At 36.4% G+C, this 107536-nt stretch carries 103 protein-coding genes, 3 tRNA genes and 2 pseudogenes; 40 read left to right on the top strand and 68 right to left on the bottom strand.

Annotated features, from left to right (window positions below; genetic code table 11):
• The 10 genes from AsFPU1_RS10420 to AsFPU1_RS22600 all read right to left on the bottom strand — a co-directional run.
• A partial coding sequence (locus AsFPU1_RS10420) for an FHA domain-containing protein (protein ID WP_125061097.1) occupies window positions 1–726 on the bottom strand: 726 nt, incomplete at its 3' end.
• Between the two features lie 42 nt (window positions 727–768).
• On the bottom strand, window positions 769–1077 hold the full coding sequence (locus AsFPU1_RS10415) for a type II toxin-antitoxin system Phd/YefM family antitoxin (RefSeq protein ID WP_124972304.1): 309 nt from the start codon (window positions 1075–1077) through the stop codon (window positions 769–771).
• Window positions 1078–1205: 128 nt separating this feature from the next.
• Window positions 1206–2039, bottom strand: a complete 834-nt coding sequence (locus AsFPU1_RS10410; RefSeq protein ID WP_124972306.1) for an amino acid kinase family protein — start codon at window positions 2037–2039, stop codon at window positions 1206–1208.
• 159 nt (window positions 2040–2198) lie between these two features.
• Window positions 2199–3035: an amino acid kinase family protein gene (locus tag AsFPU1_RS10405; RefSeq protein WP_124972308.1), complete on the bottom strand. Its 837-nt coding sequence runs from the start codon at window positions 3033–3035 to the stop codon at window positions 2199–2201.
• Between the two features lie 33 nt (window positions 3036–3068).
• On the bottom strand, window positions 3069–3881 hold the full coding sequence (locus AsFPU1_RS10400; protein ID WP_124972310.1) for a class I SAM-dependent methyltransferase: 813 nt from the start codon (window positions 3879–3881) through the stop codon (window positions 3069–3071).
• A 319-nt stretch (window positions 3882–4200) separates the two neighbouring features.
• Entirely contained in the window at window positions 4201–4914 is a 714-nt protein-coding gene (locus tag AsFPU1_RS10395; protein WP_124972312.1) for a DNRLRE domain-containing protein, read from the bottom strand.
• 14 nt (window positions 4915–4928) lie between these two features.
• Window positions 4929–6659 carry a hypothetical protein gene (locus AsFPU1_RS10390; RefSeq protein WP_124972314.1) on the bottom strand — a complete coding sequence of 577 codons (1731 nt, stop codon included), beginning with the start codon at window positions 6657–6659 and terminating at the stop codon, window positions 4929–4931.
• A 372-nt stretch (window positions 6660–7031) separates the two neighbouring features.
• Window positions 7032–7985: an ABC transporter ATP-binding protein gene (locus AsFPU1_RS10385; protein ID WP_227873391.1), complete on the bottom strand. Its 954-nt coding sequence runs from the start codon at window positions 7983–7985 to the stop codon at window positions 7032–7034.
• Between the two features lie 49 nt (window positions 7986–8034).
• On the bottom strand, window positions 8035–8514 hold the full coding sequence (locus AsFPU1_RS10380; RefSeq protein ID WP_227873392.1) for a GNAT family N-acetyltransferase: 480 nt from the start codon (window positions 8512–8514) through the stop codon (window positions 8035–8037).
• Window positions 8511–8681: a DUF8624 family small hydrophobic protein gene (locus AsFPU1_RS22600; protein WP_172957451.1), complete on the bottom strand. Its 171-nt coding sequence runs from the start codon at window positions 8679–8681 to the stop codon at window positions 8511–8513. The genes AsFPU1_RS10380 and AsFPU1_RS22600 overlap by 4 nt, the downstream gene beginning before the upstream one ends.
• Before the next feature lie 319 nt (window positions 8682–9000).
• Between AsFPU1_RS22600 and AsFPU1_RS10375 the strand changes: the two genes are divergently transcribed.
• The 4 genes from AsFPU1_RS10375 to AsFPU1_RS10360 all read left to right on the top strand — a co-directional run bounded on the left by AsFPU1_RS10375 (window position 9001) and on the right by AsFPU1_RS10360 (window position 12061).
• Window positions 9001–9381 (top strand): DUF7682 family zinc-binding protein, encoded by a 381-nt coding sequence (locus AsFPU1_RS10375; RefSeq protein WP_124972316.1) that lies wholly within the window; start codon window positions 9001–9003, stop codon window positions 9379–9381.
• A gap of 144 nt (window positions 9382–9525) precedes the next feature.
• Window positions 9526–10707 carry a cysteine desulfurase family protein gene (locus AsFPU1_RS10370; protein ID WP_124972319.1) on the top strand — a complete coding sequence of 394 codons (1182 nt, stop codon included), beginning with the start codon at window positions 9526–9528 and terminating at the stop codon, window positions 10705–10707.
• Window positions 10708–10755: 48 nt separating this feature from the next.
• Window positions 10756–11403 (top strand): cofactor assembly of complex C subunit B, encoded by a 648-nt coding sequence (locus AsFPU1_RS10365; protein WP_438357501.1) that lies wholly within the window; start codon window positions 10756–10758, stop codon window positions 11401–11403.
• 64 nt (window positions 11404–11467) lie between these two features.
• A complete protein-coding gene (locus AsFPU1_RS10360) occupies window positions 11468–12061 on the top strand; it encodes a gamma-glutamylcyclotransferase (protein ID WP_124972323.1) in 594 nt (197 codons plus the stop codon).
• A 50-nt stretch (window positions 12062–12111) separates the two neighbouring features.
• On the opposite strand, the gene AsFPU1_RS10355 is transcribed toward AsFPU1_RS10360, so the two are convergent.
• The 3 genes from AsFPU1_RS10355 to AsFPU1_RS10345 are packed head-to-tail and all read right to left on the bottom strand — an operon-like array spanning window position 12112 to window position 14645.
• Window positions 12112–12513 (bottom strand): type II toxin-antitoxin system VapC family toxin, encoded by a 402-nt coding sequence (locus tag AsFPU1_RS10355; RefSeq protein ID WP_124972325.1) that lies wholly within the window; start codon window positions 12511–12513, stop codon window positions 12112–12114.
• Window positions 12513–12752 (bottom strand): hypothetical protein, encoded by a 240-nt coding sequence (locus tag AsFPU1_RS10350; protein ID WP_124972327.1) that lies wholly within the window; start codon window positions 12750–12752, stop codon window positions 12513–12515. The genes AsFPU1_RS10355 and AsFPU1_RS10350 overlap by 1 nt, the downstream gene beginning before the upstream one ends.
• Window positions 12753–12809: 57 nt before the next feature.
• On the bottom strand, window positions 12810–14645 hold the full coding sequence (locus tag AsFPU1_RS10345; RefSeq protein WP_124972329.1) for a multicopper oxidase family protein: 1836 nt from the start codon (window positions 14643–14645) through the stop codon (window positions 12810–12812).
• Window positions 14646–15909: 1264 nt separating this feature from the next.
• Between AsFPU1_RS10345 and AsFPU1_RS10340 the strand changes: the two genes are divergently transcribed.
• Window positions 15910–18345, top strand: coding sequence for an EF-hand domain-containing protein (locus AsFPU1_RS10340; protein WP_124972331.1), 2436 nt, complete (start codon window positions 15910–15912; stop codon window positions 18343–18345).
• A gap of 402 nt (window positions 18346–18747) precedes the next feature.
• A complete protein-coding gene (locus AsFPU1_RS23085; RefSeq protein WP_227873393.1) occupies window positions 18748–19503 on the top strand; it encodes a PEP-CTERM sorting domain-containing protein in 756 nt (251 codons plus the stop codon).
• A gap of 258 nt (window positions 19504–19761) precedes the next feature.
• On the opposite strand, the gene AsFPU1_RS10330 is transcribed toward AsFPU1_RS23085, so the two are convergent.
• Both AsFPU1_RS10330 and AsFPU1_RS10325 read right to left on the bottom strand, forming a co-directional pair.
• Window positions 19762–20103, bottom strand: a complete 342-nt coding sequence (locus AsFPU1_RS10330) for a HepT-like ribonuclease domain-containing protein (RefSeq protein WP_124972333.1) — start codon at window positions 20101–20103, stop codon at window positions 19762–19764.
• Window positions 20100–20393 carry a nucleotidyltransferase family protein gene (locus tag AsFPU1_RS10325; protein ID WP_124972335.1) on the bottom strand — a complete coding sequence of 98 codons (294 nt, stop codon included), beginning with the start codon at window positions 20391–20393 and terminating at the stop codon, window positions 20100–20102. Before AsFPU1_RS10325 ends, AsFPU1_RS10330 begins: the two co-directional genes overlap by 4 nt.
• A 172-nt stretch (window positions 20394–20565) precedes the next feature.
• Between AsFPU1_RS10325 and AsFPU1_RS10320 the strand changes: the two genes are divergently transcribed.
• Entirely contained in the window at window positions 20566–21993 is a 1428-nt protein-coding gene (locus AsFPU1_RS10320) for an NADP-dependent isocitrate dehydrogenase (protein WP_124972338.1), read from the top strand.
• A 74-nt stretch (window positions 21994–22067) separates the two neighbouring features.
• Here AsFPU1_RS10320 and AsFPU1_RS10315 read toward each other — a convergent pair whose 3' ends face one another.
• The 5 genes from AsFPU1_RS10315 to AsFPU1_RS10295 all read right to left on the bottom strand — a co-directional run bounded on the left by AsFPU1_RS10315 (window position 22068) and on the right by AsFPU1_RS10295 (window position 24838).
• Complete coding sequence (locus AsFPU1_RS10315; protein WP_124972340.1) at window positions 22068–22730, bottom strand: hypothetical protein; 663 nt, start codon at window positions 22728–22730, stop codon at window positions 22068–22070.
• 54 nt (window positions 22731–22784) lie between these two features.
• Window positions 22785–23462, bottom strand: coding sequence for a hypothetical protein (locus tag AsFPU1_RS10310; protein ID WP_124972342.1), 678 nt, complete (start codon window positions 23460–23462; stop codon window positions 22785–22787).
• Between the two features lie 16 nt (window positions 23463–23478).
• Window positions 23479–24057 carry a Uma2 family endonuclease gene (locus tag AsFPU1_RS10305; protein WP_124972344.1) on the bottom strand — a complete coding sequence of 193 codons (579 nt, stop codon included), beginning with the start codon at window positions 24055–24057 and terminating at the stop codon, window positions 23479–23481.
• A gap of 126 nt (window positions 24058–24183) precedes the next feature.
• Entirely contained in the window at window positions 24184–24531 is a 348-nt protein-coding gene (locus AsFPU1_RS10300) for a HepT-like ribonuclease domain-containing protein (protein WP_124972346.1), read from the bottom strand.
• Complete coding sequence (locus AsFPU1_RS10295) at window positions 24518–24838, bottom strand: nucleotidyltransferase family protein (RefSeq protein WP_124972348.1); 321 nt, start codon at window positions 24836–24838, stop codon at window positions 24518–24520. Before AsFPU1_RS10295 ends, AsFPU1_RS10300 begins: the two co-directional genes overlap by 14 nt.
• Before the next feature lie 220 nt (window positions 24839–25058).
• On the opposite strand from AsFPU1_RS10295, the gene AsFPU1_RS10290 reads away from it, so the two are divergent.
• The 3 genes from AsFPU1_RS10290 to AsFPU1_RS10280 all read left to right on the top strand — a co-directional run bounded on the left by AsFPU1_RS10290 (window position 25059) and on the right by AsFPU1_RS10280 (window position 28976).
• Complete coding sequence (locus AsFPU1_RS10290) at window positions 25059–26120, top strand: Mrp/NBP35 family ATP-binding protein (RefSeq protein WP_124972350.1); 1062 nt, start codon at window positions 25059–25061, stop codon at window positions 26118–26120.
• Window positions 26121–26425: 305 nt separating this feature from the next.
• On the top strand, window positions 26426–27238 hold the full coding sequence (locus tag AsFPU1_RS10285) for a WecB/TagA/CpsF family glycosyltransferase (protein ID WP_124972352.1): 813 nt from the start codon (window positions 26426–26428) through the stop codon (window positions 27236–27238).
• 307 nt (window positions 27239–27545) lie between these two features.
• The gene (locus tag AsFPU1_RS10280) at window positions 27546–28976 is read left to right on the top strand and encodes an FAD-binding domain-containing protein (protein ID WP_124972354.1); all 1431 of its coding nucleotides are present in this window, start codon (window positions 27546–27548) and stop codon (window positions 28974–28976) included.
• Between the two features lie 26 nt (window positions 28977–29002).
• On the opposite strand, the gene AsFPU1_RS10275 is transcribed toward AsFPU1_RS10280, so the two are convergent.
• Together AsFPU1_RS10275 and AsFPU1_RS10270 are read right to left on the bottom strand one after the other, a co-directional pair.
• Window positions 29003–29338, bottom strand: a complete 336-nt coding sequence (locus AsFPU1_RS10275) for a XisI protein (protein WP_124972356.1) — start codon at window positions 29336–29338, stop codon at window positions 29003–29005.
• A gap of 303 nt (window positions 29339–29641) precedes the next feature.
• A complete protein-coding gene (locus tag AsFPU1_RS10270) occupies window positions 29642–30271 on the bottom strand; it encodes a PEP-CTERM sorting domain-containing protein (protein ID WP_124972358.1) in 630 nt (209 codons plus the stop codon).
• Between the two features lie 235 nt (window positions 30272–30506).
• Between AsFPU1_RS10270 and AsFPU1_RS10265 the strand changes: the two genes are divergently transcribed.
• A complete protein-coding gene (locus tag AsFPU1_RS10265) occupies window positions 30507–31841 on the top strand; it encodes a TIGR03279 family radical SAM protein (protein ID WP_124972360.1) in 1335 nt (444 codons plus the stop codon).
• A gap of 152 nt (window positions 31842–31993) precedes the next feature.
• On the opposite strand, the gene psb29 is transcribed toward AsFPU1_RS10265, so the two are convergent.
• From psb29 to AsFPU1_RS10215, 10 genes are all read right to left on the bottom strand, one after another.
• Window positions 31994–32710 carry a photosystem II biogenesis protein Psp29 gene (psb29, locus tag AsFPU1_RS10260; RefSeq protein ID WP_124972362.1) on the bottom strand — a complete coding sequence of 239 codons (717 nt, stop codon included), beginning with the start codon at window positions 32708–32710 and terminating at the stop codon, window positions 31994–31996.
• Between the two features lie 104 nt (window positions 32711–32814).
• Window positions 32815–33327 (bottom strand): isoprenylcysteine carboxyl methyltransferase family protein, encoded by a 513-nt coding sequence (locus AsFPU1_RS10255; RefSeq protein ID WP_124972364.1) that lies wholly within the window; start codon window positions 33325–33327, stop codon window positions 32815–32817.
• A 228-nt stretch (window positions 33328–33555) separates the two neighbouring features.
• Entirely contained in the window at window positions 33556–34677 is a 1122-nt protein-coding gene (locus tag AsFPU1_RS10250; RefSeq protein WP_124972366.1) for a type III polyketide synthase, read from the bottom strand.
• Window positions 34678–34774: 97 nt separating this feature from the next.
• Window positions 34775–38749: a type I polyketide synthase gene (locus AsFPU1_RS10245; RefSeq protein WP_124972368.1), complete on the bottom strand. Its 3975-nt coding sequence runs from the start codon at window positions 38747–38749 to the stop codon at window positions 34775–34777.
• A 198-nt stretch (window positions 38750–38947) separates the two neighbouring features.
• Window positions 38948–39397: a DUF29 domain-containing protein gene (locus tag AsFPU1_RS10240; RefSeq protein ID WP_124972370.1), complete on the bottom strand. Its 450-nt coding sequence runs from the start codon at window positions 39395–39397 to the stop codon at window positions 38948–38950.
• A gap of 82 nt (window positions 39398–39479) precedes the next feature.
• Complete coding sequence (locus AsFPU1_RS10235) at window positions 39480–39743, bottom strand: acyl carrier protein (protein ID WP_124972372.1); 264 nt, start codon at window positions 39741–39743, stop codon at window positions 39480–39482.
• Window positions 39744–40030: 287 nt separating this feature from the next.
• Complete coding sequence (locus AsFPU1_RS10230) at window positions 40031–41809, bottom strand: fatty acyl-AMP ligase (protein WP_124972374.1); 1779 nt, start codon at window positions 41807–41809, stop codon at window positions 40031–40033.
• 400 nt (window positions 41810–42209) lie between these two features.
• The gene (locus AsFPU1_RS10225) at window positions 42210–44102 is read right to left on the bottom strand and encodes a fatty acyl-AMP ligase (RefSeq protein WP_124972376.1); all 1893 of its coding nucleotides are present in this window, start codon (window positions 44100–44102) and stop codon (window positions 42210–42212) included.
• A 211-nt stretch (window positions 44103–44313) separates the two neighbouring features.
• On the bottom strand, window positions 44314–45297 hold the full coding sequence (gene msrP, locus AsFPU1_RS10220) for a protein-methionine-sulfoxide reductase catalytic subunit MsrP (protein ID WP_124972378.1): 984 nt from the start codon (window positions 45295–45297) through the stop codon (window positions 44314–44316).
• Window positions 45298–45543: 246 nt separating this feature from the next.
• Complete coding sequence (locus tag AsFPU1_RS10215) at window positions 45544–45783, bottom strand: hypothetical protein (RefSeq protein ID WP_124972380.1); 240 nt, start codon at window positions 45781–45783, stop codon at window positions 45544–45546.
• A 305-nt stretch (window positions 45784–46088) separates the two neighbouring features.
• Between AsFPU1_RS10215 and AsFPU1_RS10210 the strand changes: the two genes are divergently transcribed.
• Window positions 46089–48158 (top strand): DICT sensory domain-containing protein, encoded by a 2070-nt coding sequence (locus AsFPU1_RS10210; RefSeq protein WP_124972382.1) that lies wholly within the window; start codon window positions 46089–46091, stop codon window positions 48156–48158.
• Window positions 48159–48292: 134 nt separating this feature from the next.
• On the opposite strand, the gene AsFPU1_RS10205 is transcribed toward AsFPU1_RS10210, so the two are convergent.
• A complete protein-coding gene (locus AsFPU1_RS10205) occupies window positions 48293–48907 on the bottom strand; it encodes a class I SAM-dependent methyltransferase (RefSeq protein ID WP_124972384.1) in 615 nt (204 codons plus the stop codon).
• A 41-nt stretch (window positions 48908–48948) separates the two neighbouring features.
• Window positions 48949–49527: a glyoxalase-like domain protein gene (locus AsFPU1_RS10200; protein ID WP_124972386.1), complete on the bottom strand. Its 579-nt coding sequence runs from the start codon at window positions 49525–49527 to the stop codon at window positions 48949–48951.
• A gap of 357 nt (window positions 49528–49884) precedes the next feature.
• Here AsFPU1_RS10200 and AsFPU1_RS10195 point away from each other — a divergent pair, with 357 nt between their 5' ends.
• Complete coding sequence (locus tag AsFPU1_RS10195) at window positions 49885–50517, top strand: type I restriction endonuclease subunit R (protein ID WP_124972388.1); 633 nt, start codon at window positions 49885–49887, stop codon at window positions 50515–50517.
• A gap of 52 nt (window positions 50518–50569) precedes the next feature.
• On the opposite strand, the gene hemF is transcribed toward AsFPU1_RS10195, so the two are convergent.
• Window positions 50570–51598: an oxygen-dependent coproporphyrinogen oxidase gene (hemF, locus tag AsFPU1_RS10190; RefSeq protein ID WP_124972390.1), complete on the bottom strand. Its 1029-nt coding sequence runs from the start codon at window positions 51596–51598 to the stop codon at window positions 50570–50572.
• A gap of 167 nt (window positions 51599–51765) precedes the next feature.
• Between hemF and AsFPU1_RS10185 the strand changes: the two genes are divergently transcribed.
• Window positions 51766–52245: an SRPBCC family protein gene (locus tag AsFPU1_RS10185; protein WP_124972444.1), complete on the top strand. Its 480-nt coding sequence runs from the start codon at window positions 51766–51768 to the stop codon at window positions 52243–52245.
• Here the strand turns inward: AsFPU1_RS10185 and AsFPU1_RS10180 are convergent.
• The gene (locus tag AsFPU1_RS10180; RefSeq protein ID WP_124972392.1) at window positions 52242–52670 is read right to left on the bottom strand and encodes a hypothetical protein; all 429 of its coding nucleotides are present in this window, start codon (window positions 52668–52670) and stop codon (window positions 52242–52244) included. The two genes, AsFPU1_RS10185 and AsFPU1_RS10180, sit on opposite strands and share 4 nt — an antisense overlap.
• Before the next feature lie 263 nt (window positions 52671–52933).
• On the opposite strand from AsFPU1_RS10180, the gene AsFPU1_RS10175 reads away from it, so the two are divergent.
• Together AsFPU1_RS10175 and AsFPU1_RS22595 are read left to right on the top strand one after the other, a co-directional pair.
• A complete protein-coding gene (locus AsFPU1_RS10175) occupies window positions 52934–54151 on the top strand; it encodes a calcium-binding protein (RefSeq protein WP_124972394.1) in 1218 nt (405 codons plus the stop codon).
• Window positions 54152–54647: 496 nt separating this feature from the next.
• Window positions 54648–54797: a hypothetical protein gene (locus AsFPU1_RS22595; protein ID WP_172957448.1), complete on the top strand. Its 150-nt coding sequence runs from the start codon at window positions 54648–54650 to the stop codon at window positions 54795–54797.
• Between the two features lie 11 nt (window positions 54798–54808).
• Here AsFPU1_RS22595 and AsFPU1_RS10170 read toward each other — a convergent pair.
• The 3 genes from AsFPU1_RS10170 to AsFPU1_RS10160 all read right to left on the bottom strand — a co-directional run bounded on the left by AsFPU1_RS10170 (window position 54809) and on the right by AsFPU1_RS10160 (window position 57395).
• Window positions 54809–54882 (bottom strand) — tRNA-Asp (locus AsFPU1_RS10170).
• Between the two features lie 184 nt (window positions 54883–55066).
• On the bottom strand, window positions 55067–56800 hold the full coding sequence (locus AsFPU1_RS10165) for a DUF3685 domain-containing protein (RefSeq protein ID WP_227873394.1): 1734 nt from the start codon (window positions 56798–56800) through the stop codon (window positions 55067–55069).
• Window positions 56801–56957: 157 nt separating this feature from the next.
• Window positions 56958–57395, bottom strand: a complete 438-nt coding sequence (locus AsFPU1_RS10160) for a Fur family transcriptional regulator (RefSeq protein WP_124972398.1) — start codon at window positions 57393–57395, stop codon at window positions 56958–56960.
• A gap of 79 nt (window positions 57396–57474) precedes the next feature.
• Between AsFPU1_RS10160 and bioF the strand changes: the two genes are divergently transcribed.
• The 4 genes from bioF (at window position 57475) to AsFPU1_RS10140 (ending at window position 62815) form a co-directional block, all read left to right on the top strand.
• Window positions 57475–58632 (top strand): 8-amino-7-oxononanoate synthase, encoded by a 1158-nt coding sequence (gene bioF, locus AsFPU1_RS10155; RefSeq protein ID WP_124972400.1) that lies wholly within the window; start codon window positions 57475–57477, stop codon window positions 58630–58632.
• Between the two features lie 8 nt (window positions 58633–58640).
• Window positions 58641–61457: a protein kinase domain-containing protein gene (locus AsFPU1_RS10150; protein ID WP_124972402.1), complete on the top strand. Its 2817-nt coding sequence runs from the start codon at window positions 58641–58643 to the stop codon at window positions 61455–61457.
• A gap of 80 nt (window positions 61458–61537) precedes the next feature.
• Window positions 61538–61864, top strand: a complete 327-nt coding sequence (locus AsFPU1_RS10145; RefSeq protein ID WP_227873395.1) for a DUF4351 domain-containing protein — start codon at window positions 61538–61540, stop codon at window positions 61862–61864.
• A gap of 213 nt (window positions 61865–62077) precedes the next feature.
• Complete coding sequence (locus AsFPU1_RS10140) at window positions 62078–62815, top strand: HAD family hydrolase (protein ID WP_124972404.1); 738 nt, start codon at window positions 62078–62080, stop codon at window positions 62813–62815.
• Between the two features lie 287 nt (window positions 62816–63102).
• Here AsFPU1_RS10140 and AsFPU1_RS10135 read toward each other — a convergent pair whose 3' ends face one another.
• Together AsFPU1_RS10135 and AsFPU1_RS10130 are read right to left on the bottom strand one after the other, a co-directional pair.
• On the bottom strand, window positions 63103–64950 hold the full coding sequence (locus AsFPU1_RS10135; protein ID WP_124972406.1) for an ArnT family glycosyltransferase: 1848 nt from the start codon (window positions 64948–64950) through the stop codon (window positions 63103–63105).
• A 30-nt stretch (window positions 64951–64980) separates the two neighbouring features.
• Window positions 64981–65634, bottom strand: a complete 654-nt coding sequence (locus tag AsFPU1_RS10130; protein ID WP_124972408.1) for a phosphatase PAP2 family protein — start codon at window positions 65632–65634, stop codon at window positions 64981–64983.
• Between the two features lie 196 nt (window positions 65635–65830).
• On the opposite strand from AsFPU1_RS10130, the gene AsFPU1_RS10125 reads away from it, so the two are divergent.
• Entirely contained in the window at window positions 65831–65986 is a 156-nt protein-coding gene (locus tag AsFPU1_RS10125) for a hypothetical protein (RefSeq protein ID WP_227873396.1), read from the top strand.
• Between the two features lie 68 nt (window positions 65987–66054).
• Here AsFPU1_RS10125 and AsFPU1_RS10120 read toward each other — a convergent pair whose 3' ends face one another.
• The 7 genes from AsFPU1_RS10120 to AsFPU1_RS10090 all read right to left on the bottom strand — a co-directional run bounded on the left by AsFPU1_RS10120 (window position 66055) and on the right by AsFPU1_RS10090 (window position 71750).
• Complete coding sequence (locus AsFPU1_RS10120; RefSeq protein ID WP_124972410.1) at window positions 66055–66657, bottom strand: Uma2 family endonuclease; 603 nt, start codon at window positions 66655–66657, stop codon at window positions 66055–66057.
• A gap of 73 nt (window positions 66658–66730) precedes the next feature.
• On the bottom strand, window positions 66731–67435 hold the full coding sequence (gene purQ / locus AsFPU1_RS10115) for a phosphoribosylformylglycinamidine synthase subunit PurQ (RefSeq protein WP_124972412.1): 705 nt from the start codon (window positions 67433–67435) through the stop codon (window positions 66731–66733).
• Window positions 67436–67438: 3 nt separating this feature from the next.
• Window positions 67439–67720, bottom strand: a complete 282-nt coding sequence (gene purS / locus AsFPU1_RS10110; protein ID WP_124972414.1) for a phosphoribosylformylglycinamidine synthase subunit PurS — start codon at window positions 67718–67720, stop codon at window positions 67439–67441.
• A 124-nt stretch (window positions 67721–67844) separates the two neighbouring features.
• Entirely contained in the window at window positions 67845–69035 is a 1191-nt protein-coding gene (locus AsFPU1_RS10105; protein ID WP_124972416.1) for a GNAT family N-acetyltransferase, read from the bottom strand.
• A gap of 44 nt (window positions 69036–69079) precedes the next feature.
• Entirely contained in the window at window positions 69080–69775 is a 696-nt protein-coding gene (locus tag AsFPU1_RS10100) for a RibD family protein (protein ID WP_124972418.1), read from the bottom strand.
• Window positions 69776–69823: 48 nt separating this feature from the next.
• The gene (locus tag AsFPU1_RS10095) at window positions 69824–70672 is read right to left on the bottom strand and encodes a hypothetical protein (RefSeq protein WP_124972420.1); all 849 of its coding nucleotides are present in this window, start codon (window positions 70670–70672) and stop codon (window positions 69824–69826) included.
• Window positions 70673–70958: 286 nt separating this feature from the next.
• Window positions 70959–71750, bottom strand: a complete 792-nt coding sequence (locus AsFPU1_RS10090; RefSeq protein WP_124972422.1) for an HAD family hydrolase — start codon at window positions 71748–71750, stop codon at window positions 70959–70961.
• 278 nt (window positions 71751–72028) lie between these two features.
• Here AsFPU1_RS10090 and serS point away from each other — a divergent pair, with 278 nt between their 5' ends.
• Complete coding sequence (gene serS, locus AsFPU1_RS10085) at window positions 72029–73312, top strand: serine--tRNA ligase (RefSeq protein WP_124972424.1); 1284 nt, start codon at window positions 72029–72031, stop codon at window positions 73310–73312.
• A 38-nt stretch (window positions 73313–73350) separates the two neighbouring features.
• Here serS and AsFPU1_RS10080 read toward each other — a convergent pair whose 3' ends face one another.
• Genes AsFPU1_RS10080 through AsFPU1_RS10065 form a run of 4 tightly spaced genes read right to left on the bottom strand, consistent with a single transcriptional unit; the run spans window position 73351 to window position 78036 of the window.
• Window positions 73351–74439 carry a hypothetical protein gene (locus AsFPU1_RS10080; protein ID WP_124972426.1) on the bottom strand — a complete coding sequence of 363 codons (1089 nt, stop codon included), beginning with the start codon at window positions 74437–74439 and terminating at the stop codon, window positions 73351–73353.
• 54 nt (window positions 74440–74493) lie between these two features.
• Window positions 74494–75045 (bottom strand): RDD family protein, encoded by a 552-nt coding sequence (locus tag AsFPU1_RS10075; RefSeq protein WP_124972428.1) that lies wholly within the window; start codon window positions 75043–75045, stop codon window positions 74494–74496.
• Between the two features lie 9 nt (window positions 75046–75054).
• Window positions 75055–75726 (bottom strand): N-acetylmannosamine-6-phosphate 2-epimerase, encoded by a 672-nt coding sequence (locus AsFPU1_RS10070; RefSeq protein WP_124972430.1) that lies wholly within the window; start codon window positions 75724–75726, stop codon window positions 75055–75057.
• 45 nt (window positions 75727–75771) lie between these two features.
• Window positions 75772–78036: a hybrid sensor histidine kinase/response regulator gene (locus tag AsFPU1_RS10065; protein ID WP_124972432.1), complete on the bottom strand. Its 2265-nt coding sequence runs from the start codon at window positions 78034–78036 to the stop codon at window positions 75772–75774.
• A gap of 105 nt (window positions 78037–78141) precedes the next feature.
• Here AsFPU1_RS10065 and cobN point away from each other — a divergent pair, with 105 nt between their 5' ends.
• Window positions 78142–81984, top strand: coding sequence for a cobaltochelatase subunit CobN (gene cobN / locus AsFPU1_RS10060; protein ID WP_125061096.1), 3843 nt, complete (start codon window positions 78142–78144; stop codon window positions 81982–81984).
• 37 nt (window positions 81985–82021) lie between these two features.
• On the opposite strand, the gene AsFPU1_RS10055 is transcribed toward cobN, so the two are convergent.
• The 4 genes from AsFPU1_RS10055 to murA form a co-directional block, all read right to left on the bottom strand.
• Window positions 82022–82150, bottom strand: a complete 129-nt coding sequence (locus tag AsFPU1_RS10055) for a type II toxin-antitoxin system RelE family toxin (RefSeq protein ID WP_227873457.1) — start codon at window positions 82148–82150, stop codon at window positions 82022–82024.
• A 108-nt stretch (window positions 82151–82258) separates the two neighbouring features.
• A complete protein-coding gene (locus tag AsFPU1_RS10050; RefSeq protein ID WP_124973608.1) occupies window positions 82259–82510 on the bottom strand; it encodes a BrnA antitoxin family protein in 252 nt (83 codons plus the stop codon).
• A 116-nt stretch (window positions 82511–82626) separates the two neighbouring features.
• The gene (locus tag AsFPU1_RS10040; protein WP_124973606.1) at window positions 82627–83307 is read right to left on the bottom strand and encodes a pentapeptide repeat-containing protein; all 681 of its coding nucleotides are present in this window, start codon (window positions 83305–83307) and stop codon (window positions 82627–82629) included.
• 197 nt (window positions 83308–83504) lie between these two features.
• Window positions 83505–84833 carry a UDP-N-acetylglucosamine 1-carboxyvinyltransferase gene (murA, locus tag AsFPU1_RS10035; RefSeq protein WP_124973604.1) on the bottom strand — a complete coding sequence of 443 codons (1329 nt, stop codon included), beginning with the start codon at window positions 84831–84833 and terminating at the stop codon, window positions 83505–83507.
• A gap of 245 nt (window positions 84834–85078) precedes the next feature.
• Here murA and AsFPU1_RS10030 point away from each other — a divergent pair.
• From AsFPU1_RS10030 to AsFPU1_RS10005, 6 genes are all read left to right on the top strand, one after another.
• Window positions 85079–85162: transfer RNA gene (locus AsFPU1_RS10030), tRNA-Leu, on the top strand.
• A gap of 35 nt (window positions 85163–85197) precedes the next feature.
• Window positions 85198–85986, top strand: a complete 789-nt coding sequence (locus AsFPU1_RS10025) for a TrmH family RNA methyltransferase (RefSeq protein WP_124973602.1) — start codon at window positions 85198–85200, stop codon at window positions 85984–85986.
• 249 nt (window positions 85987–86235) lie between these two features.
• Window positions 86236–86592, top strand: coding sequence for an iron-sulfur cluster assembly accessory protein (locus AsFPU1_RS10020; protein WP_124973600.1), 357 nt, complete (start codon window positions 86236–86238; stop codon window positions 86590–86592).
• Between the two features lie 217 nt (window positions 86593–86809).
• Window positions 86810–87232, top strand: coding sequence for a tetratricopeptide repeat protein (locus AsFPU1_RS10015; RefSeq protein WP_124973598.1), 423 nt, complete (start codon window positions 86810–86812; stop codon window positions 87230–87232).
• A 5-nt stretch (window positions 87233–87237) separates the two neighbouring features.
• Complete coding sequence (locus tag AsFPU1_RS10010) at window positions 87238–88113, top strand: M48 family metallopeptidase (protein WP_124973596.1); 876 nt, start codon at window positions 87238–87240, stop codon at window positions 88111–88113.
• A tRNA-Leu gene (locus AsFPU1_RS10005) sits at window positions 88092–88173 on the top strand. The genes AsFPU1_RS10010 and AsFPU1_RS10005 overlap by 22 nt, the downstream gene beginning before the upstream one ends.
• 90 nt (window positions 88174–88263) lie before the next feature.
• Here the strand turns inward: AsFPU1_RS10005 and rpaB are convergent.
• Window positions 88264–88995: a response regulator transcription factor RpaB gene (gene rpaB, locus AsFPU1_RS10000; protein WP_124973594.1), complete on the bottom strand. Its 732-nt coding sequence runs from the start codon at window positions 88993–88995 to the stop codon at window positions 88264–88266.
• Between the two features lie 217 nt (window positions 88996–89212).
• Between rpaB and radA the strand changes: the two genes are divergently transcribed.
• Entirely contained in the window at window positions 89213–90769 is a 1557-nt protein-coding gene (radA, locus tag AsFPU1_RS09995) for a DNA repair protein RadA (protein ID WP_124973592.1), read from the top strand.
• A 38-nt stretch (window positions 90770–90807) separates the two neighbouring features.
• Here the strand turns inward: radA and AsFPU1_RS09990 are convergent, their stop codons facing one another.
• Complete coding sequence (locus AsFPU1_RS09990) at window positions 90808–91155, bottom strand: HepT-like ribonuclease domain-containing protein (protein WP_124973590.1); 348 nt, start codon at window positions 91153–91155, stop codon at window positions 90808–90810.
• Window positions 91152–91451, bottom strand: coding sequence for a nucleotidyltransferase family protein (locus tag AsFPU1_RS09985; RefSeq protein WP_124973588.1), 300 nt, complete (start codon window positions 91449–91451; stop codon window positions 91152–91154). The genes AsFPU1_RS09990 and AsFPU1_RS09985 overlap by 4 nt, the downstream gene beginning before the upstream one ends.
• A 217-nt stretch (window positions 91452–91668) precedes the next feature.
• Here AsFPU1_RS09985 and AsFPU1_RS09980 point away from each other — a divergent pair, with 217 nt between their 5' ends.
• The gene (locus tag AsFPU1_RS09980) at window positions 91669–91983 is read left to right on the top strand and encodes a helix-turn-helix domain-containing protein (protein WP_227873456.1); all 315 of its coding nucleotides are present in this window, start codon (window positions 91669–91671) and stop codon (window positions 91981–91983) included.
• Between the two features lie 167 nt (window positions 91984–92150).
• Here AsFPU1_RS09980 and AsFPU1_RS09975 read toward each other — a convergent pair whose 3' ends face one another.
• On the bottom strand, window positions 92151–93545 hold the full coding sequence (locus AsFPU1_RS09975; protein ID WP_124973586.1) for a phospholipid carrier-dependent glycosyltransferase: 1395 nt from the start codon (window positions 93543–93545) through the stop codon (window positions 92151–92153).
• Between the two features lie 112 nt (window positions 93546–93657).
• On the opposite strand from AsFPU1_RS09975, the gene AsFPU1_RS09970 reads away from it, so the two are divergent.
• Window positions 93658–96492, top strand: coding sequence for a cation-translocating P-type ATPase (locus AsFPU1_RS09970; RefSeq protein ID WP_124973584.1), 2835 nt, complete (start codon window positions 93658–93660; stop codon window positions 96490–96492).
• Between the two features lie 123 nt (window positions 96493–96615).
• On the opposite strand, the gene aspS is transcribed toward AsFPU1_RS09970, so the two are convergent.
• The 6 genes from aspS to AsFPU1_RS09940 all read right to left on the bottom strand — a co-directional run bounded on the left by aspS (window position 96616) and on the right by AsFPU1_RS09940 (window position 101389).
• The gene (gene aspS, locus AsFPU1_RS09965) at window positions 96616–98403 is read right to left on the bottom strand and encodes an aspartate--tRNA ligase (RefSeq protein ID WP_124973582.1); all 1788 of its coding nucleotides are present in this window, start codon (window positions 98401–98403) and stop codon (window positions 96616–96618) included.
• A 490-nt stretch (window positions 98404–98893) separates the two neighbouring features.
• On the bottom strand, window positions 98894–99352 hold the full coding sequence (locus tag AsFPU1_RS09960; RefSeq protein WP_124973580.1) for a DUF29 domain-containing protein: 459 nt from the start codon (window positions 99350–99352) through the stop codon (window positions 98894–98896).
• Window positions 99353–99384: 32 nt separating this feature from the next.
• Window positions 99385–99738 (bottom strand): type II toxin-antitoxin system RelE/ParE family toxin, encoded by a 354-nt coding sequence (locus tag AsFPU1_RS09955; protein WP_124973578.1) that lies wholly within the window; start codon window positions 99736–99738, stop codon window positions 99385–99387.
• Window positions 99731–100030 (bottom strand): type II toxin-antitoxin system RelN family antitoxin, encoded by a 300-nt coding sequence (locus tag AsFPU1_RS09950; protein WP_227873455.1) that lies wholly within the window; start codon window positions 100028–100030, stop codon window positions 99731–99733. The genes AsFPU1_RS09955 and AsFPU1_RS09950 overlap by 8 nt, the downstream gene beginning before the upstream one ends.
• 29 nt (window positions 100031–100059) lie before the next feature.
• A complete protein-coding gene (locus AsFPU1_RS09945) occupies window positions 100060–100803 on the bottom strand; it encodes a DsbA family protein (protein WP_124973628.1) in 744 nt (247 codons plus the stop codon).
• Between the two features lie 100 nt (window positions 100804–100903).
• Window positions 100904–101389, bottom strand: a complete 486-nt coding sequence (locus AsFPU1_RS09940; RefSeq protein WP_124973576.1) for a DUF4079 domain-containing protein — start codon at window positions 101387–101389, stop codon at window positions 100904–100906.
• 133 nt (window positions 101390–101522) lie between these two features.
• Here AsFPU1_RS09940 and AsFPU1_RS09935 point away from each other — a divergent pair, with 133 nt between their 5' ends.
• The 7 genes and pseudogenes from AsFPU1_RS09935 to AsFPU1_RS23425 all read left to right on the top strand — a co-directional run bounded on the left by AsFPU1_RS09935 (window position 101523) and on the right by AsFPU1_RS23425 (window position 106163).
• Window positions 101523–102965, top strand: coding sequence for a phosphoglucomutase/phosphomannomutase family protein (locus AsFPU1_RS09935; protein WP_124973574.1), 1443 nt, complete (start codon window positions 101523–101525; stop codon window positions 102963–102965).
• Window positions 102966–102989: 24 nt separating this feature from the next.
• Window positions 102990–103181, top strand: a pseudogene (locus AsFPU1_RS23535) (DUF6888 family protein).
• On the top strand, window positions 103178–103390 hold the full coding sequence (locus AsFPU1_RS09925) for a DUF6887 family protein (RefSeq protein WP_124973572.1): 213 nt from the start codon (window positions 103178–103180) through the stop codon (window positions 103388–103390). The pseudogene AsFPU1_RS23535 and the gene AsFPU1_RS09925 overlap by 4 nt, the downstream one beginning before the upstream one ends.
• Window positions 103391–103466: 76 nt before the next feature.
• Window positions 103467–103682, top strand: coding sequence for an RNA-binding S4 domain-containing protein (locus AsFPU1_RS09920; RefSeq protein ID WP_124973570.1), 216 nt, complete (start codon window positions 103467–103469; stop codon window positions 103680–103682).
• Window positions 103683–103693: 11 nt separating this feature from the next.
• Window positions 103694–104299, top strand: a complete 606-nt coding sequence (locus AsFPU1_RS09915; protein ID WP_124973568.1) for a hypothetical protein — start codon at window positions 103694–103696, stop codon at window positions 104297–104299.
• A 65-nt stretch (window positions 104300–104364) separates the two neighbouring features.
• The gene (locus AsFPU1_RS09910; RefSeq protein WP_124973566.1) at window positions 104365–105501 is read left to right on the top strand and encodes an AAA family ATPase; all 1137 of its coding nucleotides are present in this window, start codon (window positions 104365–104367) and stop codon (window positions 105499–105501) included.
• A 2-nt stretch (window positions 105502–105503) separates the two neighbouring features.
• A pseudogene (locus tag AsFPU1_RS23425) lies at window positions 105504–106163 on the top strand (DUF3226 domain-containing protein).
• Window positions 106164–106165: 2 nt separating this feature from the next.
• Here AsFPU1_RS23425 and AsFPU1_RS09900 read toward each other — a convergent pair.
• Together AsFPU1_RS09900 and AsFPU1_RS09895 are read right to left on the bottom strand one after the other, a co-directional pair.
• The gene (locus tag AsFPU1_RS09900) at window positions 106166–106426 is read right to left on the bottom strand and encodes a hypothetical protein (protein ID WP_124973564.1); all 261 of its coding nucleotides are present in this window, start codon (window positions 106424–106426) and stop codon (window positions 106166–106168) included.
• Between the two features lie 6 nt (window positions 106427–106432).
• The gene (locus AsFPU1_RS09895; protein ID WP_227873452.1) at window positions 106433–106579 is read right to left on the bottom strand and encodes a hypothetical protein; all 147 of its coding nucleotides are present in this window, start codon (window positions 106577–106579) and stop codon (window positions 106433–106435) included.
• Window positions 106580–106704: 125 nt separating this feature from the next.
• Between AsFPU1_RS09895 and AsFPU1_RS09890 the strand changes: the two genes are divergently transcribed.
• A partial coding sequence (locus AsFPU1_RS09890) for a ceramide glucosyltransferase (RefSeq protein ID WP_125061095.1) occupies window positions 106705–107536 on the top strand: 832 nt, incomplete at its 3' end.

Below are 107536 nucleotides of genomic sequence, written 5' to 3'. Positions count from 1 at the left end.
CCGGAGAACGCCATAGGGATCAACCCCAAAATGCCAATAAAAGCGGCTATCTTCAGAAGCGAGAAGTGCTTGAGGTAAATAAGGAGAAAAATCCTTTAAATTCTTTAATTCTTGATGAGTATCTTGGCTAATAGGGTTAAGCTGGGTTTGTCCATCCCTAGCATAAATCACTACTGGCCCACTGACTCCAGAAGGGAGGGGACGTACAGGAATGTTTCGTCCTTCCCATATAATTAAGAGGGTAAGCAGTCCTAAAAATGCCCCACTACCGCTTAAAATGTAGGGAATTAGGGTTTTCCATTGAGGGGGTGGGTCATGATAGATAAATTGGGCTGCATTGGCTAATTCTGGGGGCCCAAGGGTAATTACATCCCCATGACGAAGGGTTAGAGTATTTAAGCGTTGTCGTTTGAGATAAAGTCCATTTGTGGAATCTTCGTCTTTTAAAATGAAGCGATGGGGATTTTTTTTGTCCCGGTGTAAGGAACAGTGAATTTGACTAACTACCGCATTAGGAACCACGATATCACAGGATCTCGAACTCCGGCCGATGATATAGCGATCGCCGAGTAAAGCATGAGGTTCGGGACTTTTTCCTGGTTCACTGAGAACCCGTAACTCAGGCACTTTTGCCCCTTTTTTGAGTAAAGAGGGGGTAAGTTTGCCTTTCGCTATTTGTTGGACAGCTTGGGTTAACAGTTGACTTAGGGGTTGTTTTTGGGTCATAGTTGGTAGTTAGACGATGACTCATTCTAGCGCAACATTTCCCTAGACAGATTTTAAATTCTCTAATGTAAATTCTGTCCCGTGAATTTGATTATATTCAGCAATGACTTCTTCCACAGTGTAAAAACTTTCTTTGTCTTCATTCATGAGTTCCATTTCTAACTGTTTTAATCGTTTCCATTCTTCATAATTAATCAGGGTTGCTATAGCTTTTCCTTCCTTTTCAATCACAATTTGCTCTTGGTCAATGCAGTTTAGAAAATCATCAAAAGAGTCTTGAACTTGAGTAACATTAACTTTTTTCATAACAAAACCTTTATTTTTAACACCATTATACTGTAACGCAAACACGCACTCTACGAAAATACAGAATATTGTATCTTATTATACAGTATTAAGATGGTGGCGATTTAGACTTTTTGTACATAAATATTATAGAAAAACATGGGTAGGGATCAACGGCCGTTGACCCCTACAAGTTAGCGATCGCCATAAACAATAGTTCCGACTTTTTCCCCATTAACGGCGGCTCTAATCTTATCAGAATCAAGTCCGTTGACAATTTGAACTTGTTTCTGTAATCGAGAATTATCCAATAAATCGAGTAAAATTCGCTCAAAAGGTAGGGTTTCAAAATTGCCTTTTCTGATCTCAGTTGTAGAAATTTCTGAGATAAAACTTGCGTTAGAATTCGTTTTCGGATCTTCAGTATAAAGTCCGTCCACATCTTTAACTAAAGTAACATTTTGACACCCAAAACATTCCGCTAATAAGAATGATCCTGAGTCACTACCATGAGGAGGAATACGTCCGATAGCGGGGGGATGTTCCCATAAAGAATAGGGTGGAACTCCCGTAAAAATAACACCTGGGACACTACGAATAAATAGGGGTAACAGATGACCAAAAATTTCGGGAGGAATGGCCACAACCCCATAAGGGGCTAATAACGCACCCAAAATATGGGCATTCCCCAAAGCATCCGCTTGAGCGAGTTCTGCAAGTACCCCTGAGGGCATTCCTAAGTCAATACCAATAGAGAAGACATGACGACTTCTGGCCCCTCCTCCTGTACCAATAATCAGTTTTTTGCTGTCCAATAAATTCGCTAAAGCTTCAACAACCGGATAAGTAACCGCTTTTCCCGCATCTAAAATGGAACGGCCCCCGATTTTGACAACATAGGTATCCGGTAACATCCGAATAACTGGAGTTTCTGTGGATTTTTCTACCTCTTTATCTAGTAGACTTTCCCGCATGAGTATGGAGTTGAGATGATGACGGCGATCGCCATTGTCTAATATTGTAGTCATAATTTCCTCTGAAATAGTTAAGGGTTAAGGGTCAAAAAAACGGCTTTAAGGGCGGTTTTATCTGAATTTTGGTAAAAATAAGAGAATTTTTGTATAAAACGGCCCCTACGGTAACTTATGTCGGGGTTTAACATTGTTAAACCCGCCCCGACAAAAATATTAATCTGCATAAATTTCAGTACCTATGTCTTGTCCATTAAGGGCGCGGGTTAAATTTCCGGGTTGAAGTCCATTAATGACGCGGATAGAGCGTCGGTTGCTGGCATTTTCCATAAATGTCATCAGGGAACGTTCGACGATCACATCTTGAAGATCAAGTTCCCGTAACTCCCCAACCGAGATCCGTTTGATAAACTTAGCATTAGGCTCCTTTTTGGGGTCGGCAGTATAAAGACCTTCTTCGTCTTTAATAAAAATCATGGATTTTGTACCAAATACTTCACTAACTAAATAAGCTCCTGTATCGGTACGATGGGGAGGAATACGCCCAATACTGGGGTTTTCGTGCCAAAACGTATAAGGAGGCATTCCAAAAAAGATGACAGCCCCTCTTTCCGCCAAATAATGGGACATTTGCCCAAACTGTACAGGTTCAATGAAAGGAATGCCATGTTGTGCTAATAAATAATAGATCATGCGAGCATTTTGCATACTGACAAAGGTTCCCAAGACACTTAAAACCCCTGTAGGTAGTCCCAGATCAACGCCTACACTATAGGCATGACGAGCGCGAGTTCCCCCCCCTGTACCTATAATCATCTGATGACGGCCCAAATTTTCGACAATTTCCTCAATTAAGGGGAAAACCGCCCGACGACCGCGATCCATAAAACTTTGTCCACCAATTTTTAGTACATTGGCGTTAGGGAGAATTTTGATCGGGGGTTCATTGTTGGTCTGATTTAGCACCCGTTCATCACTCAAAGAACCTGTGACAAGAGATTTACCTAAGTCAGATAGTAACTGATTTTCGGCTAAAAAAACGGGATTTGTCATAATTATCCTGGTTAATATTCATTGAACTTATAGTTATTCTGTGGGAGGGAGCCAAAAGCCTTGTAATACATAGGTTTCTTGAGATTCTAAAGTCTGAGTAAGTCCCCCCAAAGAATCATCGGCCCAAGTTTGTAGCTTATATAAAATCTCTTGTTTTGTAGTAGGGGGAATGTCTATTCCCCCTAACCCTGGTTTGTCTTGCCAACTTTGCAGAGACTGTTCTGGGGTATTAGTAACTGTCCAACAATAAACCTCTATAGGTTCTATGGGTTTGGCCCCACGTTCCCTATATAGTTGCGTTAGTCGTTGCAGTTTCTTTTCTTTGGGATATTTTGCTAAACCCTGTAAAGCAAGTTCTTGGTGCATCTGTTGTTTCATTTTTGCTTTGATGCTGTCAGAGTCTCGTTTAATATTTCCAACTAAAAAAATACATCCTTGGGGATGAGCGATACGAAAAGTTTCATTAATGATGTGTTCTTCTGAGTCTAATAGGTGAATACTTCGAGAACTAAAAATGACTTTCGCACTGTGATCATCCACTGGCCAAATATCATTTCCATCTGATTTTAATAATGTCCAATGGCTGTTATTTTTTTCTAATCTTTCTCGGAAGATATTGAGCATTTCTTGAGACAAATCAAAGCCCAAATAGTTCACAAAAGACTTAACAAACCATTGACCAATCATTCCTGTTCCCGCACCAATTTCAACAAGAAGATCCGAGGGTTGTGCTTGAGAAAGGGTTAAGACGGTTTGCGCGATCGCCTGACAACAGTTTTCTGATAGACCTACCCGCAAATCATAGTTTTGCGCCTGAGTATCAAAGGAGGAATGGCTAGATTTCACTGCTTACTTTTGATTGATTTTGGCATCTTCTCACTTTATTATTTTTTGGGTTCATTCCGTTAAATCTTGGTCACTTATTTAATATTTTGTTATAAATCTTTTTTCCCATTTCTTAAGATCTTAACTGTGCAATTTTTGCCAAAATATGCTATGAACAGGTTAACTTACTCAAAACTAACTGTAGGGTCATTTCAGTTAAGTAGGTAGACAAAATTAATTACACAAAATTTGTAGGGGCGGGTTTTTTACATAAATCCATGATTCTCACCAAAAAACTAGATAAACCCGCCCTGTTTTTTTTTACATAAATCCATGATTCTCACAAAATTGATGATGGTTTAACATACATAACCATAAGTTTTGGTTGTGCTAAATGTTCTTTACTTTCTCGACTAGCAAACCCTTTTACTGTACCTGGTGTGATTTCATTTCCTAATAATAACCAGCCAAAATTACTTTGAGGAAAATCTAACCAGTCTTGCACATCAGCTACCATTTTAGGAGTAGATTTCCAAACATAAACACCAACATCATCTACCACCTGAATACCACTAACTATATCAGAAAAATATCCACCTTGATTAGACCAGGATTGAGTATCATAAAAAGTATAAATCCAAGTTACCTCACCTGATGTTGCTTTTCCTCCTTTCCCTCCTTGATGACTAGACTTACCTTCTCCCCAGTTTTGCAAAAGTCTATGTAATTTTATGGATTGTTTTCCTCCTGGAGTTCGTTCTAAGGTTAGGGTAAGATTCACTTCAGTTATTTTAGATCCTTTAGGAATACTTTTAGCAATATCAAAGGCAATAACCCCTCTTCTAATATTATCAGTTCCTTGATTAGTGCGTCCCACAAAAAACCGTTGTCCAGCACCATTACTCAGAGAACCCATTAAGTTTTCTACCAGAGTATTATCTTTACTCGGTGAAATCATTTGGGTGTCTTGTGCGGTTGCTGCTGTTAGCATTACAGTTAAATAAACTAACATAGCAACCACAATTAACAGAATTTGTTTGATGGTAGGTTGCATCACTTAGACAGTATTTATATTGAAGTTTCTTGTAGTTTTGTTTGTGACTCCCCTACTTTTTGTAATTGTTTTTTCATCTCAAATCCTCCTAATGTGATTAATAAACTTTGTCCCAAAATGGAGAACATAAACATGATAATTGAAGGACATTTAGCCATATTTTCTAACACAACTAAGGGTAAAAAGGTGAACAACCAGGGAGTCATTACTTTATCAGGGAATAATCCTAACATACCTAAGCCCATCGGCGGTAAGGTAATTAAACTTCCAATAGCTAAGGTTGCTATTAGGGTACTTTTGGGTGTTTTTAGCATTAATATTCTTTGACCGATAATGCTATAAATCAGAATCATATTCATCCCCAACAATAAGCCAAGCAATAAGAAAAATTTGTTCTCTACAGGAGCAAGCAAAATTCCTGGAACTAAGGCAACAAATATAATACCTAAATTGACAGCTATTGCAATTATAGAAGGACTTTTTTCTCCCAAGATTAAATCCTCCATAATAGAGCGATGATGCTGTTTATTATAATGACGATATCTGGCCCAATCTTGTAAAGTTTGACGATGGGGACTTAGAGCAACCATTAACAAACAAGAAAAGGCAACAATAAACGTTTGTAAAATCAAGAAATTTTCTCGAAGATGTTGTGATAAACTGCCATAACGACTAGGTTGGAAAACAAATCCCAATACCATAATGATAAAACTTGCTGATAGGTAATAGCTATGATATTTACTCAACCAAGTAGCAGTAGGATTATGAAAACGTCGTTTTAAAGCTTGACCTATCCAATAAGTCCATAAGCCATAATTAAACACAATAAATCCAATTCCTAACCATGTATTTTGCCAGATAGTTTGTCCATACCAACGTAAATTATTGAGATTTTCGTAATTAAAATCAAGCGTATTAGTAGGTAAAAAAGTTGACTTGGCGAGGTAAGATAGAATCGTTCCTGGATAAAAAAGCATGACCCAATCAAAGGGAGTCTGAGATACAGAATCTCCTGAAGCAAAAGAAATGCTCGTTAAGATAAATAGCCCAAATAAAACCCCTCCACTGCCTAAAAAAGCTTGAAATCCTCCTAAACTTGAACTGACTAACCCATACAATAAAGCCCCACTATAAAAGAAGGCACAACTACTAAGAATAACTCCATAAAATCCTAAAATTAAACTAATAGGAATATGAGCATTAAATGCGGCAATTAAATGTAAAGGAAAAGCTATTAATCCCATGAGATAAACTAAACAAGGAACCCCTAACATTTTACCTAATAAAAGATTTTTGGGAGTGCGGGGACTGAGACGAATAAAGTTAAGAGTTCCTCGATTTTCTTCCCGTGATAAATCAGCAATAAGTAAATAAATTCCAGCTACTAATAAGACAAAAATTCCCACAATACTCAAGGTACGAAATACATCAAACCACCATAATTGCCAATTAATCACCCAATTTCCTAGTAAATCTTGGATACAAAAAGGTACCCCATAATAAGAATTTTGATAAATTTCTGGGGGAGGTGTGGCAGTACAATAACGATTAAATTGTCCATGATACAGATCGTAATTTTGCACTTCTGACGGAAGATTGCTATTAAATATCAGCAATAAAAACAGTTGACCAATAACTGAAATTACCACGGCGATCGCTGTATTTCTTGGATTTAATCTTCCTTTAATTTCTCTTAATAATTGAGGATTCCCATCACCGATTTTATCCCAATAGTCAGCTATCATATAGCATATCCTCCTTCAAATATGTTGGTTTATTCGCAAAAATTTACATGGGACTCTGATTAAATATTAGCGTTTAATAGACGTTGCTCGGCCTGTTACGCTTTAATTATTTAGTGTAATTCAATTATAAAGTATTTGTTGAGAATTGCCCAAAATTTCCTTATAATTCAATGATGGATAATTGACTTTGTTTATCAGTTGATAGTTAATATAGCATTACTTTTACAGGTTAGGACATTCGTCATCCGGCAAAACCTTGCCCTGTAGGGGTCAACTTTGCCCTGTAGGGGTCAACGGCCGTTGACCCCTACTTATCTAACTAGGATGAGAATTACTATAATTATCAATTATCAATTGTCAATTGTCAATTGATTAAGATGCCTGCTTATGACCTAACTTCAAGAAAATAGTCTCTAAATCTTCTTGAATACAATGAAATTCACTAATAGGAATTCCTGCAGTTATTAAAGCTTTTAATAATTCTGCACTTTCTTGATCATTTCCTGAAAAATTGACTTTCAGACTGTTTTCTTCTGAAATAAATTGCCATTCCTCTACATAAGAATTATGTTTTAATTCTTGTTGTAATGTTTCTAAATCTCCCAAAGTTTTAATGATGATTTGCTGCTGAGATAGCCTTTGATAAAGGTCTTGTAGAGAGGTACTTTCGACTAAAAATCCTAATTCCATAATACCAACAGAGGTACATAATTGAGCCAAATCACTAAGCACATGGGAAGATATAAAAATAGTCATTCCCACTGTTTGTAAGACCTTTATAATTTCTCTAAACTGCATTCTAGCGATAGGATCTAAACCAGATACAGGTTCATCTAATAATAGTAAAATGGGATCATGGAGTATAGTTCTCGCTAGACTTAAACGCTGTTTCATCCCTCTAGAAAGAGTGTTAATTTTACTGGTTCGTTTACTGGTTAATTGGACTAATTCCAGCACTTCTTGAAGGCGACGACGACGATGAGGAGACTTGAGATAATAGAGTCGTGCAAAATAGTCTAAGTAGTCCCAAACATTCAAATCTTCATAGACAGGAAAATCATCAGGAAGATAGCCTATTCGCTGTTTAAGACGAGTATTACTATCATTTCTTAATAAGCGATCGCCGTAAATATAAATTTCGCCAATGGTGGGATCTTCTGCAGCCGCTAACATCCGAATTAAAGTAGTTTTTCCAGCCCCATTTGGCCCAATTAAGCCATAAACTTCCCCTTTTTCTATTTGTAATTCTACTTGATTTACCGCTAAATGACGATCAAATTGTTTGGTTAAATTAGAGGTAGAAATAGCTAATTCTTGTTCTATCATGATTCCGTAAGTCAAAAAAATTGAACTGTTTATAAAAAATCAATAACTATCAATTATCTAGGGGTTTAAGCATTAAGTAAGATTTGGTGACAAAGCCTAAATTATGATACAAATTAAGAGCAGGTTGATTAATATTAAATACCTGTAGTCCGAGTTGGCGATCGCCTCTAGATTTAGCCCAAATTTGAGCATGATGAATAAGGGCAGTAGCTAACCCAAGACGACGGTGTTCTGGGGTAACATAAATCAAGAAAATGTGACCATAATAATCTCCTGTCACCTGATCGACTGCATTGCCCATCCAGAGACAAGCGACAGAGGTAGATAGTTGCTTAGTTTTCCCTTGAAATTTGATCCACCAAATAGGAGTTTCTTGAGTAAAATATCGTTCAACCGTAATGTTTAAATGGCTAAAATCTAACTGATTGGGAAACAATTCCTGATAAGTTAATTTCATATATTTTATCAGTCGATATTTATCTTTAGATGATCCCATTTCGAGGGAATAACCTTCAGGTAAGTAAGTCAACTTATCCTCTCTAAGTTAATAATTATTGTTGATATTGCCCCATCTTCAATAGGTGCAGGTGCTGCTAAATCTGAGGGTAAAAAAGCCCGTATACTCACTGCCACTAAAGCGAATAAAAACATCAAAAGAATCAGGAAGGGAGCTATATATTGACGAAAAAATGCCATGAGTTTCAAACTGTTCTAGGTTAATTAATTTTATCATAGCATTATTAAGAATGATTTCAGAAACAAGAATCACAATTATCAATTATCAATTAAAAAAAGAGTGTCAAATACAAGATTGATCAATACTGCTGGTGACTATAGAACAAAGGTTTGTTAAAATTAGCTTTGCTGAGAAAGAATATAACCCTGTATCCTGGATATATATGGAATTGTATCGGGGGATAAATGGCTGGCCTTTTTTTGAGAATCTCAGGAGACAAGAGCAAGCTAATACGCCCCATTGTAAAGGCTGTAAGCATCTTATGAATCAACGGTTGTTATGTCGAGAAGAAAAAAAATGTTTTCCTGTGGTCATAAAGGTTACGGTCAAATTTGCCACCGATGCGCTCAAGAACAACTAGCCTGGCAAGAAAGAAAACAACAAAAAAACGATTGGGAAGCCACCTTTGCCGAAGATCTCGTCGATCTTAGAACATTACCCAAAAACGTTGTTCTCAAAGCCCGTCAAATTCTGCAAGCATTGGCCAACCAACAAGATTATAGACAATTTCATGGCAAACGACTGCGCCATGATCGCTTTGTCATCAGCATTCCCGTTACCCGACATTATCGCCTAATTTGCCGCGATCAAGGCAATTTATTAATCCCAGAGGCGGTAATCTCTCATGAAGACTATAATGTTTGTAAGCCTGGTCACTAATCTGGCTTTATTAATTAATGTGGTTTCAACTACGGACAATTACCACCAAAACACTTTAAGCGGAAATTTTCAATGATGATTTGTATTTAACCAAAAAAGCGGCAAATCGTAACCTATCCCCCCATTACGTCTAAGGATAACAGAATGCAAATTTATCTTGACTATAGTGCCACTACACCCCCTCGTCAGGAGGTGATCAACCAAGTACAGGAGATTTTGACCCAACAATGGGGCAACCCCTCTAGTTTGCATACCTGGGGACAACGGGCCGCTACCATTCTAGAAAACGCTAGGGGTCAAGTGGCTGAGTTAATTCATGCACCCCATCCTGACTCCATTATCTTCACTTCAGGGGGAACAGAAGCTGATAATTTGGCTATCTTAGGCATTACTAGACGTTACTGTACGCCCCAACATTTGATTATTTCTAGTGTGGAACACTCAGCTATTTCTGAAACCGCCTACATTTTACAAAAACAAGGATGGCAGATAACCACTTTACCTGTTAATCGTCACGGACGTATTAATCCCTTAGAATTAAAGGCAGCGATTCAAGACAATACTGTACTTATTTCTATTATTTATGGACAAAGTGAAGTCGGAACCCTACAACCCATTGAAAAATTAGCTAAAATTGCCCGTTGTCATGGAATTCTGTTTCATACGGATGCGGTACAAGTGGCTGGACGTTTGCCTATTGATGTTCAAGGTCTGGGGGTAGATTTATTATCCCTTTCTAGTCACAAAATTTATGGCATTCAAGGGGCCGGGGCTTTATATGTGCGTCCAGGGGTGGAAATTTTGCCTCTGGGAGGGGGCGGCGGACAAGAAAGACAATTACGTTCAGGAACCCAAGCATTACCCGCTATTGCTGCTTTTGGACTGGCTGCAGAATTAGCGGCCTCAGAAATGGCCTCAGAAAGCCCCAGATTAATGGCTTTACGCGATCGCTTTTTTGATTTGATGGCCGACTGTCCCTATTTGTTGCCAACGGGTGACAGATTGTATCGTCTGCCTCATCATATCAGTTTTATTATCTGTTACCCCGATAAAAATCCTCATCAAGACCTCATAACCGGAAAAACTTTAGTACGTCAATTGAATTTAGCCGGAATTGGCATTAGTGCAGGGGCCGCTTGTCATAGTGGCAAATTAAGTCCTAGTCCGATTTTATTGGCCATGGGATACACAGAAAAAGAGGCATTAAGAGGTATTCGTTTAACTTTGGGACGGGAAACCACTCTAGAAGATATTGATTGGACAGCAATGGTACTTAAACAGATTATCTATCGATTAATGCCTCAGTTAGCAATCGTTAACCGATAATATCTCACTTTAAATTAATATAGATAAAAGTCAATAATTCTTCATATAATGAAATCAGATCCTAATAAAATCTTAAGGTTACTTCCCTTTTTTGCAGGTGGATTAGGAGGAATTTTATTACTCATTAATCGTTTTAGTACCCTACAATTAACAGAATCTCAAGCCAGATCAGATGTTGTTGGGGTAATTTTGAGTGGGGTGTTAATTTTAGTCGGGTTAATTTGGCAACAAGTTCAACCGCGATCGCCTGATGCTGTCAAACTCATCGGAGAACAAGGCTTTTATTTTGACCCCGACTTATCTAATACAGTTAAAACTGAATTAGCTTGGGCTTCTCATCTGGTATTAACTAATACCGTTACTAAATCTTTAGTAGTGTATTATAAGGATAAAGTGTTACTAAGGAGAGGAATTTTAGGAGTTAATTCTCAAGTAAATCCAGGTAATATTATTAAACGGGTTTTAGATACCCAAAAGCCTGTTTACCTAGTTAATTTAGCTCTCTATCCTGCTAAAATAGAATTTGATTATTTACCCGAAAATACTCAAGGGGTGATCTGTCAACCCATGGGAAATCAAGGGGTATTGATCTTGGGGGCAAATGTTCCCCGCAGTTATACAAAACAAGATGAAAATTGGATTGAAGGGATTGCCGATAAGTTGGCTATTACCTTACAAAGTGAGTTAAATGCTTAGAAAATTGACTATTAAGGGAAAAATCAAATTACCACAACTTATCTCTATCCTTCTCTAAAACCTGATGAGTCTATCACCTAATTCTCAACCCCAAACCTCCTCTAATTTTCCTGCCAACGTTGTTTATTCTCATTATCAGGGAAGTCATTGGCAACGTCAAGAATTATCGGAATCTTATTTTTATTATTTCGCTTACGGATCTTGTATGTGTCCAGTGGATCTTCAGCGTACTTTTGAAGAAACGACTCATGAATATGTGGTAGGGGTGGGTATTGTTAAAGGGTATCGTTTGGGGTTTTATCGTCGTTCTTTGCGGCGTAATTGTGGGGCTTTAGATATAGTACCTGATGTTAATTCCCACGTGGAAGGGGTCTTATATCGTCTTCCTTTGCGGTTTAGCGATCGCCTTGATGAACGAGAAGAAATCCCCCATAATGGTTATCGTCATGAATATATTAAGGTTCATAGTGGGGGAAAAGTTTATCAAAATGTACGAACTTATGTAGTTGTGGAAAAACTGCCCCAAGAATTAGCCCCTAATGATTGGTATTTTAATGTAGTATTACGAGGGGCAATTACTTGTGGTTTATCGGAAGAATATTGTTGGAATTTATTTAACCATATGTATCAACTTCAGTTAAATAGTTTCAAGCATTAGCTTAGTATTATTACAGCAAAATATTAGAGTCAATTTTAAATTTACAATAATCATTGAAATAAAATTTTAAATCCTTCTTGAATAAAGTGGTGATCATGTGTGAGAATTTCAGTAATATTATTTTGTCTCATCACTACCATTGAGATACAATCAGTCATACTATAGCCTTTATCGAGTCGATTTTTATAAAGTTCTTTAGCTTCTGTACGAATTAAAGAGGTTGTTGAAATCACTACAATTTGGGGATCGATTTCAATACTTTCATAAAGAGAAATCGCTTTAAGCCGCATAAAGCTACCTTTTTCTGAGAAAAAGTTGAGAGTTTCATCTAATACCAAATCTGTTGTCACAAGATTAAGAGAAGGGCGATATTGATTAACTATTTTATACCAAGTATCTTGGGGATTAAGTAAAGCAATCCAATAGAATGTATCTGCAAAAATAGCATTCATTAATGTTTAGGTGTACCGTAAAGATAGTGATCATGTTGTTCTGCACCATCGGTGGGTAATGTTGCTAGAATTTCGGGGGGAATATCGCAAGTGAGTTCGGCGGCAATTTCCCAGATGGGTTTATGGTTTGTTGGAGTTTGACGACGCTGTTTAGTAAACAGAATAAAATCAAGAAATTCTTCTAGAAGAATAGGGGAAGAATCTTCGATTTCTTGGAGGATACGTTCTTTTATGTTCATGGTTTATCTCTGTTACCTTTTGCCTTTTGTTTATTTATTAACCACTCTACTTAGATATTAAGCAGCAGTTGAGCCGGGAGGAATACCATTACCTGTAACTTCTACCTCATACATCATACCTTGATCTTCATGGATCAGAATATGACAATGCAACACATAAGTTCCATTGTAATCATCAAAACGATGTTGAATTTTTAGGGGTATATTAGGATCAATGCCTACCGTATCTTGCCAAATTAGATCTGCTTCGGGAACCTTTTTCCAAGTAATTGTTCCTCCACTTTTAGTCCCTATTGCTACTACTTGAAAAGGATTAACATGAATATGAAAAGGATGAGTTACCCCACTGGTATTATCTAATATCCATTCTTCTTGAGAGTTGAGGGCTACTGTAAATTTAGCATTAGGATCACCAAATTTGATATTATCAATGGTGAAAACACCTCTACTAGCTTCAAATTCAACTTTTTTAGGATTAGGAATAACTGGCCCCGTAATAGGGTTTAAATAATTAGCCATTCCTGTAGTGGGAATACCATTAGCTTGTAAAGTATCAAACTGATTTTTAACAGCTTCAGCTTTAGAATAAGGGGTATTAGTAACAGTAATATAAGCTATTACCTGTTTACTGAATTTTGAGGCGTTACTGTTGACAGCTTGACTCGGATCATTAGCATCTCCATAGACATTTTTAGTCCCTGTATAAACATCTTTGATTAGGGTGTAATTTCCAGGTTCTAAATTAACTAAAAAATCAGAACGATTACCAGGCGAAAAAGCATGAGTTGTTTGGGATTTCGGTTTTTTGCCATAAAAATTAATGCCATCCCTAGCTATTAAATACATCGTTTGTAGAGTATTATTATCACAATCGCTGACATTTTTTAGAGTACCTTTACATAATTTTAGGTTCATTAATGTCCGAGGAGTAGAACCTGCATTTACAAAACGCCATCGTTGAATTTCACCCTTTTGTATAGTCAATGTTGGCTGATATTTCCCATTAACTAAACATTCTCCCTCATTATTACGTCCTTGTTGGATATAAACATCATTATCATCAATTATACCTCCTTGCCCTCTCCCATCTGATAATACATCTTGTAATATCCAGAGAACATCCGGTGCATCGGGACAAATTGCCTGATCCGAGGGTTCTTTAATAATAATAGCTCCTGCCATGGCATTAGACACTTGAACAGCAGTAGAACCGTGACGATGAGAATGATACCAATGAGTACCAGGAGCGTGATTTTTGGGTAATTGTACTAAATAGTTATTCGTCTCTCCTGGTTGAATCTCCATTAATACATCATCGGAAGAAAATTCAACATCTGATGGATGTCCACCAGAAACAGGTATGCCATCTTTTCCCATACTTAAAGGAGAGACATGAAGTCCATGAAAATGTAGATTAGTGGTGTTAAAACAATTAGGCTGATTAAACACAGGATTTTGACAAGATTTATCATCAGCTAATAGAGTATTTTGCAGATTAATTTCGATAATGTCCCCCGGATTAAGACATAAGGTAGGGGCAGGAATAAAGGGAACATCAGGGGCAGAAGTATCAGCATAAAAACGAATAAATCCTTGATATTCACCTAAAGGAATATTGTCTTGATTAACGATCCATTTGGCTTTAATAACCCCTAAATCAGAGGCTTTAATTCCCGGTTGGGGAAAGGTTTTATCTGAAGGTGGGGTTAAAGTGGGAGTAGTGCCAAAATTAGTGGATGTATCCGTAATTAAAGCTATATTATTCGGGTCAGCTTTGGCTTTATTAGGAATAGCTAAAGCGGCTAAAGTTCCTACACCTGTTGCTAAAAATAAGCGTCTACTTAAATTAAATTTAGTAGTTTCAGGTGTGATTGATTCATATTTGTCTGTCATTGTTCTAGCCCCTATAAAATAACTAGTTTGACATCTTGTCTTATTTAACTATATTAAATGAGTTAAAGAACAAAATATTAATATATTTTTACAAAAGTTTTCTTTACTCAATATTCTGAGACTGAAACAAAAATCAATAGGAAAGGCCTGTATTAGAACATAGTTACTGACAATAAGACTTAAGGAGTAAGTATTGTAGCTGATTATACATTTTATACCAAGATGTTATGAATTATAAATTATGAATTATAAATTGGGATTTTATAGACCCAATATCGTAAACAATCAAAGTCATTAAAGTTGCATCAGTCCTAATATTAAGTATTGTAGCTGATTATACATTTTATACCAAGATGTTATGAATTATAAATTATAAATTGGGATTTTATAGACCCAATATCGTAAACAATCAAAGTCATTAAAGTTGTATCAGTCCTAATATTAAGTATTGTAGCTGATTATACATTTTATACCAAGATGTTATGAATTATAAATTATGAATTATAAATTATAAATTGGAATTTTATAGACCCAATATCGTAAACAATCAAAGTCATTAAAGTTGTATCAGTCCTAATATTAAGTATTGTAGCTGATTATACATTTTATACCAAGATGTTATGAATTATAAATTATGAATTATAAATTATAAATTGGGATTTTATAGACCCAATATCGTAAACAATCAAAGTCATTAAAGTTGCATCAGTCTTAATATTAAGTATTGTAGCTGATTATACATTTTATACCAAGATGTTATGAATTATAAATTATGAATTATAAATTATAAATTGGGATTTTATAGACCCAATATCGTAAACAATCAAAGTCATTAAAGTTGCATCAGTCTTAATATTAAGTATTGTAGCTGATTATACATTTTATACCAAGATGTCGGGAGAGCTTAATATACCACGTTGTATCAGTTTTATGTAGCAGAACAAGTGATTACGAGAATTAGCAAAATTAGCTACAAATTGCATCAACCACAAGAACTAAACTTAAAAGTATGGAGACTTACTTATGACAATTCTTAACATGAGTTCCATCATTGAAAGCAGCGTACAATCAATGAGGCCTTTAAGAATGAGATTAAGTTTAGTTAACTATTAGAGGAAATTCAAAGAGGTCAACTGTTAAAGAAATAGTAATTTTCCTCAATAACAGATGAGTTGTTGACTGCCGATTTGATTGTCTAAATTTCAAGTACAAATAATGTTGAATTTTGCTCTCTTGTTAATTGCTAGGAGGGAACTTAAATCTTATGTTTGCAAAAATTCCTGAACGACAGATGCTATGGGTAAGAAGAATTCTAGCTATCGGATGGCTAGTGCTAATTACCTCATTATTTTATGATCCGATTTCTTCATGGTTAACCCTTCCAGAACATACCTGGAGTCCTTTGAGCATCAGTCGCATCACACAATTTGACTGTGTTCAAGTGCAAGGAAAGTGTATGACAGAAATTCCTTATGCTATTGGCGGACTGTTGTTTTGGACACTGATTGTTCCCTTCGGTGTCTTCGTCTTGATGGTCTTTGGTCATGATGCTTGGCGACGGGTTTGCCCCTTGTCTTATTTTTCACAATTGCCCCGTAACTTAGGCTTTCAAAGAAGTCGTAAGCGGGTTGATGCGAAAACAGGAAAAACTCGCCATGAGGTAATAAAAGTTGATCCAAATTCCTGGCTAAATCGGAATCATATCTATTTACAGATGGTATTATTGTATTTAGGAATAACTGGGCGGATTTTATTTTACAATTCTAATCGACTTACATTAGGATTGTTTCTGGTTGGAACAATTATAGCCTCAATGGTGGTTGGTTATCTCTACGGTGGCAAATCTTGGTGTCAGTATATTTGCCCTATGGCTCCGGTGGAACAAGTTTTTACTCAACCAAGAGCCTTACTCAATAGTTCCGCTCATACGGAAGAGGGTCAAAAGATCACTCAATCAATGTGTCGTACGGTCAATACAGAAGGGAAAGAACATAGTGCTTGTATAGCTTGTCATAGTCCTTGCATTGATATTGATGCTGAGCGTTCTTATTGGGAAGAGATTACAACGCCTAAATATCAATGGCTTTATTATGGCTATGTGGGTTTAACTGTTGGTTACTTCGTCTATCCTTTTCTTTTTGCTGGTAATTGGGAATATCTGATGTCGGCTGCTTGGTCTCATCAAGAGAATCAGTTGAATACTTTATTCAACCCTGGTTTTTATATCTTTAATACTCCCATTGCTATTCCCAAATTAGTTGCTGCTCCTTTAACGATTGGTGTATTTGGTTTAGTGGGTTATTTTCTAGGACGTAAACTAGAAAAAATGTATAAAGGTTATCTATTACGTCACCACAAATTAGTAAATACAGAAGTGGTGAGACACCGCTTATTTACTCTGGCTACCTTCTTTATTTTCAACTTCTTCTTTATCTTTGGAGGTAGTAATTTAGTCAGACTATTACCTAATCAGTTGAAATACCTCTTTCCTGTTGTAATGGCTGTTTGTAGTGGTCTTTGGCTTTATCGTACTTGGCCGAGAAATCCTTATCTTTATCAACGAGAAAGTCTGGCTAGTAGATTGCGTAAACAACTGAGCAAACTCAATCTTAATATCGGTCAGTTTTTGGATAATAGATCTTTAGATGATCTCAATGTGGATGAAGTTTATGTCCTCGCTAAAATTCTGCCAGGATTTGACAAAGAAAAACGGCTTAAAGCTTATAAAGGGGTGTTGAAAGAATCCATTACTGAACGCTATGTTGATAGTGAGAGCAGTCTGGATATTCTGCTACAAATGCGCCTAGAACTGAATATCACAGAAGAAGAACATAGATTAGTCTTAACTGAACTCGAAGTCGAAGATCCTATTCTGGTTAATCCCTCTAAAAAGAATAATCATGAAGAGTGGTTACGTCAAGAAAGCTATCGTCAAGCTCTCCTTGACACCGTTATCGAATCTTCACAAGAGCATCCGAGTCAAGGCATCATCATTGATCTATTTGATATCATTACGGGCAAAAAACCATTTGAGTCCTTTAATGAGTTAATCAATAGTCTCTCTACTAAGGAGTTACAAACGGTTAATGCTATTCGGGAAGAGTATGCTATCACCCCTCAAGAAGAGAAAGAGATTATTACTCATATTAACCCCCGTCAATTATGGCATTCCATGGCTTACACCTTTAGTGTTATCGAATATCTCGATGCGATCGCTGAAGGAAGAACACCAATTTCCGGTAAGATCGAGGAGATGAACGAAGAACAAAAAGCGTTTTGTCGGGTGATATTCAATAAATTTGACAAAGATGGCAATGATTGTTTATCGGCTGCTGAATTACGCTCTTTATTAAGGGCTGTGGGTCGTCCTTATTCTTCCGAACGGGTGCAAGAATTGATGGATATTATTACGGGTCGTCCTAATAGTAACCGGATCACTTTTGCTGAGTTTTCTACCCTACTTCACCGAGATTTGGCTGAGGGTGAAGAATCAGAAATGTTAAAACGTTTCCATCTATTTGATGCAGATGGTTCTGGTTATATCACCTTGGAGGAATTAAGAGTCTGTCTTCAAGATATTGATGAGGCCATCTCTGATGCTGATATTGAGGCCATGCTGAAACACGCTGATACTAGCGGTGATGAACAAATTAGTTATGAGGAGTTTTGTCAGTTATTTGGACAACTTCAAACTCATTAATTAATAACACTTGTGATTAATGTTAACCCCCGATAAATTCGGGGGTATTTTTTGATTTAAGATCCTAAACTTCAGTTGTCGAACTTGTTGATTGGTATTATATTTTTTTGTTAAGTAGTATTGACTTTTTGCGCATATTATGTATCAAACACCGAAAATCAAACGCTAACACTTCGCCAGAGATTTCTGCAAAAGATCATTTGAATCAAAATAGGGAAAACTGCTATGAAACAATGGTTCTAGCTTTTCTACTTGATCCAATTTTGTGTAAACGATGTCTAGGAAAAAGTTATACAAAAAGTTTTGCTTGAGGCCTTAAACTATGACATTAAAATTAATATTCATTTGTAACAATAGTGAGTAACAAACAAATTTCGTTTTTCACTCAGAGGATAATTAATTATGAATATGTTTAGTTTTAAACCTGCTTCTTTAGGTGCCGTATTAATGGGTACCGTTACCGTTTTTTCTATGATTGCTCCTGCTCAAGCAGCAGAACTTAAGGGTTCATTGCAGATTAAAGGTTTTGCTCAAATGAATTTGGGAGTTAATCCCTTATCAGACACTGTTTGTTTTGATGGTGGTGTTGGCTGTACTGCTGGATTAAGTGGAATCACCAACACCGAAAATAAAACTTTGGACTTTACAACTTATTCAGCAACTTTGCTCAATCGACTCAGTATTACACGCCTGGGGCCCACCACCACTTATCCCATAGATTCGACTGCTCCCATTACTTCAGCTTTCTATAGTTTTTCAGATCCTGTTGCTCCCTTTCTCACACTCGTTTCGTCTAATCCTTCAAACGGAGCTATTAATTTTACTGTAGATCCAGGAGTTTTATTACGTAGCCGAGTATCCGCAAGTGGCCTTATATCACTTGCTTCATCCGCTCCACTAACTGGTAAATTTACGCGAGCTAATACGGGTGACACTCTTGGCTTAGGTAATCTAAGTATTAACATTATCGACGGAGCTGGCACAGCCAACGATCAAAATTCCTATACGCTTCAATTAACTGCTATACGTGGGGGGGGTGATACTAATGTTGTTCCTGAACCTCTAACTATGTTAGGTGCGGGTACTGCTATTTTATTTGGTGGTGCATTCAAACGTAAGCTTAACAAAAAAGATAAAAAAGGGTCTACTAAAGCCTAAGAAAACTTCATTGTTAATCAGGATAGACTTGTCTAACTTTTAGACTTTAGTTTTCCCTAACAATTTTCAACTTCTCTATTCTATCAAGTCCATAGTCAAGATTACTACTGTCTCTCCTCTAATTTTTATTAAGAGGGGGCAGTTTTTTTGTGGAGTCATAAAAAACTGACATTGTACATATAATCAAAAGTTGATAGTTAGAGGTCAGAAAATTTTCTATAATTAATTTATGAAACTTAAAAGAATTAGTTTCTTTACTTAATTATTCCAGAATTTTTGTGTAATGGCTTCAATCGCTATTTCTAAAGGTGGTAAATAACACTCTACAACTTCCCAGAGAATATCTAAATCAATACTTAAATATTCATGAGCTAATATATTTCTAAAACCGGTTATCTTGCCCCAGAGAATTTCTGGATGAGTTTCTTTCCATTCCTTCGGTAATTTTTTGACTGATTCACTCATTACTTCCAGATTTCTGATCACAGCGTCTTGAGTTTTTGTATCTTCATAAAAAGCTTGTTTGCCTTCTAATGTATATTCTTTAACTCGTGCAATACAATCTCTGACATGAATTAGATAAATTTTATTGTCTTTCATAAATAGATAGCCTCATCAAGAACTTTATCTCGAATAAAATAATGAATAGACTTTGACGTTACAACATCTACTTTTCTATTTAACAGATTTTCTAAGTCTTCTATTAATCCAACAGGAAACCAAGGACTTATTTTATCCAAATCATAATCAATTAGAAAATCAATATCACTCTTTTCTGTTTCTTCTTCCCTTGCAACTGAACCAAAAATTCGTACATTATATGCGCCATGTTTAGCTGCTATTTTTAAAATATCTTCTCGTTTTTGTTGTATTAATTGTTTAACCTTCATCTTCTAAAAGCGTTAAATATATCAAAATCTCACATTTATTGTATCAATTTTATCATATATAATTAGTATTTATGTCAGTCAGATGACTGAATTGATAGATTTCCTTAAGAATGAGAAAATTTACCCAATTGGGGAGTGTAATTAAAAAACAAACTTGATCATCAATTATTTTATGTACGAGAAACTGACACCCCCAACAACTGGTTCTAAAATTACCTTTAAAGAGGCCAAACCCATTGTTCCTAATGATCCCATTATTCCCTTCATTCGTGGGGATGGAACCGGGGTTGATATTTGGCCAGCTACGGAAAAAGTTATCGATGCGGCCGTTGCTGCTGCTTACGGAAACACTAAAAAAATTAATTGGTTTAAGGTTTATGCAGGGGATGAAGCTTGTGAACTTTACGGAACCTATCAATATTTACCCGATGATACTCTAACGGCTATTAAAGAATATGGTATCGCTATCAAAGGCCCTTTGACTACCCCTATTGGTGGGGGTATTCGTTCCTTAAACGTGGCTTTACGGCAAATTTTTGATTTATATGCTTGTGTGCGTCCCTGTCGCTATTATCCGGGGACTCCTTCTCCTCATAAGTTTCCTGAAAAATTAGATGTTATTGTTTATCGAGAAAATACGGAAGATATTTATCTAGGTATTGAATGGAAACAAGGCTCAGAAATTGGCAAAAAACTGATCGATTATTTGAATAATGAACTGATTCCTGCAACTCCTGAACATGGCAAAAAAAAGATTCCTTTAGATGCAGGAATTGGTATTAAACCTATTAGTAAAACTGGTTCTCAACGGTTAGTTCGTCGGGCAATTGAAGAAGCTTTACGTCTTCCTAAAAAGAAGCAAATGGTCACTTTAGTGCATAAAGGCAATATTATGAAATACACTGAAGGTGCTTTTCGTGACTGGGGTTATGAATTAGCTACTTCAGACTTTCGTGATGTCTGTGTGACTGAACGAGAATCTTGGATTTTGAGTAATAAAGAAGGAAATCCTAACATTAGCATTGAAGATAATGCCCGTCACATTGAACCTGGTTATGATGCTTTAACTCCTGAGAAAAAACAACAAGCTTGTCAAGAAGTCACAGAAGTTCTTGATACAATTTGGGAAAGTCATGGTAATGGCAAATGGAAAGAAAAGATCATGGTTAATGATCGTATTGCTGATAGTATTTTCCAACAAATTCAAACCCGTCCTGATGAATATTCTATCTTGGCAACGATGAATTTAAACGGTGACTATATCTCTGATGCTGCTGCTGCAGTTGTGGGAGGTTTAGGCATGGGGCCAGGGGCTAATATTGGGGATACTTGCGCTATTTTTGAGGCAACTCATGGTACTGCACCTAAACACGCTGGTTTAGACAGAATTAATCCTGGTTCGGTCATTCTTTCTGGGGTGATGATGTTAGAATATATGGGATGGCAAGAAGCGGCAGATTTGATTAAAAAAGGTCTAGGAAATGCGATCGCTAACCGTCAAGTTACTTATGATTTGGCACGGTTAATTGAACCCCCTGTTGATAAACCTTTGAAGTGTTCAGAGTTTGCTCAAGCTATTATTGATCATTTTGCTGATTAATAGCATCTTAAAAGATGTTGCTACACAAACAAAGCCCGCCTACGCGGGCTTGAAAGATAATAAAAATATTAAGATTATTTCTGTTTCGATTGAATTACAGATTTTAACTTCTCATTAATTTTTGTAATGTATTCTTCAGAAGATTTATTAACAGCTTCTAGATTTTGACAAACTTCATACTTAGTCGTATTTTTTGAACATATTTGAAGTTCTCCATAAACAAAGTTCAGTGCTTTTTCTTCTGTAAGACTATCATTAAGTTGAGCCATTTTTTTTACCAAGTCTTCTTGTTTTGTTCTCAAATCTGTTGTATCCACAACAGATGGAAATATATCAAACAAAATATTACTTTGAATTTTTAAATCTTCTTTTATCTCGCTTAAACTTATAGAGTATGGTTTACAAGAATCAGATTTATTGGATTTACATGGTATCTTGGAAATTATTGTCGGATCATAATTTGGGCCTATCTGACGTGCTAGTTGATAAAAAGATAAGCGATATTTAGACATTAGTTGAATAATTGCTGTACGCTGCTCAATAATCATGCTAATCTCGACACGATAACGACTCTCATTTATATCTTTTTCGATTCGCTGAGTTTCAATGTTGTTTTGAACATAAAGTATAAAAAGACCAACCACAACAGCAAAAACCCCATTTTCGACAAAGATTACTCCAAACTCTTTACTACAAAACCATTTAATAATTGCTTCTAATTTTGCATTATTATTCATGTTTTTATTGGTTACTCATTTCTTAACAATACAATCATACAAATTTAGTCGCTTTTAAGAATTTATTGAAGAACATGAAGTATAATTAGAAAGCTGTCCAACATCTCTCAAATGAAAAGTAAATTGTGATTTGTATTCCATATTTTTATATTTTTCTTTGATTGAAACTTCCCAGGAATGACCTAGACGGGTATCAAATTCCTCTGCTCTGCGATGGAACATAACTAACGTTCTTTTTGAGCCTGAATTTAATGTGTAAACCACTTCTGATTCTTGCTGACGTTCATTTTGATTATTGACTGTAACTTTGCTAATTGTTGTGTTAAGCTTTCTCTTTCCCTCCCATTCAAAAACCACAAGAATAGACTTGCGTTTCTTATAGTCTCTTTCTTTATATTTATCCGTATCTATATAGTCATGTATTTTTTGCTTTAAGTTCTCTGTTAGAAGAAAATCACATTTTTTTTCTACTTTAACTATTGTTGGATCAGACTTAATTCCAGAACTAAACAGTTCTTCAATATTTATATTTTTTCTATCAAATAGCGTAAGACAAGGTGGGTTCTCATATCCACCCTCGCATACTTCCGACTCATTTAGATATATTATTGTTATTGTTATTTGTTGTAACTTTTTATTGATACCAGTTGATAAACTTGGATATGAATTATAAAAGATTCCCACAACACAGGCAATCATCCAAACAGCATAATTCTTCAAAAATATATTCATAAATTTATTTACTTCCTTAGGAAAAAATTTCGGTTAAATCTAATACAAATCCAGGTAAGATATCTTCTCCTGATATAGTAGTAGGAGAGTCTAAGATTTCAACAGATTGATCAGGACGATAAACTTCTATTAATTTACGTTGAGGATCAATTAACCAGCCTAACTTTGCTCCATTATCTTGATATTCTTCCATCTTTTTTTGTAGTTTTGGTAAAGAATCATTAAGCGATCGCAATTCAATAATAAAATCAGGACAAAGAGGCACAAATTTTGCTTGTTGCTCCAAAGTTAAAGCATTCCATCGTTCTAGTTTAACCCAAGAAGCATCAGGGGAACGATCAGCCCCATTAGGCAGTTTAAACCCCCCCGATGAGTCAAAAACTTTGCCGAGTTTATATTGACGATTCCAGGCTCTTAGTTGAAAATTAATATCTGAATTACGATCACTTGTTATTCCTCCTGTGGGTGTCATAATAATTAAATCCCCCTGAGCCGTCCGCTCAAATTGTAATTCTTCTTGTTGTTGACACAGTTGCCAAAATTGGTCATCTGTTAGAGGAATTGGTAATTCTAATGGTGACGGTAAATTACTCATAAAATTTCTTGAAAGTTGTCTTAATTACAAAAATTCATTGGTTTGATCAAGTGAGCAAAATGACTTAAACCTATTCTAATATGTTACCCAATAAAGGATAATTAATACTTAATAATTCTTCATTATTTATTGTCTCTTATGCATTAGGAGAACCTCTAGTTCTTCTATTAAGGGGTCTAATTTGATAGTTACTGTATTCCAAAGAATATCAAGATCAATAGAAAAATAAGCATGAACAAGACGGTTTCGCATACCAATAATGTTAGACCAAGGAATTTGTGGATTTTTTTGTTGACATTCTAAAGAAATATTTGCTGCTGCTTCACCAATAATTTCTACAGCTTTAATTAAGGCAAATACTAACATTTGATTATTATTAAGAGTCTGGCGATCACACCCATTAATAAAATCTTTTGCTTGAATTGCAGCATCTTTCATATGTTGTAGACGAGTGATATCATCAATTTTGGACATAATATTGTACCAAAGCTATTTCCAAAACTTCTTGACGAAAATAATGACTTAATTCTGCTGGAGTCCGTAAATCAATTTTTCTACCATCAAGTATTAGCGAAAGTTCTCTTTCCATTTGAGCTAAATCAAAATAAGTGATCTTGGCTTCAGGAAGAAACTCTACCAAAAAGTCAAGATCACTTTCCGTGGTAAAATCCTTCCGTAAAACCGAACCAAATAATGACAATTTCTGAATTTTATATTGTTGACAAAATGCCTTAATTTTATTTTGTGGCAGTAGAATAGGTAAATTTTCTTGAGTAGGCATAACTTTAATACTTCTTGATCTTTTCTCCATACTGATCATCAATTATGCCAGATATCATGAAATTTATTAGATCAGTAATATCTAGAAAACACAAGAATATTGCGATCGCGGTTTTGTCGTAAGACTTGTTATCCTTTGTGTACCCAAAACAGTTAAGATTTATGACAGAAGACACTTTACTAATATATAAGTTGCCCCCATCAGGAGAACCTAAATCACAATGCTCGACACCAAATCTATTTTAGATGTATTACGTCCCGTTCAAGACCCTGAACTACAAAAAAGTTTAGTAGACTTAAATATGATTCGCAATGTCGCTGTAGATGGAGGTAAAGTCAGTTTTACCCTGGTTTTAACCACCCCTGCTTGTCCTTTGCGAGAATTTATTGTACAAGACTGTCAAAAAGCAGTTAAACAGTTACCCGGAGTAGAAACAGTTGAGGTAGCAGTCACGGCCGAAACTCCCCAACAAAAAGCATTGCCCAACCAACAATCTGTATTTGGGACTAAAAATATTATTGCCATTTCTAGTGGAAAAGGAGGGGTAGGAAAAAGTACCGTAGCAGTAAATGTAGCCGTTTCTTTAGCCCAACTAGGAGCAAAAGTTGGTTTACTAGATGCCGATATTTACGGGCCAAATGTCCCGACAATGTTAGGTCTAGAAAATGTTGACATTAAGGTAGACAAAGGACAACAAGGAGACATTTTAGAACCCGCTTTTAATTATGGGGTAAAAATGGTATCTATGGGCTTTTTAATTGACCCTGATCAACCTGTAATGTGGCGTGGCCCCATGCTTAATGGCATTATTCGTCAGTTTCTTTATCAAGTTAATTGGGGTTCTTTGGATTATTTAGTAGTAGATATGCCCCCAGGAACCGGAGATGCTCAATTAACCTTAGCACAAGCAGTTCCTATGGCCGGGGCCGTCATTGTTACCACACCGCAAACAGTGTCTTTATTAGATGCTCGTCGCGGTTTAAAAATGTTTCAACAATTAGGTGTCAATGTGTTAGGAATTGTCGAAAATATGAGTTATTTTATTCCTCCAGATTTACCAGATCGTACCTATGATTTATTTGGTTCTGGTGGAGGTGAAAAAACCTCAAAAGAGTTAAACGTTCCCCTATTAGGCTGTATTCCTCTGGAAATCGCCCTTAGAGAAGGAGGAGATTCTGGGGTTCCTATTGTCATGTCCTCTCCTGAGTCGGCCTCCGCTAAAGCGTTAAAAGCGATCGCTCAACAAATTGCCGCTAAAGTTTCCGTGGCCGCTTTAACCTAAAACTTGGACATTTTTAACCGTAAATTCCAGGGGCAAACGGCCGTTTGCCCCTAGTTTGTTTGTCTCACTCTAAATTAAGTAGAGGTTAAGGGCCATTAACCCCTACATGGCAAGGTTTCGCCGGATAACGAATGTCCTAACTTTAATGGAGAATACTATAGTATTTTTGTTTACTTTGAGTGTATAACTTAATAAATTGGCTAAGTTATACACTAAGTTATACACTAAGTTATACACTCGCTAACACTAAGTTATACATCGATATTGGACAATTGAAGGTGAGGCAAATTATCCTGTGTCAATCCATGAAAACAGTTAACATCCTTGATGTCGCCATTCATAACCTTTCCATCGTCGATCTTTTAGAACAGCTTACCCATAAAGGGGGCGTAGTTGTAACGCCTAATGTAGACCACCTCATGAAGTTGCGCTATGATCAGGAACTCCAGAGTGTATATCAACAGTCCGATTATCGGATTTGTGACAGTAAGATTGTTCAATATGCCTCTAAATTTTTAGGAACACCGATACAAGAAAAAATTTCTGGTTCTGATTTATTTCCAGCTTTTTATCAACACAATAAAGCGAATGCATCAATTAAGATATTTTTATTAGGGGCGCAAGAAGGTATTGCTCAACAAGCTCAAGAAAAAATCAATCAAAAAGTAGAACGAAATATTATTGTTGATACTTATTCTCCTGAGTTTGGTTTTGAGAAAGACGAAGAAGAATGTCAAAGAATTGTGGCACGAATTAAAGAATCAGGGGCGACGGTTTTGGCGGTAGGTTTGGGTGCGCCTAAACAGGAAAAATGGATTAATAAATACAAACACCAATTACCTAATATTAAAATTTTCTTGGCTATTGGCGCAACTATTGATTTTGAAGCAGGATATAAACCTCGTTCTCCTAAATGGATGAGCGAAGTTGGACTAGAATGGTTACATCGTTTGCTATCGGAACCTAGGCGTCTTTGGAAAAGATATTTAATTGAAAGTATGCCTTTTTTCTGGTTAATTTTTCAGCAAAAAATTCGTCAGCAATCTCTCTTATCTCGAATTTTTCCTAAGCCCAAAGATGTTAAATCTCAAGATAATTTGTCATTGAGAAAGGTTTAGACTTGATTCTTTGGTAATTAAATTAGGTTTAAATGCTGATTTTTTTGCTTTGGATAATATTTTTTCGGATAATTATATAATATTTCTCCTAAAGGTTGAACTGTATTTAGGTTCCACCAGACTTACTGTGATAAAATAATAATTAATAAAAGGTTAAAGCCTTATCCTATAGAAACGAAGTCCGACGAGCGCAGACTAATTTCTAGGTTGCGTAGGCAATCTTTGTTTATCTAGCCTAACTATGAACGAGTTAAGGTCTATTATTGATGATAATTTAGCATAACATATACCGAAGAACCTCATTATTATGACTAATTTAGTTATTTTTTGGCATCGTCGAGATTTAAGAGTTTCTGATAATATTGGACTGTCTAATGCTTATAAATACAGTTCTAAATTAATAGGTTTATTTTGTTTAGATACTCAGATATTAAACCGAGATGATATGGCATCTGCTAGAGTTGCTTATTTGCTAGGTTGCTTAAAAGAATTACAAGAAAGTTATCAAAAATTAGGCAGTCAATTATTAATTATACAAGGAAACCCAGCCCAAATTATTCCTAAGTTAGCAGAAACTTTACAAGCAAAAGCTGTATTTTGGAATGAAGATGTAGAACCCTATAGTAAAATCCGCGATCGCCAAGTAATTGATGCTTTAAAAGAGAAAGGTATTCAATCACAAACCTATTGGGATCAATTATTACACGCGCCAGGAGATATTTTAACAAAAAGTAGCCAAGAACCCTATAAAGTTTATACACCATTTTGGAAAAATTTGATCACAGAAAATAAAGCTTCTATCGCTCATTCTTTAAATCAATTACAACCCTTAACAGCAGCAGAAATAAACCTAGTTAAAGAAATAGGAATAATTAACTTACCTACGGCTAAAGACTTAGGTTATTGTTGGGATAGTCCCTTAATTTTCTCCCCAGGAGAAAAAGCTGCAAAAGAACAGTTAAGCTTTTTTTGCGATCAGGCTATTTATGAATATCAAGAACAACGAAATTTACCTGCAAGTGAAGGAACTTCCAAACTCAGTGCAGCCTTAAAATTCGGTGCTATTGGCATTCGAGAAGTGTGGCAAGCAACAGTTAATGCCATGAAAAATAGCCGTAGTGATGAAGCCAGAGAAAACATACAAACTTGGCAAAAAGAATTAGCTTGGCGAGAATTTTATCAACATTGCTTATACTTTTTTCCTGAATTAGCAGAAGGGCCATATAGACCAGAATTTAAAGAATTTCCTTGGGATAATAATGAGGAAGATTTTCAAGCATGGTGTGAGGGAAAAACCGGATATCCTATCGTAGATGCTGCCATGAGACAGTTAAATGAAACCGGATGGATGCACAATAGATGTCGGATGATTGTTGCTAGTTTTCTCACCAAAGATTTAATTATAAATTGGCAATGGGGAGAAAAATATTTTATGCAAAAATTAATAGATGGGGACTTATCCGCTAATAATGGGGGATGGCAATGGAGTGCATCTAGTGGGATGGACCCTAAACCATTGCGCATTTTTAACCCTGCAACTCAGGCACAAAAATTTGACCCAGAAGGGGAATATATCCGTCAATGGTTGCCAGAATTAAGTTCTCTTGATAATGAATATTTAGTCACAGGAAAAATTTCCCCTTTAGACTGTCAAAGTTGTGCTTATCCTCAACCCATTGTCGATCATCAAAAACAACAAAGAGAATTTAAAGAACGCTATAAACAGATAAAAAGTTAAGACACTAAAATATTTATAAATCTCAACTAAGCGACTCCATAATCAGTATATTTTCGCTTGTAAGGAGGATGTAAACCTAAAATAATATCTTCTCTAGGAACACCCATTTTAACTAATTCTTCAGCAGGATTTTGATCAGTTAAATTTTGTTGAAGCCAAATTTTTTCATCTTTAATATCAAAGTGCAAAATACACCGATACACTCGATTTAAGTTTTCCCATCCTACATTCATCCATTGATAATGATCTCTTTGGGTATCAAAAATAAGTTCAACTTCAATGTATTCATTAGAATGATCCTCTTTAGCATAAGCAGTTAATAAATCTTGAATCAGTTTCCGATATTTAGCTACCTTATCCATTGGATAATTACCTCATTGATGGGATCATAAACAATTAAAAAATTTTGATATTCTTGAATTGCTGTTTGTGTAAAGCCTTTTTAACCGATTCATGAAACAAGTCTTTAGCAGACATAATAGATAGGGTGGGCAAAATTCATTAAACCTGATTATTAATTTATCATTTATTTTATTAATGGGCGATCGCTTGCCCAAATTTTCCCCTTAATTCGGTAAGGGCAATTGATGAATTGCCCCTACAGGATTTCTGACTTATCTAAAACGTATTTAAAATAGGTTTTAACTTACAGCCCATTCTAACAGTTATTTCTTTAATTTCTTCAGATTAGAATTTATACCCAAACCACCTAATACTAATAATCCTAACATTGAACTAGGTTCAGGAATAGTAACAGGAACAGGAACAGGAACGGAAACAGGAGTAACTTCTATGGCTGACCATTGGATAATATCACTGACATCAGCACCAAAATTACCTATAAAGGAAATAGTTTGTCCCGCAGCAACCTTAAACTGATTATTAAAGTTTCTTAAACCTGTTGTAAAAGGCGCGTTTTCTACCGAACTTGAACTTCCATTGCTTAAGATAAGGCTTTCATCACCATCTAGATTCTCAATATACCCAATGGTATAGGAAGTCAGTTGAACTGCACTAGAAAATGTAAGATCAAAACTTGTAGTTTTAGTTCCAGAAAAAGGAGTACCAGCTAATACCGATATCCCATCCAAATCAACAAAAAATGAGCCTCGTGTTTGGTTATTAGATATTGTTAAAGTAATTCCATCAACGGTTTTAACAATGGTGGATAAATTACTATCGTCGGCATTAAAAATAAAGGTAACAGCTTGGGCAACATCGGCACTCATCAAACTGAAAACTGCACCACCAAAGGTTACTAAGGAAAGGGTGGTTAAAGATTTGGTGATTTGCATATTCCTCAATTTAAAAATAACTATAGCACTATTCTTACACACCTCCACTTTTTGTCAAGTTTTAAGTTGCCATAGAGAGCATTCATAGTTTATCCTGAAGATCAATAAACTTTTTTATTGTGACTTTAATTATAATCACCTACTTAGTTTTACCTAGTAGGTTTGGTAGAACCAGGAAAATTAATTTTAGATTGTATATTGTTTGATTGTAAAAATTTATCAACCTAACTTAATTATGACACAATCTTCTATCCGTCCGGCTAAAATTAGTGGTATTGTATCTAATTCTATCGCTGAAGAAGTAGGCTTTGAAGTAGGGGATGCTATTATTTCAATTAATGATACCAAACCCCGTGATTTAATCGATTATAAATTTTTATGTTCTGATGAATATTTGGAATTAGAGGTATTAGATACTAAGGGAAAAATTCATCAAGTAGAACTAGAAAAAGATTATGATGATGATTTAGGGTTAGAGTTTGAAACCGCGTTATTTGATGGATTAATTCAATGTAATAATCATTGTCCTTTTTGTTTTATTGATCAACAACCTCCAGGAAAACGAGATACTTTATATTTAAAAGATGATGATTATCGATTGAGTTTTTTATATGGAAGTTACTTAACTTTAACCAATTTAACGCAAAAAGAATGGGATCGTATTGAAGCGATGCGCCTTTCTCCTTTATATATTTCAGTTCATGCAACCGAACCAGATATCAGAATTAAACTATTAAAAAATAAGCGAGCAGGAGAGATACTAAAACAATTTAAATGGTTTCAGGAGAGACGCTTACAAATTCATGCACAAGTCGTGGTTTGTCCTGGTATTAATGATGAGATTCACTTAGAAAAAACCTTGTTAGATTTAGCCAATTTTAATCAAGGAGAAATCCCGACAATTATCTCAGCAGCAGTGGTTCCTGTGGGATTAACGCGCTTTCGTCCAACAGAAGATCAATTAATTCCAGTAAATCGAGAAAAAGCGAAACAAGTTATCAAACAAGTTCAAACATTACAACAACAATTCTATCATAAATTAGGCAGTAATTTTGCCTGGTTAGCGGATGAATGGTTTTTAATTGCTCAAGAAGAATTACCAGCAGAATCTCATTATGAAGATTATCCCCAAATTGGCAACGGAGTCGGTTCTATTCGTCAGTTTATCAAAGAATTTAAAACCATTGCTCAACAATTACTACCTCAAAAAATAGACAATCAAGTAACCTTAACTTGGGTGGTTGGTAATGGGGTTGAACAAGCATTTAAACCCTTAGTCAATCAATTAAATAAAGTTAAAAATTTAAAGATTAATTTAGCTGCATTAAATAGTAATTATTGGGGTCAAGAAATTACTGTGACTGGTTTATTAACAGGACAAGATTTATTAACAGGGTTGCAAAATAAAGACTTAGGAGATGGAATTTTATTACCTTCTGTAATGCTCAAAAATGATGATACAGTATTTTTAGATGATATGACTGTTCAAGCATTATCTCAACAGTTAAAAATTCCTATTTTTCCTATCAGTGGGGTTGCAGAATTAATCAAAACTTGCTTGAATTTTTAATAGAATATTTTCAATAATAGGATGTTATCTCTAATGAATAAGTAGGGGTCAACGGCCGTTGACCTCTACAGAGCAATTTACAATCTATAAATTAACAATTAAGGTTTAAAGTCTTTCTCTTATAGGGAGAATCAATTCTTAATTGTTCTATATTATTGACCCGTTGTCGTTCCTTCTTGAGTATTAGTGAGGGTTTCTTTGGCAATTTGTGATTGTCTTTTTTTGCGGTCTGCTTCTATAGTTTCCTCAATAACAGTTAGAATTTGCTGCATTTTATCAAGATTACTACGATAAAGATCAATGTCTTTTTGTAGTTTATCGGAGGTTAAACTTAACACATCAGAAACTTCTTGAAACGTTTGATTACGTTGTTCTTGATTTTTCACTAAATCAGAATTAACTTCCATCAGAACAGTATATAATCCGATGGCAAACAAACGACTATATTTAAATCGAGAATTTTGGGCAATTTTTTGTAATGTATCAAAGAGAATACCCTCATTAAATTGTCCAGAAGCGGCTTGTTTCATCTTATCCATCAAATCAGAGATAGAGAGACTTTTGGCCTGTTCTAAGACATTATAAGCATCTTGACGATATTGATCTGGGTTTTCCCGCACCGATTGACACAAAGCTGTAAAAATGGATGCTTTATCCAGTTCAGGACGATATCCTTCAATAAACCGCTCAAAAGAAGTTACAACACCTAAAGCGTAAATGGGATCATAGTGAAAATCCGCATTAACAGACAACAGGTGCATCTCTACCATCAATTCTTCAACAAATCGGCGATAAATGGAATTAATTGGTCGAGTATGATGGCGGTAGAACTCGCGCTTAGTATCAGAAACAGTACGAAGGTTATTCACAAAACAAACTTAAACTAAACTTAATATAGTAGCTTATTTCTATTGTCCCCTCTAAAGACCTCTTTGCCAAGTCAGATCAATTTAATTGGTGATCAATTATCAATTTATCCCTTTAGAAGACTTTCTTCTAAATTCATGCGCTTAACCATTATAAGCAAATTGATTAGGGAGAAAGTGATTGCAGTAAGATAAGCATAGTGAATCAGAGGAAGTCCTGCAATTTCTAAACAGACCCCTAACCAATTTGGATGTCGTATATAACGGTAAATTCCTGTATCTACAAGGGGTACGCCTGGTATAGTCATAATTTTCAATGTCCATCTGATTCCTAACTCTTTCATGGACAAATAACGCAAAACCTGTCCGGTAATAGTTGCTATTAACCCAATAACGGCTAAAGATGGAACAAAAGCACGATTAAAATACCATACCTCGCAAATCATGGCTACCCACCAACTTACCTGGAGAATCTTAACGACACCGAGTAAATTATCGCTATATTCTTGACCTCCTTGGACTAAGATTTCAGTAGCATTACGTTGACTAATTCTCAGTTCAAACAGTCGTTGTAAGATGACACAAATAACGATACTAACAAAGATCCATCGAGTAACCATGATTACTTTGTATGCTACTTAAAGGTTTACTAATTAATGTATAATAAGTTGCAATAGTTAAAATGGTGGGTTACGACGCGCCTTAAAACTTATTGGTTTTTTATCAAAATCATAGCCGCGTCTAACCCACCCTACGAACTGTGCCTAACCCATCCTACATTAATTTACTGTTTCCTCCCTTTGAGGTGTGGAAGAACCCAGATTAAATGCGTAATAGCTTGCCAATTTTTACCATTGCAAGAGAATTACTTCTTGAGAGAAACCAGGCCCCATTGCGATCATCAAACCATAGGAACCCGACGAGGGTTGCTCTGCAGATAAAGTCTTATCTAAGATGTAGAGAATAGTCGGAGATGAAAGGTTGCCTACTTCAGCTAACACCTCACGGCTGAGATTTAAGGCTTGATCATCAAGACCATACTCATCTTCGATCGCATTAATAATTTTAGGGCCACCTGGATGAACCAACCAACGGGAAATATCATCAACAGATAGATTATGGGCTTCTAAAAGAGGATCAATGGTTTGTCTGAGTCCCACCCTGACATGATCAGAGACTTCTGGGCGGAGGATATTACGAGTTCCGGTATCAACTACATCCATACCCATTAAATGAACCGTGTTAGGTAGAAGCATTGAGCGACTATCAATGACTTGGGGACAACCAGCTTGTGCCAAAGGATGATCATCACCAACCATCAAGACAGCAGCAGAACCATCACCAAATAAGGCAGCCGTTATGATGGTCATAATAATGTCACTATATTGGGAAGGATCATCAGGTAAACGACGAATCATCGAGCATAAATCCCGTTGTAGTGATCCTTGCCAGAGAGAAGAAGAAGGCTCTGAGGCAACAAGAATAGAAGCTTGTGTGGGATAAGCCTTTAAATAATCAGCGACGCGAGCGACCCCAAAGGCTCCTCCCATACAACCCACACCACCAAGAGGCATTCTTTTAATGTTTGGAGAAAAAGGAATTCGATTCATTAGTCGTACATCAATACCAGGGACTGCCGGAATCAGAGAAGTGGCGGTTAACTGGGAGATATCTTGGGGTTCAAGGGCGGTTTTTTTGAGTAATTTCCAAACTGTTTCTTCAACTAGGTCAACAGTAGCTTTAATTGTAGCATTGATATTTTCTTCTATTCCAGGGGGTTCATAAAAAGAGTCAAGGGGCAACATAAAGTAACGCCCTTTAATGAGGACATTGGTAAAAAAGCGATCAATAGCATCTAAATCAAAATCTAGCTCTTGTACGATAAAATACTTACGGAGCGCATTGGCCAACACTTCCTGGGAATAATAATGAGCCGGAAAACCGACAGCAGTATTAACGATAAAAGTCATGATATTATAAACTCCATGTAAGGATTAGTGGGTGCAGTAATGATGTGGGTAAATCTAAAAAAAACTTAACCTGATATAAAGTATTCCCAAATGTTGTCTAAGAATTTAAATACTCCGCCATTTTTTGCGAAACAATTTGTAACATTTCTGATTGTTCTTTATGAAAGAAGAAATGTCCACCAGAAAACATCTGCATCTTAAAATCTTGACTGGTTTGTTGAATCCAGCTTTCGATGTGTTTTTGACTTACTTTGGCATCATCTACACCTCCAAAGGCATAAATAGGAAAATTAAGAGGATCACCAGAGGAATATAAATACGTCTCTATGATAGCAAAATCGGCTCGTAAAATGGGGAGAAATTGTTGATTAAATTCAGGTCTATTCAAAGTTTCTACGGGAGTTCCCTGAATTTTTTGGAGAGCTTCTTTGAATTTATCATCTCCTAGAGGATGTAAAGGAATATCAAAATCAGGAATTTGGGGAGCGCGACTACTCGAAACAAATAGAGCAACTGGATTTGAGCAGTTTTGCCGGCGAAGTTCACGGGCTAATTCAAAGCTTAATAATGCTCCCATACTATGACCAAAAAAAGCAAAAGGACGATCAAGATAAGGATGAATTAAAGGAAATAATGTTTGAATTAAGGGTTTTAGTCGGGTAAAAGGTGGTTCTTGATCTCGATTTTCTCGACCAGGTAATTGAATTGGACAAATTTCGATTTCAGACGGCAAAAATTGTGACCAAGATTGAAAAATTGAAGCCCCTGCACCCGCATAGGGAAAACAGAAAAGACGTAAACGAGGTTGAGAATTTTTATCCAAAAAGGGAAACCATAAATCTTGTTGAGTTTGTCCTTCTGTGTTTAATTCAGGTTCAAACTCTGTATGAGTAGATTGACTGGTAATCAGATGAAGCACTTGTTCAAAAAACTGTTCAATGGTAAGTGCGGCTAAATATTCTACAGGAACGGCTATTTCTAGAGTTATTTCTATCTCTTTTCTTATTTCGGTTGCCATCAAAGAGTCAAGTCCTAAACTAGATAGGGGTTTTTGCCAATCAATTTGATTAGGAGAAATTTTCGTGACTTTTCCTAACAGTTTACCGAGATAAGATTTAAGAAGTTGTTGACATTCTTGAGGTTCAGCTTGTAATAATTGAGCTTTTGTTAAACTTTGATTTGGTTTGGTAACAGTTTTGGATATTTCTGGAGATAAGTCACTGGGTGTAGATAACCCTTGATTTTGCTTAATTACGACAGAGGATACTGATGAGGGTTGTGCTTGAGTGAGTAAGACATCAACTAACTTGGGTAATAAGCTCACCTCTTCATCCGAAAAATTGCCGACAGTTTTCAACTGCTGTAATAATATTTGATGAACTAAGTTAGTGCTTGATATAGTTGAGTTTAAATTTTCAGAAGCCTCACTTTCTAACCAATATCGTTGCCTTTGGAAAGGATAAGTAGGCAAGGAAATAAGATGACGCAAATAATCTCCATCAAAATTAGACCAATTAATATTAATTACCCTAACATGAAGCCTAGCTAAACTGTTTAAAATTTGTTGCCAATCTTCTTGTTCTGGACGCAAACTCGGAAGGAATAATTGTTCTGGTTCTGGTAAACAATAACGAGCCATTCCTAACAGAATCGGTTTGGGGCCAATTTCTAACAATATGTCATAACCCTGTTGCCCCAGCATTTCCATTTCCTCAGCAAATCTTACAGATTGAACGATATGATGACACCAATATTCAGGAGTTCCTATATCTTGACTGGCCAGTTGTCCTGTCACATTAGAAATAATATTAATTGTGGCTTGATGATAGGTAATTTCTTGAGCAATTTGCTGAAATTCTCCTAACATTTGTTTCATCGTTGGTGAGTGAAAAGCCTGGGAAACTTGTAAAGTTTTGGTTTTAATGTCTTGAGATGCAAAAATTGCTTGTACTTCAGTAACTACTTTAGATAAACCAGAAATCACGATGTTTTGTGGCCCATTATAAGCAGCGATGACCACTTGTTGACCGTAAGGTTCCAGAACAGCTTTAACTAAGGATTCATCAGCCAGAACAGCCATCATAGACCCATTTTGAGGTAACGCTTGCATTAAGCGTCCCCTATGGGCAATCAGTTTTAGTGCATCTTCAAGACTAAAAACACCAGCAAAACAAGCTGCTACATACTCTCCGAGACTATGACCCATCACCACATCAGGTTCTACCCCCCAAGATTGCCATAATTGAGCGAGGGCATATTCAAGAGCAAATAGGGCAGGTTGTGTGTAGGCTGTTTCATGAATAGGAGATGATTGTCCCTCACTAGGATAAAGAATCTCTAGTAGGGGCTTTTCTAAGTAGGGACGTAAAATCTGGTCACAGTGATCGAGAGTTTGCCGAAACATTGGCTGAGTCTCATACAACTGTCGCCCCATGTTCATATATTGTGATCCCTGTCCGGTAAACAAGAAGGCAACTTTCTGAGTTTTTCGAGACTGTACTATTCCAGTAATTGAACTATAATCTTCGTCATCTGCTATAAATGCTGCTAATTGTTCTTGTAAGTCTTCTGAAGTGTTAGTGACAATAGCTAATCGATGTTCAAATTGCGATCGCCCTGTATTAGCACTAAAACAAACATCGGCCACAGAAACATCAGGATAGGATGCCAAAAAAGTTTGATAGCGAATCGCCATCTCTAATAAAGCTGGTTCAGTTTTTGCTGATAGGGTCAATAAATGGTAAGGACGTTGTAGGGATGATGATCGTTTATCAAGGGTTTCTGATGTCTGAGGAGCTTCTTCCACAATCATATGACAATTTGTTCCCCCAAACCCGAAGGCACTAATACCAGCAAGGCGTTTTTCTGACCCTACATTCCAGGGTGTACATTCCTTGGGGATAATTAGGGGAGTTCCTTGGACTGAAATATAAGGATTAAGTTGTTGAAGATTGAGATGAGGGGGAATTTCTTGCTGTTGCAGTGACAGAACGACTTTGATTAAACCTGCAATACCTGCTGCTGATTCTAAATGGCCAATATTCGTTTTAACAGAACCAATCCAACAAGGTTGATCAGGTTGACGGTTTTCCATCAAAACCTTTTTCAAGGAGTTAAATTCTTGGGGATCTCCTAGAGGGGTTCCTGTTCCATGAGCTTCAATATAGCTGATTTGATTGGCCTTGACCCCGGCATTTTTTAACGCTTGACGAATTACTGCCTGTTGAGCGGGGCCATTAGGGGCTGTTAAACCGTTAGTTAAGCCATCTTGATTAACGGCTGATCCTTTAATGACAGCATAAATCTTGTTTCCATCTCGTAGCGCGTCTGAAAGCCGCTTGAGAACAACTACTCCACATCCTTCGCCACGAACATAGCCATCTGCTCTGGCATCAAAGGTTTTACAATGGCCATCGGATGCCATCATGTGAGCTTGAGAAAAGTTAATAGTTAATTCAGGAGATAAGATTAGGTTAACGCCCGCCGCTAAACATAGATCTGATTCCTGAAGGCGTAAACTTTGACAAGCATAGTGAACTGCCACTAAGGATGAAGAACAGGCAGTGTCTATAGCTAAACTAGGGCCTTTTAAGTTTAATAAGTAAGATATACGATTGGCTGTAATGCACAATGCGTTTCCGGTTCCACTATAAGCACTTATTTTCGAGATGTCTTGTAGGGATGCTCTACCATAATCATTATTACTAATACCTACGAAAACCCCCGTTTGACTTTCGGCTAGTTTTTTAGGGACTAAACCTCCATTTTCTAGAGCTTCCCAAGCCACTTCTAACAATAATCTTTGTTGAGGATCAATGTATTTAGCTTCACGATTAGAAATCCGAAAGAATTCTGCATCAAAACCATCTATTTCCTTTAAAAAACCACCCCACCTAGTATTCATTTTACCTGGAGTTGCGGGAGTTTTATCGTACAATGATTCTATGTCCCAACGGTTTGAAGGTACTTCAGTAATTCCATCAATTCCATTACGCAACAATTGCCAATAATCTTGGAGATCATTGGCAGAGGGAAAACGACAACTTAGACCGATGATGGCAATAGGTTCCACAATTAACTTGTTATCTCAACGTTATATGATTAGTATTCCCAGATTTACTGATGAATAATATCCATCACTTTACCAAATCTTCATATAGACTATATATAACATTTCCATCTAAGATATGGGTGTGGAACGGGCATCTTGATTGTCACAGGCAACAGGCCAGTTTCACAAGTGTTTATATTTCAATGGGAAACACCTATTTTAATTAGGCAAATAGTCAGGATTTATGGTTTCTTCAGGAGTAAAAGGACAGTTTTCAGGAAAACTTGTTAGTGATAATCCGGTTTCTTCAGCAGCCCACTCTTTAGCCGGAAAGTAACAATTCCAAAAGATTTCCCTGAAATAAGGCTTGAGTCCTGGATGTTTCTCTAAGGCTTTATTAATCCGTCGGCGATGCTCTTTGATGCTTCCCCTCCAACTTCCACAACGATAATCGGGTTGATATTTCCATTTTATCAGGTGGGTTAAGACAACAATCAAATTGTTTTCTAATGCGTCCTTGTGAGACCCACCCATTTCTTCCAATTCCTCAATCAAATGTTCTATATCTAGGGCTAGAAAATTCCCAGAACGGAGCAATGCCGAAGTTTTTGACAGCCAGAGAGGATAGTTTTGAAGGTAAAGTTCTTTAGAGATTACTTCAGTATTCATTTACTTAATACGGCTTGAGTCTCAACCGCGTGAAATACCCCAACTAATTTCAAGCAATATAGTTGGACGGTCGCTTGTCACTTCACTCAATTTTAACAATATAATTTGCCAAAGCATCAATTGTCGGATAATCAAATAAGAGAGTGGGATCGAGTTCGCTGCCTATAAATTCTTGAAGATCTCCCGTCAATACAATAGCAGCCGAGGAGTCTAGCCCATATTCATTAAATGAAACTTGAGTATCGATTTTTATTGGTTCAATTTCTAGTAATTGAGACACATAAGAAATTAACCAATTTTCGATGTCAGTGTGGGTAGGGAGATTATCTGAAGCATTTTTGCTCATAGATTCTAAGTATCGAGAGTATTTAAGTCCGATGAATTAACTTTTTTAGCTATGATTCAAGAAGTGATTACCTGAGTTCGACATAAGGATTTTTGTGGACAAATCGTTAAAATTAGGAATCTGGCAACCCTTATTCTATGGTTGGAAAAATTATCCAGAACGAACTCCGAACTGCTAACACTGAACTCAGGTTAATTAAATTCCCAACTTGTAAAATCACAATTTTAGGGTTCCCAAAAAATGTCAGAAAAGTAACATTAAGCTGTAATCTAATCATCTCAAACATGTTAGGCAATTTTTTCTAAACTCAGGTTTGCTACATCAATCGGCTGTACACGATCAACCATATTACTTAAAAACTGTTCTTTACAGCGATAGCGTTGAATTTTACCGCTAGATGTTTTAGGAATGGTTGCTGTTCGTATCAAAACTACTTCATGAACTTGTAAACCATGATGTTTAGCAACTGCTTCACGAATAGCTTTTATGACTTCATTACTATCTATCTTGCGTAAATAGGTTCGCTCGACCTCTTGTACAATGATGAGTCGTTCTTTGTCAGAAGTTCCCACAACAAAAGCAGCACCACAACTCTGTCTTAAAGCTGGATGACTTTGTTCAACCGTTAGTTCAATATCTTGAGGATAATGATTACGGCCTCTAATAATGAGAACATCTTTGAGTCTTCCGGTGACAAATAACTCCCCATCTTCTGTCAGAAACCCTAAATCTCCTGTTCTTAAAAAGGGCCCCACTTGAGTATCTGCCAAATAAGCATCAAATGTGTCTTGAGTCTTTTCGGGTTGTTGCCAATAACCTTTAGCGACACTATCTCCTGATACCCAAATCTCTCCGACTTGATTTTTGTCACACTCAGTTAAAGTATTTGGGTCAACAATTTTCAATTTTTGCCCTAACCATTCTTGTCCACAACTGACCAAGGTTCGGGTATTTGCCTGTTGGCCAGCAACTTCAATGACCCGATTTTCTTCTAGGGCTTTTTCGTCTACAGTTTTGAGTTTAGGGGCTTGAGATTTCTTGCCACCTGTAATAAATAATGTAGCTTCCGCCATACCATAACAAGGATAGAAAGCTTCTTTACGAAAACCACAGACGGCAAACTTATCAGCAAATGCTTCTAAGGTTTCAGCCCGTATCGGTTCAGCCCCTGTAAAAGCGACTTGCCAACTACTTAAATCTAAGGTTTCTAATTGTTCCGGGGTTACTTTCTGAACACACAAATCATAGGCGAAGTTGGGGCCACCACTGGTAGTAGCACGATGGTCAGAAATAGCTTTAAGCCAACGATAAGGTTTTTGCAGGAAGTCTACGGGAGACATCAGAATACAAGGAATACCCGAATACAAGGGCTGCAAAACATTACCAATCAGCCCCATATCATGAAATACGGGCAACCATCCCACAACACTACTCTTAGGTGTGTGGCCAAAGGCCTGCTGAATCATCCGTTCATTATGAAGCAAGTTATCATGTGTTACCATGACCCCTTTAGGATTTCCAGTAGAACCTGATGTATATTGTAAGAATGCTAGATCACTTTGACTAATTTTAGGAGAATCCCAATTCTGGTTAAACCGTTTAGGAATGTTATCAGTAGCTAACCACTTTAAAGCTGACAATTCTGGATGATTTTCTAAGCTTTGTTCTAAGTTGCTCCAAATAGCACTGGTAGTTAATACTTCTTTGGCTTGACAGTTTTTAATAATGGCTTGTAGTCTATCTAGAGATTGATTACGTCTGGGGGGATAAACGGGAACGGCAATAACCCCTGCATATAAACAGGCAAAAAATGCCACAATAAAATCTAATCCAGGAGAATACATCAGTAAAGCTCGTTCTCCTTGTAGTTCGAGATCATGAAGAATAGCCCCAAGTTCTCTAGCTTTTTTGTCTAATTCTCCATAAGTTAAAGAACATTGTTCCGTTTCTCCTCGGTCTAGAAAACTATAAGCAGTTTGATGCTCTTGATAAATACACCGTTCTTGCAGAAGACTGATTAAACTTTCTCCAGAGGAAGAAAATGGCAAATTATTAAGTTGATACATTGCGATTAACCCTCACATCAAATAATTATTGTGGTAGTCAAGATTATTAATAAATGATCAATGTCAAGAACTTGTCAACATTTCAGACAAATTTGTCCAACTTTTCTAATGAATATCAGTACGTATTTGAGTTTTAGTACTGTAAGGCAGGTACTATTGATAATAATAACAAAAAATGTAGGGATCAACGGCCGTTATTAGTGTCAACTTAGTGCCAAATGCCAACAGGCTAAAGCCTGTGGCTATACAAACAAAGCCCGACGAGCGCGGACTTTTATTAACATTAGCCTGCTATACTAAGGCTTTGTACAGTTAACCCCACCCTTGGCAGGGTGTGGGTGAGATAATCGAACAGCTTACACCTATTGACTTTCACCTTAAGTTGACACCAATGACGGCCCTAAGTATTACTATCGTAAACCACATTTAATGTTCCTTCAATCGAACCCCGGCGACAAGCATGTCGCTGAATCTTACCACTAGAGGTTTTAGGAATCGTGCCAACTCTTAATAATAAGACCCGATAAACTTGTAATCCATGATGGGCAGCAACTGCTTGTTTAATTTTATTAACAATGACCTCAAAAACGGGTTGTTCTGAGAGTTCAAGGGTAAATCCATGATCAATTGAATATTGGTCACGGCGATCGCGCAATTTTCGTTTTTCTTCTGCCAGAGGAACTGCAGAAGATTTTTGACGACGATCATGGTAACGACGTTCTACTTCGGCCACCACCACCAGTTTTTCTTGTCCATCGAGGTTTATAGTAAATGCTGCACTGCGATGGGAAATTAATTCTCTACAATTTTGTTCAAGGGTTAATTCAATATCTTGAGGATAATGATTACGTCCGCGAACGATAATAACATCTTTGAGTCTTCCAGTGACAAACAACTCTCCATCTTCTCCCAAAAATCCTAAATCTCCTGTTCGTAAGAAAGGCCCTTCTTGGGTATCAGCCACATAAGCGTTAAAGGTTTCTTCAGTCTTTTGCTGTTGTTCCCAGTATCCTTTGGCAATACTGCCTCCTGATACCCAAATTTCCCCAACAGTATTAGGTTCGCACTCTCTCAAGCTTTGAGGGTTAACAATTAGAATTTTTTGTTCTAACCATTCCCGACCACATCCAACTAATGTCCTGGTTTCGGGTTGTTCGACGGAAGCACAAATGACTTGATTTTCTTCTAAGGCTTGTTCTTCAATAGTTTGAAATACAGGGGCTTGGGATTTTAGACCGCCACTAATAAATAAAGTTGCTTCTGCCATCCCATAACAAGGATAAAAGACTTCTTTTCGGAAACCACAGGCAGCAAACTTCTCAGTAAACTTTTCTAAGGTTTCAGCCCGTATCGGTTCAGCCCCAGTAAATGCTACCTCCCAACTGGTTAAATCTAAGGTTTCCATTTGTTCGGGGGTAACTTTATGGATACACAAGTCATAGGCAAAGTTGGGACCACCACTGGTAGTGGCACGATATTGAGAAATAGCTTGAAGCCAACGATAAGGTTTTTGCAGAAAATCTACGGGAGACATCAGAATACAGGGAATACCCAAATGCAAGGGCTGTAAAACATTGCCAATGAGTCCCATATCATGAAATAAGGGCAACCATCCCACAAAAATTGTTTGTTTTGTATGTCCAAAAGCTACCTCAACCATCTGCTCATTGTGAAGAAGATTTCCATGAGTCACCATGACTCCTTTAGGATTTCCGGTCGAACCCGATGTATATTGCAGAAAGGCAAGGGAATCACTGGTAATTTCTGGTTTTTCCCAGGTTAACTCTAAACTTCCCCTATCGTTATCCGTAGTTAACCACTGTAACTTTGCTAACTCAGGTGTGTTATCAAAATGCTTTTCTACTGTTTCTGAGATGTCTTGGGTGGTTAAGGCTAATTTTGCACTACAATTATTTATGATCGATTGAATTCTTGATAAGTTTTGGTTACGCTTGGGAGGATATAGAGGAACTCCAATAACTCCTGCATATAAACAACCAAAAAAAGCACTAATAAACTCAATTCCTGGATTATATAACAATAATGCTCTTTCCCCTACCATATTTAATGATTGTAATTTAGCTGCTATCTTTCTTGCCTCTAAATCTAGTTCTCCATAGGTTAGGGTGATTAATTCGCTTTCTCCATTTTTAAGAAATGTATAGGCTTTTTTCTCTGATTGGTGGATAGCTCGATATTGTAAAAGCTCAACTAATGTGGACTGATATTGAAGCTCTTCTAAGGTCAAAACCGAATTAATAGTATATGTAGATTTGGGGGAAATAAAAATCATTATTTTAAGTTCTAAATGTTGTTTTTTTTCCAATCTAGCATTGACTTTTAATATCAAACATCCGTAAAAATAATGACTCTAACGGGATTTTAAATAAGTCCATGGAGTAATAACAATGAATTGTAAACTTGATATTTTCTACATAAAAATACTGATATATACAATTTTTTAGTAAAAACAATTACTTATATTTTAATCATTGTAACTACGATTAATTATACAAACTACTCACATATTGACCATATCCATTATAGGGCAAAGTTTCTTTAATATCCCAAGATAATCCTGGCCCTTTACTAATAAATTTTTCTGTTGCTTGTGACCAACGGGGATGGGGTTTATTGGGGTTAACATTGGCTTCAAAATCATATTCATTTGGAACCAGTGTATGCCAATAAGTAGGGGGTTGTTGTTCAATAAATTCGATTTTAACAATAGATTTAGCTCCCTTAAAACCATATTTCCAAGGAGTCACCATCCGCAAGGGTGCGCCATGTTGTTTAGGTAAATCATGACCATAAATTCCTACAGCAAAAAAGGCTAATTCATTAGCCATTTCTTCTATTTTTAAACTTTCTTGATAAGGCCAAGGAAGGGAACCTAAATGAAAGCCTGGCCCTTGTGTAATCTTAGGATCATAAAAAGAAGTAAATCTGACAAATTTAGCTTGAGAAGTTGGTTCAACTGCTTGAATTAAAGCTTTCATGGGAAATCCAATCCAAGGTAATACCATTGACCAAGCTTCTACACAACGAAAACGATAAATTCTTTCTTCTAAGGGAAATTTTGTTTTGAGATCATCGAGATCATAAGTTTTGGGATTTTTGACCAGTCCAGTGACTTCAACTTTCCAATTATCTAGAGGTAATTTTTGAGCTTCTGACCAAATATTTTTAGTTCCCCCAAATTCATAAAAATTATTATATTGTCCCGCTAATATTTCTTCAGTTACGGGACGACCTACGTTAATAAAATTTCTATTTTTCTGATAATTGTTTATTTTAGCAAGCTTTAGACTATCTTCTAACGCAGTTTGAGAAGATAATTTTTCACAACCAGTTAAGGGAATTAAACTAGCTCCAATTCCTGCTCCAATTATCGATTTGATAAAGTTACGGCGATTAAAATAAACAGAGGAATCAGTTATTTTATGTTCAGAAATATGCCAAGAAGGGGGAACGCGAATTAAATTCATAGATAGTAAGAAGTAATAAGAAACTTTTAAATATTTAGTCACGTAGTTTAATACTATAATTAAAAATCACTCACTTGTCAATGTTTTTAAGAGAGATTATAATTTAGTTCAGGGATAGAGTTACTAGGTTTAAGCAATACAAAAAGTGAGCATCAACGATAAACTGGGAGTTTCCCAGAAAGTTAAACGCTAGTTTACATTTCTTAAGATAGTTAATTTTATTTATGTCCGATTGATTATTAATTATTACTTAGGTGGTTGTGCTGTAGACTGACTAGGGGGAGGATTAATTAAGACAGTTGAGTTAGCCAAGTTGAGTAAATGATCAAGAAAATAAGTCCAAAGAAATAGGGAAAGAGGCAAACCTAACATAATGCTCATAATAGTTATTGTTGCTCGGTTGGTGATATATTTAGGCCAGGTAATATGAATCAAAGAAATCTGTATATTGTAAGTCTTAGGAGGTTTAAAACGATTGTTATCCATCTAAGTTAATATAGAAAGGGTTATAATCAAGACGTTTTAACAATCGACTTTAAAGTGATTGAGATAAACAGTCTCGAACTAAGATAACCTTAAAGTGTTAAAAATCTGTCAAGAGGTTCTTTGACTCTAGAAATTCTAGTTTTCCGATATTCCGTAAATTTTGTTAAGTGAGGTATGCCGTTTTTTTGTAGGATAGATTCTAAGGAGAGGTACAAACTGACCTTGGCAAGGGCTATTAGGCGGCATTTTCCAAGGAAAGAACGAGATAACATCGATTTTGCCAGGAGATCGTTTAAAAATCATTGATGAGTATATCAAAATCGGTTTTAGCACAATTGTTGGAAATTCTTCCTCATTGGCGGCCTCAAATGTATTTTAAGGCTTCCTTGACGGCACTTTCTCATGCAATGGAAGATCAGGTATTGGCCGGATCTGATAAACCTTTGATTATTGCCAATTTTCAACAAGAACGATTTTATCGTCAAGAAGCACAAAGATATCGACGAATTGGACAAAAAACTGATCAGGTTTACGTTTTAGCTGCTCCAGAAACGGACTTTAAACATGGTTCTGGTGTTTATGAAACGATCGCCTTTGAATCTACGGATAATCTAACTCAAGAATGGCATTTAGTGGTCATTGGAGTCAATTATGCTAGTTGTCTAATTTGTCAGGAACGCACTTTCCCAACGAATGAGGATAATGTGGGATCAGCTAAGGATAATAGTCGTCGTTTTGAAGGAATTTGGACGTTTGATCGTCATGTTAGTCAACAAGCGGCGAATATTCTCTTGACAAGAATTTTAGATTATAGACCCGAATTAAAAGATAAAATTAAACTAGCTCGTCAGAAGTATTTACCCTCAACTGAATTAACTCAAGGAATGGGGAAACTGAAGCAAGAAGATACAGAAAAATTGGTTTGGGAGTCTCCGAATACTAATCCTGATCCCTTTGTTCAACGTTTGGTAACTTATCTTCAGGCCGGTCAATATAAACTCATTAAAGCTAATCATTCTTTGGCAGTAAAAGAGGAGAAAGAAAGGTTAATTAATTCGGTGACAACGGCAATTCGACGTTCTTTAAATCCTGACGAAATTTTACAAATTGCGGTACAAAAATTAGGGGAAGGTTTAGGGGTTTGTCGTTGTTTAGTTTATCGTTGTAAAGAAACTGATACTATTGCTAAAATTGAGCATGAATTTTTAAATGATGGATTTGCTTCTATCAAGGGACAAATTTGGCCATTACGCAATAATCCTTTGTTTCAGGAAGTAGTAGAGTTACGGGATGCGTTAACAATTGAAAATGTCTTAAATGACCCTCGTATTATTCAAGAAGGACAAATTCAAGATATAGATGGATCTCTACAAACTCTAATAAACAGTTGTTCAATTTTGTCTTGGATGTTAGTTCCCATTCTTTATCAAGGTAAACTTTTAGGAATGTTGGAGTTACACCATTGTGGTCCTAATACTGTTGCTTGGAAAAGTGAAGATATTTCCTTAGTTAATGCGATCGCTACTCAAATTGGGGTAACGTTAATTCAAGCAGAAGCGTATGCGAATCTTCAAGATCTTAACGAACAACTGGAAGCACTTGATCGCACTCGCTCAAATTTAGTAGCAATTACGGGTCATGAATTACGAACACCTTTATCTACTATTCAGGTATGTTTAGAAAGTTTAGCGACTGAACCGGATATGTCTCTTGAATTGCGTCAAGTGATGCTGAGTACGGCCCTACAAGATGCTGAAAGAATGCGTAAATTAGTGCAAGATTTTTTGACATTATCTCAGTTAGAAAGTGGTCGGATAGAATGGAATTTAGAACCCTTAGATCTTAGCGAATGTGTTGAATTAGCTTTAAGTCATGTTCGGGCCCGTAATAGAGGGGGAAATTTACCTCAAATTCATAACTTTATTAATACAGAGATTCCCTTGATTCAAGCGGATGGGGAATGGTTGGTTGAAGTACTTGCTAAATTACTGGATAATGCTTGTAAATTTACTCCGGTTGAAGGAGAAGTCAGTATAAGGGTTAGGTCGAATAATATTGATAGTTTAGAAGTAACTATTTCGGATACAGGTAGAGGAATTGAACCTAATCGTTTAGAAACGGTTTTTGATCGTTTTTATCAAGAGGAAGGGGCCCTAAGACGTAGTACGGGAGGAACCGGATTAGGTTTAGCTATTTGTCGTCAAATTCTCAAGGGTTGGGGAGGACAAATTTGGGCAGAATCAGAAGGGAAAAATCAGGGTAGTAAGTTTCATTTTACGGTTCCTATTTTCCTTGAGAAAATTCCTCGGCAAACTCAAGAAAATCAATCTTCTTTTAGTTCTAAAACTAAAAAATCTACCAAGAAAAGAGGATGATAGTAGAGGATTAATAGACCAGATGCTTTACCTTGAAAGGTAAAGCTAGAAAAACAAATCCCGCCTTCGCGGGCTGAGTTATTTTTTAAGATTATAGCCTAGGCAGGTAGGCTTTGTCCGTATAGCCTCAGCCTTTAGGTTGAAGAAGTAGGAGAAAAAATACTTAAAATAACTCTTGGTAATAAATGATAATGTCCCATACAATTTAATCCCACTGTTTCAGCAAATTTCTCTCGCTGTTGAGTATTATAAAAGTTAATACCTCCTGGAGAAAAACGAGTAGATTTCATTGTTCCCATTGTAAAATCAGCTAAGAAAAATTGTCCTTGAGGACGTAATATCCGACTGACTTCACTAAATACAATTTGTGGGTGAGGATAGTGTAAAAAACTAATGGTATTAAACACTGCATCAAATTGATTATGAACAAAAGGTAGGGATTCTGCATTACCTTTAGTATAGATCAATCGTGGATGATGTTGATTATTTTGACGGGCTTCTTTTAACATTTGGGGAGATAAATCTACTCCGGTTCCTTGTAAGTCGGGAAACTTATTCGCAAGACGATGTAAAAGACGGCCGGTTCCACACCCTAAGTCTAATACTTGGGAAGGATGAGGTAAGGTAACATATGATAATAGTCGTTGATGAATTGCTTGATAAAAAATAGTTGTTAGCAACCAATCATAATTAGGGGCCCAACGATCAAAAAAGTTTGCTTTCTGACTAAATAAATCTTGATTATCCATCTGATTATTAAATGTCAATTTACCTTACCTATTGTCCTAATTTAATTTTTGACTTCAGCCATTTCGATGACTCGTTCTTCGATATCTTTAACCAAGAAATTTAGAGGTTTATTGCGACGAATTTTATATTTTAATCGTCTTGATTGTACCCGCATTAAAATTTCTTCTAAACAATCATGATCAAAACAAACATGACGTTGACGATTTTTAGTCCCATAACTTGCCCCAGAAATAATATGTAATTGAGTATTTTTTTTCAATTGATACCACAGTCCTTCTGAACCTCTAAAATTAGTGGTAGTGGTTGCACTAGAAGTAGCAGACATATACAAAGGATCAACCCCTGCTGTGCCTAATGTTTGCTCATAATTATAATAATAATGCAGGGGAATATCCGCCACATTTAATTGTAGTAAACCTTCATAAAATTGTCGGGCTACTTCCAAATCTGATACCATCACTGTATGTACTTTAGGCGCGCTGGTGAGAAACATCCACATTGCTAACGCATAAGCAGCTAGTAGCATCACCATGATGCCTTGGGTAGAGAAAACACTATCAATGGGCAAAAATGCCCCCAGAGAATGAGAAATTAGGGTTAAACTTGTCACAATAGTCATAGACAACTGATAAAAGTGATAAAGACGATGTTGACTCGTCTTACTTTACTACAAAGAGAACCAACTTTGACTCAATCAATGCCAAAAAAAACACGGATGTCAAGTTTTATTCTTTAATTTTATCTATTTTTACATATCTTGGCAAGAGGTGAATTGAATTATAAATTATAAATTATGAATTATGAAAATATATAATCATCTGTTTTATGTTAATTATTGTGTTGTAAGATCTAAGTGTAATGTATAGACGATGAGGACAAGGCAACAGTAACGGAATGGTTTAAATATAAAAGTTACTAATGCCTTGTCCCTACAATAGATTATGGTATATGTCGTTTTTGCACGAGATTAAACACAATGATAACAACAATTGGTGTTAGAGAAACTATCAAAAATCTAAGCGACTTACGAACATATTTTAACTTAACCCAAACCGAAGATGATAATTTTTTCCGGGAATGGTATGAAGAATTACCCGAAATAACCGAAACAGAAAATATTGCCATCTCTCGTATTAAACAACGATATGACTATCATCGACAAACCCAACCCTTACTAGAAGGAACTATTAATTTACTCGTTATTTCTCCCTTATTAGAAATAGCAGGATTTTTTGATCCTCCTTTTAAAATTAGTTCCCCAGAGTCTATACAATTAATAATAGAAGACCCTGATCAAACCATTATTAAAGGTATGATTGATGTTTTAGTCATTCAAGAAACATTATGGATATTAGTAGTTGAATCAAAAAGAACAAGTATTCCTGTCCCTTCAGCATTTCCCCAAATTTTAGCTTACATGATGGCAAATTCTCAAAAAAATAAGCCAACTTTTGGGATGGTAACTAATGGAGACAGTTTCGTTTTTCTGAAGTTATCTCATCAAGAAAACACACCAAAATATGATGTTTCTAGAGAATTTTCTCTCTTTCCAAGACGACATGAATTAACTCAAGTTTTGCAAATATTAAAACGTTTATCTAAATTATGAATTATGAATTATGAATTATGAATAGAGAAGGTGGGCATTGCCCACCCTACAATTATGGTTGCCAATTTGCCCAATCTTGGGGTTTTAAGAACACTTCATATAACTGGGATTCTGGTGTATTTGCTTCCGGTTGGTAACAGTATTCCCAACGAACTAACGGCGGTAAAGACATCAAAATAGATTCAGTTCGTCCATTAGTTTGTAAGCCAAAAATTGTACCTCGGTCATACACTAAATTAAACTCAACATAGCGTCCCCGTCGATACAATTGGAATTGACGTTCTCTGTCTCCATATTCAATATTCCGTCGTCTTTCCACAATCGGAAGATAAGCAGGTAAAAATGATCGTCCACAATCATTCACAAAAGCAAATAACTCTTCCCAAGTACGAGGAGTTGAAGCAGGTAATTGATTACTATAAATAGCCGCCTCTTTATCAGGATGAGGCCCCCGATATAAGGGGTCATTCCCATCTTGATAATCAAAGAAAATACCTCCGACTCCCCGCATTTCTTGGCGATGATTTAAATAAAAATATTCATCACACCAAGGTTTAAATACGGGATAATATTGAGGATGATGTTTATCACAAGCTTGCTTTAAAGTTTGGTGAAAATGGGCCGCATCTTCAGCAAATGGATAATAAGGAGTTAAGTCAATACCTCCCCCAAACCACCAAACCGGCCCCGCCTCAAAATAACGGTAATTCAGGTGAATTGTAGGAACATAAGGGTTACGGGGATGAAGTACCATAGAGGTTCCCGTCGCATAGAAACCATGGCCCGCAGCTTCAGGACGCTGCTTTAAAATGGAAGGGGGTAGTTCGTGTCCCCAAACTTCTGAAAAATTTACGCCACCTTGTTCTAATAAATTTCCTTCTGTGAGAACACGAGAACGGCCTCCACCCCCTTCTTCTCTTTCCCAACTGTCTTCGCGGAATTTACCGCCATCTGCTGTCTCTAACCCGTGACAGATTTCATCTTGAATGGTTTTCATGAACTGACTCACCCGTGTTTTGGCATCAGCAGGTGGGACAAAAGCTGTCTGAGGATTGCTAGTCTCTGTTGTTAAAGAGGTCATAATGTGGCTTTAGGTCTTATCATCACAAAGTTACTTTAGATCAATCTACGGCTTGCTTGAGACATTAAGTTAGAGTTGAAAACTATCTTAATATTAAAGACCCCACAGGTTATCTCTCATCCTTTACAATTATAGATTTGCCGGAGCATTGTTGCGGGAGGCAGATGGTGATTCTCAATTTCTCATTAAAGTTAATTTTTGCTAAAGATAAGTTATTATGCAGTTTTTCCCTTTATAAGCGATATCGCGCTATGAGTACGGCCCCAGCAGACGTTCTCTGGCATAAATTGATTGATGTGGCTGATGTTTCTTGGCATCCCTTATTCTCTAAGACCAATGTTCCTCTGGGATTGATTGCTAAACCGGGTTTGATTTATCAAGCTGTCACCCGTTTAACCCCTATTCCTATTCGTTTATTTGTGGAAAATGTTCGTCCAGGTGAATTATTAAGTCTTCGGGTGTTGACTATTCCGGGGATGGAACAAAAAATCACTTATCATGTAGAATCGACTTTATGTGGGACTTATATCTCTTATTCGGTAACGTTACGGGGATGGCTATCACCGTTAATTTGGTGGTTAATTAAACCTTATTCTGCTAGTGTTGCCACAGAATTAGCCCATGCGGCCGAACGTCTACTTGCTTAGCTGATATCCTCATTTTTGTTAAGACGTTCTCGAATTTGTTGCAAATGACTAATATCATCAACAGGAAATCGAGGAGATGGTAATTCGTTATTGGGCCAACCTGATAAATCAAAACAGGTACACACAGTAGACGCAACTCCGGCCACCGCAATGGGAACAGGTAATTGACATCTGGCGCAACCTGTGATTTCCCAGGCCGGACTTAATAATTGTTGAATTGTTTGTTCGGTTCCTTCTAAATAGCAATCAATTTCTAGACAGAGAATGCGTTGCCAACACTTTTCAAACTCAGATGAATAACGATTTCCTGTAAAAATTTGACGTGGAAGGATAGTTTCTTGACAATTTGGCACAAAAACCCCTTTACCCAACTGAAACCAATGGGCCAGATAACGTTTTACCTGTTCTTCCGATGCCATATTCATAGAAGTTTTGCGGATTAATAAGTTGATCTAATGCTAACATTTCGGGTCTCCCGTACTTGTGCTGATCACAAAATCTTATTAAGAGATATTAATTCATCAGAAATGTGGATAGTGCATTTTTAGTATTGATTTTTATAATATGAAATTAGATTTAATATTGATTTTTGTCTATGATAATTATTCTTTTATTTTATATCTAAAATCTAGATTTGTCAAGCTAATTCTGATATAACTTTACATAACTTTAAAAAAAGGCTTAGATCATGTTAATTGATTTTGACTCAAGTGCCGATGGCATTGCTTTTGACTCCCGTACTTGGTGGTGGTGGCCAACAAACCCTCCTGCGATTCATGGAACTCATGGGAATGACCATCTGTATGGTGATCAATACAGCCCATGGTATTACACTTACAATGACACTATCTATGGCTATAGTGGTGATGATTACATTTCCTCTGGTTTAGGAAATGATACCGTTTATGGAGGAAGTGGCAACGACACCATTAATGGCGGTAGTGGCAACGATCTGATCTATGGTGAGGATGGCAATGATCTGATCTATGGGGGAGAGGGTAATGATGTCATTAATGGTGGCAATGGTTATGACACAGTAAATTATAGTCATTTACATCAAAAAATCATCTTAAAACCTCAAGGAGTTGTGGAAAAAGGCAATCATACCTCCGTTGATCAATTGAATAGTATTGAAACGATTATTGCTAATCCTTTGGTATCAGGAAATACCATTGATTCTTCTACGGCAACAGGCACAACTTTTATTAGTGTTAATTTAGAAGCAGCAAGCCTTAATGTTAATGGGCTTCCCTTTGGAACTTTAACCTTCCATGTCTTCAATTTTGATGATGTTAAAGGGACTCAAAACAGTGATTTTATTGTTGGAGATAGCCAAGCTAATAATCTCTATGGTAATGGCGGAAATGACATTATTTCTGGCCGTTCAGGGAATGATTACATTGATGGCGGCAGTGGTAACGATTTTCTTTTTGGTGAAAACGATAATGATTACCTAGTGGGTAGTTACGGAAATGATTATCTAGATGGTGGAATGGGAAATGATACCTTAACGGGAGTAGGTTCTCATTCTTTGGGCTATTATGAAATTGATACATTAATTGGTGGAAGTGGCAGTGATTTGTTCCTCTTAGGAGATTATCATAATCCTTATTATGTGGGCGGCTATTCTCATGATTATGCCTTTATTGGTGACTTCCAAACAGGAGTTGATAAACTGCAATTACATGGATATGCTCATGATTATTCTTTCCAAGGATCTCAGATTCATTATCAATCTGATCTTGTGGCAATTGTAGGCGGAACCAGCTTTAATCTCCATGATATTAATTTCGCAGGTCGTTATCATTGGTGGCCAATTGATGACATCGTATCCTACCCTGATAGTAAATTAAAACTAAATACCATCGGAGAATTTCAGAGTCTAAATACCGAAGTGATGGTGTGATAAGTTCTCCAATAAGTACCGCGTGCAAAATTAATTGCACAGCCTCCGGCGCGGGTTTTGATATAATTTGACATGAATTTATTATCCTTTGGTAATTTTTGTAGGATGGGTTAGCGATAGCGTAACCCATCATTAATCTGTTCAATAACAGGCAAGATACCTGTTCCACCAGCAAACCCGATTTGATTAGGGACAGGGATTTAATTGCATTAACTAGAGATTCAGAAGTGTTCAACATTCATTTTTTTACATCTTTGACTAAAATTATTGATATTTGTTGAAGCTGTAAGACGCGATCGCTCGTAACCCCCTAGCAACACTTATGACTGATCTTAATTTTGGGGATTATTCCCTTAACCCTCTAGAATGCCCTACTTGCCACTAAGCTGTTAAGCATATAAATTGCTAGTTGAGATTGCAGGGGAGCGCCGGAGCAAAGGGAGCGCCGGAGAAGGAGTTTAAGCTTTTGTACTAAACAACCAAATACCCTGTTTAAATGCCTCTTAGCTTATCTCTGAATATTCTATCTTTATGTCAAACCCTGACTAATGTTAAGATTAAGGGTAGAATCCGTGAGGATGTTATGACTTTGGCCATGATTGGCCCAGTGCTAGAAATAGAGTCCTTTGAAATTCTTGAATCTTAACCGGGTGGGTACGGGACTGACGGGGCTCGAACCCGCAACTTCCGCCGTGACAGGGCGGTGCTCTAACCAATTGAACTACAGTCCCTTGTTTTTTAGTCCGATTATCATAATACCGAACTTTATAGGAGTTTGTCAAGGGTTTCGTCCAAAAAACTTTTTATCCAATTTAGGAGTTACGCACTGTAACGCAGTAATAAGGGTTTGAGATTGCTTCGCTTCGCAATGACGCAAAATCGCTATTTTCGGTTCTGAGTGCGTAACTCATTAGGTTAGTTTAACTTATTTTTCTGAGTTTCTTTTTGCTTTTTTTTACTATAGCGTGTCTCTGGTAAACTATTACCTACTCCTTGCATAATACCACGACCAATTAATCCTAAACCTTTTCCTATTACTTGAGTTAGCACATACACTAATCCCTTCCCGATTAATCTTATTAAAGAACGCATTAAAGGGGATAAAGCATCACGGGTTTCTAATAATATAGTCACGAACCAACCTAGTCCTGTTAGTTGTTCTAGTTCTTCTTGTCTGGGGGCATAAATTAAGATGGATTCAAGGCCTTTTTCTCCTAAAATAAATAAACGGTATTGACTTTGAAATATATTTTGGGGTTCTTCCCATATCTTTTGGCGGCGATATTCCCAGGCTAAACTATTACGAAATCTAGCAATTTCTCTAGAAGATGCCATATTAATATTATATAATTCTTGTTTGATTTTTTCAATATCTGAGAAATTATTTAAAATTAAAGATACAATCCCATTGGCTACTTGAATAATTAAATTATCTAGAATTTTTTCTGCCTGTTGTCTTGCTTCTGCAGCTTGGGGACGGTACAATAAGTTCTCAACGATAATTCCTTCTTCAAATAATAAATATCTCAGTAAATCAACCATAAATGGTATTTTTTCTAAAATCTCTTGTTCAACTAAAATAGTATAATTTGTAATAAGATCTTCTATTTCTTCTAGTCCGATATTTTGCCTAACTACACAATATTTACCTAAAAAAATTAAGGCAGATTCTCGCCAAATCCTTTGTAAAATTGCTACCGTATTTTTATCTGATTGTTTCGGGGTTAATTCGACAAATCTTAAATCATCTAAGACTCGGATAGTTTGACCTAAAATTAAGGTTAATATTTCCTGTTTTTGTTGTGTTTTTAAAATATCAATTTCTAGAGGTCTGGAAGTAGAATTAATTAAATTTGTTTGTACTTTTTTTATTATCTTATTAAATATAACTGCAATATTTTTGTTCTTAATGACTACCGATTTATTGAGAGAATTACCAAAACTACTATCAAACTTTTCTCCCTTTAATAGCTGATTTTCTCTAAATTCTGCAGATGAATTAGTTGTTATAATAATTGGCATTTGAACTAATTGATTGACTAACCAACGAGCGGCTAATAATTCTCTTTTTCTCCCTTGCCAAAATACTTTATCTAATCTAGAATTAACGGGTAAGTTTAATTTTTCATTAACTTCATCTAAATTTTTATCTATTTGATTAATACCTAATTTTTGCCAACTATTTAACCAAGTTAAAGGGGAACTAAAAGGGATCGTTTCTATGATAGTAGATTGATTAATATTAGTTAAGTTAGGCCAGATTATTTCACCCTGATCAATTTGGATTAATATCTCAATCAGTTGTTCAATGGGTATCCCTTTGAGACAATAACCTTCAATACCTAAATCTCGTAATTTTTCTAGGTAAAAACCATCAGTTATCCCCGTTAATAAACAAATTTTGAGGCTCAAATCACTTTGTTTAATCTCTTGACATAATTCCCATCCTGGATATGAATTATCGTCAAAATTAGGATCAATAATAATAATATCTACTTTTTGATTCGTTAATCTTTCTAGGGCATCTTCGGGAGTACCACAGACAGCAACTAAGCAAAACTGTTGATAATTGCTTAAAATAGTAGATAACCCCAACCGAAAAATGGGATCATGATCAACAATTAGTAAATTAATTAAGCGATCACTCACAAATCTAGAGGCTAAAGAATAATTAGAAGTTATAGAGTTTTTTTCACCGTAGGGGCGGGTTTTTTACAACATTTTATGATGCTAAGCAAAAGTTAAATAAACCCGCCCTTACATTATATTTAATGCTAAGCAAAAGTTAGATAAACCCCCTGATACCTTATGTATGTTTATAGCCATAAAAATTAATGCTATAATCAGTTATTTTTACACCTGTTTTTGTTTCAATTTGTTGTAATAAATCAGGGGGCAGTTCAATGTGAAGATCGATAATTTGATTAGTATCAAGACAATTAAGATGACTATGAGAATCACTAATATGACCATATAGTCTACCATCGCATCGTTCCACACACTCAATAATATTTTGACTCGACAAAGCCTCTAAATTCTGATATACAGAAGTATGACCAATATCTTTGCCTTCTTGATTCAAACGATCATAGATTTCCCTAGCAGACAAATGTTCTTGTGCTTTCCAGAGTAATTCTAGAATAAAGCGACGTTGACGACTTACTCGCATCCCCAAAGTTTGACAACGGTTTAAGGCATCTTCTAAACAGCGAATGGGTTGAATGAATCCTCCTGGCTCGTTCATAATACACTAATTGTTGATTTTTCATTAACTTATACATAGTCGTTACCAGTTTATCATAAATCCCAAATTTAGCCCAAAAATGACAAATCCTTATCAATGGATAGAAAAATCTCTATTAACCATTCATCAGGTTAATTGGTATCGAAGTGTCACAACAATTGATAGTTTACCGGGGGCAGAAATTTCTATCAATGGGCAAAAATTAATCAATTTTGCTAGTAATGATTATTTAGGATTAGCAGGAGATAAAAGATTAATAAAAGCGTCTATAGAAGCGACACAAAAATATGGAACTGGAAGCACAGGATCACGGTTATTAAGTGGTCATAGAGACTTACATCAAACCTTAGAAAAAGCCATTGCTAATTTAAAACAAACAGAAGATGCCTTAATTTTTAGTTCTGGTTATTTAGCAAATTTAGGAACTATTACCGCTTTAGTAGGACAAAAAGATCTTATTTTAGGAGATAATTATAATCATTCTAGTCTAAAAAATGGAGCTAAACTTAGTGGGGCCACCTACTTAGAATATGGTCACAATAATATTGCAGATTTGCACAATAAACTTCAGGAAAATCGTCAAAAATATCGTCGTTGTCTGATGGTGAGTGATAGTGTTTTCAGTATGGATGGAGATTTATGTCCTTTACCTGACTTGATATCCTTAGCGGAGTCTTTTGAGTGTATGCTTTTGATAGATGAAGCTCATGCAACTGGGGTTATGGGGAAAACAGGGGCAGGCTGTAGGGAATATTTTGACTGTGATGGTGAGAATTTAATTCAGATGGGAACCTTAAGTAAAGCACTAGGAAGTTTAGGGGGATATGTGGCCGGTTCAGGCAAATTAATTGATTTTTTACGCAACAGGGCCGCAACTTGGATTTATACGACCGGGTTATCTCCTGCTGATACGGCCGCGGCCTTAACCGCTATTGATATTATTAAAGAAGAACCTCAACGTCGTGAAAATTTATGGCACAATGTAACATTTTTGCGAGAAAAAACCGCTCAATTTAACTTAATTTCTTCAAATTCAGCGATTTTGTGTGTTGGATTAGCCAATGCTGAAACCGCCCTAAACTTAGCCAAAACATTGAAAAAAGAGGGTATTTTTGCCCCTGCCATTCGTCCTCCAACAGTTCCCACCAGTCGTCTAAGGTTTTCGGTGATGGCCACCCATACCTTAAACCATCTGCAACAACTAATCACCATTTTAGAGAAAAATCTGATCACCTAATTAATTTAATGCGCTGTCTTAATTGTCATTTGGATGGACTATCTCCACAGACCGAATTGTGTCCTCAGTGTGGGGCCCATATACCGTCATTGCTGCGAGAAGTATTACCCCAGGGGACTTATTTACGGTGTAATCAGAGTCAGGGCGTAAAATCTGGGACTTATTGTCTTGATTATGCCATGGGAAAAGGAAGTTTTGGTATTACTTATCGGGCCCACCATCAGATTTTGAATGATGTAGTAGCCATTAAAGAATTTTATCCTAGTCAATACGCAACTCGCAATCAACACAGCTTAGCTTTAAATATCCCTAAAAACCATCGGAACACTTATCAACGTAGTTTAGCTCGTTTTCTCGAAGAAGGGCGTATTTTAGCGAAACTGAATCATCCTAATGTGGTTCAGGTACGGGACTTATTTGAAGAAAGTAATACGGCTTATTTGGTAATGGATTTAGTACAGGGTAAAACCTTGTTACGGGAATTAGACAGTCAACCTCACCGCAGATTACCAGTACAACGAGTTGAGGCCTTGATGGGCCAGTTAGTGGATGCTTTGGAAACTATTCATCAGGCCGGTATTTATCATTTGGATTTAAAACCGGAAAATTTGGTATTAACTGCCCAAGATAAGTTAATTGTCATTGATTTTGGGGCAGCTACTCAAGCTATTCATGCCAGGGCTAAAAAAACTCGTTCTTTTACTGAATGTTATGCCCCTCCAGAACTGGTTTCCGGCGGAGAAATCGGGCCAGAAAGCGATTTATTTGAAATGGGCATGATTTTGTATGAAATGCTTACAGGGACTTTACCTCATCCGGCCATGACTCGTTTGATGGAGGGGGATAAGTGGCGACCTCAAGGACTAGAGGGGGTTTGGTATCGTTTGGTTATGAGTGCGATCGCCTTAAAACGGAAAGAACGCCCCAAAAATGTGCGAGAATGGTGGCAAAAGGAAAATTTGTCTGGGGTAACTTTACTGGGCCCCTTTTCTCAGGAAGCATCAGCCGGTAAAATTGATCCTCTCAAGGGATATTTTACTCTCCCTATGTTACAACAACAAGGCATGGAGCAACGATTAGGACGAGGTTGTATTCGGGGGTTAATACCCTTAGATCTCGATGGAGTGATGGTTTTAGGGGCAGGAGGAACCTCTTTATTAAATTTTAGTTCTCGTCGGGCCGGTTGGGAAATTGACTGTCCCACAGAATTAGGGGCCGTCAGTGGGGATAAACGGTTATTAGCTTTGGTCTGGCAAGAACAGATTTATTTATGGGATTTAACTCAAGGCCAGTTTTGGCGATCGCTACAAGGTCACAAAAAACAAATTACCAGTATTGCCTTGTCTAATAATGGTTCTCTATTGGTTTCCGGAAGTAAAGATGAAACGGTGAGGGTTTGGGATAGTTATTCAGGAGAACAGTTACACCAATTTTCAGAACCCATAGGATGGGTAACAAGTGTGGCCATAACCAAAGACGGTCAGTTAATAGCTTCGGGATGTGGAGATGGGACAATACGTCTGTGGGATAGACAGTCGGGCCAAGAAAAGACCGTTTTAGTTGGCCATGAGGGACGAGTAGACACCTTGACCTTTAGTGGAGACGGCAAATTATTGGCCAGTGGAGGCCGCGATCGCAAAGTACGAGTTTGGTTAGTCAATTCAAGTGAACTACAATTTTGTTTAGAAGGCCATACAGACTGGGTGTCTCAAGTGGTTTTTAGTGGGGATAATCATTTTTTAGCCTCTACTTCCGAGATAGATGATAAGTCTATTTGTATTTGGTCGGTGGAGAATGGCCAAGAAATGGCTAGGTTGAGGGGTCATTGGAATAGGGTGAGGGCGATCGCATTTTGTCAGGATAGTCGTTATCTTGTCTCTGGGGCCGATGACTATACAATTCGTCTATGGGATATTTTACAGGGTAAAACGGTGCATCAGTTACACCAACATACAAATTGGGTTTATGGTGTCGCTTGTAGTGCGGATGGTCGTTGGGTAGGGACAGGAAATAATGATGGTACTATTCGGTTATGGGATATTGTAGAAAGACGAGAAGTTCATGTTCTGCAAGGTCATGAGGAGGCTGTTTCTAGTGTAGCCTTTAGTTCTGATAGTCGTTGGTTAGTATCTGGGAGTTGGGATGAAACCGTGAGACTTTGGGATGTTCACAGTGGCAAACTAGCGCGTGTGTTTTCTGGTCATGATCATTGGGTCAAAAGTGTGGCCTTTAGTCCTAATAATCAATTTATTGCTTCTGGAAGTTGGGATAAAACAGTGCGTTTGTGGGAGGTTCATTCTCGATGGTTAACCTTAAATGCAAATAAACCTTTGCGAGTTCTTCAGGGACATCTAGATGATGTTGAATGTGTTGCTTTTAGTCCTGATAGTCAATTAGTGGCAAGTGGTAGTGATGATAAAACTGTTAGAATTTGGGAAGTATCTTCAGGACAACAAGTTAAACAATTTGAAGGACATACTTACAATGTAGAAACGGTAGCATTTAGTCCTGATGGTCAATTTATTGCATCAGGAAGTCGAGATAAAACTGTACGTTTATGGCATATTTTATCGGGAAAAGAAATGCATGTTTTTCGCGGTCATTTGGGTTATGTTAATTGTGTCGCGTTTAGTCCTAATGGTAATTTTATCGCTTCTGGTAGCACTGACAAAATGATAGCTTTGTGGGATTTGATGTCAGGAGAATTACTACAATTATTTCAGGGTCATACTCATTATATTAATAGTGTTGCATTTAGTGCAGATGGCAGTATTTTAGTCTCAGTAGATCATGATGGAGTCGTTCGTCTTTGGAAAATTAATTAATTATGATTGATCATGATCGACCCAAGGTTAAAGCACAATGATTGAGATTATTGGTAACATTAAAATTAGATCCAGCAAGAATGCAATTAATTTCGGGTTTTGTGGATACCTATCTCACTTTAAACCAAGCAGAAGAAACTGCTTTTCAAAGGGAACTTAAAACCTTTCAACAAGAGGAACAGGAGGAAGTTATGGAAATTGTTACCAGTTGGATGACACAAGGAATTGAACGAGAAAAAGCCTTAATTATACGCTTAATTAAACGAAAATTAGGACATATATATCGAGATATTGAAGTAAAAATCAGAGAATTAAACATTGATAAAATTGAAGAACTAGGAGAAGCTTTATTCGATTTTTCAACCTTACAGGATCTAGAAAATTGGTTAAATACAACCAACCAATAAATTAGAACTTTATTTTTTATTAATAATAAGTAAATGTAAGCCACACATCTTTGTCGGGATCAACAGAAGCACAATTGTTGATCCCTAACCCCTAACACCCAATCCCAGTATCTTAGAAAGAATTCACAAACTTTCACTCCATTAACGGGATTTTAGTTACAATTAATTAGGGCTTCCAGTAGAAGTCTTAAACCCTAATTAAAGAATAAAAATTTGTTAAGTATTCGCTGTGGTCACGTTAAATTTAATAATATTGAAGCTATCTTATTCGATAAAGATGGTACATTAGAAGATTCTCAAAGCTTTTTACGGGAATTAAGTATTCGTCGCGCTCGTCTTATTGATGCTCAAATTCCTGGCATTGGGGAACCTTTATTAATGGCTTTTGGTCTACAAGAAAATAGACTCGATCCAACAGGTTTAATGGCGGTTGGTAGTCGTCAAGAAAACTTAATCGCGGCGGCAGCTTATATTGCTGAAACAGGACGCAGTTGGTTTGAATCTTTAGCTATTGCTCAAAATGCTTTTACTGAAGCTGACAAATATTTGCCAAAAAATCGGACAACTTCCCCTCTATTTGCGGGCAGTTTAGATGTGTTAAAAATTCTCTCGGATGCTGGATTAAAATTAGGCATTCTCTCGGCTGCCCCTACTTCTGATGTGGAAAATTTTGTCAAGGAACATCAATTATCTAACTACATTCAATTAATGATGGGAGGAGATCAAGGACTGACTAAACCTGATCCTAGGTTATTCATTCAGGCTTGTCAACTTCTTGAAACTACCCCCAATGTAACCCTAATGGTAGGAGACTCCCAAGGAGATATTATCATGGCTCAACAAGCAGGAGTAGCGGGAACTATTGGTATTTGTTGGGGAAATTCTCATGCTCCTCATTTAGAAAAAGCTGATGTTATTATTACTCAACTTGAGCAAATTCAACTAGACTAATATTCTAGATACCCCTAAAAAGTCTTAAGTACCGAAGCAAAATTAATTGCACAGTCAAGGCACGGGTTTTGATATAGTCGTAATGGTTGAGTAACAACGGTAGTAAGGGCGGGTTTATTGAAATTTTTTGTGAGAATCATTGATTTATGTAAAAAACCCGCCCCTACAAATTTTGTGTAATTAATTTTGTGTACCTACTTAACTATGATTGATTTGATTATTTGATTGACTATGATTCTTTAATAATTTATCTTATAATTAGATAATTTGTTATTTTTCACACTTACTTACTTAGCTTTCTCAACTATTTTTCGTTTATCAATGCGAATTAATTGATAGAGTCCTTCTTTTTTAATTATTTCATAATCAGAGGGTTCTAACTTCAATTTTTTGAGATATTTTTGTTCACTTATAATTAAAACAGTAGGGATATTTCCTGGTTTACTAAAATATTGAAGTGCTGGCCCATTATCAATATCGGATTCTGTGATTGAATCTACCACATCCTGAGTGTAATAAACTAAAGTAGGACGCATAAATCCAAAAAATACTAATCTTTCTCCTGGTTGTCTTTCTTGCTTGACTATACTAGAAAGTTCTCTTAAAGGGAGTTGACGTTGGTTATCAACAATGCCAGCAACAGGTAAGCCAACCCAAGCAAAAAAAGCCATGAAACCAACTAAATTAGCTGCCCAAATCCAACGGCGATAGTTACGGAAAACTAATAAAATTATGGCACCTAAAGCAGCAAATGACCAAATTAAACCGCCTTTAATGGCTAAATTTGACTGTTGTAATAATTGCACAAATTGGGGCATCATAGCATCATCCCCAATCAGTTGAGGACTCATGAAACTAGCCGCAGCAAGTCCTATTAAAATCCCAATATTAGCTAGTCCACTAACTAAAAATAATAATGTCCAAATACCTTGTTTTTCCTCAGTTTTATTGTCTACTTGTTCAGCCCAAAATAAAGTAACAATGATAGCTGTTGCAGGTATTAAAGGTAAGACATAACCCGCTAATTTAGTCACTGAACTAGAGAAGAAAACGAAGATAACAACCACCCAAAATAAGCAAAATAAACCTAAATGAGTGGAACGAGGGGAATTTATCCAACGTTGTCTTTGCCAAAATCTTAAACGTGCGATCGCTAAAGGTAAATACATTGACCAAGGTAATAAACCTACTAATACCACAGGAAAATAATAATACCAAGCCCCCGGATGACGACTGACTACACTGGTAAATCTTTGTACATTATGTAAGCCAAAAAAGGTATCAATATATTCTTGTCCGTGGGCTAAAGTTACTAAAATAAACCAGGGAACTGAGATTAACAAAAAACTACTAATTCCTAATAGCCAAGGAGTCTCTTTAACGACTTCTGTAAATCGTCCTACATACAACAGAAAAGTAATAACAATTAATCCAGGTAGTACGATGGCAACAGGCCCTTTAGCTAATACCCCTAAAGCCATAAATACCCAGAAGGCAATATACCAAACTTGTCCAACTGATAAGATTGATTTTTGATGGTTTTGTTCTTTTTCTGAATAAGCATAACCCAAGAAAAAAGAGAGTAGAGACATTCCTATTCCACTAGCAAGGAACATATCAGAAACTCCCGTTCTTCCCCAACCAACCCAAAACGGATTTAAGGCAATAATAGCTGACCCAATTATGGCAGATAACCATAAAGTTTGTTGAGATGGCTGACTTGATGATTCAGCTTTTTTAGGAGTAGATAAACCAAAAGATCGTAAAGTATAAAATCCTAATATTACTACCGCGATCGCAGCTAAAGTAGAAGGCAGTCTAGCGGCAAATTCATTAATACCAAATACCTTAAAAGATAGCCCCACTAACCAATAAGTTAAGGGGGGTTTATCAAAGCGAGTTTCTCCATTCCAATAAGGCGTTACCCAATCTCCTGTAACTACCATTTGACGGGCTGCTTCGACAAACATTGGTTCAGTTTTATCCATTAAACCAATGTCACCTAATTTAGCAAGAAAAGCTACATAACTAATTAAAAATAACCAAAAAGAAGAAAAAATCCAGATTTTTTTAGGATTCTTTTTCCATAACTTTGATAGATTTTTTTCTTCTGTTTCTAAGGTAAGATTATCCATATTTTAAAATCAGTATTAAAGTTTATTAGTTTAAGAATTACGATACTTTTTCTCAACTCTTTTTAAAAGAGTAATAGAAAACATAAAGCCTAGATAAGCGACCCCACATCCTGCAATTAAATCCGTTAGCCAATGAATATTCAAATAAATACTAGCCCAACCCATCATTCCTGCTAAGATTGTAGCAGCAATATAAGCATAAATCCCCCATTTTGGAAAGTAAAAAGCGATAAGATAAGCGAAAAATAAATATAGCATAAAATTGCCAGAAATATGACCACTAGGAAAACTTTTTCCATGAACATCAATAACCCCTGGTGCTGGACGAATACGCCCAAACCAAGGCTTAAGAATCTTATCAATTAATAATAAAACTCCTAGACTAGAAATTCCTAAAACAAAGGCTTCGTTCCAGAGGCGTTTCCAACACAAAAAAATTAAAGCAATTAAAACAACAAATACTGCTACTTCTGCTTCTCCTAAAAAGTAAGATACTCTGGCAAGTATCATTAAACTAGGATGATGAAAATGACGTATCCAGTCTAAAAAAGCATGATCCCAAGCATCAAGATTTCCTGAGATAACTTCTAAAGTTAACCAGACTAATAATAAGAAAGTAATCAGACAAAAAACTAAATCTTTGTTAATCTTATTAAGGGTATATAGTCTTAGGTTTAGCTTCATATTGTTAGAAGTTTAAAAAGAACAAGAATAAGTATCATCACATAATAACATTCTGATTTTGAAAAAGCTTCACCTTAGTTTAACCTATGTCCATTATGATGACCTTTAGAAGACATTCGACTAATTAGTAACGATAAATAAATACAATATTAATCATTAGTTAAACCTATGAAACCTTTAAACCATTGCACCAAAATTGTCGCTACTATTGGCCCAGCTAGTAGTTCCCATTACTTTACTACAAGATTTACAAGGTACTAAAATTAGTATTGGACAGTTAGCAGAGGGTCAAATCTTTCTCAGAGACGGAGAATGGTTAACTTTAGTTCCGGTTGGGGAATATGTTAGATAGTATGAGAAGAAGCAATTTATTTAATCTTTAAAAACTAGAATAACCACAAGATGTTGAAGCGATCGCCATTACCAAATTTTAGCCATCACCAACTCAAAACCTGACAATTCAGGTTCACCCCTAACCGTGTCAGGAGCATTCAAAATTACGAGTTCCTGATGAGGACGATAGATATACACCTTGCGGTTTTGGCGATCAATTAACCAGCCCAATACAGTACCATTATCAATATATTCCTCCATCTTTTTCTGCAAACTGGATACTGTATCACTCGAAGAACGTAATTCAATGACAAAATCGGGACAAATAGGGGCAAAAGACGCTTTTTGTTTTTCTGTTAAAGCATTCCAACGTTCCAATTTAATCCAAGCCGCATCGGGAGAGCGAGTTGCTCCATTGGGCAGGGTAAAGCCCGCACTAGAATCAAAGCCAAGCCCTGTTCCATCGAGTTCTGTCCAGTTCCAAAGTTGGGCGGCGATATTAAAATTCCGATTGCCAGTATCGGAAAAGGCAGGAGGCATAACGATCACTTCTCCACTCGCAGTACGTTCAATGCGTAAATCTCGATTCGCTAAACAAAATTCATAAAATTGATCCTCTGTCATCGGCATAATCCAAGGAAGATCAATCATCATAGGAGTCGAGGTCGCTTGTACAAGTAATGTCGTCATAGTGCTTCTAACCCTTATTAATTCCTTATTTTATGGATAAGTCGGGTAACTAAACCGGATTTATTATTCATCTTCAAATCCTGTTAATTAGCATTTTTGCCTCAATTAACCCTTCAAACAATCCACGCCCCTCTATACTTCTTAAAAGGGGATCTGAGGCTCTTTCTGGATGGGGCATCATCCCTAAAATATTGCCTTTTTTATTAATAATTCCGGCAATATTATCAAGAGAACCATTAGGGTTACTCTCCTCATTAATTTCCCCTATTTGACTACAATAACGAAACAAAATTTGACCGTTATCTTCTAAACTTTTTAAAGTATCTTGATCTGTATAATAACGGCCTTCTCCATGAGCAATAGGAACCGTAATCACTTGATGATTAGAGTAAGGTTTTGTCCAAGGTAACTGATTATTTTCTACCCGAATAGGAACACGGTCGCAGATAAAATGTAGATCTCGGTTACGAATTAAAGCCCCTGGTAATAATCCCACTTCTGTGAGTACCTGAAACCCATTACAAATCCCTAAGATAAATTTACCTTGCTCAGCGTGTTTAATAATAGCTTGCATCACCGGAGAAAAACGAGCGATCGCCCCACATCTGAGATAATCTCCGTAACTAAACCCTCCAGGAATAACCACCACATCAAGATCATCAAGATCAGTCTCTTGATGCCATATCATACGAGTAGACTGATTAAGCAATCCATCAGTAACAGTAGCCACATCCCGATCGCAATTTGATCCAGGAAAAACAATAACCCCAAACTTCATAATTTACCCCATCAATAGTTGATTAGAAGTGACAGTTGTGATCTCAAAACGATAATTTTCAATCACCGGATTAGCTAATAAACGATCGCACATTTCATCTAACTGTTGTCTTGCGTGAGATTCATCCGTAGCTGTCATGGTAAGCTCTATATACTTGCCAATTCTCACCTGTTCTACCCCTTCATATCCTAACTGTTTTAATCCAGACTGGACTGCGGTTCCTGCCGGATCTAAAACTGACGGTCTAAGGGTAACATAAATACGACATTGATATTGTTGAGACATTAGATATAAGTGATTAGAACATCTTCTCCATTTTGACATTATCTTGTCTCTAATTGCGTTTTTTATGGAAATAAACCGTGCTTATTGCCACAAGTACGGGAGAGATAGGTTTCAACCCGTCAGCTTAAACATCAAAATTTATCTCCCGCTTACTAAAGGGTAAATCTTGATTAATTGCATCAATTTCTTCTTGTTCCATACGATTAATCTCTGGCATATAATGTTTAAGAATTTGGCTCATTTTAGGGTCATAAAAACGATGTAAACTATAATTAGGAGTAGCCGGAAAACCTCGCCGTTTTTTGTGTCTTCCTCCTGCACCAGGGTCAAACCTTTTTATCCCTTCATTAATACTCCAGGCAATAGGTTGATAATAACAAGCCTCAAAATGTAGACAATCATATTCTTCAAAACATCCCCAATAACGTCCATATAAATTGTCATCTTTACGCAAACAAAAAGACATTCCTACTGGATGTTTATCATCCTTTTCTGTATAAGCTGCCACTAAAACAACTCGATGACTATAATGAGGATAAAGCTGTTCAAAAAATTGACGAGTTAAATATTTACTCCCCCAATAAAATTTTTCACAGGTACTACTATAAAATTGATAAATTAAGGGAAATAAATGACTTGGTATTTCTTCCCCTGTCATCACTTTTATACTTAAACTAGCTTGTTCAACTGCTTTTCGTTCTCTTTTAATATTACGTCTTTGATTGGCATTAAATAAACTCAAATAATTATCAAAACTATTAAATTCTTGATTTGACCAAATATAACTATGATGTAACCAAGAATTAAACCCATAACTTTTCATTATTTCTCCCCACTCAGGATCAACAAATAAAAAATTACATCCAGAGAGTTGATGGTGAACGCAAAAATTATCAATAGCTGCTACCATTAACTGAGTAATAGACTCTTCATCTTCTCCTGGTGCTATTAAAAAACGATAACCCTCCGCCGGAGTAAAAGGAGTCATTCCTAACAATTTAGGATAATAAGATATACCCAACCGATGAGATAAGTTAGCCCACTGGTTATCAAAGACAAATTCCCCGTAACTATGCCCTTTAATATAAAGAGGGGCAGCAGCGATAAGTTGTCGATCACGCCACACAGTTAAATGAATGGGTTGCCATCCTGTGCGGGGTGTAGCACTTCCCGAAGTTTCAATATTATTAAGCCATTGCCACTCTAAAAAAGGCGTTTTTAAGGGTTTAGCTAAGTCATCCCACACAGATTGGGGAATTTCTGACATTTTTTCTATCCAAGCGACAGAATATTGGGGTTTAATTTGTTTAAACATGAATTACTAAGGAGAGATGCTATTAATAGGGTAATCAATATTGTTTACAAATGCACTTGATAATGGAGAAAAATTTCTTGCCCAATTTGAGTTACATTCAATAAGTTTAAGTGTTTGGCTTGCTCAGGGAGAAATCCTAGTCCTTCGACGGGTGTGGAGGAAGTTGTTCCTCCCAAAATAAGAGGGCAGACTGTTAACCATAATTCATCAATTAAATTATCTTTGAATAAAGAAGCTACTAATTCCCCTCCCCCAAGAATTCCTACTTTATTTAATCCTAATTGTTTGAGTTGTTTAAAAGCATCGATAAAATCTATTTTTAAGTCATTTTTTGTATTAGTTAATAAAATATTATCAAATCCTGAACTATTATTATTTATCCAGTTATTTTTTCCCTTATGAGTCGTGAGTAACCAACGGGGAACAGGTTGAGAAAAAAAACGTAAATTAGGGTCAATTTTCCCCGAACCAGAGACAACAATATGGATCGGTTGAGGAGGTTTATTCTGTTGTTTTCGGTTAGCTAACAAATCAAGATTAGTAACGGGCAAACTTGTACCATAAACCCTTAAGGTTCCTGCTCCAAAAATAATTCCATCAACGAGAGAAATTTGCTTTTCTAAATGATTTTTATCCGCTTCAGAGCCAAAACTAGCTAAACTTCGCTGAAAATCGGAAATTTTTCCATCGGCTGTCATGGCTAAAACTACAGTGGTATGGGGTCTTTTTGGTTCTATCATTAACTAAGTTATTTGAGTAGTTATTTTGAGTTAAAATAGCAATTAACTCTATTGTATTCTATGTTGCCAAACTTCTCCTCTTCGGTTAATAACTAAAATGTCATTACCCATATTTAAAACAAATCTATCCTCATTTCCTGTTGCTACTGCTGCTCCTCTAATTTGATAAGCACTGTCAATTTGTTGCTCCACATTATGTACCCAAACTTCTCCTTTTCCGTTAACTACTAATATTTTATCTCCCATTGTTAAAATATAGTGATCTTGATTTCCAGTAGCAACGGCAGCCCCACGAATTTGATAAGCACTCTCAATTTGTTGCCCTACATTATGAGCCCAAACTTCTCCTCTTTGATTAATTACTAATATTTTATCTCCCATAGTTAAGACATAACGATCCTCATTTCCCGTAGCCACAGCCGCCCCGCGAATTTGATAAGCACTCTCAATTTGTTGACCTACATTATGGGCCCAAACTTCTCCATTTCTGTTAACAACTAATATTTTATCTCCCATTATTAAGACATAGCGATCTTCATTTCCTGCGGCAACGGCAGCCCCACGAATTTGAGATGCATTATCAATTCGTTGACCCACATTATGGGCCCAAACTTCTCCATTTCGGTTAATAACTAATATATTATTCCCCATTGTTAACACATAATGATCATTACTCGCTGTTGCTACAGGGGGCCCAGGAAGTTGGGAAGCATTATCAATTTGTTGGGCAATTTCATTATTTCTAATTAGTTCTTGATCTGGGTTATCAATTACTTTTGAAAATTGTTCTAAAGCCAAAGCATGAGGTAAAATTGGGGCTAAGGTTATAATACTTCCTGCTATGAAAATCACCCTAAAAACAGAGCTTATGTTGTTTTGATTATAGATAAATTTCATGATTTATACTCTTATTTTTACTTTAAAATCATTTCTATTTTAACCATTTTTATTTTTTTTGTCAATAAAATTATGTTGCTAAATAAGTAGGTAGACAAAATGAATTACACAAAATTTGTAGGGGCGGGTTTTTTACATAAATCAATGATTCTTACCAAAAAACTAGATAAACCCGCCCCTATTACCGTTGTTACTCAACCATTACGACTATATCAAAACCCACGCCTTGACTGTGCAATTAATTTTGCTTCGGTACTTATAAATATTATTTGACAAAATTAACAGATTATGATTCAATCCAGCTTGCAAAAGTTTGACTAAATTTTTCTAGAGAAAGTAGACTGATACTGAGGTCATTTTTCCCGATAATTCTTGTTTGTTCTGTATTATATCCCCAATCAGCTAAAAATAACTTAATTTCACTTAAATCAGGTTGTTTTTGAATGGTTTGTAAAGTTTTTAGTAAATCCTCTACAAACCATAATTCCTCAGCCTTAATTGAGTTCTCTTGTAGTAATTGACGAAGGGTTTGATATTTAGGTTGTTTAACTTCTTTACCTAGAATATTTTTTTCAGATAAATTAATCCCTTGTTGTTGTAATAATTCCTGAACAAAACGACCCTCTTTTGTTGTAACAATATAGACAGAGGTCGCACTCTTAAGAACAGTTTCTAATTTTAAGAGAATCCCTGGATAAAATTGATGTAACTTTAACCAACCTTGTAAATCAGTTTTAATCCAATTATCTCTCACTCCATCTAATTGAGCCATAACAGAGGTTTTATTCAAAGTTTCTTGCTCAATAATTTGTTGACAAATATTAGCCCAATCTGTTTCAATTTGATCACGAGCATAGTCTAACACTAATGCTCTTAATAAAATAACCATTTCCCATCCAGTTTCAATTACTGGACGTAATTGATAAAAATCTTCAGAAAAATTATCTAAATTCTCAGAATTATCTGGCCATATTTGCTGATAAGTTCGTTGTGTAGTTTGAAAATATTCCAGTAAACCATTACAAATCACCCCATCGAAATCTAGGGCTAAAATTTTCGGAAAAATAGAAGAAACCATAAAAAAATGTCAACGCTTCTTAAAAAACTTCACTGCCATGATGACATAATATACCGCTTGAGGATACTATAGCAGAAGTCAAAAGTTCTGGGAGCGCGAATAAGCTGTTACGCATCTAAAGCCCGTCCTATTCGACTGATGGGGTGATGGTTTGATGGTTTGTTTCCTAATCTGCCAATATACAGTTTAAAACCGACATTTTAAGATGGGAACAATCGCGGGTTTAGAGAACAATCATCAAGTACATAAATTTTATAAATCAGGAGTTAACGATTGCTGTGTTAGACTTAAAACAAATACGAGAAAATCCAGAGCAAATTCAAGAATTGCTGCATCGTCGCGGTATATCCCCAGAATACGATCTTAATCCTATTTTAGAACGGGATGGTCAACAAAGGGAATTAGAACTCATTCGTACCCAATTACAAGCTCGTAGCAACGAAATTGGTAAGCTAATTGGCCAAAAGATGAAAAGCGGGGGCAAAGACAAGGAAACAGAAATAAACGCCCTTAAAGACGAAGGAAATCAGATTAAAAGTAACTTAAACGAGTTAGAACCCCAAGAAAAAGAGTTAAAAGCTCAAATTGAAGCTTTATTATTACAATTACCTAATCTTCCCAGTTTATCAACTCCTATTGGTAAAAGTGAAGCAGATAACAGAGAAATTCGTCGTTGGGGAGACGAATATTTACCCAAAATAGAAGTCCTTCCCCATTGGGAAATTGCCGAAAAATTAGGAATTTTAGAGGTAGAAAGGGCCGTAAAAATAGCCCAAAGTCGTTTTATTGCCTTGATGGGAGCGGGAGCAGCATTAGAACGAGCTTTAATTAATTTTATGTTAGATACTCAAATTAAAGCAGGTTATGTTGAAGTAATTCCCCCTGTTTTAATTAATAGTTCTTCCTTACAAGGAACGGGACAACTGCCTAAATTTGCTGAAGAAAGTTTTAAATGTAGTGAAGATGATTTATGGTTAGCTCCTACTGCCGAAGTTCCCGTCACAAATCTCTATAGTGGAGAAGTTTTAGAAGCTGAACAATTGCCCATTAAACACTGTGCTTATACCCCTTGTTTTCGTCGAGAAGCTGGTAGTTATGGCAAAGATACAAGAGGTTTAATTCGACTCCATCAGTTTAATAAAGTAGAATTAGTTAAATTAGTTAATCCTGAAACATCCGAAGCAGAACATCAAGCATTAGTCAACAATGCAGAAGCCATTTTACAAGCCTTAAAATTGCCTTATCGTGTCATTGAATTATGTACAGGAGACTTAGGATTTGGGGCAACTAAATGTTATGATATAGAAGTTTGGCTACCTTCATCAGAGACTTATAGAGAAATTTCTAGTTGTTCTAATTGTTGGGATTTTCAAGCCAGACGAGCTAATATTCGTTTCAAAGAAAAAGGCAAAAAAGGAACCCAATATGTTCATACATTAAACGGGTCAGGATTAGCTGTTGGTCGCACTATGGCGGCAGTTTTAGAGAATTATCAACAATCTGATGGCAGTATCAAAATTCCTGATGTTCTTCAACCTTATTTACAACGAGATCTGTTATAAAGGATAAGGTGGGCAATGCCCACCCTACTATATTAATGCTAGTGACGATTAAGAAAAGATGGTAAATTGACTTTAGCTTTAGCCGCATCTTTTTTACGTTCAATGGAGAAACTAAAAGGAACAGGACTATTCATTACTAAAGATTGACGACTCGGTACCATCATTCCTGGAGATTCTTGGCTGGTTTCTCGCCCCCTTTCTGAATTTTGGGCAATTTCCGGCATCTCTTGAGTTATATTGAATAATTCTTCTAGAGTTTCGTCTATACTAGAAATAGATTTCGGGGACACACTAACCGATGACTCACTCTCATCAGGAGACTGACCTTGATTAGACCAAGGTTGAATCGGCATGATTTTCGGGTCTAAGATTGGGCCACTACTCTGGGCAATAGCAGGAGTTTGAGTCTGAGCTTTGGTAGCGCAATTGCTCAAACATTCATCTAAAGCCGCTTTATATTGTAGGGTATACCGTTGTTGTCGATGGAGTCGGGTTTGTAATTCCCCTACTTGTCTTTGACTGATAATCAGTTGATTATTTTTGTCTTGATACTCCTCTTTAATCAGGGCGCATTCTCGCTCTAATTGGGCAAATTGTTGTTGAATCGTGTTTAATTGTTCGATAAGTGTCCCAATTTGACTTTTTTGTCGTTGATTATTATCTTGAGACGCTTTGAGTTGTTCGAGTAAGTGACTACTTTGCTCTTGTGGGTCAACTTTCTCTAATTCAATTTTACGCGATCGCTGAATCTGCTCTCTTAATTGTTGTCGTGAGGTAGCTAAAGCTGATTCTAGCTGTACAACGGTTTCGAGGAGTTCTTGATTTTGTCCACGTAATTTACGGGCTAAATTAAACCAATCTCCTGGGTTTGTGGTCTTATGGTCTGTAACCGCTAAAGATTGATTCTCATCAGTTTGGGGCATCTCCTGTGCTAATATCTCATCATACAAGATCTCAGGCTGAATTGCCTCTGTCTGAGGTTCTTTCCATAAGGGATTTTCTACCCTCATCTGTACATCATACACAATTTCAGGATGAATAGCTTCTGTCTGAGGTTCATTGACAGAAGAATTATTGGGGTTAGACATCCCCCAAAATGGCTTTTCAGAAGGATTAAGGTTAGTCATAGGCATTTACTTTAGCTCTATGAGCATAGATGCTATTGAACTCGATTTAGTTTCCTAATATTTATCCTGACGACTTCTTAATTTATCTCTTACCAAAAACCATAATTTTTTGATTCGTAAATCTAAGGAAAAACCACGACGAGTTTGGATAACAAGAGTAGATGCTATGCGATCATGAAACGCTTGACTAAATTCTTCATCTCCTAAAGCAACTCCACAATTAATTAATAGGGGAGAAATTAATAATAGCATTGATAATCCATTTCTAACATTAATACTTAAACCAACCATTGCTAATAAAGCAGCCCCTCCTAATATTCCTTCTCGTTTAGCTAATTCTAATAATCCCGGAATTCGCTTCAATCGAGCATCGATAACTTTCATATCAAAAGCCCAACTTCCTAGACTTTGTCCTTGATTTTTTTCTACTAAAATAACTCGTAAAGCAAACCAAATAAAGATAAAAATCAAGTATTTAATAATACCGCTAACGAATGAACTGATAAACCAAACAGTGACAAAATCTAATAAAAAAGCATAAGCTCGACGTTCAATTGGTACTTTAGGAAAACGCTGGGAAAGAGGGAGTAAATTATTAGAGTCCATAAATTAATTTTAGCATAAAAAGACAGATTGAAAGGCTTTTACTTTTAAATCAATACCTGTAATTGCTGTCCCAACCACCACTGCATAAGCTCCATAATCTAAAGCTTTTTTTGCTTCTTCTGGTGTACTTATACCTCCTTCAGCAATCACAGGAACTTTCAATTGTTTGACCATTTCTTGTAAGAGTAAATATCCAGGAGGTGATAAATTTTCCGTTTCTTTAGTATAACCATAAAGAGTGGTTCCTACTAAATCTGCTCCTGCTTCTGAGGCAGAGATCGCACTTTCTAAAGTGTCTACATCTGCCATAACTAATTTACCTAATTCTTGATGAATATAGTTAATTAATTGAGGAACAGTTTCTCCTTGAGGACGTTCTCTGAGGGTAGCATCAATGGCGATAATATCTGCTCCTGCTTGGGCGATCGCCAGAGCATCATTACAGCAAGGAGTAATATAAACATCATAACCTGAATAGAGTCTTTTCCATAATCCAATAATCGGAATATAAGGTAATTGTTTTTGTACTTCTTCCACATGAGAAGGGGTATCAACTCGGATAGCTTTTGCCCCTTGATTAATAGCTGCTTTAGCCATAGCCGCGATGATTTTAGGATCATGTAAGGGAGAGTCTACGGGAGCTTGACAAGACACAATTAGGCTAAATTTAGATAATTTCATGGTATTTTTTTTATTTTATTGATTTGAAATTTTGTTTTTTCTTTTTTATATTATATCATAATTTATATCATTGTCTAGTGCCATTAAAGCATTAATTCTTTTTAATAAAAGATTTGGTTGAATAGGTTTTAAAAGATAATCATCAATTCCCCTTTGAGAAATTTTTGTCCATTCTTTAGAGGAGATTTGATCACTTAATAAAAGGGTTTTAATAGATTTAGTTTCTGCAGTTTTTTTAATGTTTTCGCTAATTTTATAAGCATCAGTTAAATCTTGATCTAAAATAACAATACTGGGTTCTAAAACGTCTATTCTTTGAATAGCACTTCCTCCTTCTGTCAACCAAATAAACTGATAATTTGCCGCAATTAATAATTCCCCGATTAAAGTAGCTATTTCTTCATTACTTTCGATTAAAATAATACTTCTATTACGATTATTAAAAGATTGTTCTGTTTCTGAAGGATTAGACGATTTAAGTAGACGTTGAGGTTGATTTGGCAATCTAACCGTAAAAATTGATCCCTCTCTGAACACTGATTCTACCTCAATTGTTCCCCCATGAAGTTCAACTAATTGTTTAGTTAATGCTAACCCTAAACCAGTGCCTCCATAAGTTCGTCTGCGGGAGGTTTCTAACTGTTGAAATGATTCAAATAAAAGGGGTATTTTCTCTTTAATAATGCCAATTCCTGTATCTTCTACCTGAAAAATTGCCTCATTACCTTCACGCCATAATCTTAAAATTACTGTTCCTTCTTCCGGGGTAAATTTAAGAGCATTATTCAACAAATGATAGAGAATTTGTTTAACTCTTTCTGGATCAGCTAAAAATCTATCTTCTTCAGGATTTATTTGAATGTCTAATTCTAATTTAATCAATCTTCTTTGCGCTTCTTTAATGACTTGTTGTAAGACGTTTTGAGCAATATAAGGTAAAGAAAATTCTTGAATCACTAAAACACACTTACCTGCTTGGAGTTTAGAAAATTCGAGAATCTCATTGATCATATCTAACAAATGTTTGCCACTATCTTGAATTGTTTGCAGATATTGTCGTTGTTTTTCTAAAGAAAAAGAACGATTTTCTCCTGACCAATGTAATAAAGTTCCTGATAACCCAATAACACAAGTTAAAGGAGTTCTTAATTCATGACTCATATTGCCCAAAAATTCAGTTTTCGAGTAATTAGCTGCTTGAGACGCTAAAAGAGTATCTCGAAGTTCTTGAGTTCGTTCAATTACTCGTTGTTCAAAAGTCTTTTTTTGTTGTTGAACTTGAGCATATAATTGAGCTTGATAAATAGCGATCGCTAAGTGTTCTCCAATTTTACCTAAAAAATTCTTTTCATTTTCCAACCATTTTCGTACCTTAAAACACTGATGAGCAATAAGCAGTCCCCACAGAGTTCCTTCAACTACAATAGGAGCAATTAATTTAGCTTTTATCAAATATGTGTTTAAAAATTGTATAAGACAAAAAGAACTAGAATAAGCAATTTCTACATCTTCAATAGCAACAATTGATCCTTGTTGATATTTCTTGTGATAATCAGGTAAATTTGTAAAACAATCATCTTGTGGTTTAATATTTAAAAGAGAAGGAATACTTTCCGATAATCTTGATTCATAAGTTACCCGTCCGAAACTTTTATTAAGGTTAGTATCATCTAAATTCAATAAATTTTTATCTCCGAATTCATAAATCACTAACCTATCTACTTGTAAAAAACTTCTTAATTCCCTAACTGCTGTTTCTAAAATAGTTGATAAATCTAAACTTTGACGAATTTGACCAATGACTTGATTGAGTAATCTTTCTTGGGCAATTTGTTGTCTGAGGGCATCTTCTATTGGTTTACAAACAGGCGAATTAGTATAGATATCTTCAGAATCTTCCCAACAGTCAGGAGTTAAAATATTAACTAATCTAGCCATAAATAAAGCTTGCATGGCTGTATTTTCAGATGATTGACTAGGGGAAAAAGTAGTGAAATGATCTGCTAGACTAGGAAAATCTGCTATTAGTTGTTGAGTAAAATTTGCGATCGCCTGATTATCCCAAGTAATGCTAACCTCATAAGATAGGGTTGTCGGATCAAACATTCCCTGTAATAATGCATTAAAGTTGGGAGAAATCAACAAAGAAAATCGTTTATTTTCTGAACTTTCTAAGGTAATTAGGGCTTCTGTAATTAATTTTACCTCTGATATTCCCATTGTCACTAGCTGTCGCCAGAGGGAACACAATTCCTCAAAGATCCTCACCGGTAGGGTTCGACGTAAGATAGAGTCTTGGAAGAGATTCATTAGTTTAGGGACAACTACAACAAAGCAGACATAATTAAATCTAGGATCGCCCTATTTGTCTATCCTATCCTGAAATCTAATCTTTTTTACAGATAAGGAGTCTCAATGCATAGAATAGCTGCTACCCCTGGTGGTTGGAACCCGCAGGAAGATGGGGTTATCTTAATTGAACAAAATCCGGCTCCAATTATTATTATAACGGCAGCCGATACGGATATTCAAACTTTAGCAAGTTCTCTCAAACATTTACCTTCAAATTTCCCTCAAATACGGGCTATTAATCTTTTACAATTACAACAACAATTAAGTATTGATCATTATGCTGATACTATTTTATCTGAAGCAAAAGTCATTATTTTAAGATTATTAGGGGGCAGATCTTATTGGTCTTATGGTTTAGAAGTGGTCAAAGAAATTGCCGAATCTACCCAAGCTTCTTTATTCATTTTACCAGGGGATGACCGACCTGATCTGGAGTTAATGAGTCATTCTACTGTTAGTTTAAATAATACTCATACTTTATGGCGTTATTTAACAGAAGGTGGACTAGAAAATTGGGCTAATGCTTTAAAATTTATCTCTGATATTGTTTGGCAAACTAACTATAATCCTCCTTGTCCTAAAATTGTTCCTAATGTTGGTTTATATGCTTATTTACCTCAACTTAATAATCTAAAAACTGTTGGCATACTTTTTTATCGTTCCCATTACTTGGCGGGCAATTTATTACCCATTGATAGTTTAGCAGAAAATTTATTCAATCGAGGCTTTAATCCCTGGCCTATTTTTGTCTCATCTTTACAAGATCCTGCCGTTCAATCCGAATTTTTATCCTATTGTCAATCTTTACCACAAGATTCTTTACAATTAGTATTAAATACTACCAGTTTTTCTATTAATAAGCTTAATTCTGAATCTTTAGATCAAGACAGTATTAACTTATGGCAAACTTTAAATATTCCCATTTTACAAGTTATTTTAAGTAGTGGAACTTTAGAACAATGGCAAAATAGTTTTCAAGGTTTAAACCCCAGAGATGTAGCTATGAATATTGCTTTACCAGAAGTAGATGGAAAAATTATTACTCGCGCTGTTTCTTTTAAATCGGTTCAAACTTGGAATAATAAATTAGAAACTGATGTTATTATTTATCAACCTGTCCAGGATAGAATTAACTTTGTCACAGATTTAGCAGCTAATTGGATATCCTTAAGAAATACTCCTATATCTCAGAGAAAAATTGCTTTAATTCTTGCTAATTATCCTAACAAAGATGGTAGACTTGCTAATGGAGTAGGCTTAGATACTCCTGCTAGTTGTATCGAAATTCTTAACGCTTTAAAATTAGCAGGTTACAATATTAAAGATATTCCAGAAACGGGAGATGAGTTAATTCAAAGATTAACGAAAGGGATCACAAATGATCCAGAAAGTCAACATCTACGTTCTATTTATCAAACTCTTTCCCAAGAAGAATATAAAAAATATTTTCATAGTTTACCTGTGTCAGTTCAAACAGAAATTAATCAGCGTTGGGGACATATATCTGAATGTACAAACTTTTCTGATTTTCCTATTCCTGGTATTCAATTAGGGAATATTTTTATTGGTATCCAACCTTCAAGGGGATATGATCTTGATCCTAGTTTAAGTTATCATGCCCCAGATTTAGAACCAACTCCCCAATATTTAGCTTATTATTATTGGTTAAAATATCAATTTCAATCCTTAGCTATTATTCATGTTGGTAAACATGGTAATTTAGAATGGCTACCTGGAAAAAGCCTTGCTTTATCATCAACTTGTTACCCAGAAATTACCTTAGCAACTATCCCTAATTTTTACCCTTTTATTGTTAATGATCCAGGGGAAGGTTCCCAAGCAAAACGACGTTCTCATGCTGTTATTTTAGATCATCTTACTCCCCCCTTAACCCGTGCCGAATTATACGGTGATTTAGAACAACTTGAAACCCTCATAGATGAATATTATGAGGCACAAACTCTTGATCCCTCACGCTTAAAATTAATCGGCGATCGCATCACCCAATTAATAAGCGAAACTAACCTCAATCAAGACTTAGGAATTAAAGAGATAAATAGTAATACTTTATCTCAATTTCTTACTCTAGCAGACGGTTATTTATGTGAACTAAAAGAAGCCCAAATTAGAGACGGTTTACACATCTTAGGAAAATGTCCCCAAAATACCCAACTCCGAGATCTAATCATCGCCATTGCTCGTTATCCTAGCTTAGATCGTCTCGGTTTAACAACCGCGATCGCCCAAGATCTCAACCTACAAATAAACCCCCTAACTGCAAACCCAATAGACCCCTTTTCTTTAAAGGAAACAGGGAACAGGGAACAGGGAACAGTGAATGGATTAGAAAATGATTTAGACCTCTCTCAATCTCATTTTCATGGAAAAAAGGGTGAATCAAATGAGAATTTTATTGGCGCAAAATTAAAGAAATGTTACATCTTAGGAGAGGTTATTGAAGTATTAGAAGAATACGCACAAGAAATAGTTGAAAATTTAATTAAAAATTCCACAATTTTTCACAAAATTGAGCTTCCCAACACCCAAAAAGAACTAGATTGGATACAAACATTTTTACTTCCTAAACTATATCAAACTCCCCAAGAAATAACTAATTTACTTAAAGGATTAGACGCTAAATATATAACCAGTGGCCCATCTGGGGCCCCCACCAGAGGCAGACCCGAAGTTCTCCCCACCGGACGCAATTTCTACTCGGTAGACATCCGTGCCATCCCCACCCAAACCGCTTGGGACGTAGGCAGAAAAGCCGCAGAAGCCCTCATTGAACGCTATACTCAAGATAATGGAGAATACCCCCAAACTCTCGCTATTTCCATCTGGGGAACCTCCACCATGCGAACAGGAGGGGATGATATTGCTCAAGTTTTGGCCTTATTAGGAGTACAACCGATTTGGGATGGTATGTCCCGTCGAGTTGTAGACTATGAAATACTTAGCCCATCAGTCTTAAGGCGACCCCGTGTGGATGTAACGGTACGGGTATCGGGCTTTTTTAGGGACAGTTTCCCCAACTTACTACATCTAATGTACAATGCGATCGCTGATGTGTCAAGCCTAAATGAAGAAAAAGACATCAATCCTTTAGCTGCAAAAGTGCAAGAAGAACAAGAATTTTGGCAAGAACAAGGGTTAACAGAAGAGCAAGCAAAACTGAAGTCATGTTATAGAATATTTGGGTCAAAACCGGGTGCTTATGGGGCAGGTTTACAGGGATTAATTGAAGCACAAAATTGGAAAAATGATGAAGATTTAGCTAAAGCTTATCTTAATTGGAGTTGTTATGCTTATGATAATAAAGGGGTAGGTCATGCCGTTCCTGAAGTGTTTGAAAAACGTTTAAAACAGTTACAAATTGTCTTACATAATCAAGATAATCGAGAGCATGATTTATTAGATTCTGATGATTATTATCAATTTCAAGGGGGTTTAACGGTTGCTGTAAGGGCGTTAAGTGGCAAAAATCCTCAAGTTTATTTTGGGGATAATTCTATTGCTTCTAATCCTAAAGTTAGGTTATTAAAAGAAGAAATTGCTAGGGTATATCGTTCTCGTGTTATTAACCCAAAATGGATTAAAGGTGTCATGAGACATGGTTATAAAGGTGCTTTTGAAATGGCGGCAACGGTTGATTATTTATTTGCTTATGATGCGACAGCAAACTGTGTGGAAGATTTCATGTATCAAGGAGTAGCTGAAGCTTATTTATTTGATGAGGTTGTACAACAATTTATTCAAGATAAAAATCCTTGGGCCTTACGAGATATGGCCGAAAGATTATTAGAAGCAAATCAACGAGGTTTATGGCAAACTGTTGATAGTAAAACCTTGGATAATTTACGGGATATTGTGCATCATGCAGAGAGTAAAATTGAGGGAGAATAATTAATTTTTTAATATGTAATTAATTTTGTCTACCTGCTTATTTACGATAAACATCTTTTCGATGTTTACACTGTAAAATCTGTATTTTTTGATTAGAGTCATCAATTTCATAACGAACCCGATAATCCCCTATCCGAAGACGATATTCATTAGCAGAACCTTTCAATTTAACAATTCCTGTTGGTTAGTTTTAAAAGTCCAGTTAATCGATCTTTTTCTTCTAATGCTATTTGGATATTTCCTGCTGCTCTTTCGGGGTCATTCAGGGCAATATTTAGGGAGTATGATCTATCATATATTTTTCGAGTACACTATTAATTAAAGACTGATATCCTTGGGGAACTTGTTGTTTGTACCAAGCAATAACTGAGGGATCAAGCTGTATAGTTACAGGAACTTTTATCGCAGGGTTAACAGTCGCTTCTTGCCAAAATTCAGCATCAGTAGCAGGTACATCTGAATAATCTATATCAGAATCTTTCATCTGACCAAGGATCTTTAATTGTTCCTCTCTTGACATAGGCATAATAAATTTTTCTCTCCTCTGTATTAGCGCGTCTTGTGGATATGAGTCGTATTTTTTGTTCTCGTATGGTATAGACTGTAACATTGATTTATTCCCCGATAAATCACAAGTTAACTCTAAGGATGAATGCTTCCATCAGGCAAAATTGCTCCCCTTAAAATTGTCCCCGTTAACTTCACTAAAATTCGATTTCCTGCCCCAACTTTTGCCCCAGATAAATCCGCCTCGGTTAAATCTGCCCCACTCAAATCTGCCCCAATTAAATTAACTTCCTGTAAATTAGCTTGACGTAAATTAGCCTCAAGTAAATTAGCCCGAAATAAATTAGCCCGAAATAAATTAGCCTGTTCTAAATTAACTTTATGCAAAAAAGTATCACTCAAATCCGCATAACTTAAATTCGCTTGAATGAGTTTTCTACCCGATAAATCCTTTTCTTTTAAATTAGCCCCCCTCAAATCAACTCCCGTTAAATCTCGATAATAGGGACGTTCTGCTTGACTTTGAGAAGGACGACGATAACGATAATTAGTGGCAGTAGAAGGAGCAGTTTTTTCTTGAGTAACTGGAGTCCGACTCGACGGTTTAGATAATACTTGAACCGACTTAAGTTGTTCACGAGCGTGATTAATTTCTTGGAGTTTAGCCACCGCTTTAGCTAATAATCGCTCATTATCCTTCGGCAGACGATCAGGATGCCAAATGAACGCTAAATCACGATAGGCTTGGTTAATCTCCTCAAGAGATGCGCCTATCTGTAATCCTAACACTTTGTAATACTGTTCTATTTCTTTCATGACCACGCAGCTAAACTAACCAAAAAGCATATATCAGTTCAGACGGGTTAGGATGGGTTCGACTATAGGGCGTAGGGTCACTGAACTGATTATTCTTCTAGCATAACGGCTGTTTCAAAAGATGGGGCTTAAAAGATAAGAAAAAATTCCATACTCTAAAATTAGGGGAAACAGACCAAGACCATTTCCCCTCAAACCTAACGAATGGTTGAATATTCCTCGGATTTTTGGGAAACTGTCCCATTCACCCGACGAAGATTAGCCCCTAACTTCTGTAACTTTCCTGCTAAATTATCATAGCCTCGATCTAAATGCTGCAAACCTTGTACTACTGTAGTTCCTTGGGCAGCTAATCCGGCTAAAACTAAGGCAGCAGAAGCCCGTAAATCTGTAGCCATCACAGGCGCACCAGAAAGGAAAGGAACCCCCCGAACTACAGCAATTTTGCCCTTAACGCGAATATCAGCCCCCATACGTTGTAATTCTGCCACATGGCCAAAACGATTCTCAAACACCGTTTCTGTCACTACACTGCTTCCCTCACTTAAGGTTAACAGGGCCATAAACTGGGCCTGCATATCCGTGGGAAAACCAGGAAAAGGCAAGGTTTCAATATCCGTACCCCGTAATTCTCCAGGAATCAATCGTAGGCGATCAGACCCTTCTAAAATAACTTTAGGCCCCATCGCCTGTAATTTAGCAATCACCGAGGCTAAATGCTCAGGAAACACAGGTGCAAGACTAATTTCTGAATGAGTGATGGCCCCCGCAATTAAAAAAGTTCCAGCTTCAATGCGATCAGGAATCACATGATATTCTGTACTATGAAGCCGTTCTACCCCAGAAATGACAATTGTATTGGTTCCGGCTCCTTTAATATTAGCCCCCATAGACCGGCAGAAATTCGCTAAATCGATTATTTCTGGTTCTTGGGCCGCATTTTCAATGATAGTTTCTCCCTCAGCTAAAGTGGCCGCCATCATAATGGTTTCGGTGGCCCCCACACTGGGATAATCTAAATAAATTTTCGCCCCTTGTAACCGTTTGCGATTTCCTTTAACGCAAGCATGAACTACCCCATGTTCAATGCGAACATCCGCTCCCATTGCCTGTAAACCTTGTACATGGAGATCGACAGGTCTAGCACCGATCGCACATCCTCCAGGTAAGGGAACGCGAGTCATCCCTAACCGCGCTAATAAGGGGCCAATGACAAAGAAACTGGCCCGCAGTTGAGATACCAACTCATAAGGAGCTTGATCATGTCCGATATCTCTGGCATTAATTTCTAATATATCACCATTTCTTTGTAACTTAACCCCTAAAGCCGCCAAAATTTGGGTCATGCAGTGGATATCTACTAAAGAGGGTAGATTTCGTAAGCGACAGTCTTCAGAACAAAGCAATGCTCCAGCCATCAGCACCAAGGCCGAATTTTTCGCCCCACTAATGGTGACTTCTCCCTTTAACGAGTTACGTCCCTTGATTTCTAAGATGGGTTCTTTGGTTTCTAGATTAGCAGCCATAGGATTCGATATATAAGAGCGTTTTATGGTTATATCCTCCAAAAACTATAAACAGTTATAGTGTTCGGGCTAAATTCGCTTACAATGTAACCCGAATGATGAAAAAAGTCTAGTTTAAGTTCCACAACGGTGATTATTCGGTGGAATTTCCCTTCCTAATTCTTGAGTTCAACAACTGGCTTCTCCAGAAAAAAACTTGACTTATAGCATAAGTTGAGTAATAATAGGGATTTGGTTATTAAAATGCGGAACTGGCGGAATTGGTAGACGCGCTAGATTCAGGTTCTAGTGTCCGCAAGGACTTTCGGGTTCAAGTCCCGAGTTCCGCATCAACAATGAGGAGTTTTAATCTTCCCTCTCCCTAATGATTACCAGTGTTAGGAATCCTCTCGTTAAGCAGATTAGACAATTGCATCGTACTAAGGGACGGCGCGAACAAAACCTGTTTCTTTTGGAAGGAACTCACTTATTAGAGACTGCCTGTGATACGAATTGTTCCCTTGTGACTCTGTGTTATACTGAGCAATGGTTTATTCGTTATCCTCAATTGCACTCAAAAGCTAGTCAAAAGGCTCAACGTAGCGAGTTAGTAACCCCAGAAGTTCTGGAAACTATGGCTACCACTGTTAATCCTGATGGGGTCATTACAACAGCCGTTTATCAACCTTTGATGACTTCAGCGATCGCGGATTTTCGTTTAGGGTTAATCTTAGAAAGATTACAAGATCCGGGCAATTTAGGCACTATTATTAGAACCGCCGCAGCGATAGAAATTGATGGAATTTGGTTAAGTGATGATAGTGTTGATATTGATCATCCTAAAGTATTACGAGCCTCTGCTGGAGCTTGGTTTCATCTTCCAATTACCATGACTTCAGACTTAGTTAATCTCATTAAAACCTATCAAGAAGGTGGGGTAAAAGTTATTGCTACTTTACCAGATGTTAATCGAACTTATTGGGATTTAGATTTAACTCAACCAACTTTAATTTTACTAGGAAATGAAGGAGCAGGATTATCTCAAGATTTAATTAATTTAGCTGATGAAACCGTGACCATTCCTTTAGGTAAAGGAGTTGAATCCTTAAATGTAGCGATCGCAGCAGCATTAATCTTATATGAAGCCAAACGACAACGAACAATGGACAATTGATAATTATTTACAAACCATTCTCCCACACATAAAAGTAGGGGTCAACGGCCATTGATCCTTACAATGATCAAACTTTATAGATTGTAGGTTGGGTTGAGGCACGAAACCCAACAAATAAGTAGCTGGACAAAAATAAACGTTACGGTAAAATTTATAGTATTAGTAGCAGAAAAATCGCTATGATTAAAGTTGGTAGACAAACTATCCAAAGTTTAACGACTCAATCGCTTTTAGGAGTTATCAGTACCGATGACACAAGCAACTCAAGTCCAAGCCAAAGGCATTCAACTGACCGAAACTGCCCTCAATCATGTCCTAATGTTACGAGAACAACAAGGAAAAGATCTTTGCTTGCGTGTAGGGGTTCGTCAGGGAGGATGTTCAGGAATGTCCTATATGATGGAATTTGAAGAACCCGGTCAAAATACTCAACAAGATGAAGTCTTCGACTATGAGGGATTTAAACTAATCTGCGATCGCAAAAGTCTCCTGTATCTCTATGGACTGGTTCTCGACTACAGTAATGCCATGATCGGTGGTGGTTTCCAATTTACTAATCCTAACGCCAATCAAACCTGCGGTTGTGGGAAATCTTTCGGCGTATAAATTTCATCGGGTTGGGGACTACCAAATCCCTAACCCCATTTAGTTCAAATTTTGCTATATTGTTGATTGATATTCATTTTGTGACCTAAATATGACCAAAAAAAAGGTTTCAAGCCGCCTCTTTTAAGGGGATATAAATAAAAATATTCGTTGCTTCAAGCTACCGACTTGTTGGCGGTAGTAACTGATAACTGATAACTGATAACTGATAACTGAAATGACCGATTCTTTAGAAACCGCCTTTGAAGAAGGATTAGAACGATATAAACAAGGAGAATCTCCCGCCACCCTAATTCCTCATTTTAAACAAATTTGCGATTGCGCCCCCAAAAATGCCCCCGCTTGGGCCTGTTTAGCTTGGTTATACTTACTCGACGAAAAACCAGCACTGGCCCTCAAAGCTGCTCAAAAAAGTGTTAAACTCGATGGTAGACCGCCTCAATCTCGTGTTAATCTAGCCTTAGCCATGTTAGATAACGGGTCTACAGGGGTCAGAGTTCACATAGAAGCAGCCCAACAAATCATCTCCCTCGACAAAAACATTCGGGATGATGTGGCTGATAATATCGAAGACGGTTTAACTCGTAAACCCGACTGGAAAAGTCTGCAACGGGTTAAAGATTGGTTATTTTCTGCCTAATAATTATGAATTTGTCAAAAACCCAGTTAATAGGACTCAAAGCGGATGATTTTCGTCATCCTCTCGACCAACAAGCTACTGCCACCTTAAAACAACTTCCGGGCCTCGATATGATGGTACGAAGTTTACTGGGTTCCGTCGCGGAACAATTTTTCTATCTCAATAATATTGCTGCTAGTATTCTCGTTAACGACAAACAACTCCCCCATCTGTACAATTTGCTGACTGATGCTTGTGGTATCCTCGATATGGAACCGCCTCAATTATATATCCAGCAAAATCCCGTCCCTAACGCTTATACCTTTGCTATGCAGGGAAAACAACCCTTTATGGTGTTACATACTTCCCTGATTGAAATGTTAACCCCTCAAGAAATTCAAGGGGTAATGGCCCATGAATTAGGTCATCTTAAGTGTGAACATGGGGTTTACTTAACCTTAGCAAATATGATGGTTTTAGGGGCTAGATTATTGCCCAATTGGGGAACAGCTATCGCCCAATCGTTACAAAACCAAATGTTAGAATGGTTGCGCTGTGCAGAATTTAGTTGCGATCGCGCCGCTTTATTAGCGACCCAAGACCCCAAAGTTATTATGTCAATTTTAATGAAGTTGGCCGGAGGTTCCCCCACTTTGGCCCCACAGTTAAACCTAGAGGCATTTATTCAACAAGCGAGGGATTACGATGCTATTAGCGACACCATATTAGGAGAAATGCTCAAACAGCTACAAACGGAACAATTAACCCATCCAGTCCCAGTATTGCGGGCTAGAGAGATTGATCGTTGGGCTACTTCACAAGATTATAACCACTTGTTAGAAACGCGCCAAATAGAGTATAATCAAAAAGCGAATCCCAAGGGCGGATGGCGGAATTGGTAGACGCACCGCACTCAAAATGCGGCGGCTTCGGTCATGCGAGTTCAAGTCTCGCTCTGCCCATATTCTCACGACAGTTCGTAAAAAAATACTATGTAAATAAAGCCCGCCTTTGCGGGCTAATGTGAGATTATTAGTTATTAATTAATCTCCTTATAATTCTTCTCCAGGTTCTAAAATTCGTTGAAAAAGATAACCTGTTCCTCTAGCAGTTAGAATCAATTCAGGATTACTCGGATCATCTTCTAATTTGGCCCTTAAACGAGAAATATGTACATCTACTACACGAGTATCTACATGACGTTCAGGGGTATAACCCCAGACTTCTTGTAAAATTTCTGAGCGAGAAAAAGGTTCCCCCGAACGACTTACTAATAATTCGAGTAAACTAAATTCCATTCCCGTTAAACGAATGCGTTCATCTCCTTTATAAACTTGTCGTTTATTAGTATCAATTTTAATCGAACCAATGGAAATAACCCCAGAACTGGGAATACCAGGGGCCCCATTTTTTTCGACCCTTCGTAATACTGAACGAATTCTAGCTTCTAACTCTTTGGGAGAAAAAGGTTTAACGACATAATCATCTGCTCCTAATTCTAATCCCGTAATGCGATCGGCCACATCTCCTAAAGCCGTTAACATAATAATAGGAATATCCGATTCCTTGCGTAACTCCTGACACACCCCGTAACCATCGAGTTTAGGCATCATTACATCTAACACCACTAAGTCAGGTTCCGTCTTGTGAAAGATATCTAAGGCTTCCTCTCCATCGGCTGCGGTAACGACATCATAGCCAATCATAGACAGGCGGGTTTCCAAAATGCGGCGGATACTCGCTTCATCATCAACGACCAGGATTTTCTCTTTATGAATTTCCAATGGCTCCAACACTCCTTAATTTAAGTAGAATTGCTAATTTTTAAGTTAAATAGAGATCCTTGGAGATTCTCCTATTTCTAGAATATCGCTTTATCGTTATGATTAAGCTTAAATTATTGAGTCATTACCTTGCTTCAAGCCTAGTTTAAAATTTTTCTAAGCGTTATTCCTCTTTATCATTTTCTCAGGTTTTTTAACCTTTCTTCAAAAAAATCCCATGGCAAAATCTCGAACCATTTATATTTGTAGCACCTGTGGATCTCAATCACCTCAATGGTTTGGCAAATGCCCCAGTTGTGGTGTTTATGGCACTTTGGAAGAACAAATGGTTACTCCTAGTTCCTCTGGAGGGGTTGCACGAAACGGACGGCAATCTCATAACCATTCGGATAATCGTCCCCAGGTTCCCCCAAAACCTCGTATTTCGATGCCATTTAATGAGATTAGAGAAGAAGAACAAGCTAGGTTTCCTTCTGGATATGGAGAATTAGATCGGGTATTAGGAGGAGGAATTGTTCCTGGTTCTTTAGTGTTAATTGGCGGTGATCCTGGTATTGGAAAATCAACTTTATTATTACAAACTGCTAATCAATTATCCCAAAGATTACCCCGTATTCTCTATGTTTCGGCGGAAGAATCAGCCCAACAAATTAAATTACGGGCCTCTCGTTTAGGGGTCGCTGAAGCGAGTAGCGTAACAGAAGCCAAAGAGTCGGAAAATAATAACGAAAATGGGAAAAAAAAACCAGTTATAATTTCTCAAAAAATGGAAGATAAAGCCAATCTTTTTATTCTTCCAGAAACGGATCTAGAGGAAATTTTAAAGGAATTAGAATCTTTACAACCCCAAGTGGCTGTTATTGATAGTATTCAAACTATTTATTTTGCGGCCTTAACTTCGGCCCCTGGTTCTGTGGCCCAAGTTAGAGAATGTACTTCTGCTTTAATGCAGGTGGCAAAGCGGGATAATATTACTTTATTTATTGTTGGTCATGTCACGAAAGAAGGGGCAATTGCGGGCCCGAGAGTTTTGGAACATTTAGTAGATACAGTATTATATTTTGAAGGCGATCGCTATGCCTCCCATCGTCTATTAAGATCGGTTAAAAATCGCTTTGGGGCTACTCATGAAATTGGGATATTTGAAATGGTAGAAGCGGGATTAGTTGAAGTGGCTAACCCTTCGGAATTATTCTTAGGAAATCGGGATGAATTCGCCCCAGGAACTGCAACTGTTGTTGCTTGTGAAGGAACCCGTCCCTTAGTCGTAGAATTGCAAGCTTTAGTCAGTCCCACCAGTTATGCTTCTCCTCGTCGTTCGACTACAGGAGTTGATTATAGTCGTCTACAACAGATATTAGCCGTATTAGAAAAAAGGGTGGGAATTCCTTTATCAAAATTAGATGCTTATGTTGCTTCTGCGGGAGGTTTAGGAGTAGAAGAACCGGCCGCAGATTTAGGAATAGCTATGGCAATTGTAGCCAGTTTTCGAGATAGAATAGTTGACCCTAGAACTGTTTTAATTGGTGAGGTAGGATTAGGAGGACAAGTGCGTTTAGTGTCTCAAATGGAATTACGTTTAAAAGAGGCCGCTAAGTTGGGATTTAAACGAGCAATTGTGCCTAAAGGACAGAGTTTTGCTGATGATATTGGTTTGGAAATTATTCCCGTTGGTAAGGTAATTGATGCAATTATTTCTGCTATTCCTCCTCAACAAAAGTTGGGGGGAGAAATGTCTGATTTTAGTGAGGAAGATGAGGAAATAGATGAATAAAGCTTGTCAGTTTATTAATTTAATTAATTCTGATAATTTCATTCTTTTAGGTTGTCTAATACAGAAGAAATTAATGATTGTAAAAGAGGTAGATCTTGTTTAACAGTATCCCAAAGCACATCTAGCTTAACAGAAAAATATTGATGGGTCACTTTATCCCTCATTTTGGCGATGTCTTTCCAAGGAATTTGAGGATATTGTTGTCTGATATTATCGGGAAGTTTTTTGATGGCTTCCCCAATAATTTGTATTGCTCTTGCTACTGCAAAAATAGTTTTTTTATCCTGACAAAATTCATCAAAGTTCATCCCTTCTGTAAATTCAATTGCTAATTTAATAGCTTCTTCTATGTCTCTTAAATAATCTTCACTATATCGCTTAATCATAGATAAATTACTTCTGAAATAATTTGTTGACTAATTTTAGATTTTAGGCTATTCTTCATTACTAAATCAACATTAACTCCTAATAAATCACTGAGATAGTTTTCTATGTGACAAAAGGTTAATAAACCAAAACGATATCCTGATTCAAATTCAATCAAAATATCTAGGTCACTTTCTGGTGTTGCTTCCCCTCTTACATAAGATCCAAAAATTCCCAATTGTTTGATATGATATTGTTCTTTTAAATGAGGTTGATGCTCTCGTAAAATAGTTTTAATGGTTTCTATCTGGTTCATTTTTGTCTATTCCCTGGATAAAATGTAAGATGATGATTTCAAAAGCATATCTATATTTTATAGCTTAAGCGGTCCCATTCTGAATATAATAAGGAAAAATGGAAAGATGATCCGTACTTCTAGTCAACAAACCTATACTGATTGACTGATTGAGTACCAACCTAAAACAATTAAAACAGAGGAGGAATATCAGAGAGTTTTATCGATAGTAGAAAAAATGATGTCTTGTGAATTAACGAAAAATGAAACTGCGCTTTTTGAGTTATTAGTCCTTCTTATAGAGAATTATGAATCTCTATACTATCCTCTTGAAAAGCCAACTTTTCAGGCAACTTTGGAATCATTAATACATGAGTTTGATGTAGAAAAAAATACTCTAGTTCCAATATTAGGATCGATTGAAACTGTTAATAATATTCTTAGTGGTAGAGAAAAAATTTGTAAATCTCAAGCAGAAAAATTAGCTAATTTTTTTAATTCTTTAAGTTCTGAACTTTCTTTGATAGATGAAAAATTTAGAGATTGTTTATAAACAAAACCCTAAGTATTTTGCGTTATCTAAATGCTTATTATTCGATTATAAACTAAGTTTTTTATCATATAGTAAGATACAGATATTAATGGGTTTAGGTGCGTTACGCTACGCTAACACACCCTACATTTGCTAGGGCATAATGGTATTATGTCCCTACGATAATTTTATATCCAACTAGGCAATAACATTCTCATATTAAATTCTTTTTGAGATAAAGGAAGTCCTAAATAAATTGGTAGCCAATAAATAAAGGCTATAATAATTAATATTATCAGTCCCATTGCCACTCGACGATTTAAAGAATTTTTACTCATTAAAGAACTATCCATAATCCAAGCTAAGGCTAACCATGAAAATACATAAGATGCCATATAATGGTATAGAAAAGTACAACGACTTACTTTAATCCAAGGTAATAAATTAACAGTATAATTCACTAATATATAAACTGCTATTGCTGGATTTAAAGAAACTACATTTTTTTGTTTAATAAATGATATACTAAGTAAAGTAATTATGGTAAAAATAGCAGCAGTAGAAAACCACCATAAAACCGGATTACCCATTGCATGGACATCATAAATAATCTTACCTGAATCAGTCTCTTGAGGTCGATAAAGATAGGCGATAGTGCGTCCCATAAATAACCAAGTATACCAGTTAGAACAATATTTATGAACTTGTGGACTATTGCCAATTTGATGATGAAAAACCCAGATTTTGTGTTGCACTTCCCACCAATTATATTGAGGATTCATCAACAAGTGAGGAAACCAAAGAAGACTATAAGTTACAGCAGGAATAATCAATAAATTTAAAAATAGTAATGGTAATTTAACCGAATTAATTTGATTAAATAATCCCCAATTTATCAAAAATAATCTGTTTAAGAATTGATTATTTTTGAAATTTTCAATTCTTCGCTGTAATAAACTACATAACCAAACCATTAAAATAATTAGATAAATTCCTCCTAAAAATCCTAAACCATTCCATTTTACAGAAGCCGTTGCACCGAAAAAAATACCACTTAATGTTAAATAAATATACTTTTTTTGATTTAAAAATAACAAAAAAAATAACTGACCTAATAACCCAAAACCAACTAAATAAATATTGTTTAAAGCATAACGAGATTCTACTAAAAATAAGCCATCCATAGCCGCCAAAAAAGTGACGATTAATGTATAACTACGACGATTAGTTAATTGATAAGCGATCGCGCCGACTAATAAAGGAAGAAAAGAACCTGTTAAGGCATTTAACCAACGATAACTAAAGGTTGAACGTAAAGAACCCGTTAAATCATTCGTCATCTCAGGGGAGGATGGCAAATGAGAACCTAACCAAATTCCAATAGCAATAATATATTGACTTAAAGGAGGATGAGAATTAAAAAAAGTTTTGCCAATCAAATAATAATTAGCATATTTAGCATAATAAAATTCATCAAATACCAATATATTAAATTGTCCTAACTGCCAAAATCGTAAAATTAAAGACAGTAAGAAAATAGCTAACATTGCCAAACGAAACTGAAAAACAGATAAATTAGTCATAGGCTAATTGTTAATTGTTCATTGTTAAAGTTTTGCTGCTAATGGGTAACAAATTTGAGAGTCACCGAGTAAGATAAAAAAGAGTAGATCTATATAACTAGACCCATTCCCTGTGACTCGAACCTATTCTTCTCACTCTCTACCTCAACAGCAACAAGCTTGGCATACTTATTCCTCTCAGACAACTCTAGACCTACTAGAAACCAGTTCTGATACAGGATTAACTTCAGAATCCGTCAGCGAACGTCAACAACACTACGGCCTCAATGAAATTGAAGAAACTGCCGGCCGCAGTAATTGGGATATCTTTCTCGATCAGTTTAAGAACGTTATGTTAATTATGCTGATCGTGGTAGCTATTATTTCGGGTGTCTTAGATTTAGTCGCATTGCAACAGAATGGTATAGATAAGACCGGAGTTCCCTTTAAAGATACGATCGCTATTTTTGCCATTGTTATTTTAAATGGACTTTTGGGGTATCTGCAAGAAGTTCGCGCCGAAAAAGCCTTAGCTGCCCTCAAACGCCTCTCCTCCCCTCAAGTTCAAGTGATTCGGGATGGCAAACGTCTAGAAGTACAAGCTCCATCTTTGGTTCCTGGAGATATCATTTTGCTAGAAGCTGGCGATCAATTATGTGCTGATGGACAAATTATTGAAGCTGCTAACCTACAAATTCGAGAATCTGCCTTAACCGGAGAAGCTCACGCCGTTGATAAACATTGTAGCACCTTCGGTTTAGAAGAAGAAGCTTCCATCGGCGATCGCAACAATATGGTCTTTACTGGAACTGAAGTAATCCAAGGCCGAGGTAAAGTAGTCGTCACTAATACAGGAATGACGACAGAACTGGGAAAAATCGCCCAAATGCTACAATCTGTCGAAACTGAACCTACCCCCTTACAAAAGCGGATGACCGACTTAGGGAACGTTCTTGTCACAGGATCGATGATTTTAGTAGGATTAGTAGTTGTTGGGGGCGTAATTAGGTCTGGATGGGGAATGTTACAATCTTTGGTGGAAATTTCCCTCAGTATGGCGGTTGCTGTCGTTCCTGAAGGTTTACCCGCCGTTATTACTGTTACCTTAGCATTAGGAACCCAACGCATGGTAAAACGCCATGCTTTAATTCGTAAACTTCCGGCCGTAGAAACGTTAGGATCTGTCAATGTTATTTGTTCCGACAAAACTGGAACCCTGACTCAGAATAAAATGGTAATCCAGGAAGTAGAAACCCCTCAAGGCAATTTTAGGGTCACAGGGAACGGATATGAACCATTAGGGGATTTTCTCGGTACGGATCATCAACAGGTTGATCTTAACCAATATGGGGAACTGCAAGGCTTATTATTAGCTGGAGTCCTATGCAATAATGCTCATCTGAGTCAGGAAGACGGAGATTGGAGTATTCTCGGAGATCCCACAGAAGGGGCCTTACTGGTTTTGGCAGGAAAAGCCGGATTAGAACAGGATAACTTAGAATCTCCTTTGCCAAGAGTAGGAGAATTTCCTTTTTCCTCAGAACGCAAACGCATGAGTATCATTGCTCAAACGACACCAGGCGATCGCCTATTAAACTGGCAACCTGAGCAAAACACCCCTTATTTAATGTTTAGCAAAGGTTCTCCTGAATTAATTTTAGAACGATGTCAATCTTATCAAGAACAAACTCAGATTTATCCCCTAACTTCTGAAAAACGCCGAGAAATTCTTGAAGGTAACAATGGCATGGCTAAACGGGCGTTACGGGTGTTAAGCTTGGCTTATAAACCACTTGATCACATTCCAGAAGCTAAAACAGAGGATATTTACGAACAAGACTTAATTTGGTTAGGATTAGTGGGGATGATGGATGCTCCCCGGCCTGAAGTCAGGGCCGCAGTGATCAAATGTCGGGCCGCAGGTATTCGTCCCATTGTTATTACTGGAGATCATCAATTAACGGCCCAAGCGATCGCCCAACAATTGGGAATTTCTCAACAAGGAGATAAAGTTCTCACGGGACGGGAGTTAGAGCGACTTTCTCAAACAGAATTAGAACAAGAAGTAGAATCAGTTAGTGTGTATGCGCGTGTCTCCCCTGAACATAAACTGCGCATTGTGCGGGCTTTACAGAAACAGGGTAAATTCGTCGCTATGACAGGAGATGGGGTCAATGATGCCCCCGCCCTCAAACAAGCAGATATAGGCATTGCTATGGGCATTACAGGCACAGATGTGAGCAAAGAAGCGAGTGATATGGTATTACTCGATGATAATTTTGCGACGATTGTGGCTGCAACGGAGGAAGGACGGGTAGTTTATACGAATATTCGTCACTTTATTAAGTATATTTTAGGGAGTAACATCGGAGAAGTAATTACTATTGCAGCGGCCCCTATCATGGGACTATCTGGGGTTCCTCTGAGTCCCTTACAAATTCTGTGGATGAACTTAGTTACTGATGGTTTACCGGCCTTAGCATTAGCGGTTGAACCGGCCGCACCTAATATTATGAGTCGTCCCCCTTTTAGTCCCACAGAAAGTATCTTTGCGCGGGGGTTAGGTTTCTATATTGTTCGTATTGGCATTATTTTTGCAATTATTACCATAAGTTTGATGTCTTGGTCTTTTAATGATGCTCAAAAATCGGGACATCCTGATAGTTGGAAAACAATGGTATTTACAACTTTGTGTATTGCTCAAATGGGCCATGCGATCGCGGCTCGTTCTAGCACTCGTTTAGCCATTGAAATGAATCCGTTATCGAATCCTTATCTTTGGGGAGCAGTTATTGTTACCACTATTCTACAATTAATGTTAGTTTATGTTGAACCGTTACGCAATTTCTTTGATATGGAAATTTTAACAGGGCAACAATTAGTCATCTGTTTATTCTTTAGTAGTTTAATGTTTGTTTGGATAGAATTGGAGAAATTAATCATTCGTTTTTTCAGACGAGGACAATAATTATAGTAATCCCTAGATCTATTGTAACATTTTAATTGTAGGTTGGGTTGAGGAACGAAACCCAACACAGTAAACTTTAAGTTCCCTGTTCCTTGTTCCCTGTTCCCTGTTCCCTTTAACTACTTAGGATTTCGGTTTATAAGTTGAAGAAACCTGCAGTTCTTTTAACTGTTTAGGTTCAACTGTTGCGGGGGCTTCTGTTAGTAAACAACTCGCCTGTTGTGTCTTTGGAAAAGCAATTACATCACGAATAGAGTCTTCTTTTGCTAATAACATGACTAACCGATCTAATCCGTAAGCAATGCCCCCATGAGGTGGGGTTCCATACTCAAAAGCTTCTAATAAAAAGCCAAATTTGTTGTATGCTTCTTCCTTAGATAATCCAATAGTAGTAAATACTTTTTCTTGGACATCTTTTTGATAAATCCTGAGACTCCCGCCCCCAATTTCTATGCCATTATAGACTAAATCGTAAGCTTGCGCTCTGGCAGTAGTCAAATCGGCTAAATCTTCAGGATTTGGGGCTGTAAATGGGTGATGAAGGGCTTCAAATCGTTTTTCATCTTTATTCCATTCAAACATGGGAAAATCTGTAATCCAAAGCAAATTAAGTTGATCTCGATCAATTAATCCTAATTGTTCTCCTACTACTAATCTTAACCGAGATAAAGATTTATTAACGGTGTCTGTATCTCCGGCCCCAAAGAGTAATAAATCTCCCGATTTTGCCCCAGTTCTAGTTAATAATTCTATCTTTTGTTCTTCGCTTAAATTATCTTTAATTGCCCCAATTGTATCAATTTTATGATCATCTTTAACTCGAATATAAGCAATGCCTTTCGCCCCTGCATCCGTCGCTTCTTTAAATAAATCTCCTCCTGGTTTAATCCGCACATTAGAGATAGTTTCGTTACCTCCAGGAATAGGTAAAATTTTGACTTTACCTCCCGTTTCCACCGCTTCGGAAAATACTTTAAATCCGCTATCTTTGACTATATCAGAAACATCAACTAATTCTAAATCAAAGCGAGTATCAGGGCGATCATTTCCGTATTTTTCCATTGATTCCGCATAGGTTAAACGAGGAAAAGGACGGGGTAAATCAATATTTTTTACCGTTTTGAAAATATGACAAACTAATCCTTCATTGAGGTTTAAAATTTCCTCCTGAGACATGAAACTCATTTCTATATCTAATTGGGTAAATTCCGGCTGTCGGTCGGCCCGTAAGTCTTCATCCCGGAAACAACGAGCAATTTGATAGTAGCGATCGCATCCCGATACCATTAATAATTGCTTAAATAATTGGGGTGACTGAGGTAAAGCATACCATTGTCCAGGATTAGCACGAGAAGGTACTAAATAATCTCTGGCCCCTTCAGGAGTTGAACGAGTTAAAATAGGGGTTTCTATCTCCATAAACTGCTGTTCATCTTCGAGATAACGACGCATTGCTTTAACCACTGCATGACGCAATTGTAAGTTTTTTGCCATGCGATCGCGTCTTAAATCTAAATAACGATATTTCAGACGAACATCTTCTCTAACTAATTCTGCTTCGGTACTAGATATGACAAAAGGTAATTGTTTATTGACTCCGTTGAGTAATTCAATGCTATCAGCGTAAATTTCCACTTCTCCGGTGGGTAATTTGGGGTTGAGAGACTCAGAAGGACGTTGAGATACTCTACCGACGATTTTGACTACATACTCGCTACGTAACTTCTCTGCGTCGGGGTATGATTCGGGAGTACGTTGCGGATCACTGACAATTTGTATGACACCTGTGCGATCACGTAAGTCAATAAAGATCACCCCTCCATGATCCCTTCGGCGATCAACCCATCCAAATAAGGTAACAGTTTTCTTAATATCACTTGCTCGTAAGTCACTACAATAATGGGTTCGCATCGCAATTAATCTAGGTTTCTATCATAATACATAATGTAACACGCCTTAAATTAGGGCTGCTAATTTAAGACGCATTGCCCATTATCACTTATTTAGTGGCTTTCGATGGGCTTTTTTTAGATCCAGTTAAGATTTAGGGGGGAATTTTAAGCGATCGCCTTATCTGTTGTTATTATTTTAAAAAGATTATGAAAATAAATACCAAATGAAAACGACCGAATTTTTAGATAAATTTAAACATTAGAGTTTGATGAATGGATAGGGGAAGTTTGGATGCTAGAAACATTATATCAAGATCAAGCAGAAATTGAGGGGATAGAATTTGTTGATTGATGATTATTTTCATTCTATTACTAATTTAATTAAATTTTGTTCAATATCATAAACATCTCAATAGTGAGCATACCATTATTTCCTCTAATGCTCCCTTATTAACTGATGTTCTTAAAGAGATTGAGGAACTTATATTAACGGAGAAAAATATCTTATTTTAGTTATTCCAATCTCCATTAGTATCACATAAAAAACCATGATTAAGTAATTGGTCAAAGGAATAAGGAGAAGATTCAGGAAAAGTTCGTAAAGGTAAATCAGTTTCTCGTAATGTTAAATCAACCCCTGCTTCATAACCATCAATAATAGCATCTTCTAGGCGAGATTTTAAACTTGGATTATGGCGTAAATGTCTTTTAATTGCTCGACGTTGTTCTCGAATTGTTAAGAACCAACTACGGGAACGTTTTTCTGACTGATATTGCCATTTTAATAAGTGACCAATTAAAACCGATAAACGATTTACTAATTCTCGATATTCTTGTCTTCCCAATGCTTGAATTTCCTCTTGAAGATTTGACCAGTCTAAATCTAGAATTTGCTGATTTTCCAGGGCTTTTGCTTGTTGTTGAGTCCACCCATAAAAATCTGTTTCGTATAGAGAATAATTATCCATAATTTTCTATTTCTCTTGTCTCTATATTTATTTTATCTTTCAGATTCATATTCAACAATAATGCTTTGGATATCCTCTACTGCTATGTCAGTTTGTTGAGATTTTGAGTAAATAGTTAATAAAATAATCCCTTTGGCTGTTTTAACATAGTAAATGAGGCGATAACCACCGCTTTTACCTTTTTTAATATCGCTATTTCTCACCCGTAACTTAAAAACTTCGTATCCAATGTTAGGAATGCGATCACCTAGTATTTCCCCTTGTTGTAGTTGTTCAATAACTGGTTGAATATCGTTACGAATGCTGAGATATTTTTTAGCTAGTTTGCGAAGATTTCGTTGAAATCTTCGTGTTGTTTCTACTTGAATAAATGGTAGTTCAGGCATTCTCAATTCCTTCCCAAAGTTGAGAAACAGGAATTGTTTGTTCCGTCATTGCTTCATACCAAGCTTGACGAAAATCTTTAAGTATATCTTCTTTTGATTCTATAGATTCATCATTTTCTTTAAGATCTACTGTTTCTGAAATAAGAACAATTACCTCTACACGGCTATTTTGCCTAATATTTAAGGGTTGTTCCAATAACAAACTTCCTTTTTCATCAACGGTTGCCATAACTTTAATTGCTTTCATAATTCCTTTTTGCAATTGTTGAGTATCAAGTGTCTTGTTTAACATATCTGTTGCCGTAAAAACCCTATCTCCTATTATAGCTTGACTTTAATTTGGTCGAGAATTTCTTCTAATTTAGCAACCGTAATGGGTAAATCTATCGGTTGACCATTAAACGCAAAGAAAGGGGTTCCATTTAAACCTAATATCTCAGCTATTTTTATATCTTCATTAATAGCAATTTTTGCTTCATTAGTTTGGCGATCGCTCTCAAACTGTTCTAGATTTAAGTTCAAATCTTGTGCAATTTTTGTATATAATTCTTTCCCTAATTTGTCTTGATTTTCAAACAAAGCATCATGATATTCCCAGAATTTTCCTTGTTGTTGTGCTGCCCAAGCTGATTGAGAAGCTAATTGTGCTTGAGCATGAATACTATTAAGAGGAAAATGTTTATAAGTAAAGGTTACTTCATCTTGATGTTTATCCATAAAATCTTTAACAATCTCATCTACTTTAGCGCAAAAAGGACATTGAAAATCCGAGAATTCTACTAAGACAATTTTAGATTCTTCTGCACCAGTAATCGGAGAATTCCCGATAATAGAATCAGGTTCAGTGATCATTTGTTGAAAAAATGCTAATTTATCTTGCTTTGATTTTTTCTCTTGTTGTTGTTGATAAGCTACAACAGATTCAATTACAACTTGGGGATTATCCCGAATAATTTGTAATACTTGATCAGATAATTGGCTAGTTCCTAACAGAGAATTCGTACAACCACTTAACGTCATTAATCCCATTAATAAACTAACGAAAATCACCAATAATTTACTCATAGTCATTACTTCACTTTTAATTAGATAAAACCTATCCTACTTTACCAAAAAATCCGGCCTCTAATCGAAACCGGATCATAATCAATTCAAAATTCAAAAGTTATAGGGATAAACCTAATTTTAATCCCAAAATGCCATGAGCAATTAACACAATAGCAACCACACCACCTAAATAAGCATGAAACGTACGATAACCTTCTTTTTGTTCCCCACCAAACCCAATTAAAGGAGTAATTGCACTAATAGCCATTAATCCTAAAACGACCGAACCTGTCCAAAAATGGGGACTATTAAGAACCGGTTGTTTTTGCATTACTAAAGATAACACCCCGCCAGTATATCCTAAAGAGATAAATAGAAATACCCAAGGGGCTAATTGACGATGAGAAGCGCGACTTTTTGCCACTTCTTCCCCATCTTTAATAAACCGACTACGCCACCCCATATAGGCAGTAAAACTACCCATTACTAACACAACAATTCCCATCATCACCGGATGTCCCCAATGGACAATCAAGTCAGGAATTCCTAACGTGCGAAACCAAGCGGCAAGGGGTTCTAGCAAATCTGCAAGTCTGTCTCCCATAGGTTTAATGCCTTATCACAAATTTTAACAGGAAATATTATTATTATATTAAAAAATTGTTCCCAAAAACCGTTTTCAAAGGTAACTTAAGAAGCTAACCTGAGAGAGTGTATAGAAAATTTTAAGAGTTCTTATGACATTTACGCAAAATCCGATTAAATTTGGTACTGATGGCTGGCGTGGGGTGATTGCGGCTGATTTTACCTTTGAAAGGGTCGCTATGCTTGCTCCTTTAGCTGCTATTGTGTTAGAAAACAATTATGGCACTGCTTCGAGTAATCGCTGTATTATTGTGGGATATGATCGTCGTTTTCTGGCTGAAGAATTTGCTCAACTGACGGCCGAAGCTATACAGGAAGCTGGGTTTGATGTTATTTTGTCAAATTCTTATGCCCCTACCCCTGCCTTTAGTTGGGCAGCAAAAATGCAAAATGCTTTAGGGGCTATTGTTTTAACCGCTAGTCACAATCCGGCCAAGTATTTGGGGTTAAAAGTAAAAGGGGCTTTTGGGGGGTCAGTTTCTCCCGAAATTACCCAACAAATTGAAGCATTATTACCTAATCCCCCAGTTTTTTCGGGGCCTGCGGGTACATTAACTTATTTTGATCCTTGGGAAAGTTATTGTGACGGGTTACGTCACAAAGTTGATATTAATGCCATTCAAACAGCTATTGAATCGAGTAAATTAAGAGTATTTGCTGATGTAATGCACGGGGCAGCCGCTACAGGTTTAGAACGTTTATTAGGCTGTCCTATTGAGGAAATTAATAGCGATCGTGACCCCTTATTTGAAGGAGGTGCGCCGGAACCTTTACCCCGTTATCTTTCTAAGTTATTTAATACCATAAAAACGGCTGCTAGTCAAGAAGAAAATAGTTTAAGAGTGGGGTTAGTTTTCGATGGAGATAGTGATAGGATTGCGGCGGTTGATGGACAAGGCAATTTTATGAGTTCCCAGATTTTAATTCCTATTTTAATCGATCATTTAGCCAAAAGAAAAGGGTTAACGGGAGAGATTGTTAAAACGGTAAGTGGTTCTGATTTATTTCCCCGTTTAGCTAAACTTTATAACTTGTCTGTTTATGAAACTGCGATCGGTTATAAATATATTGCTGATCGAATGTTAGTCTCTGATGTATTAATAGGAGGAGAAGAATCTGGAGGAGTTGGTTACGGAACTCATATTCCTGAACGGGATGCTTTATTATCTGCTTTATATGTTTTAGAAGCAGTGGTAGAAAGTGGGGAAGACTTGGGGGAATATTATGCCAAGTTACAGGAAAAAACTGACTTCTATAACGCCTATGATCGGATTGATTTACCTTTAACTAGTATGGAAGTTCGAGGAAAATTAGTCGAAAGTTTGGAGACAAAACCTTTAACAGAAGTTGCCGGTCAAGCAGTTACAGATTGTGATCAAACAGATGGGTATAAGTTCCGTTTAAGTGATGGAAGTTGGTTACTAATTCGTTTTAGTGGTACGGAACCTGTTTTAAGATTATATTGTGAATCTTTGACCTTAAAACAAGTTCATGAAACCTTGAGTTGGGCTAAAAATTGGGCAAGTTCTGTTTAAAGTTTTAGGTTAAACTAGATCAAGATGGAACCAACAACAGAACAAGCAAAAGGACTTTATCGACTGTGTTATCGGCTGACCAATATTATTTATCCTGGATAGCCATATAAAAGTATACAACTCATTCGTATTGATGAGCGTACAGGAAATTTATATGTGCTTTCTGGAGATAATTTGGATTTCGAGATTAAAGCGACAGGAGGATATGAACCATGACAACACTTAATTATGATGAAATGAGTCTTGATGAGTTGCGTCGATACGTTTTAAATTATCGAGAAGATTTGAATGCTTTTTATGCTTATATTGAGCGTTCAAAAGCAACTGGAAGAATGATTACAATTGACACAAATGATCAGGAATGGGAAGATAAATTAACTCATCAAATTGAAAAAGTTACTTCATCAAAATCTGATCAAGATTAGTTAAATCATGGTTTAAATTGTTTTTATAGAGACGTTATAAATAACGTCTCTATTCATCAAATAATAAATTATCAGAATGGACATACAAGAAGAAAAATCAGAACCTATTATTAAATTAGGGCAGTTTATGAAATGGCAAAACTTGGTACAAACTGGTGGAGAAGCAAAGATAAGAATTCAAGGAGGGGAAGTAATAGTTAATGGTAGTATTGAAACGCGACGGGGACGTAAGTTAGTAACAGGAGATGTTGTTACATTTAATGGGAAAAGTTATGAGGTCAATTTGTCGTAGGGATAATTATTATGTCTTACAGTAATTTCAATTTAGAGAGAGTTAAACATAAATTTCATCTAAAAACTATAGAAGAATTTGGTATTTTTGCTGACATATTACCTGTAGAAAGTAGTAACTTATTAAAACAGATACTACAGGATAATTTACCTATTGCCATTGCTAGTAATAGTGAAAAAGCAAGATCAGAGATGATTATTGCCCCGATTTTAGTTGAACTTAAACGAAAATTTAGAGATGAAATTAATCTATTTTCTGGGGTTAATTTTACTGTTGATGAAACTCAAGAGTTGAATGGTATTTGTGATTTTTTAATTAGTCATTCTCCTGAAAAATTGTTTATTGCTGCACCTATTATTATCTTAGTCGAGGCGAAAAAAGAAGATTTGAATGCAGGGTTAGGTCAATGTATTGCTGAAATGGTTGCCGCACAAATATTTAATCAACAAGAGAATAATGAGATTTTCATAATTTTAGGTGTAGTCACTTCGGGGACAAACTGGCGTTTTTTGAAGTTACACAATACAGATATTTTTATTGATTTAACGGAATATTATTTGTCTGATTTGAATAAGATATTAGGTATTTTGGCGAGTAGTATTGAACAATTCAGATAGTTATGGTCAAGGATGTGTTACCATTTAATTAAGTGTCCTAATCATTCGTTAGGAGTTAATAGTATATGTTGCAGTCATTACATATTGAAAATTTTAGAAGTTTCCAGGAATTTGATTTAGAAAATCTGGGTAAGATTAATCTACTTGTGGGAGAAAATAATAGTGGCAAAACATCTATTTTAGAAGCAATTGAAATATTTTGCTACAATGGTCATCTAAATATAATTTTACAATTAATGGAATATAGAGGTGAATATTTTTGGAACAACAATCAAATTCAAGGAAACCGTGAACGTGAATATGTAATTAGGCATCTTTTTCATGGTCATGAAATTAACCCAGGAAATCAGTTTTTAATTAGGGGTACAGACAATAATAAGCAAGAAGAAGAATTAATTATATGTATAGATTCATATATTAGAGAGATAAATCTTGACTTGACTGATAGAGAGGATGAAAGTGATAATGAAAATATAGGAACTCTTGATTTAATTATCAAATCAAATCAGATTCCCTTAATTATTGAACCGATAGAAGTACATTTATTGCCCAATGATACTATTTCTCAAAAATCTGTCCCACGTAAATTTAAAACAATACATTCGGGTTTCTTAACTAAGACAAAACGAATAACTCCTTTATCTTTAGATATCACAGATTTAACTCAATTGTTTGATAATATTGTTTTAAGTCCTAATGAACAATTAATTATTGAAGCACTTCAAATTATTGAACCCAAAATTGAAAGAATTGCTTCAGTAGGGAAAGAAAAGTATAGCATAAATTCTAGATTTTATGGAGAAAGTGGAGGATTTGTTATTAAATTTTCTGATCAAAGACATCCAGTACCCATAGGTAGTTTAGGGGATGGTATTTGGCGAATTTTGTCTATTATTTTGGCAATGGTTAATCTAGAAAATGGAGTTTTATTAGTGGATGAAATTGATACAGGATTACACTTTACAACCTTATTTGATATGTGGAAAGTAATTTTATTAACTGCCAGAAAACTCAATATACAAGTTTTTGCCACAACCCATAATAGTGATTGTTGGACGAGTCTGGCAAGTTTAATTCAAAAAGAAGAAATTGAAGATAATGAAATTACCATTCAACGAATAGAACGGGATAGAAAGAAAGCAGTTGCTTTTAATTCTAAACAAATTGTCATTGCTGCTGAAAGAGGGATTGAGGTACGTTAAATATGACAACAAAAGCCTTAAAAAAGCTATTAGTAGAAGGAGATGAAGACAAAAGAGTTATACCAGAATTAATTGAAGCAAATGGTATTACTTGGGGACAGACAAAAGATACAGCTATCGTTAAAATTAAATCTTATGATGGTATTGAGAATTTACTTGATAAAGATGTAATATATACAGAGTTGGAAGATAGAGGATTAATATCATTAGGTATCATTATTGATGCAGATGATGACCCTTTAGATAGATGGCAAAGTATTCGTAATGTCTGTTTACCAACAATTACTGATCTTCCCCAAGAATTACCATAAACAGGTTTATTGCATTCATTTCAACATAATAGCAAAGATCTAAAATTTGGTGTTTGGATGATGCCAGATAATAAAAAAAGAGGAATGTTAGAAACTTTTTTAGAATATTTAATTCCTGAGAATAATAATCATCTTTGGGAATATAGTAAAGAAGTTGTTCAAGAAGCAAAGATAAAAAATGCACCTTTTAAAGAAACCTATACAGATAAAGCTTATATTCATACCTGGTTAGCATGGCAAAAAACACCAGGAAGACAATTACATGATGCTATTAAACAAAAATTTTTAGTCCCAACAAATCCTCAAGCACAAATATTTGTTAATTGGTTTAAATCTCTTTATGATTTATGAGTTTAGTCTAATTCATCATCATCTGGTAAATTTTCCATTTCTTGTGCAATTAAATCTTGAAAATTTTCTCCACAATGTATTTGTAAATGAATAGCTGATGTCATTAACTCAGCAAGAATTTGAGCTTTTTGTTTAGGACTTAGTTCAGGTAATTGAAGTTGATTAATTAAAGTAGTAACATTACTGCATTCTTCAGATAATTCTAATAATAGATAGTTTAAGGTAGAATTGCTAATAGATAAATTTCGTTCTCTTAGCTGCATAATCAATTATCTCCCTAGTCGTTTATAAGCTTGTTTAATCCCTTTGTCAAAGGCATTTATCTCAGCTTCCCAATGATGAATAAGTCCTTGGTCTGGTCGTTCTTTTTCATATTCTTTTCTGATTTTTTCTCGATGTTCGTCAATACGCTTCATTAAAGATCGTATCGTTTTTTGATGATTTTTCTTTCCCATGATTAAATCAAACCGAATTTTTAGCTATAATTTCTTTAAATTGGGCCAACCGTCTCAATTTAACTGTGTGAGGAAAGGAAAAATTTGTGTTAAATCTAATCAATAGCTTACAACTTCTCTGTTTAGTTCCCATTTTAGGGGGTTCTGTCTTCTCTATCTTAACCGTGGGGACAGTCAAACGCTTCTTTAAGCGATCGCCCAAAAAAACGAATTTCAAACCACCTGTCAGTATTTTAAAACCCGTTAGGGGTTTGGAAAAAAATCTCAAACGCAACTTGCGAACCATCGCAACTCAAAACTATCCTGACTATCAAGTTATTTACTCCGTACAAGACCCCAAAGATGCCGCTTATCCTATCTTAAAAGAGATTCAAGCAGAATTCGGCAGTGACCGTATTTCAGTCGTAATTAGCACCATTGAAGCAGGAGCCAACGGGAAAGTCAATAACCTTTTAGGGGCTATCAAAGAAGCGCGACACGATATTATTATTATCAGCGACAGTGACACCAATTTACAACCTGATTATATCGAAAATATCGTTAATCCTCTAGTTAATTCTGATGTCGGTTGTGTCTGTACTCCTTTTAAAGTTACGAAAGCAAATACTTGGTATGAGAAACTAGAATTATTGACCATAAATGCAGATTTTATGCCTAGTGTAATGTTTGCAGAAGTAACCGGTGCATCTAATTCTTGTTTAGGGCCATCTATTGCTATTCGACGGTCAACTTTAGACGAATTAGGAGGTTTAGAAAGTTTAGCAGATTATTTAGTAGAAGACTACGAAATTGGGCGACGAGTTTGGACTTCTGGCAAAAAAATGGTACTTTTACCTTATATGATAGATGTAGCCGTAGATTTAGCAAATTGGCGTAATTGGTGGAGTCATCAAGTTTATTGGGATCAAAATACTTATT

Source organism: Aphanothece sacrum FPU1 (assembly GCF_003864295.1).
In the GTDB taxonomy this organism is placed as follows: domain Bacteria; phylum Cyanobacteriota; class Cyanobacteriia; order Cyanobacteriales; family Microcystaceae; genus Aphanothece_B; species Aphanothece_B sacrum.
Note: the sequence above shows the minus strand (reverse complement) of the source record. Positions and strands in the feature narration are given on the sequence as shown.

What these genes read in the sequence shown, in the direction of transcription:
- AsFPU1_RS09975 (WP_124973586.1), bottom strand. Translation starts at nt 93,545, where the DNA reads ATGACTAATTTATCTGTTTTTCAGTTTCGTTTGGCAATGTTAGCTATT.
- AsFPU1_RS09945 (WP_124973628.1), bottom strand. Translation starts at nt 100,803, where the DNA reads ATGAGTAAATTATTGGTGATTTTCGTTAGTTTATTAATGGGATTAATG.
- AsFPU1_RS10090 (WP_124972422.1), bottom strand. Translation starts at nt 71,750, where the DNA reads ATGGTTTCTTCTATTTTTCCGAAAATTTTAGCCCTAGATTTCGATGGG.
- AsFPU1_RS10105 (WP_124972416.1), bottom strand. Translation starts at nt 69,035, where the DNA reads ATGTTTAAACAAATTAAACCCCAATATTCTGTCGCTTGGATAGAAAAA.
- AsFPU1_RS10225 (WP_124972376.1), bottom strand. Translation starts at nt 44,102, where the DNA reads ATGATTTTTATTTCCCCCAAATCTACATATACTATTAATTCGGTTTTG.
- AsFPU1_RS09925 (WP_124973572.1), top strand. Translation starts at nt 103,178, where the DNA reads ATGACAACACTTAATTATGATGAAATGAGTCTTGATGAGTTGCGTCGA.
- AsFPU1_RS10025 (WP_124973602.1), top strand. Translation starts at nt 85,198, where the DNA reads ATGATTACCAGTGTTAGGAATCCTCTCGTTAAGCAGATTAGACAATTG.
- AsFPU1_RS10210 (WP_124972382.1), top strand. Translation starts at nt 46,089, where the DNA reads ATGAGTATATCAAAATCGGTTTTAGCACAATTGTTGGAAATTCTTCCT.
- AsFPU1_RS09990 (WP_124973590.1), bottom strand. Translation starts at nt 91,155, where the DNA reads ATGATTAAGCGATATAGTGAAGATTATTTAAGAGACATAGAAGAAGCT.
- AsFPU1_RS10360 (WP_124972323.1), top strand. Translation starts at nt 11,468, where the DNA reads ATGAGTCTATCACCTAATTCTCAACCCCAAACCTCCTCTAATTTTCCT.
- AsFPU1_RS09980 (WP_227873456.1), top strand. Translation starts at nt 91,669, where the DNA reads ATGATGTCTTGTGAATTAACGAAAAATGAAACTGCGCTTTTTGAGTTA.
- AsFPU1_RS09940 (WP_124973576.1), bottom strand. Translation starts at nt 101,389, where the DNA reads ATGGGAGACAGACTTGCAGATTTGCTAGAACCCCTTGCCGCTTGGTTT.
- AsFPU1_RS10015 (WP_124973598.1), top strand. Translation starts at nt 86,810, where the DNA reads ATGACCGATTCTTTAGAAACCGCCTTTGAAGAAGGATTAGAACGATAT.
- AsFPU1_RS10065 (WP_124972432.1), bottom strand. Translation starts at nt 78,036, where the DNA reads ATGAATCTCTTCCAAGACTCTATCTTACGTCGAACCCTACCGGTGAGG.
- AsFPU1_RS10390 (WP_124972314.1), bottom strand. Translation starts at nt 6,659, where the DNA reads ATGATAGCTGACTATTGGGATAAAATCGGTGATGGGAATCCTCAATTA.
- AsFPU1_RS10235 (WP_124972372.1), bottom strand. Translation starts at nt 39,743, where the DNA reads ATGAGCAAAAATGCTTCAGATAATCTCCCTACCCACACTGACATCGAA.
- aspS (WP_124973582.1), bottom strand. Translation starts at nt 98,403, where the DNA reads ATGCGAACCCATTATTGTAGTGACTTACGAGCAAGTGATATTAAGAAA.
- AsFPU1_RS09955 (WP_124973578.1), bottom strand. Translation starts at nt 99,738, where the DNA reads ATGCCTGAACTACCATTTATTCAAGTAGAAACAACACGAAGATTTCAA.
- AsFPU1_RS10080 (WP_124972426.1), bottom strand. Translation starts at nt 74,439, where the DNA reads ATGACTAACCTTAATCCTTCTGAAAAGCCATTTTGGGGGATGTCTAAC.
- AsFPU1_RS10230 (WP_124972374.1), bottom strand. Translation starts at nt 41,809, where the DNA reads ATGTATCAACTTAATAATTTGCCATTTTCTTCCTCTGGAGAAAGTTTA.
- AsFPU1_RS09910 (WP_124973566.1), top strand. Translation starts at nt 104,365, where the DNA reads ATGTTGCAGTCATTACATATTGAAAATTTTAGAAGTTTCCAGGAATTT.
- msrP (WP_124972378.1), bottom strand. Translation starts at nt 45,297, where the DNA reads ATGAATTTAATTCGCGTTCCCCCTTCTTGGCATATTTCTGAACATAAA.
- AsFPU1_RS10315 (WP_124972340.1), bottom strand. Translation starts at nt 22,730, where the DNA reads ATGAATAATAATGCAAAATTAGAAGCAATTATTAAATGGTTTTGTAGT.
- AsFPU1_RS10130 (WP_124972408.1), bottom strand. Translation starts at nt 65,634, where the DNA reads ATGAAGCTAAACCTAAGACTATATACCCTTAATAAGATTAACAAAGAT.
- AsFPU1_RS10295 (WP_124972348.1), bottom strand. Translation starts at nt 24,838, where the DNA reads ATGCCTACTCAAGAAAATTTACCTATTCTACTGCCACAAAATAAAATT.
- AsFPU1_RS10325 (WP_124972335.1), bottom strand. Translation starts at nt 20,393, where the DNA reads ATGAAGGTTAAACAATTAATACAACAAAAACGAGAAGATATTTTAAAA.
- AsFPU1_RS10285 (WP_124972352.1), top strand. Translation starts at nt 26,426, where the DNA reads ATGAAAACAGTTAACATCCTTGATGTCGCCATTCATAACCTTTCCATC.
- AsFPU1_RS09960 (WP_124973580.1), bottom strand. Translation starts at nt 99,352, where the DNA reads ATGGATAATTATTCTCTATACGAAACAGATTTTTATGGGTGGACTCAA.
- AsFPU1_RS09895 (WP_227873452.1), bottom strand. Translation starts at nt 106,579, where the DNA reads ATGAAGCGTATTGACGAACATCGAGAAAAAATCAGAAAAGAATATGAA.
- AsFPU1_RS10290 (WP_124972350.1), top strand. Translation starts at nt 25,059, where the DNA reads ATGCTCGACACCAAATCTATTTTAGATGTATTACGTCCCGTTCAAGAC.
- hemF (WP_124972390.1), bottom strand. Translation starts at nt 51,598, where the DNA reads ATGACCTCTTTAACAACAGAGACTAGCAATCCTCAGACAGCTTTTGTC.
- AsFPU1_RS10375 (WP_124972316.1), top strand. Translation starts at nt 9,001, where the DNA reads ATGTCGAGAAGAAAAAAAATGTTTTCCTGTGGTCATAAAGGTTACGGT.
- AsFPU1_RS10205 (WP_124972384.1), bottom strand. Translation starts at nt 48,907, where the DNA reads ATGGATAATCAAGATTTATTTAGTCAGAAAGCAAACTTTTTTGATCGT.
- AsFPU1_RS09985 (WP_124973588.1), bottom strand. Translation starts at nt 91,451, where the DNA reads ATGAACCAGATAGAAACCATTAAAACTATTTTACGAGAGCATCAACCT.
- AsFPU1_RS10270 (WP_124972358.1), bottom strand. Translation starts at nt 30,271, where the DNA reads ATGCAAATCACCAAATCTTTAACCACCCTTTCCTTAGTAACCTTTGGT.
- AsFPU1_RS10305 (WP_124972344.1), bottom strand. Translation starts at nt 24,057, where the DNA reads ATGAGTAATTTACCGTCACCATTAGAATTACCAATTCCTCTAACAGAT.
- AsFPU1_RS09920 (WP_124973570.1), top strand. Translation starts at nt 103,467, where the DNA reads ATGGACATACAAGAAGAAAAATCAGAACCTATTATTAAATTAGGGCAG.
- bioF (WP_124972400.1), top strand. Translation starts at nt 57,475, where the DNA reads ATGACAAATCCTTATCAATGGATAGAAAAATCTCTATTAACCATTCAT.
- cobN (WP_125061096.1), top strand. Translation starts at nt 78,142, where the DNA reads ATGCATAGAATAGCTGCTACCCCTGGTGGTTGGAACCCGCAGGAAGAT.
- AsFPU1_RS10350 (WP_124972327.1), bottom strand. Translation starts at nt 12,752, where the DNA reads ATGAACATAAAAGAACGTATCCTCCAAGAAATCGAAGATTCTTCCCCT.
- AsFPU1_RS10195 (WP_124972388.1), top strand. Translation starts at nt 49,885, where the DNA reads ATGATAACAACAATTGGTGTTAGAGAAACTATCAAAAATCTAAGCGAC.
- AsFPU1_RS10410 (WP_124972306.1), bottom strand. Translation starts at nt 2,039, where the DNA reads ATGACTACAATATTAGACAATGGCGATCGCCGTCATCATCTCAACTCC.
- AsFPU1_RS10180 (WP_124972392.1), bottom strand. Translation starts at nt 52,670, where the DNA reads ATGAATATGGCATCGGAAGAACAGGTAAAACGTTATCTGGCCCATTGG.
- AsFPU1_RS10405 (WP_124972308.1), bottom strand. Translation starts at nt 3,035, where the DNA reads ATGACAAATCCCGTTTTTTTAGCCGAAAATCAGTTACTATCTGACTTA.
- AsFPU1_RS10070 (WP_124972430.1), bottom strand. Translation starts at nt 75,726, where the DNA reads ATGAAATTATCTAAATTTAGCCTAATTGTGTCTTGTCAAGCTCCCGTA.
- AsFPU1_RS10365 (WP_438357501.1), top strand. Translation starts at nt 10,756, where the DNA reads ATGAAATCAGATCCTAATAAAATCTTAAGGTTACTTCCCTTTTTTGCA.
- AsFPU1_RS10050 (WP_124973608.1), bottom strand. Translation starts at nt 82,510, where the DNA reads ATGCCTATGTCAAGAGAGGAACAATTAAAGATCCTTGGTCAGATGAAA.
- AsFPU1_RS10095 (WP_124972420.1), bottom strand. Translation starts at nt 70,672, where the DNA reads ATGAAATTTATCTATAATCAAAACAACATAAGCTCTGTTTTTAGGGTG.
- AsFPU1_RS23085 (WP_227873393.1), top strand. Translation starts at nt 18,748, where the DNA reads ATGAATATGTTTAGTTTTAAACCTGCTTCTTTAGGTGCCGTATTAATG.
- AsFPU1_RS10240 (WP_124972370.1), bottom strand. Translation starts at nt 39,397, where the DNA reads ATGAATACTGAAGTAATCTCTAAAGAACTTTACCTTCAAAACTATCCT.
- AsFPU1_RS10100 (WP_124972418.1), bottom strand. Translation starts at nt 69,775, where the DNA reads ATGATAGAACCAAAAAGACCCCATACCACTGTAGTTTTAGCCATGACA.
- AsFPU1_RS10040 (WP_124973606.1), bottom strand. Translation starts at nt 83,307, where the DNA reads ATGAAAGAAATAGAACAGTATTACAAAGTGTTAGGATTACAGATAGGC.
- AsFPU1_RS10200 (WP_124972386.1), bottom strand. Translation starts at nt 49,527, where the DNA reads ATGACTATTGTGACAAGTTTAACCCTAATTTCTCATTCTCTGGGGGCA.
- AsFPU1_RS10355 (WP_124972325.1), bottom strand. Translation starts at nt 12,513, where the DNA reads ATGAATGCTATTTTTGCAGATACATTCTATTGGATTGCTTTACTTAAT.
- AsFPU1_RS10145 (WP_227873395.1), top strand. Translation starts at nt 61,538, where the DNA reads ATGCAATTAATTTCGGGTTTTGTGGATACCTATCTCACTTTAAACCAA.
- AsFPU1_RS10395 (WP_124972312.1), bottom strand. Translation starts at nt 4,914, where the DNA reads ATGCAACCTACCATCAAACAAATTCTGTTAATTGTGGTTGCTATGTTA.
- AsFPU1_RS09900 (WP_124973564.1), bottom strand. Translation starts at nt 106,426, where the DNA reads ATGCAGCTAAGAGAACGAAATTTATCTATTAGCAATTCTACCTTAAAC.
- AsFPU1_RS10135 (WP_124972406.1), bottom strand. Translation starts at nt 64,950, where the DNA reads ATGGATAATCTTACCTTAGAAACAGAAGAAAAAAATCTATCAAAGTTA.
- AsFPU1_RS10280 (WP_124972354.1), top strand. Translation starts at nt 27,546, where the DNA reads ATGACTAATTTAGTTATTTTTTGGCATCGTCGAGATTTAAGAGTTTCT.
- AsFPU1_RS09915 (WP_124973568.1), top strand. Translation starts at nt 103,694, where the DNA reads ATGTCTTACAGTAATTTCAATTTAGAGAGAGTTAAACATAAATTTCAT.
- AsFPU1_RS10385 (WP_227873391.1), bottom strand. Translation starts at nt 7,985, where the DNA reads ATGATAGAACAAGAATTAGCTATTTCTACCTCTAATTTAACCAAACAA.
- AsFPU1_RS10150 (WP_124972402.1), top strand. Translation starts at nt 58,641, where the DNA reads ATGCGCTGTCTTAATTGTCATTTGGATGGACTATCTCCACAGACCGAA.
- AsFPU1_RS10340 (WP_124972331.1), top strand. Translation starts at nt 15,910, where the DNA reads ATGTTTGCAAAAATTCCTGAACGACAGATGCTATGGGTAAGAAGAATT.
- radA (WP_124973592.1), top strand. Translation starts at nt 89,213, where the DNA reads ATGGCAAAATCTCGAACCATTTATATTTGTAGCACCTGTGGATCTCAA.
- AsFPU1_RS10075 (WP_124972428.1), bottom strand. Translation starts at nt 75,045, where the DNA reads ATGGACTCTAATAATTTACTCCCTCTTTCCCAGCGTTTTCCTAAAGTA.
- AsFPU1_RS10255 (WP_124972364.1), bottom strand. Translation starts at nt 33,327, where the DNA reads ATGGTTACTCGATGGATCTTTGTTAGTATCGTTATTTGTGTCATCTTA.
- AsFPU1_RS10215 (WP_124972380.1), bottom strand. Translation starts at nt 45,783, where the DNA reads ATGGATAACAATCGTTTTAAACCTCCTAAGACTTACAATATACAGATT.
- AsFPU1_RS10320 (WP_124972338.1), top strand. Translation starts at nt 20,566, where the DNA reads ATGTACGAGAAACTGACACCCCCAACAACTGGTTCTAAAATTACCTTT.
- AsFPU1_RS10330 (WP_124972333.1), bottom strand. Translation starts at nt 20,103, where the DNA reads ATGAAAGACAATAAAATTTATCTAATTCATGTCAGAGATTGTATTGCA.
- AsFPU1_RS10120 (WP_124972410.1), bottom strand. Translation starts at nt 66,657, where the DNA reads ATGACGACATTACTTGTACAAGCGACCTCGACTCCTATGATGATTGAT.
- AsFPU1_RS10010 (WP_124973596.1), top strand. Translation starts at nt 87,238, where the DNA reads ATGAATTTGTCAAAAACCCAGTTAATAGGACTCAAAGCGGATGATTTT.
- AsFPU1_RS10160 (WP_124972398.1), bottom strand. Translation starts at nt 57,395, where the DNA reads ATGAACGAGCCAGGAGGATTCATTCAACCCATTCGCTGTTTAGAAGAT.
- AsFPU1_RS10370 (WP_124972319.1), top strand. Translation starts at nt 9,526, where the DNA reads ATGCAAATTTATCTTGACTATAGTGCCACTACACCCCCTCGTCAGGAG.
- purQ (WP_124972412.1), bottom strand. Translation starts at nt 67,435, where the DNA reads ATGAAGTTTGGGGTTATTGTTTTTCCTGGATCAAATTGCGATCGGGAT.
- AsFPU1_RS22595 (WP_172957448.1), top strand. Translation starts at nt 54,648, where the DNA reads ATGCCTCTTAGCTTATCTCTGAATATTCTATCTTTATGTCAAACCCTG.
- AsFPU1_RS10300 (WP_124972346.1), bottom strand. Translation starts at nt 24,531, where the DNA reads ATGTCCAAAATTGATGATATCACTCGTCTACAACATATGAAAGATGCT.
- murA (WP_124973604.1), bottom strand. Translation starts at nt 84,833, where the DNA reads ATGGCTGCTAATCTAGAAACCAAAGAACCCATCTTAGAAATCAAGGGA.
- AsFPU1_RS09950 (WP_227873455.1), bottom strand. Translation starts at nt 100,030, where the DNA reads ATGTTAAACAAGACACTTGATACTCAACAATTGCAAAAAGGAATTATG.
- purS (WP_124972414.1), bottom strand. Translation starts at nt 67,720, where the DNA reads ATGTCTCAACAATATCAATGTCGTATTTATGTTACCCTTAGACCGTCA.
- AsFPU1_RS10175 (WP_124972394.1), top strand. Translation starts at nt 52,934, where the DNA reads ATGTTAATTGATTTTGACTCAAGTGCCGATGGCATTGCTTTTGACTCC.
- AsFPU1_RS10275 (WP_124972356.1), bottom strand. Translation starts at nt 29,338, where the DNA reads ATGGATAAGGTAGCTAAATATCGGAAACTGATTCAAGATTTATTAACT.
- AsFPU1_RS09935 (WP_124973574.1), top strand. Translation starts at nt 101,523, where the DNA reads ATGACATTTACGCAAAATCCGATTAAATTTGGTACTGATGGCTGGCGT.
- AsFPU1_RS10265 (WP_124972360.1), top strand. Translation starts at nt 30,507, where the DNA reads ATGACACAATCTTCTATCCGTCCGGCTAAAATTAGTGGTATTGTATCT.
- AsFPU1_RS10250 (WP_124972366.1), bottom strand. Translation starts at nt 34,677, where the DNA reads ATGACTTTTATCGTTAATACTGCTGTCGGTTTTCCGGCTCATTATTAT.
- AsFPU1_RS22600 (WP_172957451.1), bottom strand. Translation starts at nt 8,681, where the DNA reads ATGGCATTTTTTCGTCAATATATAGCTCCCTTCCTGATTCTTTTGATG.
- AsFPU1_RS10310 (WP_124972342.1), bottom strand. Translation starts at nt 23,462, where the DNA reads ATGAATATATTTTTGAAGAATTATGCTGTTTGGATGATTGCCTGTGTT.
- AsFPU1_RS10020 (WP_124973600.1), top strand. Translation starts at nt 86,236, where the DNA reads ATGACACAAGCAACTCAAGTCCAAGCCAAAGGCATTCAACTGACCGAA.
- AsFPU1_RS10345 (WP_124972329.1), bottom strand. Translation starts at nt 14,645, where the DNA reads ATGACAGACAAATATGAATCAATCACACCTGAAACTACTAAATTTAAT.